This window comes from Methylosinus sp. RM1 (assembly GCF_011378635.1).
In the GTDB taxonomy this organism is placed as follows: Bacteria; Pseudomonadota; Alphaproteobacteria; order Rhizobiales; family Beijerinckiaceae; genus Methylosinus; species Methylosinus sporium.
Genome location: NZ_WOVC01000011.1, coordinates 1 through 110,145, shown reverse-complemented (window position 1 = coordinate 110,145; position 110,145 = coordinate 1). Strand labels below are relative to the sequence as shown.

Here is a 110,145-nt window from a genome sequence, read left to right as displayed (position 1 = left end):
TCCATGGCCCAAGTGATGCGCGGATCGTCGAAGGTCGGCAGCTTTCCGGCGGAAAGGCCATATTCGACCGGAAAATGGCAGCTCCAACCCGGAATTGCGTCGACGGCGTTCTGGAACGACGGCGCGCGCGTCTCATCCCCTGAAAACAGATCTGTGACCGGAGCCTCCTCTGAGCGGGGGCGCGGTCTGAACCAATCTCGTCCTATCAATGCGAAAACCTCGCCTTTCGAATCCTGGCCGCGCCGGAGCCCCTAGCACATATTCGGCGACGGCGCTCGTCCGTGCGCCGCCGCGCTCCGGGGCGCCGTTCTCGCGGCGCTGCGTCTTGCAGCGCGGCTTGCGCCCGCGCCCGGCTCCCCCCATGTTGACGGCGACTTTCCGCCCCCCTCGGAGCCCTCATGCTGCAAGCCGCTCTGGACGCCGCCCGTCAAATCTTCTCGCCGCCGTTCCGCAATGTTCTGTTCAAGAGCCTCGGCCTGACTTTCGTCCTGCTGGCGCTCGCCTGGACCGGGCTGGACAAGGTCGCGCTCTCTTTCCTCACCGTCGACAATTACTGGTTGCGAACGATCGTCACTTTCGCGACCGGCGCGGGGCTCGTCTTCGGGCTCGCCTTTCTCATCGCGCCGATCTCCATTCTCGTGGCGGGATTTTTCCTCGACGATCTCGCCGATGTGGTGGAGGAGGAAATCGATCCGCTCGGGCCGCGCGGGCGTCCGCTGCCGCCCGGCCAGGCGATGATCATGGCGCTGCGCTTCGCGTTGGTCTCGGCGGGCGTAAATCTCGTCGCCCTGCTGCTGCTGCTCGTGCCGGGCGTCAACGCCATCGTCTTCGTGCTGGCCAACGCCTATTTGTTCGGGCGGGAGTATTTCGCCTTCGCCGCGACGCGCTATTGCTCGCTGGAGGAAGCCCGCGAGCTGACGCGCCGCCATGCGACGACTTTGTTTCTGGCGGGATTGTTCATCGCCGGCTTCGTCGCCGTGCCGGGGCTCAACCTGTTCACGCCTCTGTTCGGCGTGGCCTTCATGGTGCGGATGCACAAGACGCTCGCCGCCCGCGCAATGGCGCGGGCGCGCTGAGCGCCTTTGGTCCGGGCGCGTTTTTAAAAAGCCGAGCGGCGTCCGCTTCGGCTCGAAAACGCGCTTTGCCGCTCAAGCCAGCCGCTGCGCCTGATATTGGCCGGTCTTGCGATAGCGATAGAGATAGGACGGAACGATCGCCTCGATCGCCGTCGGGGCGATCCCCAGGCCCTCGAGCGTCAGCCCGGCGGCCTCGGCCTGCGCGGAGACGACATTGTCGTGCCGCAGCAGCTCCACCTGATCGACGGTCGTCGTCAGCAGGCTGGGGAAAAGGCCGAGCGAGAGGCTGTGCAGCGTCTGCGTGACGCGCGCGATCATCGCTCCGGTCGCGAAGGACAGCGGCAGGATTTTGACGTCGCGCTCGGTGATCTTCAGCGCATATTCGACGATGGCGCGGAAGGTCTTCACCTCCGGCCCGCCGAGCTCATAGGTCGCGCCGGCCTGGGCGCGGCCGTCCACGGCCAGCGCCACCGCCTGCGCCACGTCGCCGACATAGACGGGCTGGAAGCGCGTCGCCTCGCCGATGACGGGCTCGACCGGCAGATAGCGCGCCAGAGCGCCGAATCGGTTGAAGAACTGATCTTCCGGGCCGAAGACGACGGAAGGACGCAGAATCACCGCGCCGGGGAAGGCGGCGCGAATCGCCTCCTCGCCCTCCGCCTTGGTACGGGCGTAGACGGAGCTGGAATTCTTGTCCGCGCCTATGGCCGAGACATGGACGAGATGCTTCGCGCCCGCCGCGACGGCGGCCTCGGCGATGGTCTTCGCGCCCTGCGCGTGCAGAGCGGAGAATTTCTGCTTGCCGCCCTCGGCCAGCACGCCGACCAGATTGACGACGGCCTCGGCCCCGCGCACGGCGGCGGCGACGGAGGCGGGATTGCGCAGATTGGCCTGCACCGGGAAAATCTGCCCCACCTTGCCCAGAGGCTGCAGGAAAAAGGCGAGGTCCGGCCGCCGGCAGGCGACGCGCACGCGCCAGCCGTCCCGCGCCAGGGCCGCCACCACATGGCGCCCGATGAATCCCGACCCGCCGAACACCGTCACGATCCGCCCGGCATCCTTCACATCTGCGCTCATTCTTCGCCCCACGCCGATTCGCTCGGAGCGCTCGAAAATATCGCTCCGTTTCGGGCGGATGCTCTAGCGCGATTTGGCCGGAAAGGGAATGCGCCGCGCGAGCGTGACCGAAGCATGTCGAGCGCCATTGACAAGCAGAGCGTCCGCCTCGTAAGAGAGCCGCGTTGCCCAGGTGGCGGAATTGGTAGACGCGCTGGTTTCAGGTACCAGTGGTGAAAGCCGTGGAGGTTCGAGTCCTCTCCTGGGCACCAAATCGAGACATCGGCATTGGCTGATGTCCAAGTTCGGCGCCTCCCCCGTGAAGAGCGCTGTTTCATTCCCATAATCGAGATCGATAATCGGGGCGCTTGCAAGAGAGGCGTCGCGGGCTCAGAACCGGACGGCGCCGCGCGGCCTGCTTCGCGGGCGGGCTTTTCCGGGGACATATCATGCGACGCGCTCTCTCTGCCTTTCTCGCGCTGCTGGCTCTCGCGCTTCTCTACGCCGGCTACGCCTTTCTCTCGCTGCGCCAGCTCGAGGCCGGCGTGAGAGCGGGCGACGCTGCGGCCATTTCGGACCATGTCGATTTCCCCGCCGTGCGCGCCTCGATCAAGGAGCAGCTGGGAACCATCGTGATGTCGCGCGCGCTGGGGGAGACCGACAAGAGCCGCAACGCTGGCGCGCGGCTGGGCGCCGGCCTGCTGGCGGCGCTCGGTCCCGCGCTCATCGACACGGCGGTGGACCGATTCGTCTCGCCGTCCACCATCGGCGCCCTGCTGGCGCGGCGCGCCTCCGCGCCCCAGCCCGGTCCGGAACCCGAAGGCGGCGCCGAAGCCGGCGGGACGAATGAGCTCGATCTGAGGCGCTTCGCCGATCGTTTCGAGCTCGTGTCGCCGACGCGGTTTCGCATCACCCACAAGGATGGCGTCGCCATCGTCTTCGCTCTCGCCGATTGGACGTGGAAGGTCGCCGATATTCGCATTCCGCCGGAGAGTCTGAAAAAGATCATGCGTCCGGATGCGGGCGAGCGCCCGTGATCTCTCCATGAAAGGCTCTCCTCGCCTTTCCATCGCGAGCTTGCGCGCCGGTCTCGTTTCGGCGGGTCGCATTCCCGATTGACGCGGGCGGGCGTCGCGTTAAGAGCTTTCTTCATGACGAAGACGCACAAGGGCGCCGCGCTGCTCGGGCGGAAGACGGCGCTGCCCAATTCGCCGGACGAGGCCGAGCTCGACCTCGTGGCCAATCCGCATCCGGGTGAGACCTATCTCGTCCGCTTCGTCGCGCCGGAATTCACCTCGCTCTGCCCAGTGACCGGTCAGCCGGATTTCGCGCATATCGTCATCGATTACGCGCCGATGGAATGGCTCGTCGAATCGAAATCGCTGAAGCTCTATCTCGGCAGCTATCGCAATCACGGCGCCTTCCACGAGGATTGCACCATCCGCATCGCCAAGGATCTGGCGGCGGCGATGACGCCGCGCTGGCTGCGCATCGGCGGCTATTGGTATCCGCGCGGCGGCATTCCGATCGACGTCTTCTGGCAGACGGGCGAGCCGCCTGCGGGACTCTGGCTGCCGGATCAGGGCGTGCCGCCCTATCGCGGGCGGGGCTGATCGCTCTATCGCAGCGCCTTCGCCAGCCGATCGAAGGCTAAAAGCGCCTCGAGCAGCGCCGGCAGATCGCGCAGCGCGATCATATTCGGCCCGTCGGAGACGGCGCTGTCGGGATCTGGATGCGTCTCGATGAAGAGGCCGGCGACGCCCACCGCCACAGCCGCCCGCGCCAGCACGGGGACGAAGCGCCGCTCGCCGCCGGAGGCCGCGCCGAGCCCGCCCGGCTGCTGCACGGAATGGGTGGCGTCGAAAATGACCGGGACGCCGGTCGTCTCGGCGAGAATGGGCAGCGCGCGCATGTCGGAGACGAGGGCGTTATAGCCGAAGCTGGTTCCGCGCTCGGTCGCCAGCGCGCCGGCGGCGCCCTCGGCGCGCAGCTTGTCTATGGCGTGGCGCATGTCCCAGGGCGCGAGAAACTGGCCCTTCTTCACATTGACGACGCGCCCTGTGCGCGCCGCCGCCGCGAGGAGATCGGTCTGGCGGCAGAGGAAGGCGGGGATTTGCAGAATATCCGCCACTTCGGCGACAGGCGCGCATTGCGCGGCCTCATGGACGTCGGTGAGGACGGGAAGGCCGAAGCGTTCCTTGATCTCGGCGAAGATCGGCAGAGAGGCGGAAAGGCCGAGGCCGCGCCCCGAGGCGCCCGAGCTGCGATTGGCCTTGTCGAAGGAGGCTTTGAAGACGACGCCGATTTGCAGCCGAGCGGCCAGCTCGGCCAGAGCCTGCGCAATTTCGAGGCCCTGCGCGCGGCTCTCCAGCGCGCAGGGGCCGGCGATGAGGGCGAGCGGCAGATGATTGCCGAAGGTCACGCGGCGCAAAGGCGCGCCGACCGTGACTGTGAAGAAATCCGCCGCCGCTTTGCTCATTCGCGGGAGCTTATCACTCGCGCCCGCGGGATCGAAGCGCGTCGCGTCATTCGGCGCTGGAGGGTGCGGCGAGAGTCGCCCATGTCTGCGCGATCGTGACCTCGTAAGGCGTCGTCGGCCGACCGATCAGCGCCCTGAGCTGGAGGCCGTCGTCGAACACCGCGCCCGTCGCCGCGCCGGCGTCGGCATCGGCGAGCAGAGCCGCGAATGCTTCCGGCAGGCCGGCGCCGATGAGAGCGGCGGCGAAATCGGCCTCGGGCAGGTTCTGATAGTCGATCTTCCGCCCCGCGGCCTCGCCGATCGCCGCTGCGAATTGCCCGAGCGTATAGGCGTCGTCTCCGGCCAGCTCATAGACGTGGCCGGCGTGATCTTCGCCCGTCAGCACGGCGGCCGCGGCCTCGGCGTAATCGGCGCGGGCGGCGGAGGCGATCCGGCCCTCGCCGGCGCTGCCGATAAAGACGCCATGCGCCAGCGCCGGAGCGATGGAAGCGGCGTAATTCTCCGTATACCAGCCGTTGCGCAGCAGCACGAAAGGCGTTCCCGAGGCGCGCAGGAGCGATTCCGTCTCGCGATGCTCCTGCGCCAGCGCCAGCGGCGAGACATCGGCGTGCAGCAGGCTCGTATAGGCGATGAGCCCGACGCCGACCCGCGTCGCCGCCTCTATGACATTGCGATGCTGAGCCGTTCGCTGGCCGATCTCGCTCGAGGAGATCAGCAGCAGCCGATCGACGCCCACGAAGGCCGGGGCCAGCGTCTCCGGCCGGGAATAATCGGCGATGCGCAGCTCTATCCCGAGGGCGGAGAGATCGCGGGCGGCGTCGCTGTCGGTCCGGCGCACGCCGGCGACGATGCGCGTCGCCGGAACGCTTCGCAGCAGTGCGCCTATGACGAGCCGGCCGAGCTGGCCGGTCGCGCCGGTGACGAAAATGCGCGGCTGAGCGGGGGAAGTCATAACAGCGTTCCTTTCGGGTTCGTTTCTGATACAAGGTCTCTAACCGAGACCGAAGAGCCCGTGAAGGAGGCAGTTTTTTGGGACCAGGCGACGCCGAGGGAACCATCGCCAATGCGCGGGAGGAGCTCGCGCGCAAATTCGAGGCATGGCGAGAGGTGGCGCTGGATGCGAGCCGCTGTCCGGTGCGCGATGTGCTGGATCGCGTCGGCGACAAATGGACGACGCTGATTTTGATGGCGCTGGCCGGCGGGCCGCAGCGCTTCGGCGCGCTCAGCCGCGCGGCGCCCGATATTTCCAAGCGCATGTTGACGCAGACGTTGCGCACGCTGGAGCGGGACGGGCTGGTCGCGCGCAGCGTCTATCCCACCAAGCCGCCGAGCGTGGATTATCGGCTGACGCCGCTCGGCGTCGCCATGATGGAGCCGCTCGCAGCGCTCATTCGCTGGGCGGAGCAGAGCCATTCGGCGATCGTCGCGGCGCGGCGGCGCTTCGACGAAGGACCGGCCGAAGAGAGCGCGGCGTGAGCCGGGCGCGCGTCAGCCCGGCGCGCGTCAGTCGGGCTCTCGGGCCTCGGTCGGGGTCACTTTCAGCACGGTGATGCGATTGCGCATCTTGCGCAGCACCTCGAAGCGGAAACCATGGAAGTTGAACACTTGGCCCGCCTCGGGAATGGCCGCCGCCTCATGGATGACGAGGCCGGCGATCGTCGTCGCCTCCTCGTCGGGCAGGCTCCACTCCATCACGCGATTGAGATCGCGTAGCGGCACTGCGCCGTCGACGAGCACCGAGCCGTCCGGCTGCTGCCGCACGCCCTGCATTGCGAGATCATGCTCGTCGCGAATGTCGCCGACGATCTCCTCGAGAATGTCCTCGAGCGTGACGAGGCCCATCACCTCGCCATATTCGTCGACGACCAGCGCGAAATGCGTCTTGCGCTTCAAAAACGCTTCGAGCTGATCCTCGAGCGTCGTCGATTCCGGCACGAACCAGGGCTCGAGCGCTATGTCGTCTATGTCGAGCTGGGAGAAGTCCGCCTTCGCCGCATCGAGCGCGCGCAGCAGGTCCTTCGAATGGATGACGCCGATGAAATTATCCGGCCGGTCGCGCCACAAGGGCATACGCGTGAAGGGCGAGGCGAGCACCTCGCGCACGATCTGCTCGGGCGGAAGATCGGCGTCGATGGTGCGCATTTTGGTGCGATGGATCATCACATCGGCGACATGCAGCACCTGAAGATCGAGCACGCCGCCGAACATGTCGCGCCAATTGCGCTCGACGGTTCCCTCCTCGTGCATGATGTCGACGGCGCTCTTGAGCTCGTCATAGGGCGAGAGCAGCGTGCGGCCATGGCCGATCTCGACGCCGACGAGCTTCAGCACGCCGCGCACGAAGGCCTCCACCGCAAAGAGCAGCGGGCCGAAGACGGCGACGAAGACGCCGATGACGCGCGCGACGCGCAGCGACAGCCGATCGGGATGGTTGATCGCCACGGTCTTGGGCAGCACTTCGGCGAAGACCAGCAGCAGCGCCGTCATGATGATGGTGGCGTAGACGGCGCCGCTCTCGCCGGTGAGATAGACGAGCACGCTGGTGGTGAAGGCCGAGCCGCCGATATTGACCAGAGTGGAGCCGAGAAGCAGCGCCGCGATCATGCGGTTGCGCTGGCGCAGCAGACGATTGACCAGCGCCGCGCGATGGTCGCCCTCCTTCTCCAGCGCGTGCATATGCGCATGGGACGCCGCTGTCAGCGCCGTCTCGGAGGCCGAGAAGAAGGCCGAGAGCAGCACGCACAGCAATACGACTAGTGTCGCGACCCAGATGTCGACATTCTCCAGGCCAGCCTCCGCTCCGCCGTGCATGACGCCCCTATTCGCGCGCGATTTCGTCTTTGAGGAAACTGCGCAGCTGGTCCACGTCTATGCCCTTCTCGACGAAGGAGCGTCCGATGCCGCGCGCGAGAATGAAGGTGAGCGCGCCTTTCTCGACCTTCTTGTCCTGGAACATGGCGTCGAGCATGGCGTCGGCGTCGTCGCGCCAGCCGGAAATGTCGCGAATGCGGGTCGGCAGGCCGACGCGGGTCAGATGGCGGCTGACGCGTTCGGCGTCCTGCTGGCTGCAGAGGCCGAGCCGCGCCGAGAAGCGGAAGGCGCAGACGAGGCCGATGGCGACGCCCTCGCCATGGACGAGGCGCTCGCCGTCGTAATGCACGAGCCGCTCCAGCGCATGGCCGAAAGTATGGCCGAGATTGAGCAGAGCGCGGTCGCCCTGCTCGGTCTCGTCGCGGGCGACGATCTTGGCCTTGGAGCGGCAGCTCACCGAGATCGCCTCGACGCGGGCGGCGCGGTCGGCGAAGACGGCGGAAGCGTTGTTCTCCAGCCATTCGAAGAAGAAGGCGTCGTCGATGAGGCCGTATTTGACCACTTCGGCGTAGCCGGCGCGGAACTCGCGCAGCGGCAGCGTCGCCAGGGCGTCGACATCGGCCAGCACCAGCGCGGGCTGATAGAACGCGCCGACGAGATTCTTGCCCTGCGGCGTGTTGATGCCGGTCTTGCCGCCGACGGAAGAGTCGACCTGCGCCAGCAGCGTGGTCGGAACCTGCACGAAGCGGGAGCCGCGGCGCACGCTCGCCGCCGCGAAGCCGGCGAGGTCGCCGACCACGCCGCCGCCCAGCGCCAGCACGACGTCGCGCCGCTCGATGCGCGCCTCCAAAATCTCTTCGCAGACGCGCTGGAAGACCGGGAAGGATTTGGACGCCTCGCCCGGCTCGACGACGATGGAGACGGTGCGAATGCCGCTTTTCTCGAGGCTCTGGCGCAGCACGGGCAATTGCAGCCGGGCGACATTGGCGTCGGTGACGACGGCGCAGGCCGCGCCCGGCGCGACGCGGGCGAGATGCTCGCCCGCCTGCTCCAGCAGCCCGGCGCCGATGATGATGTCATAAGCGCGGCCGCCGAGCCCCACTTCGACAGTCTGCGGCTCGACGGGGGCGGGCGGCGTTCGTGACGTCATGAATCGATCGAATCCTCGTGTGGTCGCGCTCTCCGGCGCGCCATGCGCCCATGCGAGCAGCGCCGCGATCGTCTCTTCGACCATCACCTCATGGGGCACGTCGCGGGAGAGCACGGCGATGTCGGCCTGGCGATAGACGGGATAGCGCTCGTCCATCAGCCGGCGCAATACGGCGGCGGGGTCGCTGGTCTGCAACAGCGGGCGGTCGCCCTTGCGGCGCACGCGGCGCAGCAGAACCTCATGAGCGGCGTCGAACCACAGCGAGACGCCGCGCTCCTTCACGCGGTTGCGCGTGGTCTCGTCCATGAAGGCGCCGCCGCCGGTCGCCAGCACGCAGGGCTCGCCGGCGAGCAGCCGGGCGATGACGCGGCGCTCGCAGTCGCGGAAATGCGCCTCGCCATATTTGGCGAAAATATCGGGGATCGACATTCCCGCCGCGGCGGCGACGATCTCGGCGTCGGCGTCCTTGAACGGCAGGCCGAGGCGCTGCGCCAGACGCTGGCCGATGGAGGTCTTGCCGGAGCCCATCATGCCGACCAGCACGAGCGAGCGGCCGAGCAGTGCGCCGCGAATGGCGCGCGCGCTGTCAGCGGGCGGAGTCTGTCCGCCCGGCCGCGCCGCATGGCCGCCGATCGCCTGCACTTTGCTCATGAGGAGTAATCTACACCGCGCCGCCAGGAAATTCAGCCCCCATTTGCTCATGGGGGCAGCAGCGGCTCGAGAAAACGGCGGATGAAACCGAGCATTCGCGGCTCGGCGAGCTCGGCGCGCCGCGCGACCATGCGCACGCCAGCCAGCTCCGGCTTTTTCTGCGAGGCGATATAGGAGTTTACGCGCATTTCCAGCTCTGCGGCGGACAGCGGCGATTGCGCGATTCTCATGCAGGCGACGCGCGGCCCGGCGTAGACGATGGTCCAATCGGGCGAAAGCCGCGCCTCCTGCGGCGCAATGCCGGTTTCTTCCTCCAGCTCGCGCAGCAGATTGGCCTCGAGATCGACCATGCCGTCGCGCAGATCGCTCGGATCCGGCGTGCCGGCGGGAAAATAGATCGCGCCGGCGGCGGAATGATCCGCCCCCATCTCGCCGAGCAGAAAGGCGCCGTCGGCCGAGCGCAACGCCGGCATGGAGAAGCAATTGTAGACGCCGGCGTCCGGAAAGCCGAAATCCCGCCAGGCGAGGAAACGCGAGAAGCGCGTCTCGAAGAATTTGACGCCGAGCGCCGTCTCGCCGCGCGAGACGCTGTGCGCGAGCAGCACGGGGCCGTCATAGAGCGCCGGCACGGCGGCGCGGCGCTCGGCCCAATGCGCGTCGATCTCCGCGCCGCGCAGCCGGTCGAAGGCCCAGTCATGCGGCTCGAGGACGCAATGCAGGGCCGAGACGCCGACGATCTCGACTTCGCCGCTCATAGATCCAGATCTCCGCGCTGCACTTCCACCGCATGGCCCGCCACTGTGACGGCGACGAGCGCGCCCGCCTCGATTCGCGAGCCGAGGATGATGCGGGAGGGGCGGCCCATGGCGTAGCCCTGCTCGATGACGAATTCATGCTCGCCGTCCTCGGGCGCCTCGAAGGCGTGGGCGACTCCGGCGAAGGCCGCCGCCGCCGCGCCGGTCGCCGGGTCCTCGCCTATGCCGACGCCATTGGCGAACATTCGGGCCGCGACCGCGCTCGCCGGCTCTACTGTCTCACTCGTGTAGAGATAGGCGCCGATGCGCTCGCCCAGCAGCGCGGCGAAGGCGGCTGGGTCCGGCCGCGCGCGATCCAGCGCCGCGCGCGAGCGGATCGGAACGAAGACGAGCTCCACGCCCGCGGAGAAGGTCGACGGTGCGTGACGGCCGAAGCCGATCTCCTCGCTTTCGAGGCCGAGCGCTTTGGCGAGCGGCGCCGGCTCCGGCGACCATGCGCCGCGAACCGGCAGGCGCGGCGCCGTGAAGCGCGCGAGAATGGCGCGCGAGGCGTCCCTCACCACATCGCAGCGGACGAGGCCGATCTCCTCCTCGAGCGCGATGACGATTCCATTGCGCGTCAGCATCTCGGGCGCGCGCTGCGTCGCCAGCAGGATCGCCGCGCCGATCGTCGGATGGCCGGCGAAGGGCAATTCGCGCAGCGGCGTGAAGATGCGCAGCCGCGCGGTATTGATGGAATCGCGTGGCTCCAGAACGAAGACCGTCTCGCTCAGATTGAACTCGCAGGCGATGGTCTGCATCGTCGCGCTGTCGAGCCCGTCCGCGCCGAGCACGACGGCGAGCGGATTGCCGGCAAAGCGCGTGTTCGTGAACACGTCGAGCGTGGAGAAGCGCAATCGCATGGTGCTGACGCAGGCTCGCTCAAGGCCAGGGCGGATCGCCCTGAATGGAGAGGATGGTGATCGAATCGCGGAACTCGATCAATTCGACGATGAGGCCATTCTCGAAGCGTATGAAATCGGCGAGATCGACGCGGCCCTCGAGGCCTGTGCCGCGATGGCGCCAGCGGATGCTGCGCCGCATCGCGACGCCGCCGGAGTCGATGATGACATCGTCGATCTGCTGCTCAGATTGAGCGAAATCGATATTGATCGCGCGCAATATATTCAGCAGCGCGTCGACGCCGAAATGGCGGCCGGCATAGGGGATGCGGGATTTGTCGCCGACGAATTCGCAGACGACGTCCTGCGCGCAGAAGTCCCGGACGACGCCGAAATCGCCGTTTTCGGCGGGCTGCCGCGCAAGCAGCTCGACGCGGCGCCGGATTTCGTCGCGATCGAGCCCGGGCGGAGGGCGAGAGAAAAAATCTTCGCTATTCGTCATGCAACGCCTCGATCCGCGATTATCGGGCCGCGATTATCGGGGCCGAGGATCGTCCCGCTCGATCAGCGCCTCGGCGGCGGAGCGTCCCCAGCTGTGATAGTCGAGATATTCGAACATCTCGACCACCTTCCCGTTCCGCCAGTACAGGAAATGCGCCATGTCCAGCGTCGCCGTGCGGCCGGAGTTGCGATGGCGCCAGGAGTTGCGCCATCGCACCGATGATTTCGGCCCATCGACGAGGATCGCCAGCACCTCGCCGCCGAGCGGCTCGTAATTGACGTCGGTCAGCCGAATATTCTCCTTGAACGCGTCGCGGCCATGGAGAACGCCCGGAAGAAACAGGCCTTCCTTGGTGCCGTGATAGCGCACGACGACATCGCGTGCGAAGTAGCGCATCATCTCGTCGATCCGGCCCGACATGCGCAGGCGCGTGATCTCGAAGACGTTGCGTCTCAATTCGCGACGATGCTCTTCGTCAGGCTCGTCGATTTTCGGCTGCATCGCGCTTCCCCGTCATGAGGGCGGCCGTCTCTCCGCGCCTCTTTCGACGATGCGTTCGATCCGAGCTGGGCGTCGTGATCGTCTCCTTTAGAAAAAAGGATCAGTTGCGGTCCTTGTCGACCAGCCGGTTCTTGCCGATCCAGGGCATCATGCCGCGCAGGCGTCCGCCGACTTCCTCGATCGGATGAGCGGCGTTGCGGGCGCGGGTGGCCTTGAAGGACGTCTGGCTGACCTTGTTCTCGAGCATCCAGTCGCGGGTGAACTTGCCGGACTGAATATCTTCGAGCACGCGCTTCATCTCGGCCTTGGTGTCCTTGGTGATGATGCGCGGACCGGTGACATATTCGCCATATTCGGCCGTGTTGGAGACCGAATAATTCATATTGGCGATGCCGCCCTCATAGATGAGGTCGACGATCAGCTTCACCTCGTGCAGGCACTCGAAATAGGCCATTTCCGGCGCATAGCCGGCCTCGACCAGCGTCTCGAAGCCATTGCGGATCAGCTCGACGAGGCCGCCGCAGAGCACGACCTGCTCGCCGAAGAGATCGGTCTCGCATTCCTCGCGGAAGGTGGTCTCGATGATGCCGGCGCGGCCGCCGCCGATCGCCGAGGCGTAGGAGAGGCCGAGCTCGAGCGCATTGCCGGAGGCGTTCTGATGCACGGCGATGAGGCAGGGGACGCCGCCGCCCTTCAGATATTCGCCGCGAACCGTGTGGCCGGGGCCCTTGGGCGCGACCATGATGATGTCGAGATCGGCGCGCGGCTCGATGAGATTGAAGTGTATGTTGAGGCCATGGGCGAAGAACAGCGCCGCGCCGGATTTGAGATTCGGCGCGAGCTCGGCGGCGTAGATCTCGCCCTGCAGCTCGTCCGGCGTCAGCATCATGACGACATCGGCCCATTTGGCCGCCTCGGCGACTTCCATCACCTTGACGCCGGCGCCCTCGGCCTTCTTGGCGGAGGCGGAGCCCTTGCGCAGCGCGACCGCGACCTCGCCGACGCCCGAATCCTTGAGGTTCAGGACATGGGCGTGGCCCTGGCTGCCATAGCCCACCACAGCGACCTTCTTGCCCTTGATCAGATTGATGTCGGCATCCCGATCGTAATAGACGCGCATATTCTCGCTTTCCCCCACAGGACGACAGAGCCGTCGTTCGGCTTCAAGAGTTCCTCGACCGCCGGGCGGTCCCGGAGGCCTGTCTTTCCAGCTTGATTTTACATTGTTTTTCCGTCGGCTCGGGAAGACGGTCGAGGCGACGGGCAATTCCGCGGGACCTTTCTACGCGCCCATGGCGTGAAGGTCAAAATCTCGAGGATCGCCCGATCAGATCGGGTCCGGCCCGCGCGAGATCGCCGCGACGCCGGTGCGCGAGACCTCGACGAGCCCGATCGGGCGCATCAGATCGACGAATTCATCGATTTTATTCGGCTTTCCGGTCAGCTCGAAGATGAAGCTCTCGGTCGTGGCGTCGACGACGCGGGCGCGGAAGGCCTCGGCCAGCTGCAGCGCGGCGTTGCGCTCCTCGCCCTTGCCCCTCACCTTGACCATGGCCAGCTCGCGCTCGAGCGAGCGGGCGGAGACGGTGAGATCGGTGACCTTGTGAACCGGCACCAGCCGCTCGAGCTGATGCTGAATCTGCTCGATCGTCTCCGGCGTGCCGGAGGTAACGACGGTGATGCGCGAGAGATGCTCGCCATGGGCGACCTCCGCCACCGTCAGGCTCTCGATATTATAGCCGCGGCCCGAGAACAGGCCGACGACGCGCGCCAGCACGCCCGGCTCATTGTCGACCAGCACGGCGAGCGTATGCGTCTCCACATTGGAGCGCGACGTCGGCGAGGAATAGGGCGAGGGCGGGGAGAGGGGAGCGTTCATGTGTCCGTTTCCAGCGAATAGCGAGTAGCGAGTAGCGAATAGTCGACGCAGGAGCAGCTCTATTCGCTACTCGCTATCTCGCTATTCGCGCTCGTCTCACACCAGCATCTTGCCCTTTTCGTCGATGATCGAGCCGAGCTCGATTCCGGCGTCGTCGGAGAGGTCGGCGAGCAGCATGTCGTTATGCGCCTTGCCCGAGGGGATCATCGGGAAGCAATTCTCGCCCTTCTCGACGAGGCAGTCGAAGATCACCGGCCCGTCATAGTCGATCATCTCCTGGATCGCGCGATCGAGATCGGCGGGGTCGGAGCAGCGAATGCCCTTGGCGCCGAAGGCCTCCGCGAGCTTCACGAAATCGGGCAGCGCCTCCGAATAGGAGTGCGAGTAGCGTCCGCCGTGCAGCAGTTCCTGCCACTGGCGCACCATGCCCATATATTCATTGTTGAGGATGAACACCTTGACCGGCAGGCGATATTGGATCGCCGTCGACATTTCCTGAATGTTCATCAGAATGGACGCCTCGCCGGCGATGTCGACGACCAGCGATTTGGGATGCGCGAGCTGCGCGCCGATCGCCGCCGGCAGGCCATAGCCCATGGTGCCGAGCCCGCCGGAAGTCATCCAGCGATTGGGCTCGTCGAAATGATAATGCTGCGCGGCCCACATCTGATGCTGGCCGACCTCGGTGGTGATGTAAGGATCGCGATCCTTGGTCAGCGCATAGAGCCGCTGCACGGCGTATTGCGGCTTGATGACCTTGTCGGAATTGCGGAAGGCCAGCGACTTGCGGTCGCGCCATTCGTCGATCTTCTTCCACCAGGCGTCGAGCGGCTGCTTCTCGGCGTGCATCGCCTCGGCGCGCCAGATGCGCACCATGCTCTCCAGCACATGGCCGCAATCGCCGACGATCGGCAGATCGACCTTCACATTCTTATTGATCGAGGAGCGATCGATATCGATGTGGATTTTCTTCGAGCCGGGTGAGAAGGCGTCGAGCCTTCCGGTGATGCGATCGTCGAAACGCGAGCCGACGGCGATCATCAGATCGCAGTCGTGCATGGCGTTATTGGCCTCGAAAGTGCCGTGCATTCCCAGCATTCCGAGCCAGTTCGGCCCGGAGCCCGGATAGGCGCCGAGGCCCATCAGCGTGGAGGTGATCGGGAAGCCGGTCAGCGAGACCAATTCGCGCAGCAGCGTCGAGGCGGCCGGGCCGGAATTGATGACGCCGCCGCCCGTGTAGAAAATCGGCCGCTTGGCGGCGGCCATCATCTTCACCGCGCGGCGAATGGCGTCCGTGTCGGCGTCGAGCTTGGGCTGATAGGTCTTGTGATGCACATTGCGCGGGCCGGTGTAGGTCCCCGACGCGAATTGCACATCCTTCGGAATGTCGATCACCACCGGCCCCGGCCGCCCGCTGGAGGCGACATAGAAGGCCTCGTGCAGGATGCGCGGCAGATCGGCGATATTCTTCACCAGATAATTATGCTTGGTGCAGTGGCGCGTGATGCCGACCGTGTCGCATTCCTGAAAAGCGTCGGAGCCGATGAGATGCGTCGGCACCTGGCCGGTGATGCAGACCAGCGGAATGGAGTCCATCAGCGCATCGGTGAGGCCGGTGATGGTGTTGGTGGCGCCGGGGCCGGAGGTGACGAGCAGCACGCCCGGCTTGCCGGAGGAGCGGGCGTAGCCCTCCGCCGCATGGGCCGCGCCCTGCTCGTGGCGCACGAGAATATGCCGCACCTTCTCCTGGTGGAAGAGAACGTCGTAGATCGGAAGGACGGCGCCGCCGGGATAGCCGAAAAGCACTTCGACGCCCTGATCCTTCAGGGCCTCGACCACCATTTCCGCTCCGGTCATTTGCTTCGCCATTCTCTCCAGCTCCGCTTTCCTCGACCCTCGAGACGTAGGGCGCGCGGGCGCGCCCCCATAGGCAATAAAAAAGGCCCCCTGGAGGGCCTCGGATAAGCGCCAGCGGCGGAAGCTCGGGATCAGACCCGCTCCGTCTCCAGCGCCCTGCCTACGAGAAGAATGCCCTTCACGGCCCGCTCCAGGTGAAATACCGGATCAGACGTTACGGGAGACGACCGCAGGGGTCAAGGCGATTCCGCGGGCAAAGAGGCGATCGGCGCGCGCGCCGGTCTCCTGAGCTTGGCCGGCGCGGCGAATTCGTGTACGCCTCCGTCGCCCCCCACCAGAACGAGTCGAAGATGAAGCGCTTTTTCGAATCCTTCCTGTTCATGTCGCGCTGGCTGCTCGCGCCCTTCTTCGTCATGCTGGCGGTGGGGCTCTTGGAGCTGCTCTATAAAGCCGGCGTTCATCTCTTCGAGGCGACGGCGCATCTCGTCACCGCCACCGAATCCAATATGACGCTGCTGGTGCTCGATCTCATCGACATGACGCTCACCGGCGCGCTGGTGGTGACGGTCATGCTGTCGGTCTATGAGAATTTCGTCTCCAAGGTCGATACGGACAGCCAGCCCGGCTGGCCGGACTGGATGGGCTCGATCGATTTCTCCGAGCTGAAGCTGAAGCTGCTCTCGACCATTGTCGCCATCTCGGCGATCAAGCTGCTCGAAGCCTTCATGGACGTGCCGCATATGAGCGACCGGGATCTGTATTTCTATCTCGGCATTCATCTGACCTTCGTCGTCTCGACGCTGGCCTTCGCTCTGTCGGAGCGCCTCGCCGGCGGCCATGGGACCAATCACGGCGAGCAAGGGCATTGAGGGCGCCGTAGCGCCCGCTCAGCGTTTCTTCACGAATTCCGTGCGCAGCACCAATCCTTTGATGGTGTCGTGCCGGCAGTCGATCTCTTCCAGATCGTCGGTGAGGCGGATCGAGCGAATCACCGTGCCCTGCTTCAACGTCTGATTGGCGCCCTTCACCTTCAGATCCTTGATGAGGGTCACGGAATCGCCGTCGGCGAGCGCATTGCCGGCCGAATCCTTCACGACTTTCGCCTGCGCCGCCGCCGCGGCGAGTTGCGACGCCGGGACCCATTCGCCGCTCGCTTCGTCATAGACATAGTCTTCGTCGTCGGCCACGCGAACCTCTTTCCTGTGAGAACGCCGCACGCGAGAGAGCCGCGCATCGGGATGCGCTCTCTTAGGCGACCGCGCCGTCCCGGCGCAAGGTGGAGCGGAGCGATGCGTTTCTCGAGGGGCGCGACGCTTCTAGAATCTGCGGCCGGGCGGCGCGAGCGCGCATTTCATCACGGCGATGACGCCGCCATCGTCATATTTCAGCGTGCCGGCGGCTGTGTCGAGCAGGTTGCGAATATGCTGGTCTCGGCATTTGCCGCTCGCGGCGACGCAGATTCGGTCCTGTCCGAAGCTCACTGCATCCTTGTCGACGCTGACCGCATAAGTGACTTTTTGCGTGTCGCTGGAGCCGCTCGCGCCGGAGACATAGCTATCGCCATCTCGATATTCCTCGGCGACGCCATCCTCCCAAATGAGCTGCACGAAGCGCCGGCCGGTGTCGATGTCGATCGCGACCGTTCGACCAGTGCGCCCGCAATCGAGATGAATTTCCGAGGCGAGGGCGTGCGGCGCGAGCAGCAGCGCTAGGGCCGCGAGGGCGTAGAGTCTGGCTTTCATTCCATGTCCCGCAATGCGCGCGCGGCGCGGCCTCGTCAATTTCTCGGCAGAGAGGAGCGCATCTCGTCGCAGGCGCGCAATTGCGCCTCGGTCGCGGACCAATAGGAGATTTCGCAAAGGGCCTGATAGCGGCTGGCGACGAAGATGGACCACAGAAAATAGCCGAAGCCGGCGACGCCCAGCGCGAGCAGCATGTTGCGACTGAAAGCGTTCATGATCGCCCTTCCGCGCCGATCCGGCGTGACGTCCCCGCCGCCTCGATCCTGGCGCTTGCGCAGGACCGGGTCAAGCGCGTTCCCGCCGACGAGCGTTCGCCCGTCCCCTGGGGAAGAATGTGCTCGCTTATTGCGCGGCGTCGAGTTGTGGCCGCAAGGGGATCAGCGCCACCATGAAGCGTGACAGCTCGCGCGAGACTTCCGGGTCGCGCTTCAGATCGACGAGGCCGCGCGGCGTGGGGATCGGCTGGCCGTGCTCGAGCGCGACATCGACCCACAGCGTCAACGCCTCGACGGCGTTGGCCATCGCCTCGTCGAGACTATCGCCCGCGGAGACGCAGCCGGGCAGATCAGGGAACCAGACGCCGACCGCCTTTCCCTCTTCCTCTTCGACAATGGCGATGTAATGGGTCATCGAACTCGTTCAGTCTCTGGGCCAGCCCGCAGCCTTGTAGATCGTCCAGACGAGACCTTGGCCGAGGTCTTTCTTTGGATGCGGCAGGGGGATTATGGCGCCGGTTTTCGGATTTCGAAAGACATGGTGCGATCCCGTGACGCGGACCAACACCCAGCCTTTTCGAGACGGCGTTTGATGTCGCGGCTATTGGTGAACATGAGGCGCCTTCGAAGATCATCGATGGCGACCTATTGATTACATCGGAACGAATAGAGCAAGTAGCCTTCGGTTTTTACTTAGGTCTTTAATTTGATGGGAGCGGGGCGGCCGCAGGGAGGAGACGGCCGCCCCGGCCGGACGCTCAGAAGAAGCCGAGCTTGTCCGGGCTATAGCTGACCAGCAGATTCTTCGTCTGCTGGTAGTGATCGAGCATCATGCGATGATTCTCGCGGCCGATGCCGGACTGCTTGTAGCCGCCGAAGGCCGCATGGGCCGGATAGGCGTGATAGCAATTGGTCCATACGCGTCCCGCCTGCACGGCGCGGCCGACGCGATAGGCGCGGTTGACGTCGCGCGTCCACACGCCGGCGCCGAGGCCGAAGATCGTGTCATTGGCGATCGCCACCGCTTCTTCGTCGGTGTCGAACACCGTCACCGAGACGACGGGTCCGAAGATCTCCTCCTGGAACACGCGCATCTTATTGTTGCCGGCGAGCACTGTGGGCTTCACATAATAGCCGCCGGAAAGATCGCCGCCGAGCTCGGCGCGACCGCCGCCGATCAATATGTCCGCGCCTTCCTTCTGGCCGATGTCGATATAGCCGAGGATTTTCTCCATCTGCTCCTTGGAGGCCTGCGCGCCGATCATCGTCTTGGCGTCGAGCGGATCGCCCTGCACGATGGCGCCGACGCGCTTCACCGCCTTCTCGATGAATTTGTCATAGATGCTTCGCTGCACCAGGGCGCGGCTCGGGCAGGTGCAGACCTCGCCCTGATTGAGCGCGAACATGGCGAAGCCTTCGAGCGCCTTGTCGAGAAAAGCGTCGTCCTCCGCCGCCACATCGGCGAAGAAGATGTTGGGCGATTTGCCGCCGAGCTCCAATGTCGCGGGGATGAGATTGCGCGCGGCATATTCGCCGATCAGCCGTCCCGTGCTGGTCTCGCCGGTGAAGGCGATCTTGGCGATGCGCGGCGAGGAGGCGAGCGGCTTGCCGGCCTCGAGGCCGAAGCCGTTGACGACATTGACGACGCCCGCCGGCAGAAGATCGCCGACGATCTCCGCCCATACGAGTATCGAGGCGGGCGTCTGCTCGGCCGGCTTCAGCACCACGCAATTGCCGGCCGCGAGCGCCGGGGCCAGCTTCCACGCCGCCATCAGCAAGGGAAAATTCCACGGAATGATCTGCCCGACGACGCCGAGCGGCTCGTGGAAATGATAGGCGACCGTGTCGTGGTCGAGCTCCGATATGCCGCCTTCCTGCGCGCGGATCGCGGAGGCGAAATAGCGGAAATGATCGATGGCGAGCGGAACGTCCGCCGCGGTCGTCTCGCGGATCGGCTTGCCATTGTCCCAGCTCTCGGCTTCCGCCAGCGCCGCGAGATTTTGCTCCATGCGATCGGCGACCGCGTTGAGAACGCGCGCGCGTTCACCGACGCTGGTTCTGCCCCAGGCGTCCTTGGCGGCATGGGCGGCGTCGAGCGCGATTTCTATGTCGGTCTCGTCGGAGCGCGCAACCTCGCAGAGAATCTGTCCGTTGACCGGCGTCACATTCTCGAAATAGCGGCCGGCGCGCGGAGCGACCCAGCGGCCGCCGATGAAATTCTCATAGCGCGCCTTGAATTTGGGCGTAGCGGAGCGGAGGAATTCGGGCCTCGTCATGACGTTTCCCCTTGACTGTTTCACGCGCCTTTGCGGCGTCGGGGGAAATCATCCGCCCGCGCGGCCGGCTGCGCCAGTGGGGGAAACGCAGGAATGGCCTCGAGGTGTCGCAGATTTGCGACAGTCGGGACGGAATCTAATGTCCCTGCGACAATCCGAGCCGGCCGAGCTTGCGGTGCAGCGTGGCGCGGCTGACGCCGAGCAGGCGCGCGGCGGCGGTGACATTGCCATTGGCGCGGGCGAGGGCGCGGCGAATGGCGCCGCGCTCGGCGTCTTCCAGCTCGGCGTTTTGCAGCGTGGCCTCCGCCTCGCCGCCGCCGGCGAGAAGATCGGCGGCGGGAAGCTGCGAGGCTATGCGCGCGTCGGTGACGCCGAGCTCGAGCCGCGCCGCGCGCGTCGCGCCGATGACGAGATCGTGCCGATCGACGGCGAGCAAGGCCGCGCCGCGCTCGGAGGGCGCCGTCAATATGCGCGCGCCGGCGAAGGCCTCGCGGAAATGCGCGGCCTCGATCGCCCGCGCGGCCTCCGCGACAGCGACGGCGACGAGCGCGACCACGCCGCCGGGGAGAGATTCGCGACTGCTGGAGACGTCGAGGGCGGCGGCGAGCCGCCCCTCATGATCGTAGATCGGCGCCGCGGCGCAGCTCAGCCCCGTGTTGCGCGTGTGGAAATGCTGATCGCGATGAATGGTCAGCGCGCGGCCTTCGGCGAGGCAGGCGCCGATCGCGTTGGTGCCCTCGCGCGCCTCGCTCCAGACGGCGCCCGGACGTAGGCCACGCGCGTCGAAATCCGGCGCATCCGACTCGGCGCTGCGCCGCTCGAGCGGCACGCCCTCGATATTGCTGAGCAATGTGCAGCAGCCGAGTTCGGCGACAGCCGCGAACAGGCGGTCGAGCGGCTTGCGCGCCGCACGCAGCAGCGGCGCGAGCCGCTCCCGCGCGTCCTGGAGCGCCGCCGCTTCGATCAAATCCGGCGCGCGGCGCGCATCCGGGTCGAGCCCATGCAGCGTGACGCAGCGCCGCCATGAAGCGGCGACCGCCGAGGCCGCGGGCGCCGCATCGTCATCGATGACCGAGCGGACCCGGTCGATATGGCTCACCTCGCGCCGTTCCATTCCAGGCTCTCCCATGGGAGGACGAGTCAGCATAGCGCGGCGCGCGGATGCTTTCACCTCCCTTGCGTCCGCTCGGCGCGCTGCGCGAATGCAGTTTCCAGCCGAAGTGGACACCGGTTCGGCGTTGGAAACGCGTCAAAACAAAGGACTAGAGTCTGGTAGGCGAGGCGCGAACCGTGACCGCCGCGGCGCGGTGCGGTTTGTCGCGCCCATGGGCATTATGCGGAGGGTTTACCGAAATGTTTACTATATTGATGCGTAATTCCCTTCCATAGCCGGTGCAGCTCACGTCAGTCGAACGAAAAGATTCGACGTGTCGAGTGCACAAATACTCTAGCTGTAGTTACGTAGAGCGGACAAAAAACCGCCAAATTGTAACTTCAGTTTCTCGAACGTTCAGGGGTCTGAGAGTTGATCCTCGTTCTGGGCGCGGGTGGCGTAGTCGATCGGCTTCACATGAAGCTCTCCGACAGTGTGCGTAACGGAAGTGTTTCCGAAAGTGGGGGTGGATGCGTAAGAATCCCGGTGAACGATCCTTGCTCAATTCATTGTCGCGCCGTGAAATATCTCGCCGCCTTCTGATCTCGACTCTGTTCGTCGCAGGCGCCCTCACAGTGGGCGGTCTCGCGGGTCTCGCCATGCGCAGCGCGGAAGAGACGGCCGCGCCATCGGCTGCCGCGTTCGAGATCGACTCCCCCGCCGAGACGACGGCCTCGATCGAGGCGCCGTCCTTCTCCATTCCTTTCGGCGTGCTGGTCGGCGATCTGCGCTCGCATGTCGCGCCCAAGACGGTGGTCGCCGCGCTGGAGACGCCCCATTCTTCGCCGTCGCCTTTGGCCGCGACGCCGGCTCCGCCCGCCGCGCAGCGGATCGCGGAGGAGGAGGCGGACAGCGCGCCGCTGCCGCCGCCGCGTCCTTCCGAATTCGGCCTGCGCGTGCACATGCCCATCATCCGCAGCGCGCGAAAGACGGCCTCCGCGCCGGCGCCGGAAGAGGATAGCCGCTCCTTTTTCGAGAAGGTCTTCGGTCCCTTACGGCCGACTGGCGAGGCGCTCGCCTATGCGGCGCCGGAGACGGGGCTGTTCGACGGCCTCCGCAATGTGACGCGCGGCAATCCGACGGCGGCTTATGACAATCAGACGGCCGTCTACGACATCAGCGGACATACGGTCTATCTGCCGGACGGCACGCGTCTCGAGGCGCATTCGGGCCTCGGCGACAAATTCGACGATCCGCGTTTCGCGCATGTGCGGATGCGTGGCGTCACGCCGCCGCATACTTACGATCTCACCTTCCGCGAGCGCCCGTTTCATGGCGTGCGCGCGATCAGGCTGACGCCGATCGGCGGCGAGGGCGCCATCTTCGGCCGCGCCGGCCTGCTCGCGCATACCTACATGCTCGGTCCGCGCGGCGATTCCAACGGCTGCGTGTCGTTCAAGAATTACGCCGCCTTCCTGCGCGCCTTCGAGCGCGGCGAGATCAAGCGCCTCGTCGTCGTCGGCAAGCTGTGAGCGTTCCCGCTCGAAGCAATCGTTCCCGAGGAAGCAATGGTTCTTTCCTCCTGATGCGAAGGACTGCGACCCTTCCCCCTCATGCCGAGGAGGTCGCGCAGCGGCCGTCTCGAAGCACGAGGGGGAGCTCCTATTGGGCCGCATGTGAAATTTCCCACATGCTTTAGAGACGTGGCCCGCTCGCCGCTCCTCGGCATCGATCGTTTTCGGTTTTCACAATCACAATCCCTTCGGCTCGTCGAATGCCGGTAGCTTGCGGCAGCCGAGCGCGCCATATTCCTCGACGCGCTTGCGCGCTCCCGGCGTGCCGCGCCGCGGCGGATCGAGCGCGATCCAGGAAAACAGCGTGAAGGCCGCGTCGCAGGGCTTGCCCACGGCGACATAGGCGTTGGCGAGATCGACGAACACGCGCTCATGCACTTTGGCGCGATCGTGGAACAATTCGATCGTCGTCTTATATTCGCCGATCGCGGCGTCATAGCGTTTGGCGGCGAACAGCGCCCTCGCGCGCAGATAATGAAAATCCGCATAGATCGGCTGTTCGGAGATCAGCGCGTCGGCGATCTTCAACGCGGTGTCGGCGTCGCCGATGCGCAGGAACAATTCGCCGGCGCGGCCTTTCTCCATGGCGCTGTCCGGGCAGGCCGCGGCAAAGCCGCCAAAGCTTCGCGCCGCGACGCGCTCCTCTCCTTCGGCGATCAGCGCCTCGGCGAGAGCCGTGATCGCGCGCTTGTCGCAGGGCTCGCGCAGCAGCTTGGCGAGCTGCGTCGAGATTTTCGGAGAGGCGACCAGCCGCGCGCGCAGCGGCTCCATCTCCAGCCGGGCGTAGACGGGCGCAAATTCGTCGGCCGGGGTCGGCGCGCCGACGGCGTTCGCGGCCGTATAGGCCTCGCGGCGCAAAAAATCGCCGAACTCGGGCGCGACGACGACAGCGAGGCCGAGAGCCCCGGCGACCGCCGCGACCACGCCGATCCAGAGTCGGCTCTTTTCCGGCGAAGGCGGCGGGGCGATGCGGTCCCCGCGATCGATCTCCATGGTCCGATCCCAAAATGTGCGCGTCGACAATAATGACGAAAACTAGACGAAGATCGCGGCGAAAGCGCGTCCGGCGTTTCCCTCGCTTCACACCTCCCCCAAAATCTCCTCCAGCGCGGCGTCCAGCGCCTCGGGCTCCGGCTCCTCTATCGTCGCGCTCTGCGTGAAGATCAGCGCGCAGCGCACATTTTTGTGCGGATAGAGCCGCAGCGCCGCGGCGCGATAGACGGCGAGCTGGCGCAATTGCGCCGGCGTCGCCGGATGGCGCGGCGCGCCGGTCTTGAAATCGGCGACGATGACGTCGGTTTCCGTCTCGGCGAGGCGATCGATGCGGCCGCAAATCGCGATCTCGCCGCGCGGACTGTCGAGCCGGGCGACGATCTCTACCTCCGGCGCCGAGCCCGGCCCGAACAAAGGCGCGAGCGAGGCATGGCCGATGACCGCGAGCACGGCGGAAACGAGCCGCTCGCGCTGCGCGGCGTCGAGCGGGGCGGCGCGCAGCTCCAGAAAGCGGAGCGCCGCCTCGACGCGCCGCTCCGCCGGCGTGTCCGGCAGGCGTTGCAGCAGCGCATGGGTGAGGCGGCCGACCAGCAGCCGCTCGCGGTCGCGCCGCGTCGGCGCGGCGGAAGTCTCCTCGCCGGCGAAAGGATCGGCCGCCGCCAGAGCGGTCGCCGGCCGCAAAGGCGGGGCCGGCGCGCGCTCTTCCGGCGCCGGCGCGCGCGCGTAAAGCGGGACGATGGTCGCCGTGGCTTCTCGCGTCTCGTTCGCCGCCGTCGCGCCATGCGCCGCATCGCCATAGCGCAAAATCTGCTTCGTCTCGTCGAGCGGATCCGGCGCGCTGTCGCAGGCGGGCTCGAGGGCGTTGCGGATCGCGTCGTACCAGCAGCCGGCGCCGCGTCCCGCCGGCCCATGGAAGCCGCCGACATAGAGCCGCTCTTCGGCGCGCGTCAGCGCCACATAGAGCAGCCTGCGATGTTCCTCCCGCGCCGCCTCGCGCAGCCCCTCGCGCGCGTTGGCGACGGCGGGCGGATCGGCGGCCATATTGCTGGACCAGACCAGCACCGCGCCATCCTCCTCGCCGAGCCGGAAGATTTTGGGATCATGCCGGCCGGAGGGGCCGCCGCAAGTGTCCGGCAGAAAGACGATCTTCGCCTCCAGCCCTTTGGAGGCGTGCACGGTCATCACGCGCACGGCGTCGCCGGCCGCCTCCATGTCGCGCTTGACGGAGAGCTGCAGGCTCTCGACTCCCGCGAGAAATCCGGCGAGGCCCTGCGCCTGCTCCCGCTCGAAGGAGAGCGCGAGGCGCAAAAATTCGTCGATCGCGTCATTGGCCTCCTGGCCGAGCCGCCCGACCAGCCTCTCGCGCCCGCCGCCGGCGCTGAGAATATGGCTGTAGAAATCGAATGGCGCGCGCGTGCGCGCCTCGCGCGCCCAAGCATCTACCCGCGCGGCCGCCTCTCTATGCGCCGGCTCCGGCGAGGCGGCGAGCGCATCGATGAGCGCGCCTTCGCGCTTGGGCGCGAGGGCGATGAGATCATCGTCGGTGAAGCCGAAGAGCGGCGATTTCAGCAGCGTCGCGAGGGTGAGATCGTCCTCGCGCAGCAGCGCGACGCGACCGAGCGCGACGAGGTCCATCACCGCAATGTGGCCGGAGAGATCGAGCCGATCGGCGCCGGCGACGGGAATCGCCTCCGCCTTCAGCGCGCGAATGACGCCTTCGAAAAAAGCGTCGCGCTTGCGCACGAGGATCATCACATCGCCGGGCCGCACGGGGCGCATCGCGCCCTTGTCCTCGACGCATTCGCCATTTTGCGGCGCGAGCAGCGCCTTCACCTTGCGTGCGATCTTGCGCGCGAGCCGCGCCGGCGGACCGGCCTCGTTCACATAATCGAGCGGCAGGCGCCAATCCGGCGGCGTCTCCGCGCCCGCGTACGCCTCTGGCTCCCAGATTTCGACGAGACCCGGAACATCGGTCTTCCAGGCCTCGTGCAATGGCGCGGGCTCGTCGCGGTCCGCAGCGAGGCCGCGTCTGTTCTCCTCGACGGAGAAGACGATATCCACCGCGCCCAGCACTTGCGGCGAGGAGCGGAAGGAGCGCGTCAGCCGCACCGTCTCGAAGCCGAGCTCGGCGTCGCGGAAACGGCGCGCGAAATCGCGGCGCATGGCGTCGAATTTCTCCGGCGCGGCGCCTTGAAAGGAGAAGATCGACTGCTTCTCGTCGCCCACGGCGAAGAAGGTGCGGATGCGCTGCGTGGCGCCGGCGCCGGCGCAGAATTCATCGGCGAGCGCGGCCAATATGTCCCATTGCGCCGCGCTCGTGTCCTGCGCCTCGTCGACGAGAATATGATCGATGCGCGAATCGAGCTTGTAGAGCACCCAGGAGGGGCTCGAGCTTTGAAACAGCCGGCGCGTGCGCTCGATGAGATCGTCGAAATCGAAGAGGCCGCGATTGCTCTTCATCCGCTCATAGGCGGCGAGAATGGCGTCGCCGATCCGCGCCAGCGCCATGGAGCGATCGAAGGCTGCGGCGGCCTTGCGCTTTTCCACCAGCGCGACGAGCCGATCGCGCTCATCCTCGAGCCGCGCCAGCAATGCGGGCTGCTGCTTTTGCAGTGCGGCCGAGATCATCTTCTGCTTGCCGAGCCCGCGCGGCTCGCCGTCCTTCTTGAAGAAGACCGACAAGTATTCCTCGACACATGCCGAGCGCTGGTCATTAGCGCCGCCGGCCAGCCCAGCAGCGATCATCAATTGCGCGCCGAGCTTCCCATCATTCGCGCCGCCGCCGCGCAGCGCCTGCGTGATTCCCGGCCAGTCACGAGGCGAAAGCCCGCCTTCGATAATCTCCCGCTCCACCGCCTCGAGCGTTTCGCCCTCGCGCAGCCCTAAGCGCTCGCGCAGCAGCTCCGCATAATCGCCGGACGACAGATTGCGATGCGCGGCCCTATGGCCGAGCAATTCCGCGATCAACTCGTCGAAGCCCCCGCCCGAGCAGAGCCGCGACACCGTCTCAAGCGCCGCGCGCAATTCGCCTTCGTCCAGCACGGCGCGGGCGAGCGTCTGCCGCCGCGCGCGCTCCAAAAGCTCGGCGCGCTCGAGATCGTCGAGCACGCGGAAGGAGGCCGCGACATTGGCCTCGAAGGGAAAGAGATGCAGAATCCTTTCGCAAAAGGCGTGGATGGTCTGAATTTTCAGCCCGCCGGGCGTCTCCACCGTGCGCGCGAACAGGCGCCGCGCGAAGACCAGCTCCGCGCGCGAAGGCTGCGGCGCGCCGGTGGCGAGAATGGCGGCGGTCAGCGCCTCATCGTCGAGCAGCGCCCAGCCGGCGAGAATATCGAAAATGCGCGCCGCCATATTGGCGGCCGCCGCCTTTGTATAGGTGAGGCAGAGAATGCGCGAAGGCGGTGCGCCGGCGAGCAGCAGCCGCACCACGCGCTGTGAGAGAACATGCGTCTTGCCCGAGCCCGCATGGGCCGCGACCCAGGCCGATTGCGCGGGATCGGAAGCGGCACGCTGCCGCTCCCGCGTGTCCTTGGCGATGGGGCGTCTGTCGCTCATCCAATTTCCATTCGGAGCGAAGGAAAGCGCTCTACGGCGATGTCTTCTCTATGTTCTCGGCCACCACCTCGTCGATCATGCTGTCGAGATCGGTCGCCTTCGTCTCCTTGGCGAAGAGGAGCGCGACGATCGTCGAGGCGACGAGCGCGGCGAGATAGAGGCCGACCGATTCCGCTCCGTAATTTTGCGCGATCCATGTCGCCACAAAGGGCGTCAGCGCCGCGCCGAGTATGGAGGCGAGATTATAGGAGACGCCCGAGCCCGTATAGCGCGTGTTGGTGGGGAAGAGTTCCGGCAATATGGCCGACATAGGCCCGAAGGTGAGGCCCATCAGCGACATGCCGATGCTGAGGAAAACCAGAATGAGCCCGCGATTGGCGCTCTCGCCCGTGCCGATGAGATCCTTGGATAGGAAGAAGCGGAAGGAGAGGCCGAACAGCACAATGCCGGTCGTCACGATCAGCAGCAGCTTGCGGCGTCCGATCCTGTCGGCGAGATGCCCAGAGACGGGGATGAAGCCGGCGAAGAACAGCACGGATATGAGCTGCAGCACGAGGAAATCGCGATAGCCTATGCCGAGATTGCCGAGCGCGACCTTGCCTATGCCGTAGGAGAGAATCCACGTCGTCATCAGATAGAAGAGACCATAGGTCGCGACCATGATGAAAGTGCCGAGCAGAAGCTCCTTCGCATTGTTGCGGAACACATGGGCGAGTGGCGATTTCAATTTCTCGCCGCGCTCCAATGCGCGTGCGAAGACCGGGGTCTCATGCAGCTTCAAGCGCACATAGAGGCCGAGCGTCACCAGCAGAATGGAGAGCAGAAAGGGCAGCCGCCAGCCCCAGGCGAGGAAATGCTCGTCCGGCGTCGCGCGCGTCGAGTCGAAGGCGAAGAGAATGGTGAGCGCCAAAAAGAATCCATTGGCGAGAATGAATCCGAATGGCGCGCCGAGCTGCGGCCACATGGCCGCCCAGGCGCGCTTGCCCTTGTCGGCGGTCTCGGTGGCGAGCAGGGCGGCGCCGGACCATTCGCCGCCGAGGCCGACGCCCTGGCTGAAACGGAAAATGGTGAGCAGGACCGGCGCGAACAGGCCGATCTGATGATAGGTCGGCAGAAGGCCGATGGCGAAAGTGGCGAGGCCCATCAGCAGCAGCGAGCCGACGAGCGTCGCCTTGCGCCCGACGCGATCGCCGAAATGGCCGAAGAGGACGGAGCCGATCGGCCGCGCGACAAAGGCGACGCCGAATGTCGCCATGGAGGCGAGCAGCGCCGCGCTGCCCGCGCCGGCGGGGAAGAACAAGAGCGGAAACACCGACACGGCGGCGGTGGCGTAGATGTAGAAATCGAAGAATTCGATCGTCGTGCCGACGAGGCTCGCGAAGATGATGCGATTTCTGTAGCTTTTATCCGACCCTTCGAGAGCCATTTCAAATTCCTCGCCCCTGTCCGAATGCAGCGCGTCGATCCGGCGTTTGCGAGGATCGAAGGCCGTTTCGGGAAACCATACAAGAAATGTAGTTTGACCGCTATCGAAGGCGGTCGCCGCCCCCGGCTCCGATCTTTTGCTTAGCGAGACGTGAATCTTCGGCTGCGTGGCGTCGTCTCGAAGCGGGAAGAATGGCACGAGAGGTGGACAAAGCCCGTCCGAATCGGGGGCGGCGGAAATGGGCGGCCGATTCCTTTCCGAAGCGTCAAAAAGTGTGGTGGAGGCTTCGTGTCTTCGATGGCGCAGGAAGCTGCGCCGATAGGCTTAGCGGAAAGTGAATCCCATGCCCGTTTCCGCCGTCCCGAAGTGAGAGCGGCGGCACGAGACGCGCACAAACCACGTCCGAATCGGGAGCGCTGAAAAACGGCGGCCGATTCCTTTCCGAAGCGTCAATCAGCGAGGTGAGGCTTCGTGAACGCCGCGCCTCGGCGCGCGACCACGCCGCTCGCTCACCGTGGCGGCGCGGCCTGCCGGGCCTCTCAGGGCAGCGTGCGGAAGAAAAGGCCCCTGACCCGGCCGTCGGGGGCGAGGTCGATGCGCCATTCGGTCTCGTTTTTTTCGAATTGCGCGCGATAGACGTCCCAGCCGTCCACGCCGACGCCGACGAAGCGAATCTCCCCGAGCGCGCCTTTCGCCGAGAGCTCCTCCGCGACCGCCTCCGCTCGCTCGCGCGCCAATGTGGCGAGCGGCTCCGTCATGCGCGCGGCGTCGATCTCTCCACGCCGGGCTTCGTCGATCGTTCGGCGGATCGCTTCTTCGCTGTCCGGCTGCGGCCGATTATCATGGATTCTGCGCGTCAGCTCATCCGCTGCGCGCTGGGCCTCCGTTTCATCGATCCGCCGCGCGACCAGCTCGACGCCGTTCTGATGGATCGTCAGCGCATTCACTGATTGGTCGCTGTCTATGGAAAAGACGAGCTGAGCCGGGACGACCTTCAGAAAGAACTCGGTCTCGCTCTCTGGAAAAATTTCATAGGCAGCCTGTCCGGTCACTTGGCTGAAGAGCCGGTCGTCGACGCGCGTGATTTTTATCCCGCCCGTGATCGCGTCGAAGCGATAGGCGCCGATGTAGCGATCGTAGATTTCTGGATTTATGGGCGTCGTCTTGCGTGGGCGCGCCTGCTCGTAGCGGCGCTGCGCGATCAGGTCGAGCGATGTCTGCGTCATGGTCGTCTCCTTTGCGAGCGTTATGAGTTCGTCGAGCGAGAGCGTCCCGCCCGTGGAGAGCTTCGTTCGGGCGGCGCCGACGAGCGCCAGCTTCTCGTCGATGCGCTGGCGTTGTTCGGCGAGCGCCGACTGCTGCATTTCGAGAGTTCGATCGAGATCGACCGCGCGCCCCTCGAGCAGCGCGGCGATGCGTGAGAGGCTGAGGCCGAAGCGCTTCAGAGCGAGCACCTCGTGGAGACGGGCGATCTCCTTTTCGCCGTACAGCCTCCAGCCCTTCGCCGAACGAGCCGGCGTCAGCAGGCCGCGCTGCTCATAGGTTCTGAGGCCGCGAACCGTGACGCCGATGCGCTCCGCGCATTCCGCCGCTGTTAGCAGCACGTCCTTGCGCCTCGACTCTCTCACTGGACGAGCCCTCCTGTTCCTCGGGTCTAATCTATGACCCAAGGGACGGCGCAAGCGTCATTTGCGACATCGGAAGCGGCGCGGAGCGACGCCGCGTGTCTGGCGTCGCCACCGCGCGCGAGGCGCTGGATGTCGCGCCGATAGGCTCAGCGAAAAGTGAATGCTGCGTCGCCTCCGCCGTCTCGAAAATGGAATTGCAGCACGGGAGGTGGACAAACCCTGTCCGAATCGGGGGCGTCGAAAATGGGCCGTCGATTCCTTGCCGAAGCGTCAATCATCATGGTGAACGCTTCATAAGCGCTGTGTCGTTGCGGCTCGGCGCATCACCGCCTTCATAGGCTTAGCGAGTGGTGAATCGTCGGCCTCTTCGCGCCGTCTCGAAAGTGGAATTGCAGCACGAGACGTGGACAAACCCTGTCCGAATCGGGGGCGCCGAAAATGGGGCGTCGATTCCTTGCCGAAGCGTCAATCATCATGGTGAAGGCTTCGTAAATGCGGTGCCTTCGCGGCACGGCGCGTCATCGTCTTCGCAGGCTTAGCGACGGGTGAACGGCCGGCCTCCTCGCGCCGTCCCGAAAGTGGAATTGCGGCACGAGACGCGCACAAACCCTGTCCGAATCGGGAGCGCCGAAAAAGGGTCGTCGATTCCTTGCCGAAGCGTCAATCATCATGGTGAAGGCTTCGTAAACGCTGTGTATTCGCGGCTCGGCGCGTCACCGCCTTCACAGGCTTAGCGAGTGGTGAATCATCGGCCTCTTCGCGCGGTCCCGAAAGTGGAATTGCGGCACGAGACGGGCACAACCCCGTCCGAATCGGGAGCGCCGAAAATCGGCGGCCGATTCCTTGCCGAAGCCTCGAGGAACATGGTGAACGCTTCGTGACTTCGCGGCGAAGCGTCACTCCTCTCCGCCGCCGCCCTCGCGCGACCATTCCTTCACGCGTGCGAGATGGTCGTAATCGCTGTAGCGCGAGGCGAACTCCACCCATGGCCGCGAGGGATAGGGCGTGTCGGCGAGACGAAACTGATTCAGCAGCACGAAGAGATTGGCGCGATGCTCGGCGACGACGTCGCCAAAGCACTTGTCCTTGAATTTCAGCCATTGCGTCTCGCCGCCGGTCTTGCCGCCGAGCCGCACATAGGCGGCGCCGCAGACGCGCGGCGCGCCGATGGATTCGAAAGCGCCGGCCTCGATCATCGCCGCCTCCAATGTGAGCTGCGGCGAGAAGCCGGCGCCGACTTGTGAGGCGGTCGGCGGATTGCCGGTCTTGTAATCGAAGACGAAAGCTTCACCGCTCGCGTCCACCTCTATGCGATCGGCGACGCAGGAGAGGGTGAAGACGCTGCCGTCGGCGAGCGTCAGCCGCCAGGCGGCGCCTTTCTCGATGAAAATCTCGCGCGCCTGCTCGCGGCGTTCACGCTCGAAAGCGAGCGCATGATCGAGGCCGGCCTCTATGCGCGGCCAATCGAAGGCGAGGAAGGAAGGATCGTCCAAGAACTCGCCGAGCTCCGAGCGCGCAATATCGACGAGCAGCGTGCGCGCATCGTCCGGCAGCGGGCCTTTGGGATGCGCCTCTTGGAATTTCGCCAGCGCCGCATGAACGGCGACGCCGATCTCGCGGGCGCCCTTGGGCGCGCCGAGCGGCGGCAAGGGCGGCAGACGCAGAATAGATTCGGCGAAGACGGAATAGGGGTCGCGGCGCAGCTTTTCGATGCGCGTGACGCTGAGCCGCGTCGGCCGCAGCTCCACCGGCGGGCGCGGCAGCGGGCGCGATATGGCGCGAATCTCCTGCGGGCGATCCAGCGCGGCGGCGAGCGCGCATTTTTCATCGCCGCGCGCCTTGCAGGCGGCGAAAGCCTCGCCCGAGAGCGCCGCCAATCGCGCGATGAGGCGAGACGCCACGGTCGGCGCGCCGTCGCGCTTTTTCGCGCGGCTGACGACGACTTCCGCCGCGCCGAAGGCCATGGAGAAGTCATGCGCCGTCTGACCGATGCGGCGCTCCGGCGGCGAGAGGCCCAATTGTCGGCGCATGGCGCGATTGAGAAAGGCGCCGGATTCGGCCTGAGGCGGCCAGATCGTCTCGTCGAGCCCGGCGAGCAGCACGAGATCGGCGTCGAGCAGGCGCGCTTCCAGCAGGCCGAGAATTTTGAGACGCGGATGCGCGCGGCGCGGGCTGGGCGCGCTCGTCTCGAAGGCGAGGCGATCGAAGAAGGAGGCGTAGCCGCCGGCGTCGAAGACGAGCGCGCTGTCCGAGGCCTCGAGCGCGTCGAAGAGCTGCAGCAATTGCTCGACGCCCTCGCCCGCGGGCTCCGCGCCGGCGATTCGTTCCAGCGCCAGCGCATGAGCGCGCGCGCGCTCGCCGGGGCGGGCCTCGGGCGTGAGCGCGGCGAGGGGAAGAAGGGCTTCGTCGAGGCGGGCGAGGAGGTCGTCGATCGCGCGCCAGTCTTCCTCGGAAATACGTTTCAGCGCCGGATGGGCGTGCGTCTCGTCGGCGAGGCGGCGGGCCGGCGCGGCCATTGCGGCGAAGCTGCCGCCGCTCTCGACATTGCGCAGCACGGCGATCTCGACGAGCGGGGCGAGGCGCTCGATCTCTTCGCGCTCGAGGCCGAGGCGCGTCAGCGGATGGGCGAGCAGAGCGGCGGCGTCTATGGCCGAGGCGCCGTCCTCCGCGGTGGCGGCGACGAGCCGGGCCAGCGCGCCGATCGGCGTCGCGCCCAGCGGTCGGCCGGCCGAATCGTCGACCTCCACGCCCCAGCGCGCCAGCTCGGCGCAGACGCGGCGGGCGATGTCGCGATCGGGCGTGATGAGCGCCGCCGTGCGGCCCGGAGTCTCCAGCGCCTCGCGCATGGAAAGGGCGAGGGCCAGCGCCTCCTCGCGCTCGTCCGCCGCCTCGATGAAGGAGACGCCGGCGAGTGCTTCGACGAAGCCCTCGGCCGCGGCGGCGCGGAACTCGCGCCAATAATCGGTGCAATCGGCGGGGCGCAGCGCCTCGGCCAGCAGCCGCGTCCGCGCCTGCAGCACGGGCGGAGCGAAGCCGATGGGGAGGACCTCCTCGCGCGTGACGCCCAGAGTGGAGAGGAGACGCTTCAGCAAAGTCTGCGGATGGGTGAAGCTCGGCTCGTCGCGCTCATTCTCGCCATCGTCGCCGACGCGGCGCCAGGCGGCTTCGTCCAGCTCGAGATCGAGGCCGGGCAGAATCACCGCCCCGCGCTCCAGCCGGGCGATCGCCGCCAAAAGGCGCGCCGTCGCCGGATGCGCGCCGGTAGAGCCGAGCGCGATCACCGGGCCGCGCGCGCCGCCGCGCTCGAGATGCGCGATCTGCGCCTCGATCAGCGCCGTCTGTCGCGCGGCGCGGTCGATGAGTCCGCGGGCGGCGAGCATGTTCGGCCAATCCTCGAGCGCGATTTTCAGAAAATTGGCGGTGATCGCGAAGAAGCGGTCATAGGCCTCCTCCGCGAGGTCGCCGAGCGCGCCGGCGCCGAGCTTCTCGATCGCGAATTCGTCGATGAGTCGCGCCAACTCGCCGGAGAGCGCATAGGCGCTGGCAGGGGAGGGGGCGATCAGCAGCATTTCGCGCGGGTCGTGCTCGACAGCGCCGGTCGAATCGATGGAGACGATGGCGTGGCGCAGCGCGCGCGCCCATTGCAGCACCAGCTCGGCTAGAATCAGCCGGCGGTCGAGCTCTTCGATCGCCGGCGCCAGCGCCAGCTCCAGCGTCGCCTCGCTGGAATCGAGATCGGCGTGGAACAGCGCCGAGGCCTCCTGCTCGTCGAGATCGCCGAGCGGCAATATGCGCGGCAGCAACGCCGCCGGCGCCTCGATCGCGGTGGAGAATTGCGCCGCCAGCGCCCGCGCGGCGCGCTGAGTCGGCACATAGATCTTGGTGGCGGCCAGAGCCAGCGGGCCGCTCTCGCGCGAGAGGCCGGGGATGATCGCGCCATCCAGCAGCGCTCGCGTGAAGGCGCCGAGAAAGGAGGCGCCAGGGCCTATGGAAAATACGTAGCGAGGCGCCATTTTTCTCTCGGCGGGTGGAAAGAAAGCATGAGCGGAGCAATTCACATCTGAATTCTGTGCATTGCGCGTGATTGCGGAATTGAAACCCGCTGGCAGAGGAGAATACTCCGGGGCGGCGACCGTGGCGATGGTTTGGCGGTGCGCCGGCTTTTTCGAGAGCGAATAGGTTTCGAGGGAACTCGCCGATGGACCGATCGTCGAGCGATTCGCACGCCGAGCTCCGAGAGACTTCTGCGACGACGCGGCCTTCCCGCCGCGCCGCGGGGGGCGGGGACGATTTGCGCCACGCCGAGGCGGCGCGGCTGGAGGCCGTCCTCGAATGTCTGTCGGACGCCGTCTTGTCGATCGACGACAAGGGCGTGGTGGTCGGCGTCAATGGCGCCGCAGGCGCGCTGTTTCGCTGCTCGGCCGAGGCGCTGCTCGGCCGCGAGGCTGCGCTTCTGCTGCCCCAGAGCCGTATCGCGGCGGGGGAGCGGCGGTCGGACGGCCTCGCTCGCCGCGACGACGGCTCGACCTTCCCGATCTCGCTCGCCATAAACGAGACGCGCGGCGCCGTTCGCCAGCGCATCGCCGTCATTCGCGATCTCACCGAGGAGCGCGCCGCCGAGGCGCTGCTCTGCGAGCTGCGTTCGGAGCTCGCCTATGCCGGACGGCTCGCCGCAATGGGCGAGCTGGCCGCCGCGCTGGCGCATGAGATCAACCAGCCCTTTTCCGCCATCGCGACCTACGTCCGCACTGCGCGCTGGCTGCTGCAGCGCAAGCCCAAGCAGAGCAGCGAGGTCGAGGATATTCTGGACAAGGCGGGGGCGCAGGCGATGCGCGCCGGCGATATCGTGCGCCGCTTGCGCGAGTTCGTCACGCGCGGCGAATCGGTGAAGACGGTGCAGAGCCTCAGCGCTCTGGTCGAGGAGGCGAAATCGCTGGGCGTCGCCAGCGCGCGCCAGGTCGGCGCGCAGATCAGCGTCGCCGCCAAGGCCGAGAATGACGAGGTTCTCGCCGATCGCGTGCAGATCCAGCAGGTCATCGTCAATCTCATGCGCAACGCCGTCGAGGCGATGGACGGCGCGCCGCGGCGCGAGCTGTCGCTCTCCACCTCGGCCGCCGACGGCTATGCGCGGCTCGATGTGGCCGACACCGGCCATGGTCTGAAGGACGGCGCCGGCGCGCTGTTTCAGCCCTTCCGCAGCAGCAAGGCGAGCGGAATGGGCATAGGGCTTTCGATCTCCCGCTCCATTGTCGAGGCGCATGGCGGACGCATTTGGGCCGAGCCCAATCCGCGCGGCGGCGCGATTTTCAGCTTCACGCTTCCTCTCGCGGAAAGGGCCAGCCTATGAGACCAGCGCCGCTCGTGCACCTCGTGGACGATGATCCGGCGATCCGCGACGCATTGACGCTGATGTTCCGCTCGCGCGGCTTTCGCTCGCGCGCCTATCGCGCGGCGGAGGAATGTCTCGCCGAGGCGGGGCCGAAGACATCGGGCTGCATCGTCGCCGATATGCGGCTGCCGGATATGACCGGCGTCGAGCTGACGCGGCGGCTGCGCGCCTCCGGGGCGACGCCTCCCGTCGTCATCATCACCGCCTGCGCCGGCGCTTCCCTCGCGGTGGAGGCGATGGCGGCCGGCGCCAGCGATCTTCTGGAAAAGCCCTTCGACGATGAGGCGCTGCTCGCCTCCGTGCGGCGCGCGCTGGCGGCGCGGCGCGGCGAAGGCGACATAGACGCCGAGACGCGCGCCGCGCTCGCGCGCTTCGGCGGGCTGAGCGAGGATGAGCGGCGCGTGCTGGCCGGTGTCGCCAAAGGCCGGCCGAGCCGCGACATAGCCGAAGGGCTCGGCCTCGAATTGCGCGCAGTGGAGCTGCACCGCGCCAATATCATGGCCAAGGCCAATATCGGCACGCTGGTCGAGCTGGCGCGGCTCTCGGTGATCGCCGCCAGCGTCAAGGCGAGCGAGGGACGCGAGCCTAATCCGCCGCTGCGGCGCCGCCGTTCAAATCTTCGGGGCGCGGCTGCAGCATGATGTTGTAGCCGGCGTCGACGAGGTGAATCTCGCCGGTCACGCCGCCCGACAGCTCCGACAGGAAATAGAGCGCCGAGCCGCCGATCTCGTCCAGCGTGATCATGCGGCGCAAAGGCGCATGCGCTTTTTGAAACGCGCCCATCGCGCGCGCGCCGGTGATGCCGGCGCCGGCCATGGTGCGAACAGGGCCGGGCGAGATGGCGTTCACGCGAATGCCGCGCGCGCCATAATCGGCCGCGAGATAGCGGACGGAGGAATCGAGCGCCGCCTTGGCGACGCCCATGACGTTGTAATTGGGCATCACATGCGTGCCGCCGCCGAAGGAGACGGTGAGCATGGTCCCGCCATTCTTCATCATCGCCGCGGCGCGTTTCGCCGCCTCGGTGAAGGAGAAGCAGGAGATGACCATGGTGCGGATGAAATTCTCGCGCGATGTGTCCGCGTAGAGGCCTTTCAGCTCGCTCTTGTCGGAATAGGCGAGCGAATGGACCAGAAAATCCAGCTCGCCCCATTCCTCCTGCAGCCGCGCGAAGACGGAATCGAGGGACGCGACATCTTCCACATCGCAGGGGATCACCAGATTGGAGCCGAGCTCCTCGGCGATCGGGCGGACGCGCTTGCCGAGCGCCTCGCCCTGATAGGTGAAGGCGAGCGAGGCGCCGTGCCGCGCCAGCGCTCGTGCTATGCCATAGGCGATGGAATGATCATTCGCGACTCCCATGACAAGGCCGCGTTTGCCCTGCATGAGGCCCGTTGAAACCGTCATCTTTGATTGGTCCTATTCTCGTCAGGCGTCCGGGTGCTTGAACACCAGCGACGCATTGGTGCCGCCGAAGCCGAAGGAGTTGGAGAGCACGGCGCGCAGAGCGACATTGTCGCGCCGCTCGCGCAGGATCGGCATATCGGCGAATTCGGGATCGAGTTCCTCGATATTGGCGCTCTCGCAGATGAAGCCGTTCTGCATCATCAGCAGCGAATAGATCGCCTCCTGCACGCCGGTCGCGCCGAGCGAATGGCCGGTCAGCGATTTCGTCGCCGAGATCGGCGGGCATTTGTCGCCGCGGCCGAAGACCTCGCGAATCGCTTCGATCTCTTTCAGATCGCCGACGGGCGTCGAGGTGGCGTGCGGATTGATGTAGTCGATCGGCGTCTTCACGCCGGCGAGCGCTTGGCGCATGCAACGCATCGCGCCTTCGCCGGAAGGGGCGACCATGTCATGGCCGTCCGAGGTCGCGCCATAGCCGGCGATCTCGGCGTAGATCTTCGCGCCGCGCGCCTTGGCCCGCTCATATTCCTCCAGCACCAGCACGCCGGCGCCGCCGGCGATGACGAAGCCATCGCGGTTCTTGTCATAGGCGCGCGAGGCCGTGGCCGGGCGGTCGTTATAGGAGGAGGACATGGCGCCCATAGCGTCGAACAGCACGGAGAGCTCCCATTCGAGCTCCTCGCAGCCGCCGGCGAACATAATGTCCTGCTTGCCCCATTGGATCATCTCATAGGCGTTGCCGACGCAATGATTCGATGTCGCGCAGGCCGAGGAGATGGAATAGTTCACGCCCTTGATCTTGAACCAGGTGGCGAGCGTCGCCGAGGCGGTGGAGGACATGGCCTTGGGCACGGCGAAGGGGCCGACCTTCTTCGGCCCCTTGGTGCGGGCGATATCGGCGGATTCGACCACCACTTTGGTCGAAGGGCCGCCCGAGCCCATGATGATGCCGGTGCGCTCATTGGAGATCTCGTCCGGCGCGAGGCCGGAGTCGAGAATCGCCTGGTCCATGGCGACATGATTCCAGGCCGTGCCCATGGCGTGGAAGCGCATGGCTCTCCGGTCGAGGAGGGTGGACGGGTCGAGAGTCGGCGCGCCATGCACCTGGCAGCGGAAGCCGAGCTCGGCATATTTGTCCGCCTTGACGATGCCCGACTTCGCCTCATGCAGAGAGGCGACGACTTCCTGCGTATTATTGCCGATGGACGAAACGACGCCCATGCCGGTCACGACCACTCTTCTCATGTCCAAACTCCCTCGCGCCGGCGGGCTCGGTCGTCCCGTCTGGTTATGGCGGCGTCTCGCGCGCCCCGATCGGCGTTCCGTCAGGCCGTCACGCGGCTTCGGGCTTGGCGAGACCGACCTTCAGGTCTTTCGCTTCGTAAATACGTTCGCCGTCCACCTCCACCCAGCCATCGGCGATGCCGAGGACGAGCTTGGATTTGAACACGCGCTTGAAATCGACGCCGTAGCGGACGAGCTTATTGTGCGGCCGCACCTGGCCGCTGAATTTCACCTCGCCGACGCCGAGCGCCATGCCGCGGCCGGGCAGATCCAGCCAGCCCAGAAAAAAGCCGGTGAGCTGCCACAGCGAATCGACGCCCAGGCACCCTGGCATCACCGGATTGCCCTTGAAATGACAGTCGAAGAACCAGAGGCTCGGATTAATGTCCAGCTCGGCGCGCACATAGCCTTTGCCATGCGCGCCGCCCTCTTCGAAAATTTCTGTGATTCGGTCGAACATGAGCATGGGCGGCAGCGGAAGCTGCGCATTGCCGGGACCGAACAGCTCCTCCCGCGCGCAGGCGAGCAGATCCTCATATCCGAAAGACGAGCGCCGTTCGCTCATGATGTTCCTTTTTGCGTCTTCGACGTGACGATTCCCGGTCGCGCCGCCGGCCGGAAGCCGCATTCGTTAACATAGGCGCCGGCCGGGTCAAAGGGGGCGAGCCGCTCGTTATGCGCCGGCGAGGAAAAAGTTGTCTCTATGCCCGAGCTTCCCTATTGTAAGCGAAGAGACACATTGCCGGGCGGGAATGAGAGGCGAATGACGGTCGAGCGAGCCATGGTCGATGCGACGGAGCGGGTCGACGCCTTGCGGCGGCTGCGCAGCCGGCTGATGGCCGCCGGAATGCGGCCGACGCGCCAGCGCGTCGCGCTGGGCGGCCTGCTGTTCGGCAAGGGCGACCGCCATGTGACCGCCGAAAAGCTGTTCGAGGAGGCGCTGGCCGCCGATCTGCCGGTCTCGCTCGCCACCGTCTACAACACATTGCATCAATTCACCGATGTCGGCCTCTTGCGCGAGATCGCGGTCGATGGCGCGCGCATCTATTTCGACACCAATGTGTCGGAGCATCATCATTTTCTGCTCGACGGCGAAGGGCTGGTCGACATTCCCGGCGCCCATGTCGACGTCGCCAGCCTGCCGGCCCCGCCCGCGGGCATGAGGATCGCCCGAGTCGATGTGGTGGTCCGCCTGTGCAAGGACGAGGACTGAGGATCCGAGGGCGCTTCACCTCCCCTCGAGGGTCGGACGGTGAATCCGTCCGGGGTGGAGTGAGCCCGAAGACTTGGGGCGCGGCCCGAAGACTTGGAGCGCGGCGCCCCCCTCCCGAGCGCCTTCGGCGCTCGATCACTCGATCTTCTCCCCCGGATAGACGCCCCACAGGCCCTCCTGCTTCACATAGGCGTCGAAGCCCTCGCCCGAGACTCGGCACCAGGAGCCGTCGCAGCGGCGCAGACTGGCGACGACGCCGGGCGAGAGTTTCGCCATCGGCGTCGTTCTATCGCTGGCGTAGGCGAGGATCGGCTCCTTCTTCCAGGGCGCGACGAGGGCGGTGCGGCGGCCCGAGAGCAGCGAATGCAGCACCCAGCCCTCGGTTCCCTCCGAATCGCGAATTTTCCGCCAAATCTCGAATTCCGCGGTGATTTCAACCGGAAGGCCGGCGCGCTCGAACACCCAGAGCGTCGGGTGCTCCTTGCTCGGGCCCTCGTGCAGATTGACGCGGTCCGATTTGAGGCTGACATAACGCGGCAGCGGCAGACCGGACGCCGAGCCGGTCTGCTGCTGCGCGCCGGCCTTCGCCGCCGCGCCGACGAGCAGTGCGACGATAATGAAACGGACCGCGGCGGCCGCGCATCTTCGGCTCGGAAGGGGCTTTTCGTCCATTTCTACTCTTCTCCCCGAAGACGCCTCTCGCAGCTGCGAACGACGCCTCGTCTTGTCTTTGTCCCGCCATCTGCTAGGAAGTTCGATAGGAAAGGGGCGTGGGCGGCGAAACGCTCTTTTCATCCATCGTCGTTAAGACATGGTTGAAGAGACGCAAAGCCGCCCCGAGGCGCGATCGGCGGAACGGTTCCCTCGGGCGCCGGACAGATCGGTCGAGCCAGGCGGGAGGACGAAGGGGAAGATGGCGAAAAAGAAGCCGCTCGTCGTGGTGACACGTCGGCTCCCCGAGGTGATCGAAACCCGCATGTGCGAGCTGTTCGACACGCGCCTCAATGTGAGCGACCGGCCGGCGACTCACGAGGAGCTCGTCGAGGCCGTCCGCACGGCGGATGTGCTGGTGCCGACGATCACCGACCGCATCGATTCCGGCCTCATCGGCCAGGCCGGCGACCAGTTGAAGCTCATCGCCAATTTCGGCAATGGCGTCGACCACATTGACGTCGCCTCGGCGCTGCGCCGCTCGATCACCGTCACCAATACGCCCGGCGTCCTCACCGAGGACACGGCCGATCTCACAATGGGCCTCATCCTGGCCGTGGCGCGCCGCCTCGTCGAGGGAGCCCGCACCATTCCAGACGGCTCCTGGGGCGGCTGGTCGCCCACTTGGATGCTCGGCCATCGCATCACCGGCAAGCGCCTCGGCATTGTCGGCATGGGCCGCATCGGCCAGGCGCTGGCCCGTCGCGCCAGCGCTTTCGGCCTCTCCATCCATTATCACAACCGCCGCCGCCTGCCGGTCGAGATCGAGGACCAGCTCGAGGCGACCTATTGGGAATCGCTCGACCAGATGCTGGCGCGCATCGACATTCTGTCGATCCACTGCCCGCATACGCCGGCGACCTATCATCTGCTCTCCGCCCGCAGGCTCAAGCAGCTGCGCCCGCACGCCATCATCGTGAACACCGCCCGCGGCGAGATCGTGGACGAGAATGCGCTGATCCGAATGCTGGAGGCGGACGAGATTTCCGGCGCGGGCCTCGACGTCTTCGAGCATGAGCCGGCCGTCTCGCCCAAGCTCGTCAAGCTCGCCAAGGCGGGCAAGGTGACGCTGCTGCCGCATATGGGCTCGGCCACCAATGAGGGCCGCGTCGACATGGGCGAGAAGGTCATCATCAACATCAAGACCTTCATGGACGGGCACCGCCCGCCCGATCGAGTTCTGCCCAGTATGTTGTGAGGGCGCGTTTCCGCATCTCGCTCGCGCGCGTCGGAGATTTCCGGCGCTTTTCCGTTCGGAAAAAAACCACAAGACGCGCGCCATTCTCCTGAAGCGATTCGCGAAGGATCGTTCTCGAAAAGGATCGAAGGATGAGACGAATTCTGACCGCGCTTCTGGTCGGCCTCGCCGCCTGCGGCCCCGCGCTGGCCAAGGGCAAGCCGGCGCAAAAGGAGAAGGAGCAGCAGGAGGCGACGGCGCAGGAGCCGCCGCCGAACTACAAGCCCTTCCCGCATAATTATATTTTCAATCTCAAGGACATAAACGGCAAGGCTCCGCCCGCCGACATTTGGATTCGCATCGACACGACGATGCGCGGCTCGGGATTCTCCGGCTGTAAATCCTGGTCCGGCGTTTTCGTCGTCGGCGGCAATCGGCTCGGACCCAAGGCCATGCCCGCCGTCGCCGACGCCAAATGCGATCCCGCCCTTCAGGCGATCGAGCGCGATTTCTGGCAGGTGATGCTCTCCGGCCCCTATTGGGACACGCAGGGCTCGGACCTCATCCTCAAGGGCGCCAAGGGCGGCGTGCTGCGCTTCACCCGTTCGCTCTGATCCGTTCGGGGCTCGAGCCCGGCGAGGATCGCGCAATGCTCGAGGTTCTCGCGGTCTCCGGCTATCGCTCGCTGCGGGAGCTGATCCTCCCGCTCGCGCAGATCAATGTCGTGACGGGCGCTAACGGCAGCGGAAAATCCAGCCTCTATCGCGCTCTGCGCCTTCTCGCCGACACCGCCCGCGGACGGCTGGTGAACTCGCTCGCGCGGGAAGGCGGCATTCAGTCCACCCTCTGGGCCGGGCCGGAGCAGATCGGCCGGGCCGTGCGCGCTGGCCGCTATCCGGTGCAAGGCGTGGTGCGCAAGGGGCCGGTGCAATTGCGGCTCGGCTTCGGCGCCCGCGATCTCTCCTACGCCGTCGATCTCGGCTTTCCGTCGCCCGGTCTCGGCGTCGCCTTTCTGCTCGATCCGGCGATCAAGCGCGAATGCGTCTGGACCGGGCCTTTGTTCCGCCCTTCCGCTTTGCTCGTCGATCGCCATGGCCCGGGGCTGCGCGCCATGGACGACAGCGGAACCTGGCGCGTGATTCCGACGCCGATCGCGGATTTCGAGAGCATGATGACGGAATTCTCCGATCCGCGCGCCGCGCCGGAGATGATTTCCGTGCGCCGAAAGCTGCAGTCCTGGCGCTTCTATGATTGTCTGCGCACGGATGTGGAGGCGCCCTGCCGAAGACCGCAGGTCGGCACGCATACGCCCATCCTCGCCGACGACGGCGCGGACATCGCCGCCGCGTTGCAGACCATTCTCGAGATCGGCGACGCCGAAGGGCTCGCGCGGGCCGTGGACGACGCTTTTCCCGGCGCCGCCATAGAGATTGAAACGCGCGATGGCTGGTTCGAGCTCGCCATGCGCCAGCACGGGCTGCTGCGGCCGTTGAAAGCGGCGGAACTCTCCGACGGAACCTTGCGCTATCTGATGCTGATCGCTGCGCTGCTGACGCCGCGTCCGCCGGAGCTGCTGGCGTTGGACGAGCCCGAGGCGAGCCTGCATCCCGATCTCATTCCCGCTCTGGCGCGGCTCATCGCCGCCGCGGCGCAGAAGTCGCAGATCGTCGTGGTGACGCATTGCCGCGAGCTGGCCGATCTGCTCGTCAGCGAGCCGGAGTCGCGCGCGATCGAGCTGACCAAGGATTTCGGCGAAACGCGCCTCGCCGGCGAGGCCTTCCGGCCGCGCTGGGAATGGCCGAAGCGTTGACGCGCGTCAGCTCACCTTTTCTTCTTCCTGCGCCTTGGCGGAGAGGCGCTTCACGCGCTGCCAGAAGGCCCAGGCGCCGAAGATGACGAAGGGCATGGCGGCGGCCGCCGCCTCCTCGCCGGTGAAGCCGAAGGGCAGGTAGCCGGCGTCCTTCACGCCCTTGAAGAAATAGAGCGAGAGGCCGGCGACATAATAGCTGAGCGCGGCGATGGAGAGGCCGCCGACCAGCTTTTGCAGGCGCATCTGCAACCGCGCGCGGCGATTCATATCGTCGAGCAGATCGCGGTTCTGCTGCTCCATCTCGAAAGTGATGCCGGTGCGCATCAGATCAGTGGCGCGCTCCACCTGCCGGGCGAGACGGGCCTGCCGCGTCTCGAAGGCGTTGCAGGTCTCGATCGCCGGATCGAGCCGCGCGCTGAAGAAGGCCGAGATGGTGGTGTATTGGCTCTCCTTCGCCTCCTGGATGAGATTGAGGCGATTCTTGACGATGGCGTGATAGGCGCGGCTCGCGCCGAAGCGGAAGGCCGTGCGCGTCGACAGCGCCTCGCTCTGCGCCAGAAGGTCGCTGAGGCGTTTCAGCAGATCGCGGCTGGTGCGCATGTCCTGCGTCCGGCTCAGCGCCTGGGTGATGTCGGAGATTTCGCGCTCCATGGCGCGCAGCTCCGGTCCGGCCTCGCGCGCTTCCGGCAGGCCGAGCAGCGCCATCGTGCGATAGGTCTCGATTTCCAGCACGCGCTGGATCAGCCGTCCGATCTCCAGCGCGCCGACGGCGTTGGCTTTCACCAATAGGCGGGTGAAGCCGAAGGCGTCGGGCGCGAAATCGGTCATCACATGCGCCGCGCCCTTGGCCGCGCGGATCACGCAGAGGCTCTGCGAATTGAACAAATTGACGAAGGGCTCGTGCGAATGGCCGCTCTCGATCGCCGATAGATGCGCGGCGACGATCAGCCGGCCGGGAGGACGAAAGGCGATCTCGCCGGTTCCGATCGGATCGGGATGGGTGAAGGGATCGCCGGCGTCTTTCTCGGTCGACCAGGTGTAGGTGGTGAATTCCGTATGCTGCTCCCAGCGCAGTCGCCAATCGCCGATCGAGAGGCGCTGGAATTTGGCGTCATCCGGGCGCGGAACCAGCATATGGGCGCGGCAGAGATCGGCGAGAGCGGCGCGGTCGGCCCTGGCCTCCTCCTCATTGGTGGCGAAGGCGAAATGATAGACGCGCTGCGGCAGGGTGATCGGCAGGAACGGCCGCGCGTGCAATTCTGCGAGAACCGCGGCGCGGGCTTCGTGCTCGGCGAAGCGTCCGACGATGGGCGCGCCGCTCTCCTGGTCTGACGCCATGCTCTTTGCTCTCTCGTCTCGTTTTGCTCTTCCCGGCGAGCTAGGTCCTCGCCGAATCGCTCTCGAGGATAGCGAGCGAGCCTGCCTCGGGAATGTGACAAAACGAGCGAAAAGGCGAGGCGTCGCCGCCTCGCCGTCAGCTGCGTCTGTCAGCGGTGATGAAAGCCGCCGCCATGGAAGCCGCCGCCACCGAAGCCGCCATGATGAAAGCCGCCTCCGAAGCCGCCATGATGGAATCCGCCGCCGAATCCGCCGACGCGGTGGAATCCGCCCCCGCCGAATCCGCCGATATAATGGGGACGATAGCCCCAGCCGCCGCCATAGCGGGGGCGATAGCCCCAGCCGCCGCCATAGACGACCGGGCCGCCGCCCCATCCATAGCCGGAATAGTAAGGATAGGGGTAGGGATAGCCGTAATCGTAGGGATAGGCGTAACTGGGCGCGTAGGCTCCGGCCGCGATCAGGCCGGCCGCCGCCGAGGTGACGACCGCCGCCGCCGGATCATAGCCATAGCGATAATAACGCAGCGCGTGACGTCGATGCAGAGGCCGACGATGATGTGTGTAGCGCACGTAATGGCGATGCGGATAGCGGCTGTAATGGACCGCTTCGATCGCGCCGGGCGGGGAGACGACCGATTTGCCGGCGACGCTGGTGACGCCGGCGAGCGCGTCTCCCGAGGACACTATGATGGCGAAGGTCACGCCGATCGCGGCGAAAAAGCCGGATTTCCATGAGTTGTGCATTTTCTCCTCCTTACTGCGACGCAAAAGCATTTTGTATCAGGGCTCGAATTTCAGCTCTTTGGCGAAATGCGTCAGGCGGGCGGCGACGCGGGCGCGCACGCGCGTCGCGGTCGCCGGAAACTCTTCCAATATGCGCAGGAACAGCGCGCGGGTGATTTTGAGAATTGTCGCCGGCTCGCGCGCTATGGCGGTCGCCGGGCGCGTCGTCTCGGTGATGAGCGCGGTCTCGCCGATCAGCGCGAAGGGCCGCAGCACGCGCTCGGCCGGACGGCCGTCATCATGCTTCTCGAGGGCGATGGAGCCATTGGTCAGAATGAAGCCGCCGTCGGAGGGCTCGCCGCGGCGAAACAGCGCGTCGCCGGCGCGCAGCAGTTTGGTCTCGGCGCTGAATGTCAGAAGGCGCAGCGCCTCGATCTCGAAATCCTCGAATAGAGGAATGCGTCTCAGATTGGCGATGTCGTCGTCGAGAGCCATGTCTCGGATGCTTTCTTCGGGGCGTCTCGCCGGGCGTGGTCAGCGCGCGCGGGAGAAGACCAATCGATAGCCGTTCTTTTCGGTGAGAAGAAGGCGGGCTTCGGTCGGGTCGGTTTCGATCTTGCGCCGCAGCCGGCTGACGTGAGTCTCCAGCGTGCGCGTCGTCACGGTCGGATGATAGCCCCAAACCTCGCGCAGCAACATGTCTTTCGTCACTACCGCGCCGCCAGCCGCCGCGAGGCGCGTCAGTATCTCCGCCTCCTTCTCGGTGAGCGGCACGCGCCTGTCGGCGACGCCCGAGAGCTCGAAGGCGCCCGGCCGATAGCGATAGGGGCCGATCGTGACGATCGGATGCGCCGGCTGCTCCGCGGGCGCCCGTAGGCGGGCGAGAAGATGGGCGAACCGGAAGGGCCGCGCGATATAGTCGGGAGCGTGCGGCGACGTGGGGTCGCCGGGCGCGCCGATGAGGAGGACGGTTCCGGGGAAGTCTTCGCGGGCCGAGCGCGCGAAGGCCTCGCCGATCGTGGCGTCGACGAGCAGAAGATCGCAACCGCCCGCAGAGAGCAGTCGCGTCGCCTCCTCGGCGGAGGCGGCGGACGCGACCGCGAATTCGGGATAGCGGGCGAGCTGCTCGACGAGAGATGCGCGCAAGCCCGCCGCGGCGAGCAGCAATATGGCGCGCTTTTGCGGCGTCGGCGCTCCGGTCATGGCCCTATGATCGACCAAGGGCGAGCGCCGTTCAAGGCGCAGGGCGAGGTGGAGAGAGGGATGAGCCAGGGTTTTTCCCGCCATCGCGGCGGGGTCACGGCGCTGAAGGTCGCGCGGCGGATCGGCGGACGGGAGCATGAGGGCCGGCTGATCGCGGGCGATCTCATGCTGCCCTGCGCGCTCGGCCGCTCCGGGATCACGCGCCGCAAGCGCGAGGGCGATGGCGCGACGCCGGCGGGAAGCCATGAGCTGCTCTATGTCTATCTACGGCGCGGCCGGGCTGCGACTCCGCGCTCCGTCGCCGCGCGCTTCCTCCGTCCGGACGATCTGTGGTGCGACGACGCCCGGTCCTTTCTCTATAACCGGCCGTTGCGTGGGAAGACGCCGCTCGGTCATGAGCGGCTCTGGCGGTCCGATCGGCTCTATGATGTCGTCGGCGTGCTCGACTACAACATCCGCCCGCGCGTGCTGGGGCGCGGCAGCGCCATTTTCTTCCATATAGCGACGGAGACGCTGGGGCCGACGGCGGGCTGCGTGGCGCTGCGGGCGCGCGATATGGCGCGGCTGCTGCCGCGTCTCGCCGCCGGTGTCCGCATTGTCGTCGATTAAGGCTTCGAATAGTCGCGCTCGCCCATAATGGCCGAGCCGATGCGGACATGCGTGGCGCCGAGCTGAATGGCGAGCTCGTAATCCGAGCTCATGCCCATGGAGAGCTCTTTCAGCCCGTTGCGGGCGGCGATCTCGGCGAGCAGGGCGAAATGCGGCGAGGCCTGCTCGCCGACCGGGGGCACGCACATCAGCCCGGCGATCTCCAGCCCATGCTTCTCGCGGCACTCGGCGATGAAGGCGTCGGCCTCATGCGGCAGGACGCCGGCCTTTTGCGGCTCCGCCCCGGTGTTGACTTGCACCAGCAGGCGCAGGCGTTTGCCCTGGCGGCGCATTTCTTCGGCCAGCGCCTCGGCGATCTTGGGTCGGTCGACGCTCTCTATGACGTCGAAGGTCTCGACCGCCTCGCGTGTCTTATTGGATTGCAGCGGGCCGATGAGGTGCAGCTCGACGCCGGAAAAGCGCCGGCGCAGCTCGCCCCATTTGGCGCGCGCCTCCTGCACCTTGTTCTCCCCATAGACGCGATGGCCGGCCTCCAGCAGCGGAACCGCCGCCTCGGCCGGAAAGGTCTTGGTGACGCAGACGAGGGTGATCTCGGCCGGGTCGCGGCCGCAATCGCGGGCGCGTGAGGAGATGGCGTCCTTGGCGGCGTTCAGCCGATCGACGACGGTCATGGGAGTTTCGGCCTCAGCGGACGAATTTCAAAATAGTGAAAATAGCTCCGATGAGAACCAGATTGAAGCCGAACACCCACCGGAGAATATCCGTCTTGGACTGAGAGACTTCCAGCTTCAGGCGTCCTTCCACCTCGATGAGCTCTCGCTTCAGCCGCCCCTCGACTTCGGCGAGGTCGCGCTTAAGCAATTCCATGTCGTGCCGAACATCGCCGATGTCCGCCTTTGTGGCCACGCTCTCGGAGAACGCCGTCTCCAACGCCTCGGCGGAGGCGCGCGCCTGCTCGGGCGAGAAGCCGCCGCGGGTGAGGCGATCGATATAGGCGAGGGGGTTGAAGAGCACTTGCGCCGACATGGCCCGGATATAGCACGCGCCCTGCTTCCCGGCGAGAGGCGCCTTTGACAAGCCCCGCCCCGCCCGGCATTACAGGCGAAACTCCGCAATTCGATCAGGACCGCTCGCAACCCATGAGACCAGAACGCTACGACTTCGCCGCGGCCGAGCCCAAATGGCGAAAGATTTGGGACGGGCGGCAGGTTTTCACCTCCGGCGACGCGACGAAGCCGAAATATTACGTGCTCGAAATGTTCCCCTATCCATCGGGGCGCATCCATGTCGGCCATGTGCGCAATTATTCCATGGGAGACGTCATCGCCCGCTATAAGCGCGCCAAGGGCTTCGACGTGCTGCATCCCATGGGCTGGGACGCTTTCGGCCTGCCGGCGGAGAACGCCGCCCAGCAGAGCGGCTCGCATCCGGCGACCTGGACCTACGCCAATATCGCCAGCATGCGGACGCAGCTCAAATCCATGGGGCTCTCGCTGGACTGGTCGCGCGAGATCGCCACTTGCGATCCGGCCTATTACAAGCATCAGCAGAAGCTGTTTCTGGATTTCCTCGCCGGCGGCCTCGTCGACCGCAAGCAGTCCAAGGTGAATTGGGACCCGGTGGACATGACCGTGCTCGCCAATGAGCAGGTCGTCGACGGGCGCGGCTGGCGCTCCGGCGCGCTGGTCGAGCAGCGCGAGCTGACGCAATGGTTCCTGCGCATCGGCAAATACGCCGATGATCTTCTCACCTCGCTGGACACGCTCGATCGCTGGCCGGAGAAGGTGCGGCTGATGCAGCGCAATTGGATCGGCCGCTCGGAAGGGCTGCTGGCGCGCTTCGCCATCGCCGGCGATCCGATGGGCGAGATCGAGGTCTTCACCACGCGGCCGGACACTTTGTTCGGCGCGAAATTCGTCGCTCTGGCGCCCGACCATCCGGTCGCGCGCGCGGCCGCGGCGAAGGACCCGGCGCTCGCCGCTTTCGCCGAGGAATGCCGTCATATCGGCACGTCGGTGGCGGCGATCGAGACCGCCGAGAAGAAGGGCTATGACACGGGCCTGCGCGTCGTCCATCCCTTCGATCCCTCTTGGACGCTGCCCGTCTATGTCGCCAATTTCATCCTGATGGATTACGGCACGGGCGCGATCTTCGGCTGCCCGGCGCATGACCAGCGCGACCTCGATTTCGCCAATGCTTACGGCCTCGGCGCGACGCCGGTCGTCTGCCCGGAGGGCGTCGATCCTGCGACTCTCATCGTCAGTGAGACGGCTTTCGACGGCGAGGGACGGCTCGTCAATTCGCGCTTTCTCGACGGGCTCACCGTCGCAGAGGCGAAGGAGGAGGTCGCCAAGCGCCTCGAGACCGCGCAACTGCACGGCCGTCCGCAGGGCGAGCGCAAGATCAGTTACAAGCTGCGCGATTGGGGCATTTCGCGGCAGCGCTATTGGGGCTGTCCGATCCCCATCATTCATTGCCCGGATTGCGGCGTCGTGCCCGTGCCGGACGCCGATCTTCCCGTGAAGCTGCCGGAGGATGTGACTTTCGACAGGCCGGGCAATCCGCTCGACCATCATCCGACATGGAAGACTGTCGCCTGTCCGAAATGCGGAGCCGCCGCGCGGCGCGAAACCGACACGATGGACACTTTCGTCGATTCCTCCTGGTATTACGCACGCTTCACCGATCCGCACAATGAGAAGGCGCCCGCCGCGCCGGAGCAGCTCGCGCGCTGGTTGCCGGTGGATCAGTATATAGGCGGGATCGAGCACGCGATTCTGCATCTGCTCTATTCGCGCTTCTTCTCGCGCGCTATTTGCGACACCGGCCATGGCGGCGTCGCCGAGCCCTTCGCCGGCCTCTTCACCCAGGGCATGGTGGTGCATGAGACCTATCGCGCCGCCTCCGGCAAATGGATCGCGCCCAGCGAGCTGCGCTTCGAGACCGGCGGCAACGGCCGCCGCGCCTTCCTCATCGAGGGGGGCGAGGAGGTCGCGATCGGCGCGATCGAGAAAATGTCCAAGTCGAAGCGCAACACCGTCGACCCAGACGACATTATCGCGAGCTATGGCGCCGACACGGCGCGTCTCTTCGTGCTCTCCGATTCGCCGCCCGACCGCGATGTCGTGTGGACGGAGGAGGGCGTGCAGGGCGCCTGGCGCTTCGTGCAGCGCGTCTATCGTCTGGCCGGCGAGCTGGCCAATGCCGCAGCGCCCGTCGGGGCCTCGGCGCCGGCCGAATTCGGCGCGGCGGCGCTCGATGTTCGCAAGGCGACGCATCGCACCATCGCCGCCGTCGGCGACAATATCGAGCGTCTGCGCTTCAACACGGCGATCGCCCGCATTCGCGAATACGCCAATGAGCTGACCGCGGCGCTCGACAAGGTGGAGACGGTTCCGGTCTCGGCCGATCTCGCCTTCGCCTTCCGCGAGGCGGCGGACGTCTTCGTGCAGCTGATCGCGCCGATGACGCCGCATGTGGCGGAGGAGTGCTGGAGCGATCTCGGCCATTCCGAGATCGTCTCGCTGGCGCCCTGGCCGGAGGCCGATCCTACTCTCGTCGCGCAGGACATGATAAGCTTGCCGGTGCAGGTGAACGGCAAGAAGCGCGCGGAGATTCTCGTGGCCCATGACGCCGATGAGGCGACGATCCGCGAGGAGGCGCTGACGCAGGAGGCCGTGCTGCGCGCCATGGAAGGCAAGCCGTTGAAGAAATTCATTCTCGTTCCCAAGAGGATCGTCAATGTGGTCGTTTGAACGGCGGCGCGCTCTGTCCCCTTCCGAATCGGGCCGAGGGGCGTTTCCACCTCCCCCTGGAGGGGGGAGGTCGATCGCCGCAGGCGAGCGGGAGGGGGTGACGCCCGAGTCTCGGAAGCGACTCCACCCCGGACCACTTTGCGGTCCGACCCTCCCCCTGAAGCGGAGGGTGAGGCGCACCCTTTCCGGCGTTGGCCCGGCTGTCTTCGGCGTTTTCGCCGCTCTGGCGCTCTCGGCCTGCACAGTGCAGCCGCTCTATGGCCCCATCGGGACCGACGCCCCGCTGACGGCGGAGCTTCATGCGGTCGCGGTCGATCCGATCCCGGACCGCATCGGCCATTATGTCCGCAACGAGCTGATCTTCGCCCTGAACGGCACAGGCTCGGACGAGCCGCCGCGCTATCGGCTCATGGTCGCGCTGAAGGAGCGTGTGCAGACGCCGATTCTCGATACGGTCACAGGCCGCGCGACATCGGCGACGGTGATCGTCGACGCCGAATATAAGCTCATCAATATCGCCGATGAGCAGGTCATCACCAAAGGCGTCGCTTTCGGCGTCGCCAGCTATGACCGTTTCAGCAATCGTCTCGCCAATGTGCGCGCCGCGCGCGACGGCGAGATTCGCGACGCCAAGGTCATCTCCGATATGATCCGCACGCGGGTGTCGACGGCTTTGGCGAAATGAAAGCGAATAACGAGTAGAGCTGCTCGCTATTCGCCGTTACCCGAGCGCCCATGACCGCCATCAAGACCCGCGACGCCGAGCGCTTCGTGAAGGCGCCGCCGGCCAATATTTTCATGTTCCTGCTCCATGGCGCCGACGCCGGCCTCGTGCGCGAGCGCGCGCTCGCCATTGTCGCGCAGCGCGTCGACGATCGGCATGATCCATTCCAATGTGTGGAGATGAGCGGCGACGCCGTCGCCGCCGATCCGCTGTCGCTGCTCGACGAGGCCAATACGATTCCGCTGTTCGGCGGCAGGCGTGCGATCATCGTCGAGACGGGCGGCAAATCCATTGTCTCGCCGCTCGAGCAATTGCTCGCCGCGCCGCCGATGGATTGCGCCATCGTGCTCACCGCCGGCGCGCTGAAGCGCGATGCGCCGCTGCGCAAGCTGATCGAGCCGTCCAAGATCGCCGCCGCCGTCGAATGCAATCCAGACGATGAGCAGGATCTGCATGCGCTGATCGACAACAGCCTGCGCGAGGCGGGCTTTTCCGTCACGCCGGAAGCGCGGCTGCTGCTGCAGGCGGCGCTCGGCGAGGATCGCCGCATGAGCCGTTCCGAGCTCGCCAAGCTGATGCTCTATAAGCATGGCGCGAGCGCGATCGAGGCCCGCGATGTCGAGGATATTGTCGCGCACGCCTCCAATATCGCCTCCGATCGCTTGGTGCTGGACGCTTTCTCGGGGCAGGCGGACGCCGCGGGCGAAGCCTTCGACAGAGCAGTCGCCGGCGGCGGCGACGCCGGACAGCTCTTGAATGGCGCGCTGCGCTACGCGATGGCGCTGCATCGCGCGCGGCTCACCGTGGATCGCGAGGGGCGGCCGGATTTCGGCATCACGATTTTGATGCGCAGCGGCTTCGGCTTCTCGCAGCGGCCGCAGCTCGAGCAGCATTTGCGTATCTGGTCCGCGGCGAAAGTGGCGGCGCTGCTGCCGGCCTTGCGCGACGCCAATCATCGCGCCCGCGCCAATGCCGCGCTGGCGGAGATGGAGGCGGGCCGCGCGCTGTTGCGCATCGCGAGTCAGGCCGCGCGGCGCTGAGCGCCCTCTCCCCAGCCCTCCCCCGCTTCGCGGGAGAGGGGGTAGATTCCGCGCTTCATCGAGGTTTCGCGAAATGCTCGTCGCTTCCCTCTCCCGCGTTAGCGGGGGAGGGTGAGGGAGGGGGCGCTTCCGCTGCCTTCGATCAATGCGCCAGCGCTTTGACGATCTGCTCCACGGTCTTTTTCGCGTCGCCGAACAGCATCATCGTATTGGGGCGGAAGAACAGCTCATTCTCGACGCCGGCATAGCCGGAGCCCATGCCGCGCTTCAGGAACAGAACCGTCTTCGCCTTCTCGACATCGAGGATCGGCATGCCATAGATCGGCGATTGCGGATCGGTCTTGGCGGAAGGATTGGTCACGTCGTTCGCGCCGATGACGAAGGCGACATCCGCCTGGGCGAATTCGGAATTTATGTCCTCGAGCTCGAAGACCTCGTCATAGGGAACATTGGCCTCGGCCAGCAGCACATTCATATGGCCGGGCATACGGCCGGCCACCGGATGAATGGCGTATTTCACCTCGACGCCTTCCTTTTTCAGAAGGTCCGCCATCTCGCGCAGGGCGTGCTGCGCCTGCGCCACCGCCATGCCATAGCCCGGCACGATGATGATCTTGCCGGCGTTCTGCATGATGTAGGCGGCATCCTCCGCCGAGCCTTGCTTGACCGGGCGCTTCTCCACCGCGCCCGTCGCCGCCGCGGTCTCGCCGCCGAAGCCGCCGAGAATGACGGAGACGAAGGAGCGGTTCATGCCCTTGCACATGATGTAGGAGAGGATGGCGCCCGAGGAGCCGACCAGCGCGCCGGTGATGATGAGCGCGAGATTGCCGAGCGTGAAGCCGATGCCTGCCGCCGCCCAGCCCGAATAGGAATTGAGCATGGACACGACGACCGGCATATCGGCGCCGCCGATCGGAATGATGAGCGTCACGCCGAGCACGAAAGCGACGAGAATGATGAGAAACAGCCAGAAGCCGCTCTCCGTCGTCGCGAACAGGACGGTGAAGCCGAGCAGCGCCAGCCCCAGCAGAATATTGATCGTGTGACGCTCGGCGAGCAGGATCGGCTTGCCGCTCATCTTTTCGGCGAGCTTCATATAAGCGATGATCGAGCCGGAGAATGTGATCGCGCCGATCGCCGCGCCGAGCGACATTTCGAAGAGGCTTCCGCCTTCGATGTGGCCGGGCGCGCCTATGCCGAAAGCCTGCGGCGCATTGAAAGCAGCGCCCGCTACGAGAACTGCGGCGAGGCCGACGAAGGAATGGAACAAGGCGACGAGCTGCGGCATTTCCGTCATCAGCACGGTGCGCGCCTGCCACGCCCCGATTCCGCCGCCAATGGCGACGCCCGACAACATGAACAAAATTCCGCTGAAGCTCGGCGCGCGCAGCAGCAGCGTCGTCACCACGGCGACGCCCATGCCGATCATGCCGTAGAGATTGCCCTGTCGCGACGTCGCCGGCGAGGACAGGCCGCGCAGCGCCAGAATGAACAAAATTCCGGCGGCGAGATAGAGAAGGACCGCGAGATTGCCGCTCATGGCTCAGCCCTTCTTCTTGTACATCGACAGCATACGTTCGGTGACCATGAAGCCGCCGAAAATATTCACGCTGACGAGGCCGAGCGCGACGAAGCCGAACCATTGCGCCCACCACGCGCCGCCGCTGGCGTCGGCCTTTGGGTCGACGCCGACTGCGAGCAGCGCGCCGACGACGATGACGGAAGAGATGGCGTTGGTGACGGACATCAGCGGCGTGTGCAGCGCCGGCGTCACCGACCAGACGACATAATAGCCGACGAAAACCGCCAGCGCGAAAATCGCGAGGCGGAAGACGACCGGATCGACGCCGCCGGTGAGGCCGTGCGAGGAGGCCGCCGCCGCCACTTGCGCCAGCTGGTCGGAATAGGATTGCGCCTGATCGGCGAGCTGGCGCGTCGCCTCGGCTGCGCGGCGAGCCGTTTCGAGCATTTGCTGAGTCGTGTCGGATGCCATGTGCCAACGCCCTTTCTTCGCTCGGCCCTCACGGGGCCGGCGCGATCAAGCCGCAAATCGCGAATCGATGACGGCGCCGTCGCGGGTGAGGGCCGTCGCCTTCACCAATTCGTCGTTCCAATCGATGGCCAGAGCCTTCGTCTCTTTGGAGACGAGAGTCTCGACGAAGGCGAGCAGGTTTTTTGCGTAGAGGCTGGAGGCCGTCGCCGGCAGGCGGCCGGCGAGATTGACCGCGCCGACGATCTTCACGCCATTGTCGATGATCGTTTCGCCGGGCTTGGTCAGCTCGCAATTGCCGCCACGCTCGGCCGCGAGATCAATGATGACCGAGCCCGCGCGCATCGATCGCGCCGCCGCCGCCGAAATGAGTCTCGGAGCCGGCCGGCCGGGGATCAGCGCCGTCGTGATCACAATGTCTTGCTTGGCGATATGCGCCGCGACCAGCTCCGCCTGCGCGGCTTGGTATTCCGGCGACATTTCCTTGGCGTAGCCGCCGGAGGTCTCGGCCTGGCGGAATTCGTCATTCTCGACCGCGATGAATTTCGCGCCGAGCGACTCGACTTGCTCCTTGGTGGCGGGCCGCACATCGGTGGCGGAGACGATGCCGCCGAGTCGGCGCGCGGTGGCGATCGCCTGCAGGCCGGCGACGCCGACGCCCATGATGAAGATTTTGGCGGCCGGAACCGTGCCCGCCGCAGTCATCATCATCGGAATGGCGCGGCTATATTCCGCCGCGGCGTCGATGACGGCGCGATAGCCGGCGATATTGGCCTGGGAGGAGAGAACGTCCATCACCTGCGCGCGGGTGATGCGCGGCATGAATTCCATGGCGAAGAGCGTCGCGCCGGTCTGGGCGAGGGCGGCGAGCTCTTTCTCATGTCCGAAAGGATCGGCGATGGCGACGATTGCGGCGCCGCGCGCTATGCCGGACAGCTCGCCCGGCGCCGGTCGGCGCACGCGCAGCACCACCTCGGCATTGTCGGAGGCGGCTGCTGCGCTCGGCGCTATGGCGGCGCCGGCGGCGGCGTAATCGGCGTCGGAGAAGCCGGATATGGCTCCGGCGCCCGATTGGACCACGACTTCCGCGCCGAGGTTCTCGAGCTTCTTGACGGTTTCCGGCGTCGCGGCGACGCGCGTCTCGTTTTTGTCAGTCTCGGCTTGAACAGCAATGCGCATTGACGAAACTCCATTTTGCGGAGAATCGGTTTCGCGTGGCCGGATGGCCGCGCGGTTCGCATTCGGTCAGAAACTGTAGAGAGGACCCGTGGAGCGGCGCATCGGCGATCGACGCGCCGGGTCTTCAGCGCGCGAGGAAGAAATACAGCAGAAGCAGCGTGACGACGCTGGCCGCCGTTCCCACCTTCAGCAGCGTCAGAAAGCCGTTATAGGTGGCGAGATGCTCCGCAATGTCTGACGAAGCCTCGTGATGATGGTCGGCCATTTCTCTCCCCTCGCGCTCTTGCGTTTCGGCTCGCCCGTCGAGGGGCGAAGCAGTGTGATGCTAGACGAGCGCGCTCGATCCTGCAATGTCGCAATCGTCGCGGTTTTGTCCCCGCATTCGACAAAAAAGCCCCGGATCGCTCCGGGGCTTCTTTATTTCCTGTCTCGGATGGAGATCAGAAATCCATGCCGCCCATGCCGCCGCCGGGCGGCAGAGCCGGGCCGCTGTCCTTCTTCGGCTGCTCGGTGATCGTCGCCTCGGTGGTGACGATGAGCGCCGCGACGGAAGCCGCGTCCTGCAGAGCCGTGCGGACGACCTTGGTCGGGTCGATGATGCCGAGCTTCACCAGATCGCCATATTCGCCGGACTGAGCGTCATAGCCGAAGCTGTAGTCCGTGGCCTCGAGCAGCTTGCCGACCACGACCGCGCCGTCGCCGCCGGCGTTGTCGACGATCTGACGGGCCGGAGCCTGGATCGCCTTGCGGACGATCTCGACGCCGGTCTTCTGGTCGGAATTGGCGACCTTGACGTCGCCGAGCACGGCGATGGCGCGCAGCAGGGCGACGCCGCCGCCGGGCGAGATGCCTTCCTGCACCGCGGCGCGGGTGGCGTTCAGCGCATCGTCGACGCGGTCCTTCTTCTCCTTCACCTCGACCTCGGTCGCGCCGCCGACGCGGATCACCGCGACGCCGCCCGCGAGCTTGGCGAGACGCTCCTGCAGCTTCTCACGGTCGTAGTCCGAAGTGACTTCCTCGACCTGAGCCTTGATCTGAGCGACGCGGGCCTCGATGTCCTTCTTCTCGCCGGCGCCGTCGATGATCGTCGTGTTCTCCTTGTCGATGCGGATGCGCTTGGCGCGGCCGAGCAAGGGAAGCGTGACGTTCTCGAGCTTGATGCCGAGATCCTCGGAGACGACCTGGCCGCCGGTGAGGATGGCGATGTCCTCGAGCTGCGCCTTGCGACGATCGCCGAAGCCCGGGGCCTTCACGGCCGCGATCTTCAGGCCGCCGCGCAGCTTGTTGACGACGAGCGTGGCCAGAGCCTCGCCCTCGACATCCTCGGCGATGATGAGCAGCGGCTTGCCGGTCTGCACGACGGCCTCGAGGATCGGCAGCAGCGGCTGCAGCGTCGACAGCTTCTTCTCGTGGATGAGGATGTAGGGGTCCTCGAGCTCCGCGACGAGACGCTCGGCGTTGGTGATGAAATAGGGGGAAAGATAGCCGCGGTCGAACTGCAGGCCTTCGACGATGACGGTCTCGGAGTCGAGGCTCTTGGCCTCTTCCACCGTGATCACGCCCTCATTGCCGACCTTCTGCACCGCCTTGGCGATTTCCTGGCCGATGAAGCTGTCGCCATTGGCCGAGATGGTGCCGACCTGGGCGATCTCGTCGTTGGAGGTGACCTTCTTGGAATTCTTCTTGAGGTCGGCGACGACCGCCTCGACGGCGAGGTCGATGCCGCGCTTCAAGTCCTGCGGGTTGAGGCCGGCCGCGACGGCCTTGGCGCCTTCCTTGGCGATGGCCGCGGCGAGCACGGTCGCCGTCGTGGTGCCGTCGCCGGCGAGGTCGTTCTGCTTGGAGGCGACCTCACGAACGAGCTGCGCGCCGAGATTCTCGAACTTGTCGGCGAGCTCGATCTCCTTGGCGACGGTGACGCCGTCCTTGGTGATGCGGGGAGCGCCGAAGCTCTTCTCGATGACGACGTTGCGGCCCTTGGGGCCGAGAGTGACCTTCACCGCATTGGCGAGGATTTCGACGCCGCGCAGGATACGGTCGCGGGCGTCGGAGGAAAAACGAATGTCCTTGGCTGCCATTTTCGTTCGGCTCCGTTGAAGAGAATAAGGTGCGAGGGTCTAGCGGCTCAGGCGATCACGCCCAGAATGTCGCTTTCCTTCATGATGAGGAGATCTTCACCGTCGATCTTGACCTCGGTGCCGGACCATTTGCCGAACAGCACGCGGTCGCCTTCCTTCACGTCGAGGGCGACGAGCTTGCCGCTCTCGTCGCGGGCGCCCGGGCCGACGGCGATGATCTTGCCCTCGGCGGGCTTCTCTTTCGCGGTGTCCGGAATGATGATGCCGCCTTTGGTCTTGTCTTCGCCTTCGAGGCGCTTGACCACGACGCGGTCGTGGAGGGGACGGAACGCCATGTCGTCTTCCTTCGTTGCTGCCCGGCCGGAGCGCGCGGGCGAAAGATTGAATAAAATGCCTATTAGCACTCAAAGAGGGCGAGTGCCAGCAGGCTGGTCGAGACATAGGAAGGGGCCCCCTCGCCTGTCAAGTGCGGGCCGCGCCGAAATCGGGCGCCAAAGTCGCAATTGCATAAATTTGTGTCTTGTCCTGCCTTTTATTCTCTCGTCGCGGCCGAATTCGGGCAATGTCCGGCGCCGGAGCGGGAGTGTTCCGCGAAGTTCTGCGGGCCTCGCCGCGTCGCCGCGCGCCGCGCGATAGGCCCGTGCTTCGGCATATGATTTGCTTGCTCGCGAGGCATGACAATGGACGCCGTGGAATCGACAAAGACCGCATTCGACGTCATCGGAGGACAGGATGCGATCGACCGTCTCGTCGAGACGTTCTACCGCAATATGGACGAGCTGCCGCAGGCGCGTGACATTCGCGCGATTCATGCTGCGGATCTCGGCCCCACCAAGGCGGTTCTGAAGCTCTATCTGGCCGAATGGCTGGGTGGACCGAAGAGCTATTCGGAACAGCGGGGACATCCTCGGTTGCGGATGCGTCACATGGGTTTCGCGATCGGCCCTGCCGAGCGCGATGCATGGATGGCCTGCATGACTGGCGCGCTCGATGAGGTGGTCGATGATGTGAGACTGCGTGACTCCCTGAAGCAGAACTTCGCCAAATTGGCGGATTGGCTACGTAACGATCCGGATAATCAACATGACAAGCATCACTGAAACGGCGTTTGCGACTTTGGAAGAGCAGAAGCGGCTGCTCAGCCCGGTTCACAAGGGACCGACCGAGAAGGCGGGGCGCTTCGGCTTCCGCGGCAAGCTCGCCCTGAAATTCGCCCAACAGTTCGCCGATGAGGCGCGCCCGCCGGAACTCTGCTCCGATCAGGTCATTGCGGTGGCGGAAGCCGGCAAGCCCACCTTCGACTTCTTCGCGCAGTGGGTCCTCTCCTTCGAGCATCTCGGAAACGTCGCCGAAGTGCTGAAGGGACTGCTCAGCCCGGAAGGCAAATATTTCATCTTCGCCAACAATATCGATCTGCTCAGCAAATATCAGGTCGAGATCGACGGCATCAACTTCTATGTGCTGCCGATCGACGAATCGACAGTCTACAACGAACTGCTCGAGCTGTTCTACATAGAGAAGAACGATCTCAAGAAAGCCACGACCGCCGGCAAGATCGACGCCGTCGCCAATGCGGGCATCGCCTTCGACCAGACTTTCGAGAAGATCACCTTCGAGAAGGGCCTGAAAGTGATGGGTCCGGTGCGCAACCGCAACGAGAATCGCCCGGTCTGACGCGACCGGACATCACGGTTTCGATCACGCAATCCAGGGGCTGTTTCGGCTCTGGATTGCTTTTTTTTTACCGCGATGCTTCTGCCGCGGCCATGGGCGGTCCGCTGGCCGACGCAGATGGTCAGTCGCCTTCCAGCCGCGCTTTTGCGCAGGCGCGGACCAGCTCGTCCTCGTCATCGAGGAAAGCGGGCAGCAATTCCGCCGCGCATCGCTCCGCGACGGTGAAGCGAATGCGCAGATCCTCGTCTTTGCTCATCGCCACGAGGCGGTCCTCGGGCAGCCGCTCGGCGACGACGAGGCGGACGAGCGGCTCCGGATCCTTGATCAGGAGATGGAGCTTGTCCAACGGGATACGGCGGGCCACCCAGCGCCGGACTTCCGGATCTTCGTCATGGACGGCGATGGCGAGCAATTCCGGGGCTATGCGTCGAACCACATGAATGCGGACCAGATAATCCGAATCCGAATACATGGCGAGCAGCGCCGCGCCCTCCAGCCGATTGGCGATGACGATGCGCACGCGCGGCTCTGGATCATGCGCGAGATGCGCGATGCGCGCGGCGGGGAGGCGCGACGCCACAGTCGCGCGGACCTCCGGCTCAGGATCGTCGAGTAGAGGCGGCAGCCGCAGGACCGAGGCGTAACGAGCCGCGCGCGCGCGCACCTCGAAATAGGCGTGATCCAGATAGGAATCAGCCAGTTGCGGATGCCCGCGAAAGAAAAGATCGACGCGTTTCGCGCGTCGATCGCGCACGCAGGCCGAGCCCTTGCGGCACAAGCCTTCGAGATTGAGCGCCACATGGGAGCATTCCCTGCAGCGGATGGGACGTCCGCGCCAGTCGAGCGGATCGTCGCTGATTCTTTCTGGTTCTGCGGCCATTGGGAGCCGTCTTCTTTCGTGGAATCAAAACTTCTTTACAGGGATATCATATTTTTGAAGCGCATAGCCGATTTGCCGGGGGGTGAGCCCGAGCAGCCGAGCCGCTTTGGCCTTCACCCAGCCGGCCTGTTCCATGGCCTCGATCAGCTTGTCCCGATCGGAACGATGATCCGTCTCGATGACAGTACAGTTCTCGGCGCCGGGACAGGCGGCGGGTTGCGCCGGGGCGACGGGCGCCTCCGGCTCCTCGACGATGGGCGCCCGCGCGACCGCGGGCCGCGCGGGCGGCGGCGGAGCTTGCGGCTTGGACACGATCGGCAAAGGCGTGAAGCTCGGCGGATGGAGGCCGCCGATCGAGGTTTCGCGCGAGCCGTTCCAAAGCACGGAGGAAAGACACCCGTCGTTGCGACAGGAGAAATCCTTGTCCACGATCGCGTCGTTGCGCGCCAGCGTCGCAGTGCGATAGACGCAATTCTCGAGCTCCCGAATATTGCCGGGGAAGCTGCATTCATTGAGCACTTCCATCGCCGACTCCGAAAGCGTCAGATGGACATTCTGCTCATTATTGAAGCGGCGCAGGAATTCATTGGCGAGCGGCGCGAGATCGCCCCTTCGCTCGCGGAGCGGCGGCAGGAAAATCGGCACCACGCTGATCCGATAGTAGAGATCGGCGCGGAACTCGCCCTTCTGCACCGCTTCCTCGAGATTGCGGTTGGTGGCGCAGACGAAGCGCACATCGACCTTCATCGTCCGCGTGCCGCCGACGCGCTCGAATTCGCCTTCCTGCAGCACGCGCAGCAGCTTCGCCTGGAATGCGGGCGTGATGTCGCCGATCTCGTCCAGGAACAGAGTGCCGCCGTCGGCGAGCTCGAAGCGGCCTTTGCGCAAGGCGGCGGCGCCGGTGAAGGCGCCTCGCTCATGCCCGAAAAGCTCGGATTCCAGAACGCTTTCGGGCAGGGCCGCGCAATTCAGCTTGACGAAGGGCCTGCTCTGCCGTGGCGAGAGATTGTGGATCGCCGCCGCGAACAGCTCTTTGCCAGTGCCGGACTCGCCCCGCAGCAGCACGGTCGATTTGGCTTTCGCGACCACCCGAATCTTCTCGACGACCGCTCTGACCGCCGGGCTGTCGCCGACGATTCCTTTTATGCCTTCCAGCCGCGCCTCCACATGCGCGACCCGGTCGCCCTTCTCGAGCCTGGCCTTCTCCTGCATCAGCCGATCGCGATCACGGGCAATCAGCTTGTGGAGCCGAAGCGTCTGGCCCACCAGATTGGCGATCATTGTCAGGAAGCGGACGTCGTGATCGAAGCGCACGGATGAGCGGTCGCTATAAACGCGATCGACCGTCAATGTGCCGACGACGGAGTCGCCTTCCTTGATCGGCACGCCGATCAGCGAAAAGGGCTGCCCATCCGTCGGACCCCATTCGGAGAGATCCGTGCCCTCGAACAGCGGCGAGGCCATGACATTCTCGACCACCAGCGGCATTTTGGTCGCGACGATCTGGCCGACCGCGCGCTCGGGAAGATGCTCGAAGAATTTCTTGGCGTTTCCTTCGCTCCAGCCCGATCCGACGACCACTTCCGGGTCCCCATGTGAATCGAGCAGGGCGATGAGGCCGTGCCGCATGTCGAGAAAGCTCGACAACAGCGCCAGCACCCCCGCCAGCGTTTTCTCGAGCCGGTTGGGCGAAGCCAACAGTTTCGAAATTTCATAGATTCCGACGAGAGCAGATTCGCTCGGGTCGAACGCGCGAGCCTGAGCCGTGTTCATGCTGCTTCCAGCTTCGTATCCCATCGACGTGCCTGACGTTCCGCGGGAATCGATAGTTCACTGTGGAATGATTAGCAACTAACGTGCCGTTGCCGTGACGTCTTCTGGGCAGACTCGCGGCGGACGACGAGCCTGCGCCGCTCGATTCAGGCAACGCCTTGCGCAAGCTCGTAAATTACTGTCCAGCCGACGTATCCTTTGGGGTCGAGCACTCTCAAAATATCCAGATTTTCCATCGCCTTCGGCTTATTGCCGCGCTTGAGCTGGATGAAGCTCAACGCCTTCAAAGTGTACAATGCGAAGCGCTCCGGCGAGCCCGGCGCCGTTTCTTTCAGCGGCCAGCGATGCGGATCGAGCGGCCAGCCGCATTGGCGCAGCGCTTCCTCGAGGCCCTGATTCGCGACGATCCAGGCGACTTCCAGATTGCCCATATAAGTATGAATTTTATAGAGGCAGTAATAGGCGGGCAGCTCGTGCGGAGACAGCTCGAGCGCCTCTCGAAACAATTCGTCCGCGCGCGCCTTGTCGCTTCGATAGGCGAGGACGCCCTTCTGCAAGAGTTCATTGACGGCCGGCGACAATTCGCCGAAGTCCACGAGGTCGGATTCGCGAGTGAGATCGTTCATGCCGCGCCGGCAGGCAAATGTCGCGCCAATCGCGCGCGCCTCGCCTATCGACGGCGTCGCCTCGCGGCGTGACGCGAAACGGCGGCCGCCGCGGACATCGCGCGGGCGCCGGAAGCAGGGCGGGTGATCCCCCGAGCGGCAAAGTGTCGCGTTAACGACAGCCTGCTGAGGCGCTTTCCGACATGTGTCGGTATTTGGACAGGTTCCAAACAAAGGGTTTTTGTCTCATAATTTCAATCAGCTAATCCGGCGTCGAGGCATGGCACGCTTGTTGCGAACCTCGGGCCCGGACACCGCTTCCGCGACAGCGCCGGCGCAATGGCAGACGGATATGTCGCGACTGCGTTCCGCAAGGGTTTGAAACTCTTCAAATCGTGAGGAACCGAACATGGAATCTCTTTCTACCGAAACCGCCGCGGTCGGCGGGGCTGAATCGATCGACGACGTGATGCAGAAGATCGCCGAGCACAAGGGCTGCGGCACCTCCGGCGGTTCCGGCAAGGCGAGCTGCGGCTCGGGCGCCGGCGAGAACGACCTGCCGCAGGAAATCTGGGACAAGGTCAAGAATCATCCTTGCTACAGCGAGGAAGCCCATCACCACTATGCGCGTATGCATGTCGCGGTCGCGCCGGCGTGCAACATTCAGTGCAACTACTGCAATCGCAAATATGATTGCGCCAACGAGTCGCGCCCTGGCGTCGTCTCCGAGAAGCTGACGCCCGAGCAGGCCTCCAAGAAGGTTCTGGCCGTCGCGTCGACGATCCCGCAGATGACCGTTCTCGGCATCGCCGGCCCGGGCGACCCGCTCGCCAATCCGGAGAAGACCTTCAAGACCTTCGAGCTGATCGCCGCGACTGCGCCCGACATCAAGCTCTGCCTGTCGACGAATGGTCTCGCTCTGCCGGAGCATGTCGACACGATCGCCAAGTTCAATGTCGATCACGTCACCATCACCATCAACATGGTCGATCCGGACGTCGGCGCGCAGATCTATCCCTGGATCTACTACAACCATAAGCGCATCTACGGCCGCGAGGCCGCCGAGATCCTGACGCAGCATCAGATGCGCGGCCTCGAGATGCTGACCGAGCGCGGCATTCTGTGCAAGGTCAACTCGGTCATGATCCCGGGCATCAACGACAAGCATCTCGTCGAGGTGAACCGGGCGGTGAAGTCGCGCGGGGCCTTCCTGCACAACATCATGCCGCTCATCTCGTCCCCCGAGCACGGCACCGTGTTCGGCCTCAACGGCCAGCGCGGCCCGACGGCTCAGGAGCTGAAGGCGCTGCAGGACAGCTGCGAAGGCGAGATGAACATGATGCGCCATTGCCGCCAGTGCCGCGCCGACGCGGTCGGGCTGCTCGGCGAGGATCGCAGCGCCGAGTTCACGACCGACAAGATCATGGCCATGGAAGTGACCTATGATCTCGAGAGCCGCAAGGCTTATCAGACGAAGGTCGAGGAAGAGCGCCTGAAGGTCGCCGCCGCCAAGAACGCCGAGCTCGCGACGCTCGCCGGCGAGGACAATGTCGACATCAAGATCCTGATAGCCGTGGCGACCAAGGGCAGCGGCCGCGTCAACGAGCACTTCGGTCACGCCAAGGAGTTCCAGATCTACGAGCTCAGCACCTCTGGCGCGAAGTTCGTCGGTCATCGCCGTGTCGACCTGTATTGCCAGGGCGGCTATGGCGAGGAGGACAGCCTCGACACGATCATCCGCGCGATCAATGATTGCACGGCGGTGTTCGTCGCCAAGATCGGCGGCTGCCCGAAGAACGATCTGGTCAAGGCCGGCATCGATCCGGTCGATGAATTCGCCTTCGAGTTCATCGAGCAATCGGCGATCACCTACTTCAAGCGCTATCTCGACAAGGTGAAGAGCGGCGAGATCGAGCACAAGGAGCGTGGCGACGCGACCATCCGTCAGGGCGCCTTCATCACGGCCTGACACCGAAGCGATAGACATTCGCCAACATCGAAGCACGAGCCGCGTTGCGGCCCGTGCTTCGATCGAAGCGCCGAATGAGCGGAAAATTCGAGTTATCGAAGGTCTGCGATTCTCGAACTCAATGACGGCTCGATGGAGGAGCAAGCAGATGACCTATAAGATCGTTGCTTCGCAATGCACGTCCTGCTCGGCGTGCGAAGCTGAATGCCCCAATGTGGCGATTTCCGAGAAGAACGGAACCTTCGTCATCAACCCGAAGAAGTGCACCGAGTGCATCGGCTATTTCGACGTGCCGCAATGCGTCGCCGTGTGCCCGGTCGACGACACCTGCGTCATCGACACGTCGCTGCCGCGTTATCAGGCTGCCGGGGGCGCGGCATGAACATTCAATTCACTCCCGCCGCGGAGAAGTTCATCCGTCGCCTCGTCATGTTCGACGGCGGTCCGGGCTATGGTCTGAGCCTCTATGTTTCTCCCGGCGGCTGCTCGGGCATGAGCGCGGAATTCTCCGTCCAGCCGGCTCCGCGTGAGGGCGAGCAGGCGTTCGACTTCCCGAACTTCAAGCTGTTTCTGCCTGCGCAGAGCCGCTTGCTGCTCGATGGCGTGACGATCGACTTCAAGGAGACGGCCACCTCCACCGGCTTTTCCTTCATCGATCCCAAGGCGAAGGCCTGCGGGTGCTCCTCGACGACGCAGACGGTCGTCGAGCTGCCGGAGCTCCCTGTGGCGTGAGTGGATAGGAACGCTTCATGTTGAACGGAGATGGCGCTCTACGCAATGAGGCCTTCGATACGGGAGACGAGATTCTCTCTTCCCCTGTCTTCGGCGCTGGATTGCCGGCGGAAGCCGAGCGTCATCTCCGCGAAGCGGCGCTTTCCTACCATCTCGGCGATGTCGCGGAACAGCACTTGTTCGAGGCGCGTCGCCTGGCTCCGACCCATGTGGCGGTGCTGATCGGGCTCTACCGGTTCTATTTTTACAAGAATCGTCTCGAGGACACGCTCGAGATCGCAAAGACATGCCTCACACGTGCGGCGATCGACAATTCCTTGCCTCTCGACTGGCGCGAAGTGAGAAAGGGCGACGCCGACTTCGCCAATTACGAGGCCGTGCTGCCGCGTTTCTTCATGTTCGTGCTCAAAGGCTATGCCTATCTGCAGATGCGCATGGGCGAGCATGAAGAAGGGCGAGAGGCCGCGCAAAAGCTCCTCGAGCTCGACCCGACCGACAAGGTCGGCGCCACTTTGCTGCTCACCGTTCTCGCGCAACGGGAGGCCGAAGATGTCGACTGACGAGATCGACGAAGCCGTCGACTGGCTCGGCGTCCCTGTCGAATGCGCCGGATGTCCCCATGAGGAGCTCTTGGCCGAGGGGCGCTGCAAGCCGCTTCGCGCCTGCGTATTCGACCGCTATGCGCGTCGGATCGACCGCTTCTTCGACTGGAATCCGGAACTGGCGCGCCACTATATCGCGCATCCCTATTTCGAAGTGCGCGCCTGGGCCGCCAAGGCCGTGGAGATTTTTCTCCTTCCAGCGCTTTTGGACGATCCCGAAGAGACCGTTCGCTGGGCCGCGGCCCGGCGGCTTCCCGATCGCTATCTTCTCAAGCTTCGCAATGATCCGCACCGGGAGGTGCGCATCCGTGTCGCGCATCGGTTGGATCCCATCGATCTTCTGCCGATGATCGAGGATCGCGACTATTATGTTCGCCAAGTCGTCGCTCGTCGCATCTCGCCGGATCTCCTCGTGCTGATGATCGACGACGCCGAGGTCGAGGTCAGGCGCGTCGTGGCGGAGCGCATCGCGCCGCAAGCGCTGAAGCGCATGACGACCGACGCGGATGCGAGCGTTCGCTTCGAGGCGACGCAGCGGCTCGAGGTCGCGCAGCTTCCCGATCTCATCGGCGATTCGGACTGGCGCGTGCGCTATGAGGTGGCGCGCCGCGCCCCTCTCGCAGACATTCGACCGCTTCTCTCCGACGAGGATCCGATCGTGCAGGAAACCGCGGCGGCGCGTCTTGGCGCGACGCCGGATCCGTCCGGCAAGAAGGCTTTCGAGCGCAACCACAGCCACATCGAGGAACGGATATGAGCAATATCAACCGTGACGACGGCGCCGTCGAGCTCAACGACCCGCCTGCCTTCAATTATGGCGAAAAGGTCAAGTCGAAAAAGGTCGTGCGGAACGACGGAACTTTCCCCGGCAAGGATGTCGGCGAGATTCTCGTCAAAAAGGGCGAAATCGGCTACGTCTCGAGCATCGGCACATTTTTGCAGCAATTCTACATCTACGGCGTCGAGTTCGTGGAGACCGGCTATAAGGTCGGAATGCGCAAAAAGGAGCTCGAGCCCGTCGAGGTGGTGACCCAAGAGGCGGCTCAATGATCAAATATGACTGGGGTATGCGGGTGCGCGCCACTGTCGATCTCTTCAACGACGGTTCGCATCCGGGTCATGAGCCCGAGGCGCTTCTCGTCAAAGCCGGCGATCCGGGCGAAATCGTCCAGATCGGCCAGCATGTCGAGAGCGACACGCCGGTCTATATCGTCGAATTCGGCGGCAAGACCGTGATCGGCTGTTTCGAAGAGGAGATCGAGCCGGTCTGATCGGCGATTTTTCACACGACTCGCGGTATGAACATTGCTAAACGACTAGGGTCAATCTAACAGCGAGGCGCAGTGTGAAAGTCATGATCCGCAGAGGTTCCGACGGCATTCTTTCGGCCTATGTGCCGAAGAAGGATCTCGAAGAGCCGATCGTCGAACAGGAGAGCCCTCAATTGTGGGGCGGCACGGTGACGCTCGCCAATGGTTGGGTGCTTCAGCTGCCGGAGATGGCGGCGGAGACGTCGCTTCCGATCACGGTCGAAGCCAAGAAAATAAGTGGAGACTGACAAATGCCGATCGCGACCGAGCAACTCGAGGCGATCGACGCGACGCTCGCGACGGCGGCCGCCGATCATGCGGCCGTTTCCGCTCTGAGGCAAGTCGCTCCGGGCCTTACGGCGATAAGATGCGATAAGGCGGACATGCAGGATGAGACGCCGTTCCGCACCTACGAAAACTGCGACTTGTTTTTGATCGACGCGCGCGAGCATTGCGTCAAGATCACCGCAGACCCCTCTATCGCCACTGGATTGGTGGTTGCCCCGAAAAGGTGAGCGACAATGAAGACGTCCGTTCTGCCGATGAATGATCCGGACCTCGCCCAGAGCGATCTGGACGCGGTCGTCGAGACGATTACTTCGCCGCGGCTGTCGTCGGGCCCGAAGGTCGAGGAGTTCGAGGCGGAATTCGCGGCTTATCTCGGCCGCAAACATGCGATCGCGGTCTCCAGCGGCACGATCGGTCTGTTGCTCACCCTGCGCGCCTATGGAATCGGGCCCGGCGACGAAGTCGTCGCCTCGGCTCATTCTTTCCGTGAGACGACACACGCCATTGCGTTGTGCGGCGCTCGTCCTGTTTTTGCGGACATAGATTATTGGGCCGGCACTCTCGCGCCCGAGAAGGCGGAAGCGGTCATCACGGACAGGACCAAGGCGATCGTCGCCGGCAACACCAACGGCCATCCCGCGCCATGGGAGCCGCTTCGCCAATTGGCCGAGGCGAAGAAGGTCGTGCTCATTGAAGACTCCACCGAGGCGATCGGATCGATCTACAAGGGCAAGCTCGTCGGCTCGTTCGGCGATTGTTCGATATTCGACTTCTCTCAGCCGGGCGTTATCGCCTGCGGCGAAGGCGGGATGATCGTCACCGACGACGACGATCGCGCTTCGGCGATCCGCAATTTGCGCAGCCGTCGCGTCGCAGAGCGGTCTTCCGTCGTCCTGGGCGCCTATCCTCCCATGCAGGCGGCGATGAGCGACATCACCGCAGCGCTCGGGCTCGCCCAATTTCGACGGCTGGAGCTGCTTCTCGCGCGCCGCACGCGCGTCGAGCGCTGGTTCTACCAATATGTGAAATCCTTCGAAGGGATCAAAGATCCTTTTATCGCGCCGGATGTCGACGAGGTTCACTGGTTCCTCTATGTCGTGCACCTCGGCACGCGCTTCTCGCGGTCCAGTCGCGATCAGATCATCGAAGATCTGCAGACCGAAAAGATCGACGCTTCCGCTTATTCGCATCCCCTGCATTTGCAGCGCTATTATTTCGATCTCGGCTACCGCCGCGGCAATTTTTTCGTGACCGAGAAAGTCGCCGACCGTGCGGTGGCTCTCCCGTTCCATGCGCATTTGACGGAAAACCAAGTCGCTTTCATCGTCGGCACGATGAAAGACGCCTCGATCAATGTCGGCGCCGGCACGGCCATTTATTTGTGATCCCGGCGCCGGCCGGCGGCCGGCGCCGATCCTTGCTCGAAATCATTGTCGATAAACGGACGTGTCTGCGTCGCGAGTGGTCCGCAGCATTCCCGGCTCGCGATCGAAACTGTCCAATATCGTGAGTTTGCGCGCGTTTTTCGACGCGAGGCGCAGACATGCGCCGCGCCTAGCACGAAGTTTAGAGTGGTTCGAAACTTGCTGGGCGAATGCTGTGAGGACCTTTGGCAAGGAGGAGTGAACGACATGCCGGTACTGACCATTCTGCCGTCGGGCAAGACCATCGAAGTTGAGCCGGGCAGCAGACTCCTGGACGCAATTTTGAAAGCGGAAGAAAAAATCCAAAGCAAATGCGGTGGCGAGGCCAAATGCGGCACCTGCCACTTGTTCGTCCAGGAAGGAAGGAAGAGCCTGTCGAAGACGACCCGCGCCGAAAACGAGCAGTTGGACACGATCGTCGGCGTGGGCTCGAAATCACGTCTCGCTTGCCAAGCCAATTTCGGAACCGAGAACGTCACGGTCGAGCTGCTCGGCTTCGACTCGGGTCGCTGAGAACCGGAGGGGAATCAAGATGAGCGACAAATCCGTCATCATTCATGTCCGCTTTTACAATGACGGCTCCGTGCAGGAGATCGGCGAGCGTCCCGCGAGCCTTTCCAGCCAGGAGTGGTTCACCAAGCTGACCAACGCCTACGCAATGGACTACATGGCGCTGTCGGGCGGTCGCGGCGCCTTCAAGCTGACGCCCGAAGAGCTCGACGTCGCCAAGAGCGCCACGCTTCAGTGACAGAGCAGGCAATCCGGGTTCGACGAGAGGAGAAACACAAGTGCTGAGCGCAATCAAAACGGGGTTTGAGCGAGGCCTCGTGATACCCTATCTCGGACCCGGCGTGCTGACGCTGGCGACAGGCGGGAACCCGGTTCCCGCTTCGCCCGAGGAACTGGTCGTGCAGCTGACCAAGGCCGCGACCGTTCCGCATAAAATCCGCAACAACCTCACCGCTGCGGCTCAATACATAGAGAACTTCAAGCATCGCAAGACCATCTCCGCCGCGATGAAGAAGGCGTTCGAGATCTCGCCGGAGCCGAGCGTCCTGCACAATTGGATCGCCGAGCAGCCGAGCCTGCCGCTGGTCGTCAACGCCTGGTACGACGATCTGCCGCAGAAGGCGCTGGCGGGGCGCAAGAGCTGGGGCATTGTGCAAGGCGTGTCGCAGGCCGAACATTTCGGCTATTGGGTGAATTATTTCCGACCCGACTCGTCGCTCGTGCCCAATAAGGAATTCCACCGCGACGGCTCGGGCGCGAAAGCTCCCGCCGAGGCGCCCGAAGAAACCTTGTCGTGGGAAACGCTGCTCTATCAGCCGATCGGTTCAGTGACGCCGGCGGCGAATTTCGTGATCTCTGACTCCGATTATGTCGAGGTCCTGACAGAGATCGACATTCAGACGCCGATTCCAGAGGCCGTTCAGTCGATCCGAAAAGGTCGCGGCTTTCTCTTCCTCGGTTGCCGTTTCACGACGCAGCTCGAGCGCAATTTCGCTCGGCAGATCATGAAGCGTTCTTCCGACCAGCATTGGGCGGTGATCGAAGGCCCGCTGACCAAAAACGAGGCGAAGTTCCTCGCCGAGCAGAACATCACGCGAATTGAGACGCCGCTGGCCGAATTCGTCGCGAGCCTCACCGGGCAGGCGATCGTCGCCTCCAGCGCCGACGCGGCGGCTTGAACCGCGCGCGCATCGGCGCGGACCAAGTCAAATTCAGGAACCGAAAATGCTCGAAGACCTTCCAGTCGTATTCAAGTACCATGTGTTCACGTGCTTTCAGCAACGGCCGCCGGGACACCCGCGCGGCAGCTGCACGACGTCCGGCGCGAAGCCGCTATGGGATCGGCTGCAGGCGAAGCTCGGCGCGCAGCCTCTGCCCGACGTCTCCATGACGGCGACAGGATGTCTCGGCTTTTGCCGCGCCGGTCCTCTGATGGTCGTCTATCCGCAAGGCGTCTGGTACGCGCCGCGCACGCCCGAGGACATCGATGAAATCGTCCAATCGCATTTCATCGACGGCAATCCCGTCGAGCGGCTGATCATCGTGCCGCAGGTCTGACGCTGACGTAGTGACAATACGAAAACGCCCGCGATCGCCGCGGGCGTTTTTCATTTGTGAACCGCGCGAAATGGGCGCCGACGACAAAAAGGCCGGAGCCAGCGCTCCGGCCTCGATAGCCTAACGCATGTATTCGTCGAATGTCAGAGAACGGTCAACGGAATGGCGACTCCTTGCCGACGACCGAGAAGAACGTCCACTTTCTGCCGCACGAACTCGACCGTCAGCGGCTTGACGATATAGCCATGGGCGCCGGCCGCCTGGCTCTCCTTGCCGAAGCCGTTCTGCAGCGAGTCCACGATCACCAGAACTTTGACGCCGGGAATCCGCTGCGGAATTTCCTTCAATATCGGAAGCCCCGCTGTCTTCACGATATTTTCCGACAAAATCAAGAGATCGGGCTTTGCCGACGCCGCCTTGTCGAAGGCGAAATCGAGGCTTCCGACCTCATGGGTCTCGTATTCATCGTGCAGCATGAACTGAAGCGCCGCCCGAATGATCTCGTCGTCGTCGACGACGAAAATGCGCTTGTTTTCGACCGCCCTGGACGTTTCGACGCCGATTTGCATCTCGTCTGCTCCGTAGTTGACTGCCTGCTTTCTAAGCAATCGCTATGCCGTGCGACAGTCGACAATCGCGACAGCGCTTGTCCGATTCTTACAATAGTTCCGAACGAGCCTGTCGCCTAAATGCCCTTCGTCCGATTCCGCGCATCACTGTCGGCTTTGACACACCCTCGATCGACGGCGCGTGCGCTGTCGATAACTAATTGATATTAAATAATTATAAGGCGATTTCGAGGGCTGGCACGCTGCTTGCGAGACAGGGCCCGCAAGGCGAGTGGCTGCGGATTGGGCGGCCCCGATCACCAAGGGGGCGATCAAGCAACCGGCGCCGGGCTCGGTCGGACGAAACGACTTCGGCCTGCGCGCCGTGCGCGCCGATCGCAATGAAACGGTATCTTAAGGAGACAGAAATGTCAGAACTTCGACAGATCGCGTTCTACGGCAAGGGCGGTATTGGCAAGTCCACGACCTCCCAGAACACTCTCGCGGCTCTCGCTCAGACGGGCAAGAAGATCCTGATCGTCGGCTGCGACCCCAAGGCCGACTCGACCCGTCTGATCCTGCACGCCAAGGCCCAGGACACCATCCTGTCGCTCGCGGCTGAGGCTGGCTCGGTCGAGGACCTCGAGATCGAAGACGTCATGAAGATCGGCTTCGAGGACATCCGTTGCGTCGAGTCCGGTGGTCCGGAGCCGGGCGTCGGCTGCGCCGGCCGCGGCGTCATCACCTCGATCAACTTCCTCGAGGAGCAGGGCGCTTATGACGGCGTCGACTACGTCTCCTACGACGTGCTCGGCGACGTGGTTTGCGGCGGCTTCGCGATGCCGATCCGTGAGAACAAGGCTCAGGAAATCTACATCGTCATGTCCGGCGAGATGATGGCCATGTATGCGGCCAACAACATCTCCAAGGGCATTCTGAAATACGCCAACTCCGGCGGCGTGCGCCTGGGCGGGCTGGTCTGCAACGAGCGCCAGACCGACAAAGAGTACGAGCTGGCCGAGTCCCTCGCCAAGAAGCTCGGCACCCAGCTGATCTACTTCGTGCCGCGCGACAATATCGTTCAGCACGCCGAGCTGCGCCGCATGACGGTCGTCGAGTACGCTCCCGACTCCACGCAGGCCGGCCATTACCGCAACCTGGCCAACAAGGTCCATGCGAACAAGGGCAACGGCATCATTCCGACCCCGATCACCATGGACGAGCTCGAAGACCTCCTCATGGAGCACGGCATCATGAAGGCGGTCGACGAGTCGCAGGTCGGCAAGACCGCTGCGGACCTCGCCGCGATCGCGTAATCCGTTTGAAAGCTTGCGGCCCGGCCTCGCACGGGGCCGGGCCGATCTTTCAGACACTGACTAATCAGAAAGGGATGGCGTCATGAGCCTGGCTCAACCCGAATCCATCGAAGACCTCAAGGCGCGCAATAAGGCGCTGATCAAAGAGGTTCTCGAAGTTTATCCTGAAAAGACCGCCAAGCGCCGCGCGAAGCACCTCGGCACGTTCGAGGACGGCAAGCCGGATTGCGGCGTGAAGTCCAACATCAAGTCAATCCCCGGCGTGATGACGATCCGTGGCTGCGCTTACGCCGGTTCGAAGGGCGTCGTGTGGGGCCCGATCAAGGACATGATCCACATCAGCCACGGCCCGGTCGGCTGCGGTCAGTATTCCTGGGCGTCTCGCCGCAACTACTACATCGGCGTGACGGGCATCGACACCTTCGGCACGATGCAGTTCACCTCGGACTTCCAGGAGAAGGACATCGTGTTCGGCGGCGACAAGAAGCTCGCCAAGCTGATCGACGAAATCCAGGAGCTGTTCCCCCTCAACAAGGGCATCTCCGTGCAGTCCGAGTGCCCGATCGGCCTGATCGGCGACGACATCGAGGCCGTCTCCAAGGCCAAGACCAAGGAGTACAACGGCCATACGATCGTCCCGGTTCGCTGCGAAGGCTTCCGTGGCGTGTCGCAGTCGCTCGGCCACCATCTGGCCAATGATGCGATCCGCGACTGGGTGTTCGACAAGATGGAGGGCAAGCCCGCTCTCTTCGAAGCGACGCCTTACGACGTTGCGATCATCGGCGACTACAACATCGGCGGCGACGCTTGGTCTTCGCGCATTCTGCTCGAGGAAATGGGCCTCCGCGTCGTTGCGCAGTGGTCGGGTGACGGCACGATCGCGGAGCTCGAGGCGACGCCTCGCGCGAAGCTCAATGTGCTGCACTGCTACCGCTCGATGAACTACATCTCCCGTCACATGGAAGAAAAGTACGGGGTTCCGTGGGTCGAGTACAACTTCTTTGGTCCGTCGAAGATCGAAGAGTCGCTGCGCAAGATCGCCAGCCACTTCGACGACAAGATCAAGGAAGGCGCCGAGCGCGTCATCGCCAAATATCGTCCGCTGATGGACGCGGTGATCGCCAAGTACCGTCCGCGTCTCGAAGGCAAGAAGGTCATGCTGTTTGTCGGCGGTCTCCGCCCGCGTCACGTGATCGGCGCCTATGAGGATCTCGGCATGGAGATCGTCGGCACCGGCTATGAGTTCGGCCACAACGACGACTATCAGCGCACGACTCACTATGTGAAGGACGGCACGCTGATCTATGACGACGTGACCGGCTACGAGTTCGAGAAGTTCGTCGAGAAGATCCAGCCCGACCTGGTCGGCTCCGGCATCAAGGAAAAGTACGTCTTCCAGAAGATGGGCGTTCCTTTCCGTCAGATGCACAGCTGGGACTACTCCGGCCCGTATCACGGCTACGACGGCTTCGCGATCTTCGCTCGCGACATGGACATGGCGATCAACTCGCCGGTCTGGAAATTCGCCAAGGCGCCGTGGGCGGCTTGATCGACTGAGTTGCAAACGCTCTCTTCGCGAACGGGGTTTTCCCCGTTCGCGTTGAAGAGACCGAGGCCGGGTCGCCGCCTCGGTCCGAGAGGGCGGGCGCTCGCGGACAACGAGGGGAATCGACATGCCACAGAATGCAGATAACGTCCTCGACCATTTCAACCTATTCCGCCAGCCGGAATATCTCGAGATGTTCGAGAAGAAGAAGAAAGAGTTCGAGAATCATCACCCCGACGCCGAAGTCGAGCGCGTCCGCGAGTGGGCCAAGACGAAAGAGTATCAGGAAAAGAACTTCGCTCGCGAAGCTCTGACCGTCAATCCGGCGAAGGCCTGCCAGCCGCTCGGCGCGGTGTTCGCCTCGCTCGGCTTCGAGCAGACGATTCCGTTCGTCCATGGCTCGCAGGGCTGCGTGGCCTATTATCGTTCGCACTTCTCGCGTCACTTCAAGGAGCCGACCTCTTGCGTCTCCTCCTCGATGACGGAAGACGCGGCGGTGTTCGGCGGCCTCAACAACATGATCGACGGCCTCGCCAACACCTACAATATGTATAAGCCGAAGATGATCTCCGTCTCCACCACCTGCATGGCGGAAGTCATCGGCGACGACCTCAACGCCTTCATCAAGACGTCGAAGGAAAAGGGTTCGGTTCCGGCCGATTACGACGTTCCCTTCGCTCACACCCCGGCCTTCGTCGGCAGCCACGTCACCGGCTACGACAATGTCATGAAGGGCATGGTCGAGCATTTCTGGAACGGCAAAGCCGGCACGGCGCCGAAGCTCGAGCGCGTCCCGAACGAGAAGATCAACTTCATCGGCGGCTTCGACGGCTATGTCGTCGGCAATATCCGCGAAGTGAAGCGCATGTTCGACTCCATGGGCGTCGAATATACGATCTTCGGCGACCCGAGCGACGTGTGGGATACGCCCACCGACGGCGAGTTCCGCATGTATGACGGCGGCACCACGCTGGAGGACGCCGCCAATGCGATCCACGCCAAGGCGACCTTCTCGATGCAGCATTTCTCCACGGAGAAGACGCTGCCTCTGATCGCCGCGAGCGGGCAGGAGACCTATTCTTTCCATCATCCGATCGGCGTGCGCGCGACCGACGAGTTCCTGATGAAGGTCTCGGAAGTCACCGGCAAGCCGATCTCCAAGGAGCTGACGCGCGAGCGCGGCCGCCTCGTCGACGCGATCGCCGACTCTTCCGCGCATCTGCACGGCAAGCGTTTTGCGATCTACGGCGATCCGGATCTCTGCTACGGCCTCTCCGCCTTCCTGATGGAGCTGGGCGCCGAGCCGATCACCGTGCTCGCCAGCAATGGCGGCAAGCTCTGGGAAGAGAAGATGAACGAGCTGTTCGCCAGCTCGCCGTTCGGCAAGAACTGTACGGCCTATCCGGGCAAGGATCTGTGGCACATGCGTTCGCTGCTGTTCACGGAGCCGGTGGACTTCCTGATCGGCAACACCTACGGCAAGTATCTCGAGCGCGACACCGGCACGCCGCTGATCCGCATCGGATTCCCGGTCTTCGATCGCCACCACTATCACCGCTATCCGGTGTGGGGCTATCAGGGCGGCCTGAACGTCCTGGTGTGGCTGCTCGACAAAGTCTTCGACGAGATCGATCGCAACACCAACGTCGTCGCGAAGTCGGACTATAGCTTCGACATCATTCGCTGACATTCACGAGCTTCCGCCGGGTCGGGGTCGACCCGGCGGAACAACGAGAGCCTGATCCGTCGGGTCGATCGCCGCGCTGGCGCAATGCGTGCGCAGAGTGGGAGGCGATGGCCGTTGCAGGAGGCGCGGATGAGCACGCTGGCCGCAAAAGTTCAAGAAGTTTTCAACGAGCCCGGTTGCGACAAGAACAAGGGCAAATCCGAGAAAGAGCGAAAAAAGGGCTGCACGAAGCAATTGGCGCCGGGCGCCGCAGCCGGTGGATGCGCTTTCGACGGCGCCAAGATCGCTCTACAGCCCATCACCGACGTCGCCCATCTCGTTCATGGACCCATCGCCTGCGAAGGCAACTCTTGGGACAATCGCGGAGCCAAGACTTCGGGCTCCAGCCTCTACCGCACAGGTTTCACGACGGATATCGGCGAGACCGACGTCGTCTTCGGCGGTGAGAAGCGCCTCTACAAATCGATCAAGGAGATCATCGACAAATACGATCCGCCGGCGGTCTTCGTCTATCAGACCTGCGTTCCGGCGATGATCGGCGATGATATCGACGCCGTCTGCAAGGCCGCTGCGAAGAAATTCAACAAGCCCGTTATCCCGGTGAACTCGCCCGGCTTCGTGGGGCCGAAGAATCTCGGCAATAAGCTCGCGGGCGAGGCGATCCTCGAACATGTGATCGGGACGCAGGAGCCGGAATATACGACTCCTTACGATATCAACATCATCGGCGAATATAATCTCGCTGGCGAGTTGTGGCAGGTGAAACCTCTGCTCGATGAGCTCGGCATTCGCATCCTGTCCTGCATTTCCGGCGACGGCAAATACAATGAGGTCGCCTATTCCCATCGCGCCAAAGCGTCGATGATGGTGTGCTCCAAAGCGATGATCAACGTCGCTCGCAAGATGGAGGAACGCTACGACATTCCCTTCTTCGAAGGGTCTTTCTACGGCATCGGCGATATGAGCGATTCGCTTCGCGAGATCGCGCGCCTGCTCGTCGAGCGCGGCGCCCCCGCGGAGCTGAAGGATCGCACCGACGCGCTCATCGAGCGTGAGGAAGCGCGCGCCTGGGCGCGCATCGCTCCCTATAAGGAGCGCCTCACAGGCAAAAAGGTTCTGCTCATCACGGGCGGCGTCAAATCCTGGTCTGTCGTCGCCGCTCTGCAGGAAGCCGGCATGGAGCTCGTCGGCACCAGCGTCAAGAAGTCCACCAAGGAGGACAAGGAGCGCATCAAGGAACTGATGGGTCAGGACGCCCATATGATCGACGATATGACGCCACGCGAAATGTATAAAATGCTGAAAGACGCGCAGGCGGATATCATGTTATCGGGCGGCCGCTCGCAGTTCATAGCGCTCAAAGCCAAGATGCCCTGGCTCGACATCAACCAGGAGCGTCACCACGCCTATGCCGGTTATGAGGGCATGGTCGAGCTCGTTCACGAGATCGACAAGGCGCTCTTCAATCCGGTTTGGGAGCAGGTCCGCCGCCCGCCGCCGTGGCAGGAGAAGACCTGGGAAGAGCGAGCGAGCGAGGCCATCGCCGCCGAGGCGGCCGAGCTCGCCGCCGATCCGGTCAAGGCCGAGCAGGTGCGTCGTGAAAAGCGCGTCTGCAAATGCCACAGCGTGAATGTGGGCGCCCTCGAGGACGCGATCGCCGCCGGTTCTTTGACGACGGTCGATGCGCTGGCGGAGGCGACCCACGCCGGCACGGGTTGCGGCGGATGTCGCGACACTTTGGAGCAGATGATCGAGGCAGCCAACGCCGGTGGCGCGGTTCCTGCATCGAAAGCCGCGTGAGGCGCTCCGATGGCTAGAGTCGAAGTTTCCAAAAAGGCCTGCGCGGTCAATCCATTGAAGATGAGCCAGCCGATCGGCGGCGCGCTCGCCTTCATGGGCGTGCAGGGATGTATGCCGCTGCTGCACGGATCACAAGGTTGCACATCTTTTGGGCTGGTGCTGTTCGTTCGGCATTTTCGCGAAGCCATTCCGCTCCAGACCACTGCAATGAGCGAGGTGGCGACGGTTCTCGGCGGGTTGGAAAATGTCGAAGAGGCGATCGTCAATATCGCCAAACGGGCGAAGCCTGAAATCATCGGCATTTGCTCGACCGGCGTGACAGAGACCAAAGGCGACGACGTCGACGGCTATATTCAGCTCGTGCGCCAGCGTCACCCCGAGCTCGATCACATGGGAATTGTCTATGTATCGACGCCGGACTTCAAAGACGCGTTTCAAGACGGCTGGGGCAAGGCGGTCGCCAAGCTGATCGAGGTTTTCGTTCCTGCGAGCGAGGCTCCGGTTCAAAGAGTGCCTCAGCGAGTCAATGTTTTGCCGGGCTGTCATCTCACCCCGGGCGACATAGACGAATTGCGCGACATCATCGAGAGCTTCGGGCTGGAGCCGACGTTTCTCCCAGATCTCTCCGGGTCGTTGGATGGGCATCTGCCGGAAGATTTCACGCCGACGACGCTCGGCGGCACATCGCGCGACGCTATGGCCGCTATGGGATCTGCCGCGTGGACGATCGCGGTCGGCGAGCAGATGCGTCTGGCGGCGACGACGTTGGAGCGACGAAACGGCGTTCCGTTCGTGTTGTTCGATCGTCTTACCGGTCTCGCGCCCAATGACGAGCTGATCGGCTTCTTGTCGAAAATCAGCGGGCGGCCGGTTCCTCAAAAATACAAACGGCAGCGTGGCCAGCTCGTCGACGCAATGCTCGATGGGCATTTCCATTTCGGCGGAAAAAAAGTGACGATCGGCGCCGAGCCGGATCTTTTGTTCGCGATCGGCTCCTGGCTGACGGAGATGGGCGCGCATCTGCAAGGCGCTGTGACGACCACCCATTCGCCGGTGTTGGAGAAGCTCGCGATCGAAGAGGTTCTCATCGGAGATCTGGAGGATCTCGAGAATAAGTCGAAAGGCGCCGATCTCATGATGACGCATTCGCACGGGCGCCAGGCGTCCGAGCGCTTGGGGGTGCCGCTCTTTCGGCTCGGGCTGCCGACTTTCGATCGATTGGGCGCTGGGCACGAGCTGACAGTTGGTTACAGAGGCACCCGAACGCTCATCTTCAACATCGGCAATATGTTCATCTCGCAGGCGCATGAGCCCGATCCGGACACATGGCGCCAGGACGACGAAAATGTCACGCATTTCGGCGACGAGCATAAACCAGAGCTCGTTCAAATCACCGCGATGGCCTGACCACGAGGAGGCAGTATGAAAGTCGCATTCGCCACGCAAGACCTCGTACGAGTCGACGCCCATTTCGGATGGGCGAAGAATATCGCTCTCTATGAACTCACCGCCGAGGGTTACAGCTTCATCGAAGCGATCGAATTCCAGGGCGATCTGCAGGAAGACGGCAACGAGGACAAGCTCGCGCCGAAACTCGATGCGATCAAGGACTGCGCGATATTGTACGTCGCTGCGATCGGCGGCTCCGGGGCCGCCCGCGTCGTGGCGTCCGGCATACACCCGATGAAGGTTCCGCAGCCCGAGAATATTGTCGATCTGCTGGAAAAGCTCAAGGTGGTCCTGCAGGGCGCGCCGCCGCCGTGGTTGCGCAAGGTCATGACGAAGGGCCAGGAAAGAACCTTCGATTTCGAGGAAGAGGCTGCAAATGGCTGAGACGGAGACGATTACGGCGAATGACGCGGCTGAGAGCGTCTTCATCAAGGAACTCATCAAGCAGTGGCGCGCGCAGGATACGCACGGCACCTGGGAGAACAAGAAAGACCTCGATCTCATCAAGCCCTACATCGTCGATAAGGAAGCCCGTAAGGCGCTGCCGCTGATCGGCGATCCGGATCCCGAGATTCTTTGGCGCGTCGAGCTCTTCTACAACGCGATCGCGCTTTCGATCGAGCGCGCGACGGGCGTCATGGTGCAGCCGATGATCAAGATGAGCCATGAGGGCTTTGGTCGCCAAGTGCTCATCGCAGGGCGCCTCATCGTCGTGAACAAGCAGCTGCGCGACGTTCATCGTTTTGGCTTCGACTCGTTGGAGAAGCTCTCCGACGAAGGCACGAAGCTCGTGGCCGCCGGCGTCGAGATGATCGAGAAGTTCCCGGAAGTCGCGCGTTATTGATATCGAAGGAGAGAAAAAATGAGCTCCGTCGACGAGCTGAAGGCCGAGATCAAGAAGCTCTCGGCCAAGGCCACCAATATGAAAATGAATCTGCACGATCTCTCGGAAGAGCTGCCGGTCAATTGGGGCACGATTCTCACCATCGCGCAGGACACCTATGACGCATATGCGGCTCTCGAAGCCGCGCGACAGAAACTCAAAGATTTGGAGACGGCGTGATGGGGGCGTTCAAAACGAGAGGCGGCGCCGATTGGACGCCGTCCTACCTGACGGATATCAATCCGGCGACATGCATCGGCTGCGGACGATGCTTCAAAGTGTGTCCGCAGGATGTCATGGCGCTCTACGGCGTCGACGCCGAAGGAACGATCCTCGGGATCGTGACCGACGACGATGATGACGATTTCGACGGGGAACTCAACCGCAAGATCATGAAGGTCGAGCGGGAACAGGATTGTATCGGGTGCTCGGCGTGTTCGAAGGTCTGTCCGAAGGACTGCCAGACGCACGTTCCCGTCGACCAGCTGGTCGGGTGATCCGATGGCTTTTCTCTCCGAAGATCGCCGGTCGGAGAGCGGGCTGCTGCAGCCGAAGCCGGATCCGGCGGACATTTACGTGCGGTTACGGTCGCGTCCGAGTGATTTCGGACGCGACGATCCTTTCACGGCGCATGTCTTCTGCTGTGTGCTCGCGCTCGGCGTGAGCGAAGCCGCGGGCCGGCCCGGCGCGCTCGGGCAATCGCTGGCGCTGGGAAGGGCCGAACTCGAACATCTGATCGATCGCTGGGCGCCCGAAGCGCGCGCCATGGTCGATCTCTCTATGGAAGCCGAGATGGTCGGCCTGGATGACGAGGAAGACCAGATCCGCCAGCTTCTGCGGAGATTCAAGGGTGACGCGTCCGAAGAGACGAGCTGGTTGGCCTCCATATTGACCAAACGCGCGATGTCGCCCCGTCATTTATGGCAGGACCTCGGTCTGGCCAAGCGCGACGAGCTCGGCCGTTTGATGCGAGAGCGCTTTCCCGGCCTCGCCGAGCGCAATGTCGATCACATGAAATGGAAGAAATTTTTCTATCGCTCTTTGTGCGAGATGGAAGGTTTCGTGCTCTGCGCGGCGCCGACCTGCCGTGAATGCGGCGATTTTCATGATTGCTTCGGCGATGAGACCGGCGAGAGTGCTCTGGCCCGGCTATCGCGCGCCAAGCCTTCCGACTCCTGACTGTCTCGAGTTTTACTTCCATTCGACGCCGCCCGAGCGATCGTTTCGGGCGGATTTCTGCGTATTTCGAAGCAGAATCGCCATCCATGTCGGAACTCCGACATTGTGGGAATGCGAACAGCCATCGGCCCCCCAAATCGACTGATTCACGATAGCAATCCATTTTGGCATAGCGGTTGCTTTCCTCACCACGGGTGATTTTCCGGGAAGAGGTTAAGCAAATGATCGAACTCACAGACAACGCCCTGAACGCGGTGCGTTCGGCAATTGCGGGCGCCGGGCAGGAGGTCGAGGGGCTGCGGATCATGGTCGAGGCCGGGGGGTGCGCCGGTTTCCAATACACCATGGGTCTCGTCAACGAATCCAATCCCGCGGACCATGTGTTCGAGCGCGATGGCGTCAAAGTGTTCGTGGAGGAGGGCTCGTTGGCCTATCTCGACGGGACGCGCGTCGATTTCGTCACCGGGCTCGAGGGTTCGGGATTCACTTTCGAGAACCCACAGGCCAAGTCGAGCTGTTCCTGCGGCAAATCTTTCGGTTGATCGTCTTCGGGAGAGCCGCGATGTGGGAATATTCCGACAAGGTCATGGAGCATTTCTTCGATCCGAAGAATGCGGGCGTTCTCGACGGCGCCAATGCGATCGGTGAGGTCGGGGCCCTGTCTTGCGGGGACGCGCTCAAGCTGATGCTCCATATAGACCGTGTGACGGAGATCGTTCTCGAAGCCAAGTTCCAAACCTATGGCTGCGGTTCGGCGATCGCCTCGTCCTCGGCTCTGACCGAGCTCGTGATCGGCAAGACGCTCGAGCAGGCGGGCGCGATCAGCAATCGGGACATCGCGGATTTCCTCGGCGGCCTGCCGCCCGAAAAAATGCATTGCGCGGTCATGGGTCATGAGGCGCTTCAGGCTGCGATCGCGAATTTTCGCGGCGAAACGCGGCGGCCGATGCGTGAAGACGCGCCGCTGGTGTGCAAATGCCAAGGGATCGACGCCGTCGTCATCGAGCGCGCGATCAGGGACAATGGGCTGTCGACCGTCGAGCAGGTGAGCGCGCACACGAAAGCGGGAACCGGCTGCACGACCTGTTACGAGCAGATCGAGGACATTCTGCTGCGCGTGACGTCGGAGGTCGCCGCGGCCACCGCGGTCGCCGTGGAGGCCGCAGAAAGCGCTCGCGCCGAAAAAGCGGCGACGTCGGCGCCGAGGGCGGAAGTCGCCGCCTCTCGCGCGGGCTCGGTCAATCTGTTCACCGCGCCGGTGCGATCGGCGCCCGCGCCCGCGGCGACGGTGCGTCCGGGCGCTTCTGTTCGGCCCCCGGCCGGGGCGTCGCCTTTGTCGCCGGCTTCTCCTCTGCCGCCGCCCTCTGCGGGCATGACCAATTTGAAGAAGATTCGGCTGATCGAAGAGACGATCGAAGATCTCCGCGTCTATCTCCGCAAGGACGGCGGCGACTGCGAGCTGATCGACGTCGACGGCTCCAATGTGCTCGTCAGCCTCACAGGGGCTTGCGTCGGCTGTCAAATGGCGAGCGTCACCGTGTCGGGAATCCAAGAGCGGCTCATCGCCAAATTGGGCGTGCCCGTTCGCGTGATTCCCGTCGGGCGCAACGCTCACTGAGGAGTTCGTCATGAAGGCGATTTATCTCGACAATAATGCGACGACCCGAGTCGATCCGCTCGTGGTGGAGGCGATGCTGCCCTTCTTCACGGAGCATTTCGGCAATGCGTCTTCCGCTCATTCTTTCGGCGCCGAGGTGGGGACGGCGGTGAAGGCGGCGCGGCAGCAGCTCCAGCAGCTGCTGGGCGCAGCGCATGATCACGAGATCATCTACACCTCCGGCGGCACGGAGAGCGACAACGCCGCGATCCTCTCCGCGCTGGAGGCGTTGCCGGACCGCAATGAGATCGTGACCTCCAAAGTCGAGCATCCTGCCATTCTCTCGCTGTGCGAGCATCTCGAGAAGATCGGGCGCGCCAAGGTGCATTTCATCGGCGTCGACAAGTCCGGCCAGCTCGATATCGAAGCCTATCGCGCAGCTCTGTCCGACAAGGTGGCGATTGTTTCGCTGATGTGGGCGAACAATGAGACGGGCACGATTTTTCCGGTCGAAGGGCTCGCGGAGATCGCCAAGGAGCATGGCGCGCTGTTTCATACGGATGCGGTTCAGGCCGCTGGCAAGACGCCGATTTCTCTCAAGGACAGTGCGATCGACATGCTGTCGCTCTCCGGCCACAAGCTGCACGGGCCGAAGGGAATCGGCGCGCTCTATGTGAAAAAAGGCGCGCGTTTCAAGCCGCTCATCCGAGGCGGCCATCAGGAGCGCGCCCGTCGCGGCGGAACGGAGAATGTGCCGGCGATCATAGGTCTCGGCAAGGCGGCGGAACTCGCGCTTCAGAACATGGCGGATGAGCAGGGCCGCGTTCGCGAATTGCGGGATCGCCTGGAAAAGGCGGTTCTGCAACGCATTCCCAATTGCATCGTCAACGGCGATCGGCACGATCGTTTGCCGAACACGTCGAATTTGGCGTTCGAATATGTCGAGAGCGAAGCGATCCTGCTGCATCTCAATCGCGGCGGCGTCGCCGCTTCGTCGGGCTCGGCCTGCACATCGGGGTCGATGGAGCCGAGCCATGTGCTGAAAGCGATGGAGATTCCCGAAGCGGCGCTGCATGGCGCGGTGCGCTTCTCCTTCTCGCGGGACAATGCCGGAGAGGATGTCGATCGCGTGATCGAGGCGCTGCCCGGCATCGTCGAGAAGCTGCGCGAAATGTCGCCCTTCTGGGCGGAGGCCGAGAAGAAGACCTACGACTCCAAGCAAGTGTTTGCGTGAAGGCGCTATTCCCGTGAACAGCGATCAACCCCGCATCTTCATCAACGACACGACGCTGCGCGATGGCGAGCAGGCGCCGGGCGTCGCCTTCACAGGGGCGGAAAAGCTCGCGATCGCGCGGGCGCTGGCGAGCCTCGGCGTCGATGAGATCGAAGCGGGGACGCCGGCCATGGGGCGCGATGAGATCGAGGCGATCGCCGCCATAGCGGCGGACGGCTTGCCTTGCCGCGTCATGGCCTGGTGTCGGCTGAGCGAAAGCGACGTCGACGCCGCGGTCGCCGCCAATGTCTCGCATGTGAACGTCTCGTCGCCAATGTCGCGATTGCAGATCGGCGTGAAGCTCTCGACCGATGTCGAAGGCGCCGCGGCGCGCGTCGAGCGCGTCGTCGCCTATGCGCGATCCAAGGGGCTGACTGTCGCTCTCGGCGGCGAGGATTCCTCGCGCGCCGATCCGCGCGACATCGGCAGGATCGCCCGCGCGGCGGCGGCGATGGGGGCGACACGGTTTCGCTTCGCGGACACGCTCGGCACGCTCGATCCTTTCGCGACCTACGAGTCGATTCGTCGCGTGCGCGAGGAGACGGATCTGCCGATCGAATTTCACGGCCATGACGATGTCGGCCTCGCCACCGCCAACACGCTCGCCGCAGTGCGCGGCGGCGCGACCCATGCGTCGGTCACCATGCTCGGTCTCGGCGAGCGCGCCGGCAACGCCGCGCTGGAGGAGGTCGTCGTCGCGCTCGGCCATGTCGCGCACGGGCGCACGAATGTCGATCTCAAGCGCCTGCAGGGCGTCGCTCGGCTGGTCGCCGCGGCGGCGCGCCGCAAGATCGGGCGCGCCAAGGCGATCGTCGGCTCCGACATATTCACGCATGAATCGGGCATTCACGTCGCCGCGCTGATGAAGGATGTGCGCACCTATCAGGGGCTCGATCCCTCGCGGCTCGGACGACGGCATCGCATCGTCATCGCCAAGCATTCGGGCTTGAGCGCCATTCAGAAGAAATGCGCCGAGATCGGCGTCGATCTCGATCGCGATACGGCGGCGCGGCTCCTCGATCATGTGAAGCGTCGCGCTCTGGACCAGAAGAGGCCGGTCAATCGCGGCGAATTCATGCGCCTCGTCGATCGGGCGCAGGCCGAGGCCGCCCTGGCGGCGCGGCACGATGTCGGAGGCGTGTCATGAGCCCCGTTTCGATCGTCGCGACGCCGAGCGTCGCGGCCAGCAAGAGCCTTTTCGCGTTGATCCGCGAAGACGTCGGCTGCGTCGCACAGCGCGATCCAGCGGCCCGCAGCACTTTGGAAGTCGTGCTGCTCTATCCGGGCGTTCACGCTCTGATATGGCATCGCATCGCCAATCGCTTGTGGCGCGGCGGCCATAAATTCGCGGCGCGGGCGCTGTCGTGGTTCGGCCGTCTCGTCACCAATATCGACATTCATCCGGGCGCGACGATCGGCGTGCGTTTCTTCATCGATCATGGCGCGGGCGTGGTGATCGGCGAAACGGCGACCATAGGCGATGATGTGACGATGTATCATGGCGTCACGCTCGGCGGCACTTCCTGGTCGGTCGGCCGTCGGCATCCGACGGTGGGCGACGGCGTGCTGATCGGGGCCGGAGCGAAAATTCTCGGGCCGATCAGCGTCGGTCCGCGCGCGCGCATCGGCGCCAATTCCGTCGTCATCGAGGACGTGCCGCCGGAGATGACGGTGGTCGGCATTCCGGGGCGTGTCGTGCGAGAGCAGCGTCGCCGATCGGGAGCGGACGGGCGCATCGACCTCGAGCATCATCTTATTCCCGATCCGGTCGGAGATGCGATTTCCGTGCTCATCGACCGCATCGATTTTCTCGAAGCGCGGCTCGCGCATCTGCAAGTGCGGGTCAGCGAAGGCTCCCATAGGCAAGTCGGAGACAACAAGCCATGAGCATATTGGACGATCTGCGCAAATTGTCGGCGGCCGAGGAATTCTTCGACCTTCTCGGCGTCGAATACGACCCCAACATCGTGCGGCACTCGAGGCTGCATATCCTGCGACGCATGGGCGAGTATCTTCACAAGGCGGCGCCCGAGGGCGCGTCCGACGACGAGGTGCGCGAAGCCTGCCGCGAGTTTCTCGCGAAGGCCTATCAGGATTTCACGAAATCCTCGCCGATCGAAGAACGGCTTTTCAAAGTGCACAAGGACGCGGTAAAGCCGAAAGAGGAGCCGAAGAAGCCCTTCGTGCCGCTCAGCACGGTCACCACGTCGAACGGATGACAATCGAACGATAGGTCGGGATGGCGAGAGGAAGAATCTCATGAAGATACTGGTCTGCATCAAGCAAGTTCCCGACAGCGCCCAAATCCGCGTGCATCCGGTCACCAACACGATCATGCGCCAGGGCGTGCCGACGATCATCAATCCTTATGATCTCTTCTCGCTGGAAGAGGCGTTGAAGCTGCGCGACAAATTCGGCGGCGAGGTCACGACATTGACCATGGGGCCTCCCATGGCCGCCGATGCGCTGCGCAAGACGCTGGCGATCGGCGCCGATCGCGCCATTCTGCTCACCGATCGCTTCTTCGCCGGCGCCGACACTCTGGCGACCACCTATGCGCTCGCGCAGGCGATCAACAAGATTCAGAAGTCCTGGGGCGATCTCGATCTCGTCTTCACCGGCAAGCAGACGATCGACGGCGACACGGCGCAGGTCGGTCCGGGTGTGGCGAAGCGTCTCAACCTTCTGCAATTGACTTATGTCTCCAAAATCGTGGAAGCCGATGAGGAGAAGCGCGAGGTCGTGATCGAGCGTCGCGCGGAAGGCGGCACGCAAGTCCTCAAGACGAAAATGCCCTGCCTCATCGCCATGCTCGAGGGCACGAACGAAGTGCGTCGCGGCTCCATCTCGGATTCGCTGCGCGCCGCGCGCGCCGAGATCATCACCTGGAGCGCGAAGGACGCCGAGATCGAAGACCTCGGCAAATGCGGACTGAAAGGATCGCCGACGATCGTGAAGAAGGTCTTCGCTCCTCCGGTGCGGACCGATCGCGCCGCCTTCGTGGAGCCGGGCAAGAACGCCGGCGAGTCCGCCGACGCGCTGATCGAGGCGATCTTCAAGCGCCATACGGCGCTCGAGGAAGACATGACGAAATTGGCCAGTGGGTTCTAAAGGAGAAGCGCAAATGTCCGACAAGCCCGCCCCCGCCGCGCCGCAGCAGAGCCGCGCCAGCGCGAAAAAGGAGCTCCCGGAGCATTTCCGCGGCTACAAGCACGTCTGGGTGTTCGTCGAGCTGGAGCGCGGCGAGGTGCATCCCGTGTCCTGGGAGCTGCTCGGCGCCGGCCGCAAGCTCGCGGATCAGCTGAAGGTCGATCTCGCCGCCGTGGTGCTCGGCGCGCCGGGCGAGGCGACGCGCAAGGCCGTCAACGAATCCTTCTTCTATGGGGCCGATCTCGCTTATCTCGTCGAGGATCCGATCCTCGGCGATTATCGCAACGAGCCCTATTCCAAGGCGGTGACGCAGCTCGTCAACACGCATAAGCCGGAGATATTGCTGCTCGGCGCGACGACGCTCGGCCGCGATCTCGCCGGCTCCGTAGCGACTACGCTGCTCACCGGCCTCACCGCCGATTGCACCGAGCTCGCGGTCGACGCCGACGGCTCGCTGGCCGCGACGCGTCCGACCTTCGGCGGTTCGCTGCTGTGCACGATCTATACGTTGAACTATCGGCCGCAGATGGCGACGGTGCGTCCGCGCCAATTGCCGACGCCGTCGCGCGACGAATCGCGCTCCGGCCGCGTGATCGAGTTCAAGGCCGAGCTCGACGAAGAGACGATCATCACCAAGCTGCTGAAGTTCATCCCCGATCGCGAGTCGGCCAAGAGCAATCTCGCCTTCGCCGATGTCGTCGTCGCCGGCGGGCTCGGCCTGCAGAGCGCGGAGAATTATCAGCTCGTGCGCAATCTCGCCTCTGTGCTCGGCGCGGAATTCGGCGGCTCGCGTCCTCTGGTGCAGAAGGGTTGGATCACCTCCGATCGTCAGATCGGCCAGACCGGCAAATCGATCCGTCCCAAGCTCTATATCGCCGCCGGCATTTCCGGCGCGATCCAGCATCGCGTCGGCGTCGAAGGAGCCGATTGCATCGTCGCGATCAACACCGACAAGAATGCGCCGATCTTCGATTTCGCGCATATCGGCATAGTGACCGACGCCATTCGTCTGCTTCCGGCGCTGACGGAAGCTTTCCGCAAACGTCTCTCGCCCGAGAACGCAGACCGGCTCGCCGGCTAACCCGAGGAGATCATCATGATCGAAGAAAAATTCGACGCGATCGTCATCGGGGCCGGCATGGCCGGCAACGCCGCCGCCTATACGATGGCCTCGCGCGGCTTGAACGTTCTGCAGCTGGAGCGCGGCGAATACGCCGGCTCCAAGAATGTGCAGGGCGGCATTCTCTATGCGGACATGCTGGAGAAGATCATTCCCGATTTCCGCGAGGAGGCTCCGCTGGAGCGCCATCTCATCGAGCAGCGCTTCTGGATGATGACCGATCGCTCGCATACGGGGATGCAATATCGTTCGGACGACTTCAACGAGGAGAAGCCGAACCGCTACACCATCATCCGCTCGCAATTCGACCGCTGGTTCAACAAGCAGGTGCAGGCCGCGGGCGCGATCGTCATCAGCGAGACGACGGTCACAGAGCTCGTCAGCGACGCCTATGGCAAGGTGATCGGCGTGCGCACGGATCGCGCCGGCGGCACTGTCTTCGCCGATGTCGTCGTGCTGGCGGAAGGCGTCAACGGCCTGCTCGGCGCGCGCGCGGGGCTGCGTCCGACGCCCAAGCCCGAGCATGTCGCGCTCGCCGTCAAGGAAATGCACTTCCTGCCGCGCGAGACGATCGAGGCGCGTTTCAATCTGCATGGCGACGAAGGCGTCGTGATCGAGGCGGCCGGCACCATCTCCAAGGGGATGACCGGCATGGGCTTCGTCTACACGAACAAAGAGAGCATTTCTGTCGGGATGGGCTGCCTCGTGTCGGATTTCGCCGAAAATGACGAAACTCCGTACGGAATGCTCGAAGTGTTCAAGAAGCATCCGTCGATCGCGCCGCTGCTCGAGGGCTCGGAAGTGAAGGAATATGCCGCGCATCTCATTCCCGAGGGCGGCTACAACACGATTCCCGAGCTGTTCGGCGATGGCTGGGTCGTCGTCGGCGACGCCGCGCAGCTCAACAACGCCATCCATAGAGAAGGCTCGAATCTTGCTATGACGTCCGGCAGGCTCGCGGGCGAGGCGATTTTCCAAGTGAAGTCCCGCCGCGATCCGATGACGAAGCAGAATCTGGCGCTCTACAAGAAACTCCTCGATGACAGCTTCGTCATGAAGGATTTGAAGAAATACAAAGATATGCCGGCGTTGCTGCATACGCAGGCGCAGAATTTCTTCCTCACCTATCCGACGCTCGTGTCGAAGGCGATGGAGAATTTCCTACGCGTCGACGGCACGCCGAAGCTCGAGAAGGAAAAGGCGTCGGTCCGCGCTTTCCGTGAGAAGCGCTCGCTGACGGGATTGTTCGGAGATGCATGGCGTCTGGCGCGCGCCTGGCGCTGAGAGGAGGAATCGCGATGTCGACGCAAGCTGCGCGAGTCGAGGAGAAGCTGTTCCAGAACCGCTATCTCGTCGACCAAGGAAAACCCCATATCGTCGTGCAACCGCACACCACGCCATCCAAGAATCTCTTGGCGATGACGAAGGTCTGTCCGGCGGGCTGCTATGAGCAGAACGCTTCCGGTCAGGTCGAGATCACGCCGGACGGCTGTCTCGAATGCGGCACATGTCGCGTTCTCTGCGAGCCGCAGGGCGACATCGTGTGGAATTATCCGCGCGGCGGCTATGGCGTGCTGTTCAAATTCGGCTGATCGTGAGACCGACGCGCCGCGTGTCGGCGCGTCGGAAAGTAGACGCGAGGATGTTCGATGACGGTCGCGCAATTGATCGAATTGCTGAAGGACATGCCGAGCGAAGCCGTGGTGATCCTCGAGGGAGACGGAGCCTTGGCCCGTCTCGTCGGGGTGAATTTGGAAAAGAGCGTGATGGCGGGACTGCCGGACGAGGTCGTCCTGTCCACCGATTGCGAAGAATGAGGCCGCCCCGAGCGGGGCGCGACCGACCGACGCAGCAGCTCGTCGCCGGCGAGGCTTGACGGGCGCGCGTTTCGATCTCATCTTTTATTCGTCTCGATGATCTTCGCGGGAGAGGCCGGCGCGCGCGCCGGAGCCGAAGGCGCAACCGCCCCGGAAACGCTCAGGCAAAAGGACCGCGAGGAAAGAGACACTCTGGAAAGCGGCGCGGCCCATCCGCGCCCACCGAAGGGCGTAACCTGCGCAGCAGGGAAATCTCTCAGGTCTCCAGACAGAGGGGGCGCGAGCCGGGCGGAGAAATCCGCCCAATGCGGAACGCCGTCTGTCGGGAGCGCCCTTTGAGCGAAAGCTTCGCCCCTCGCATTCCCACGCCGCTGGAGAAGACGCCGCTCGATGCGCTGCATCGTCGTCTCGGCGCGCGCATGGCGCCCTTCGCCGGTTATGAGCTGCCGCTGCATTATCCGTCCGGCGTCGTCGCGGAACATTTGCATACGCGCGATAAGGCCAGCCTGTTCGACGTCTCCCACATGGGGCAGGCGATCCTCTCCGGCCGCGGCGCCGCGGAAAAGATCGAGGCTCTGGTTCCCGCCGATGTGAGGGATCTCGCGCCGGAGCGCACACGCTACAGCCAGCTCCTCGCCGAGGACGGCGGCGTGTTCGACGATCTGATGATCACGCGCCTCCCTGGGCGCGACGAGCGATTGCTGCTCGTCGTCAACGCCGCAGCGAAGCGACAGGATTTCGACTTTTTGCGACAGGAGCTGCCCGAGCTCGGCCTCGCCGTGCTCGCCGGCCGAGCCCTGATCGCATTGCAGGGGCCGCGCGCCGCCGCCGCGATCGCGACGCTTCTCCCGAATGTCGTAGAATTGCCCTTCATGGCGTGGCGCGCCGCGGAGTTTCGCGGCGCCGGGCTTTTCGTCTCGCGCTCGGGCTATACGGGCGAGGACGGTTTTGAAATCTCCGTGCCCGACCATCTCGCCGAGCCCTTTGCGGAGGCTCTGCTGGCGCATCCCGACGTCGCGCCCGCCGGCCTCGCGGCGCGCGATTCGTTGCGGCTCGAGGCGGGCTTCTGCCTCTATGGCCATGATCTCGACGTGACGACCGATCCGGTCGAGGCCGGGCTCGCCTGGTCCATCGGCCAGCGCCGGCGCGAGCAGGGCGGCTTTCCCGGTTATGAGCGCATCCGCGCTGCTTTGATCGAGGGGCCCGCGCGCAAGCGCGTCGGCCTTCTTCCTCGAGGCCGCGCCCCTTTGCGCGAAGGCGCGACCTTGGCGGCCCCGGACGGACGAATCGTCGGGCGCCTCACCTCGGGCGGCTATTCGCCGACGCTCTCGCGTCCGATCGCCATGGGCTATGTCGAGACGCCCTTCGCCACGCCCGGCGTCATGCTGGAGAGCCGGCTTCGCGGCAATCTGGTCGCGGTCGAGGTCACGTCCCTGCCTTTCGTCCCCCATCGCTATTTCCGCGGCCCTGCCGGAAAGGACAGATCATGAGCGGCGAACGCTACACCAAGGATCATGATTTCGTGCGCGTCGAGGATGATGTCGCCTTTGTCGGAATCACCGATTTCGCGCAATCGCAGCTCGGCGACATCGTCTATGTCGAGCTGCCTCTGCCGGGAAGGCGCGTCGCCAAGGGCGAGCAGCTGGCGACGATCGAGAGCGTCAAAGCGGCGAGCGAAGTCTATGCGCCGATTTCCGGCGCGGTGCTGGAGGTCAATGAGCGGCTCGTAACCTCGCCCGATCTCGTGAACAAGGAGCCGCTCGGCGAAGGCTGGCTGCTGACCTTGCGAGTCGCCGACGCAGCCGAGCTCGAGGAGCTGATGGACGAAGACGCTTATCGCTCCTTTGTCGAAGGCGAGGGATGAGCCATGCGCTATCTGCCATTGACGAAAGCCGACCGCGCAGAGATGCGCGCGGCGATCGGCGTCGATCATGTCGACGCGCTCTACGCGGATGTGCCGAAGGAGCTGCGGCTCGAAGGGCTGCTCGATCTCCCGCGCGCAAAATCGGAGATGGAGGTGGAGCGTCTGCTCTCCGCCATGTCGAAGCGCAATCTCTCGGCCGCGAGCGCGCCTTTCTTCATCGGCGCCGGCGCCTATCGCCATCACATTCCCGCGAGCGTCGATCATCTGATCCAGCGCTCGGAGTTTCTGACCAGCTACACGCCCTATCAGCCGGAGATCTCGCAGGGCACGCTGCAATATCTCTTCGAGTTTCAGACCCAGGTCGCCATGCTCACCGGCATGGAGATCGCCAATGCGTCGATGTATGACGGCTCCACCGCCTGCGCCGAGGCGGCGCTTATGGCGCATCGAATCACCAAGCGGCGCAAGGCCGTGCTCTCCGGCGGTCTGCATCCGCATTATGCGCAGACGCTTCAGACGATCTCGCATTTCGCCGGCGACGAGATCGTCGCTCTCGCGCCGGATGTCCTCGCGCGTGAAGATTTCGCCGCGGCGATCGACGATAGCGTCTCCTGCGTCATCGTGCAGACGCCGGATGTCTTCGGCAATCTGCGCGATCTCACGCTCATCGCCGAGGCCTGCCATCGTCACGGCGCGCTGCTCGTCGCCGTCTTCACCGAGGCGGTCTCGCTCGGCCTGCTGACGCCTCCGGGCGAGATGGGCGCGGATATCGTCGTCGGCGAGGGCCAGTCGCTCGGCAATCCGCTCTCCTTCGGCGGCCCTTATCTCGGCTTGTTCGCGACGCGCCAGTCCAATCTGCGGCAGACGCCGGGACGCCTCATCGGCGAGACGGTCGATGCGGATGGGCGCCGCGGCTATGTCGCGACGCTCTCCGCGCGCGAGCAGCATATTCGTCGCGACAAGGCGACGTCCAATATCTGCACCAATTCCAATCTCTGCGCGCTCGCCTTCAGCATTCATCTGAGCCTGCTCGGAGAAGCGGGCCTGCGCCGTCTCGCGCGCGCAAATCATGCGAGCGCCGTGGATCTCGTCGACCGGCTCGCGGAGCTTCGCGGCGTCGAGACGCTCAATGAGAGCTTCTTCAACGAATTCACGCTGCGTGTTCCATGCGACGCCGCGCGGCTCGTCGAGGATATGGCGGAGGCGGGCGTGCTCGCGGGCGTTCCCGTCTCGCGACTGCTGCCGGACGCGGGGCTCGACGATCTCCTCATCGTCGCCAGCACAGAGGTCGATACGGCGGAAGATCGCGAGGCTTTCGCCATTGCATTGAGAGGAGCGCTCTGATGCTCGATCATTCGGATGACGCGGCTTTCGAGACCTTCTCGAAAAATCGCGGGCTCGATCAGGAGGAGCCGCCCATCTTCGAGATCGGCCGCAAGGATACGAGCGGCGTCGACATAGAAGAGCCGGCGCATTTGGAGCCGCGTCTCGGCGCGCTCGAGCGCAAAGGGCCGATCGGCCTGCCCGGCCTCTCCGAGCCGGAGGCGATGCGCCATTATGTGCGTCTGTCGCGCAAGAATTATTCGATCGACGCCGGCCTCTATCCGCTCGGCTCCTGCACGATGAAGCATAATCCGCGTCTCGATGAGAAAATGGCGCGGCTCGAGGGTTTCGCCGATCTGCATCCGCTGCAGCCGCAATCGACCGCGCAAGGCGCGCTGGCGCTGATGGAGGAGTTGTCGCGCTTTCTGCTGACGCTCACCGGAATGAGCGCCATAGCGCTCTCGCCGAAAGCCGGCGCGCATGGCGAGCTCTGCGGACTCATGGCCATCGAGGCGGCGCTGGAAGCGCGCGGCGAAGCGGCGACACGCAAGGCGGTTCTCATTCCGCAGTCGGCGCATGGCACAAATCCGGCGAGCGCCGCTCTGCTCGGCTTTCAGCCGCGCGTGATCGAGGCGGGCGCCGATGGCGTGGTGAGCGAGGAGGCCGTCGCCAGAGCGCTCGGTCCCGATGTCGCGGCGATCATGCTCACCAATCCCAATACTTGCGGCTTGTTCGAGCGCAATATCGTCGCCATTGCGCGGCGCGTGCATGAGGCGGGCGGCTATTTCTATTGCGACGGCGCCAATTTCAACGCCATAGCCGGGATCGCGCGGCCCGGCGACATGGGCGTCGACGCCATGCATCTCAATCTGCACAAGACCTTCTCGACGCCGCATGGCGGCGGCGGGCCGGGCTCTGGTCCTGTCGTCTTTTCCGAACGTCTCGCGCCTTTCGCGCCGGTTCCGTTCCTGCTGCGCGAGGGCGAGACATTGCGGCTCGTCGAACATGCGCGCGGAACGCGGAGCTTCGGCCGGCTCGCGGCCTTTCATGGACAATTCGGGACCTTCGTGCGCGCGCTCGCCTATAGTCTGTCGCATGGCGCCGACGGGCTCGCGCAGGCGTCGCGCGACGCCGTGCTCTCGGCCAATTATCTGCGCGCGGCGTTGCGCGACGTGATGACGCAGCCATTCGGCGATCGCGCCTGTATGCACGAAGTTCTGTTCGACGACGCTTTCCTCGAGGGCACGGGCGTCTCGACTCTCGATTTCGCCAAGGCGATGATCGACGAGGGCTATCATCCGATGACGATCTATTTCCCGCTCGTCGTTCACGGCGCCATGCTGATCGAGCCGACCGAATCGGAGTCGAAACGCTCGCTCGATCTCTTCGTCGCGACATTGCGCAGCCTCGTCGCTGCGGCGAAGCGCGGCGAGACGCGGCGCTTCACGCAGGCGCCGCGCTACGCCCCGCGGCGCCGTCTCGACGAGACCGCCGCCGCGCGCAAGCCGAGGCTGCGCTGGAGCGCCGCTTGATCCTCGGAGCGGGCCGAAGCTTCCCTCCCGGGGCGATCGGGCGAATGAGAATCGGCGCCTGGTAAGGCGTTTCCACCTCCCCCTCGAGGGGCAATCGAATGCACACATCCTCCCCACCCCCCGCGACGTCTCGGCCAGGACGGCTGCGCGACGGCTTCAAAAATAGGATTATCATCCGCCCGCGCCGAAGCGCCCGGCGCCTCGCGGCGGCGGGGGAGGAGGGGCGGTTCGGGACGCTCCGGCCCCTTTGGCCGCAGCGCTATGAAATATGTGTCGGTTCCGGAGCGTCCCGAAACGCGGCTTTGCCTTCTCGTCGACGTCCCGAGGCGCATTCAGACCCGCGAATCCTGGGCTTTCGCATTCAAGATCCGATCGCTTCCGAAGGCTTGGGCTCACGGAACGGCTCTCGCTCTTCCCTGTGGACGGGAGAGAAACACCGGTCCGGCGACGCGCCGCCTGTCCATGGACGGGGGTCGCCGTCCCGGATGGAGCCGGCCCCCGCCCGCGTTCCCTGACCCGAGAAACGCGCCCTTGCGTCGACGGGAGCGAGGGAGAGATAGGAATATTTTCAGTATATGTCAAGGTCGGGTGAAAGACTATCGGATGCTCACATCCTCCTCGCCTCACGGCGTCCTGCCGGGCTCGTCCCGGCCACCCACGTGGCGCACTTTCGGCGCTCGCCATGGCTTCCCTCCGCCCCGCTCTGGACATGGCGCGGCTTCCGAACCAAAGTGAGTCGGCTCCCGCATCGCACAAGCCTTGGACGCCGCCTTGTCTTCCGCGCCTTCTTTCATCGTCGCCCGCGATCCGCTCGCCCCGCCGCCGGGGCTCGAGGGGGCTGTCGTCGCCATCGGCAATTTCGACGGGCTGCATCGCGGCCATCGCGGCGTCATCGCCCATGCGCAGGCTCTGGCGCAAAAGCTCGGCAAGCCCTGCGCGCTGCTCACTTTCGAGCCGCATCCGGCCGATTGCTTCGCCGGAAAATCGGTCATATTCCGCCTCACCCCGCCGGACGCCAAGGCCGCGATGCTCGCCCGCCTCGGCCTGGATGGAATGGTGATCCTCACTTTCGACAAGGACTTCGCCGCGCGCCCGCCGCGAGAGTTCACCGAGGAGATTCTCCACAAGAGGCTCGGCGTCTCGGCGGCGGTGGCGGGCTATGATTTCTGCTTCGGCGCCATGCGCGCCGGCAATCCCGCGTTTCTGCGCGCCGAGGGCGATCGGCTGGGCTTCATCGTCGAGATCGTGCCGCGGATCACGCAGGACGAGGCCGGCAGCCTCGAGGCGGTCTCCTCCACCGCGACGCGCGAGGCGCTCGCCGCCGGCGATGTCGCGCTGGCGGCGAAGCTGCTCGGCCATCCCTATTTCGTCGAGGGCGTCGTGACCCGAGGCCGCCAGCTCGGCCGCACGCTGGGCTTTCCGACCGCCAATATCGCGCTCGATCCTTCGAGCAAGCTGCGCCACGGCATTTACGCGGTGACGCTGGAGGCGGACGGCGTGTTGCGCGAGGGCGTCGCCAATTTCGGCCGCCGGCCGACCGTGGAGGCGGAGGGCGCGCCGCTGCTCGAGGTCTTCGTCTTCGATTTCGACGGCGATCTCTACGGCAAGACGGTGGAGGTCGCCTTCATCGGCTTCATTCGCGGCGAGGCGAAATTCCCCTCGCTCGACGCGCTCACCGCGCAAATGCGCGCGGATGCGGCGAAGGCGCGAGAGATGCTTTCTCTGAGACAAACAGCCCCCTCATCCTGAGGCGCTTTTTGCGTAGCAAAAAGCCTCGAAGGATGCTCCAGAAGGCGGGGCGTCCGACCCTTCGAGACGCCGGCTCCTCAGCATGAGGGGCCGATCCATTTCATCCGAGCAGAGCGGCGAGAATCGTCTCGAATTCTTGCGAGAGCGGACCGATCGCGGCCGGTTTGCCAGCGCGGGCGTACCAATAGCCGGCGTTGCCGAGATCGCCTTCCGCGCGATGCAGAAAGGCGTGCACCCACATGGCGTTCGCCTTGCTGGAGCTGTCGACGCATTTATGCGCGCCGTCCCAGTCGCCCTTGGCGTTTTTCCACAGCGCGAGCAGCGGCGGCGAGAGGGCAGGGGGCGTCGCGGCGGCGAGGGAGGCATGGAATTGGGCGGGGGTCATAGGGCGAAGATAGGAGCGAGGAGGGCTGCGCGCATCCCCCTCGCGGCCCGTGGAATCAAGCGGAGCTCGAAAGCCAAATGAGCGCGGCGAGGTTCGCCAGCGCGGTTCCGGCGGGGCCGAAGGTCTTCATGCGATCCTCGATCGTCACGCCTATAGCGGCGTCGCACGCCTGAACGACGATCATGGCGCAAGCTGTCGCCGCGAGCCAAGGCGCGGAGCCCGTGACGAAGGGAACGAGGCTCACCAGCGCAAGAGCGACGCTTCTCGCGCAGGCATAGAGCGCCGCCACTCGGACATCAGCGGCGGCCGTGAAAGTCGCGGCGATGGAAAATCCGAGGCTTATCATCGCGCTGACGGCCGTGATCGACGCACAGAGAAGAAATGGAAGGGTCATTTGAAAAGCCTTTTGCTCGAAAAAGTGAGCCGGCGCGGCGCGCAGCGCATCGGCTGGCGAGTGGGAATGAAATTCTTGACAGTCGCTTATGATGATTTGGCTACGAACGGGCATCCGAAATGAGACGAGCAGCTCGTCCCGCGCGGGTCGAGCTGTCGCGCTGATTGGAAATCGCAGCGAGTTTCGCGGGCGTCACGGCGCCGACGCGGGTTCGCGATGTCGCTCCTGCGAAAGAGCGGAAGCCTGCTTTGGAAGGGCGACGAACGCCACGATACATGCGGCGACGCCGCAAGCGGCGATAGCGGCGATCATCGGCAGAGCCGCGCCATTGGCCGTCGCGCCGACGATGAAGGAGGCGAATGTTCCGGCGCCGAACTGAAGCGCTCCCAGCAGCGCCGACGCCGTGCCGGAGATCGCGCCATAGGATTCCAGCGCCATGACGCTGCAAATGGGCATGACGACAGCCCTGGCGGCGATGATGACGAAGAGCGACGCGGCGAGCACAGCGAGACTCGCGCCGCCGGCCATTTCCACCGCCGCCAGCGAGACGGCCGTCACGGCATAGACCGCGACGGACGCGCGCACGACCGTCTGCGGCCGAAAGCGGCCCATCAGTCGCGGCGCGGTCTGCGCGGCCGCGATCAGGCCGATGGAATTGACGGCGAAGACGCCGCTATAGGCGGCGGGCGTCAGTCCATGCAGCGAAATGAAGACGAAGGAAGAGCCGGCGAGATAGGCGAAAAATCCGGCCTGCGCGAACGCCGCCACCGCCACATAAGGGAGAAAGCGGCGGCTGGCGAGAAGATGCGCGTAGTTTCGCGCGGCGTCGAGCGGGCGGCTGGCGGCGCGAAGCTCTTCCATGCGGGTCTCCGGCAAGGCGATCCACACCAGGACGAGATCGGCGACGCCGAACAGCGCCAGCGCGCCGAACAGAGCCTGCCATGGCGCGACGGCGATGATCGCCGAGCCCAACAGAGGCGCGAGAATCGGCGCGACGCCGAGGACGAGCATCATCATCGCGATGAGCTTGGCGGCCGTCTGCCCCGTGTACAGGTCGCGCACGATGGCGAGGCCCATCACCATGCCGGCCGAGCCGCCGAGCCCATGGATGAAGCGCCAGGCGGCGAGCTGCTCTGCCGTCGTGGCGGTGATGCTGCCGATGGAGCCGACAACGAACAAGAAGAGCCCGGCGTAGATGACCGGCTTGCGGCCGATGGAGTCGGAGATCGGGCCGTAGAAGAGCTGGCCGATCATGAGACCGGCGAAGAAGGACATGAGGCTGAACTGCACCTGTCCTTCGCCGACATTCAGACTCGCCGCGATCTGCGGCATGGCCGGCAGATACATATCGATCGACAACGGCCCAAGAGCGCCGAGAGCCCCGAGAATGGGCGCTATGCGCCTGGAAGATGTGTCTTGCATGAGTGGAGTTTCACCTCTTCGCTCGGCGCTCGTTGCGTTCGCGCCGAGTTCGAAGGCTCGAGGAATGGATCGAGCCGAAGCTTTGGAATGGCGGATCGTCAGTGTTTAGAGCGATCTAAGATATATCTTGATATCGGCATGGGTCAAGCCTTTCATTCCAGCCCCCTACCGCGGCGCCCCGAACGCCTGCTATCTCTCCGCCATGACCCTCATCTACAAGCTTCTCCCCGCTTCCCTCTGGCGTGAGGCCGAGGCGGCGGGCGCTTTCGCCGGCGCCGGGATCGATCTTGCCGACGGCTACATTCATTTCTCGACCAGCGCGCAGGTCGAGGAGACGGCGGCGCGCTATTTCAACGGCGTCGTCGATCTTCTGCTCGTCGCCGTGGAGGCGGAGCCGCTCGGCGACGCGCTGAAATGGGAGCCCTCGCGCGGCGGCGATCTCTTCCCCCATCTCTATGGAACGCTGCCCGTCGCCGGCGTCGCCAAAGTGACGGCCGTGCCGATGCGCGCGGACGGCGGCCATGATTTCGCGGGGCGTCTCGAATGATCGAGGTTCTTTTCGGCGATCTCGCCACCTCGCTGTTTCGCCGTCTGCCGCCGGAGACGGCGCATCAGGCGACGATCGTCGCTCTGCAGCTGATGCCGGCGCCGAAGCCGCCGCGCGACGATCCGCGCCTAGCGGTGCAAGCCTTCGGCCTCGATTTTCCCAATCCGATCGGCCTCGCCGCCGGCTTCGACAAGAACGCCGAGGTTCCCGACGCCATGCTGGCCATGGGCTTCGGCTTCGCCGAGGTCGGCACGCTGACTCCGCGACCGCAGGCCGGCAACGCCCGCCCGCGCGTGTTTCGGCTGGCGGAGGATCGCGGAATCGTCAATCGCTACGGCTTCAACAATGTCGGCCATACGCTCGCCTATGAGCGGCTGCTCGCCCGACGTTCGCGCGGCGGAATCGTCGGCGTCAACATCGGCGCCAATAAGGACGCCGCCGACCGCATCGCCGATTATGAGCGCGGCATTGCGGCCTTCTCCGAGCTGGCGAGCTATTTCACCGTCAACGTCTCCTCGCCCAACACGCCGGGCCTGCGCGATCTGCAGGAGAAGAACGCACTCTCCGAGCTTTTGGCGCGCGTTCTCTCGGCGCGCGAGCGAGCGCGGCGCCGGCGCCCCGTTCTGTTGAAGATCGCGCCGGATCTCTCGCTCGAGCAACTCGACGATGTGGTGGGCGTCGCCCGGGCGCGGGAGATCGACGGAATGATCGTCTCCAACACGACGTTGGCGCGGCCGCAGACTTTGGCATCGCCTTTCGCGAGAGAGGCGGGCGGCCTCTCGGGCGCGCCGCTCTTCGATCTCTCGACGAAAATGCTCGCCGAGACGTTTCTGCGCGTCGAGGGGCAGTTTCCGCTCATCGGCGTCGGCGGCGTCGATTCGGCCGCGGCGGCGCTCGCCAAGATCGAGGCGGGGGCGAGCCTGGTGCAGCTCTATAGCGCGCTGGTCTATGAGGGGCCGGGGCTGGTGCAGCGCATCAAGAGCGGAATTTTGGAGGCGCTGGAGCGCGAGGGCGAGACGCTGGCGGCGCTCGTCGGACGGCGGGCGCGCGGATAGGGTCGGGGAGGGCCGCTCAATAGACGGAGCGGCCGACCGGCGCGCGCGCGGGCGCGCGCAGGGCGCCGTCGGCGCCGATCTCGACGATCGGGCAGGAATAGGGATGCGAGGGCTCGAAGGCGGGCGCCTCCTCGCCGGCGCGGTGGACGGCGACGCAGGCGAGAAGCGCGCCGCTGGTCAGCAGGCCGGCGGCGTCGAGCTCGGACATGACCGCGCGCGGCGCGACGAGGCGGACCGGGCCGATGGCGTCGAGCGTGGCAAGGAAAGCGGCGCCGTCGAAGGGCGCGAGGAAATGCAGCGCCGCGCCGGAGAGCAGCGCGGCGAGCGGTCCCGCGACGAGCCCGCCGATCGACCCCGGCGAGACCAGCGACAGCAGCGGCGCCGAGCCATTGACATGCGCTTTGGCGATGAGGCCGAGGCTGGCGGAAATGAGCCCCGCCTGCTCGTAGAAATGCGGCGCGCCATAGGAATCCAGCGCGCCGAGCAGCACTTTCTTGGCGGGCGCGGCGCGCGTCGCCGCAAGAGAATCATTCTCGCTGTGCGAGCGCGGGCCGAAATCGACGGCGCCGTCTATGGTTCCGTCGAGTGAGCCGATGAGCCTTATCGAAGGCGCTTGCGAGGCGACGCCGAAGACGAGCTCCTCGAGGCTCTCGCCGCCGATCGAGGCCGGCGCGATCAGCGCGGCGGCGGCGACGGCGCGCGCGCCCGCCGCCAGCGCGCCGATCGAGAGTCCGAGCGGCGCCGCCACGGGCTCGAGGCCGGCGGAAATGATTCCGATGAGCGCGACCAGCGTCGCGATATTCGGCGCGGCGAAGAGCATGATGCGCTCGCCGGGCTGAAAATCGAAGCCGCGCAGATCGGCGCGAAAGGCGGCGACGCGCCGGTCGAATTCGGCGTGGTCGATCTCCGCGCCGCTCGCGGCGTCGGCGGCGGCGAGACGCGCGGGGCGCAGCCGCGCCGCGCCGGCGATCAGCGCGTCGAGACCGAACATGGTCAGCGGATGCGCGCGCGTGAGCGTGCGGCCGGAATTGTCGGCGAGAGTCACGGCTCCGTCCTCCACCATGTCTCGAGCGTGGCGCCAAACAAGGGAGAGTAGCGGGGCAATTTCGACGGCCTCGCGATTTTCGTCGAATGAGCGATCCATTGCGTCGAAGAGTGATAGAGCGGCACGATGTAGAAACCGGATAGCAGCGCGCGGTCGTAGGCGCGCACGGCGGCGACGAAATCCTCGCGCCCGCGGGCGGACAGCAGCGCTCTTATGAGAGCGTCTATCGCCGCAGAGGAGGCTCCGGCGAGATTATAGGAGCCTTCTTGCGCGGCGCTTGCGGAGCCCCAGCGCATCCGCTGCTCGTTTCCAGGCGCGGCCGAGGCGGTCCAGGTCCCGAACATCATGTCGAAATCGAATTTTTGCCGGCGCCGCTGATATTGCACCTCGTCCACGAGGCGCACGCTCGCCGCGACGCCTATGCGCTGCAGCGAGGCGGCGAAAAACAGCGCCAGCCGCTCCTGGTCGCGATTGGCGACCATGATCTCGAAGGAGAGCGGATCGCCGTTCTTCGCCAGCCGATTGTCGACGAGCTTGTAGCCGGCCTTGCCGAGCAGCTCCAGCGCGCGGCGGGCGGGCTCGCGGTCGCGGCCGGTGCCGTCATGCACGGGCGGGCGCCAGCGTCCTTCCAGAATGTCCTCGCGCACGGCGCCGGGGAAGGGCGCCAGCAGAGCGCGCTCCGCCTCGCTGGCCGGGCGGCCCGTGGAGGCGAGCTCCGATTCGTCGAAGAAGCTCTTGGTGCGCGTGTAGAGGCCAGAATAGAGATTGGCGTTGATCCATTCGAAATCGAACATGAGGCCCAGCGCCTCGCGCAGCCGCGCGTCCTGGAACATGGCCCGCCGCGTGTTGAAGACGAAGCCCTCCATGCCCTTGGGGCCCGGGCTCGGCAGCGTCTCCACGGCGACGCGCCCGTCGCGCACGGCGGGGAAGTCATAGCCGCTCGCCCAGCGCGTGGTGCTCGACTCCTCGCGATAATCGACGACGCCGGCCTTGAAGGCCTCGAACAGCGAATTGGCGTCGCGGAAATAATTGACGTCGATCTGATCGAAATTATAGAGCCCGCGCTGCATGGGGATATCCTTGCCCCAGTAGTTCGGGTCGCGCTTCAGCACGAGCCGCGCGCCAGGCTCGACATCCTCGACCATATAGGGGCCGGAGCCGATCGGCGGCTTCAAAGTCGCATCTGTGAAATGCTCGACATCTGTGGCGTGCTTGGGCAGCACGGGCAGAAAGCCGAGGATCAGCGGCAGCTCGCGATCATCGGCGCCGGTGAGATCGAAGACGATCGTCTGCGCGTCCGGCGTCTCGACGCGCTTCACCAGCCCATAGGCGCTGCGCTGCTGCGGACGGCCCTTGGCCTTCAGCAACTCGAAGGAGAAGCGCACATCCGCCGAGGTGAGCGGCGCGCCATCGGAGAAGTGGGCGCGCGGATCGAGATGAAAGGTCACATGCTCGCGCGAATCATCGACCTCGATCGACCGCGCGAGGACGCCATAGACGGTGAAGGGCTCGTCCAGCGAGCGCGCCATCAGCCGCTGAATGACATTGCCCTCGAGCCCTTGCGCGGTGGAGCCCGCCTTGAGGTTGAAGGGATTGAGGCTGTCGAAGGCGCCCTGCAGGCCGATTCGCAGCCGTCCGCCCTGCTTCGCCTGTGGATCGGCATAGGGAAGATGGTCGAAATCGGGCGGCAGAGCCGGCTCGCCATGCATTGCGAGGCCATGGCTCTCGGCTGCAAAGGCCGTCGCGCCTTGCGCCCCTGCGAAGAACAAGGGGAAAAGCGTAGCGAGAACTGCGGCGCGAATCGCTCGAATCGTCATGGGCAGACCATATTTCAGGGCGGGCGGACCGGGACAAGACGTCTCCGACGAACTCGGGATAATCACATATGTTCTTGGAAATACGAGGGCTGCACAGGCTTGGGCGTTCCGTTTTCGCGTTTCCCGAGCTTTCGCTCGAGCTGCGATGCGCCCGCTGGAATTCGGCGCGTCGATTTTGTATGAGGCTAGCCGTCTACCTTTCGCCCCGTCCCAGGGCGAAGACCGAGGACGGGGAGGTAAGAGGCTCTTTCCTCGCGGCGAATGACGCCCCGTGCGCCCACTCGATCGTGCACTACTCGAAAGGACGACTTATGCCAATTCAATTTCCGCGGATCTTCGCTGCGGTTCTGACGGGGGCCCTCCTCGTTACGGCGGGCGTGGCGCAGGCTCAGCAAAAGCCGCCGGCTCACAAGCCTGCCGCTCCGGCCCCTGCGCCCGCTCCGGCGCAGCAGCCGGCTCCGGCTCCGGCTCCGGCTCAGCAACAGCAGCAGCCTCAGGGGCCGATCAAGGCCGATCTCGTCCCCGTGCAGCCGGAATGGACCAAGGTCTGCGGCGCGGACCAGCAGTCGAAGAAGGAAATCTGCTACACGACGCGCGATTTCGGCGCTCAGGCCGACCAGCCGTTGCTGGCGCTCGCGGTCTATGACCCCAAGGGCGACGATTCCAAGATCATCCGTCTGCTGCTGCCGCCGGGCCTGCTGCTGAAGCCGGGCTTCCGCTTCGCCGTCGGCGCCGGCGCGCTCGAGGCCGGCGAGTTCGAAATCTGCTTCCCCAATGGCTGCTTCGCGCAGGCCAAGGTCAAGACGGCGCTCATCGACCAGATGAAGAAGGCCGACAAAATGACCATAGTGGTCAAGAACCAGGTCAATAATGAAGTGACCTTCCTTCTGCCGCTGTCGGGCTTCGGCAAGTCCTATGACGGCCCGCCCGTCGATCCGAAGGTGCTCGAGGAGCAGCAGAAGAAGCTGCAGGAAGAGCTGCAGAAGAAAGCCGACGAAGAGCGCAAGAAGCTCGAGAGCCAGCAGAAGCCGGCCGCGCCCGCCGGGAAGTGACATATGCGGACACCGGCGTTTCGATCTCCCGATGGGGCGAGCGCCGGGGTTCGTCCTCCTCGGACAATTTGCGAGGAGCGAGCGACGAGACGATGCAGGGGCCGCCTCGCGGCTCTGGATCGCTCTGCTCGCAATGACGGAGCTGGATCGAATTCGTCGTCATTCCCGCGGGCGGAGCCGATCGGGAGTCGTCTCTCTCAGTGCCGCTTGACCGATTTCACGCGATAATAGCCGTCGGGCGCCCGCTCGAATGTCTCCTCGACCTGCGGATGCCGCACCGGATCGCCGGAGTTGTCGGGAATGAGATTCTGCTCCGAGACATAGGCGACATATTCCGTCTCCGAATTCTCGGCGAACAAATGATAGAAGGGCTGGTCCTTGCGCGGCCGGACTTCCTCCGGAATGGACAGCCACCATTCTTCGGTATTGGCGAATTCCGGGTCGACGTCGTAGATCACGCCGCGAAACGGATAGCGGCGATGCTTGACGACCTGCCCGATCGCGAATTTGGCGCTACATTCTCTCGTCATAGGATCGACGCCGTTGTTACGCTTCACACCGTTCGAAACGGTAGCGCAGCGCCGCGGCTCGCGTCAACGGCGGAACGCGCGGGCGGCGAACCGCCCGCGCGCGGAGATCAGAAGCCGTAGATCGCCGCGAATTCCGGATCATTGGCGGCGACCTGGCGAGCGAGGTCGACGACGACCTTGCATTGCTTCCAGGTGGCGTCGTCCTGCATTCGGCCGTCGATCATCACCGCGCCGGCGCCATCCGGCATCGATTCGAGAACGCGCAGGGCGAAGGCCACTTCCGCGGGATCGGGCGAGAAGACGCGCTTGGCGATGGCGATCTGCGTCGGATGCAGCGACCAGGCGCCCGCGCAGCCGAGCAGGAAGGCGTTGCGGAACTGCGACTCGCAGGCCGGCGAATCCGAGAAATCGCCGAAGGGGCCGTAAAAGGCCTTGATGCCCGCCGAGGCGCAGGCGTCGACCATTTTCGCGATGGTGTAATGCCACAAATCCTGCTGATAGGCGGCGCGCAGGCCCTGGCCCGGATCGGCGTCGGCGAGCACGCGATAGTCCGGATGGCCGCCGCCGACGCGCGTCGTCTTCATCGCGCGCGAGGCCGCGAGATCGGCCGGGCCGAGGCTTATGCCATGCATACGCGGGCTCGCCGCGGCGATGGCGTCGACATTCTTCACGCCCTCGGCGGTCTCCAGAATGGCGTGAATGAGAATGGGTTTGGTCACGCCATTGCGCGCTTCGAGCTGGGCGAGCAGCTGATCGAGATAATGAATGTCCCAGGGGCCCTCCACCTTGGGCAGCATCACCACGTCGAGCTTATTGCCGACGGCCGCCACGATCTCGATGAGATCGTCGAGAATCCAGGGCGAGTTCAGCGAATTGACGCGGGTCCAAAGGCCCGTGGAGCCGAAATCCGTGGACTTGGCCATTTCGATGAAGCCTTTGCGCGCGGCTTCCTTGGCGTCGGCGGGAATGGCGTCCTCGAGATTGCCGAGCACCACATCCACTTGGCGGGCGAGTTCCGGCACTTTGGCGCGCAGCTTCTCCAAATGCGGCGGAACGAAATGGATCATCCGCTCGACCTTGACCGGAAGCTCGCGCAGCGGCGCCGGCGCGCCGATTGCGAGCGGACGGTAGAATTGATTGGGAAGTTTCATCGTGCGGCTCTTTCTCATATGGGAGTGGCCGCAGCGATAGCCGGTCTTTTCGGTCGAGGGAATAGGGGGCGCGTCGCGCATGGTCCGATCTCGCGAGGGGAGGCGCATGGCGAGGCTTTCGCCTTAATTTCATTGACTGCTAATTTTCTTCTACATGACACAATCTGCGCTTGACGCGGCGATGGAGCGCCATTAGGTTCCGCCCACTTTCGACAGGCCGTAAGTTCATGTCGTCGCAAGCGCCGCGCTCGCGATCCTTCGAACTTATACGCTGTCGGCCTCACCTGAGACTGCCACGCAGTTGGTAATCATGAGGCGCGCGAGCGTCTCCCAGGAAGGCACGACCCCGGAAACGGGGTCCTCTGCATGAGGAGCGCCTTGGGCCGAAGGGCCGAGGGCGCTCGGCTCGCTTGCGTTCTCGCGAACGCCTGCGGGCGAACGATTATTCGCCAATTCGCCGGGCGCACGAACACATGCGCCTGATCTGGAGCGAAGGAACTGGAATGCCGACGATCAGCCAGTTGATCCGCAAGCCGCGGCAACCGAAGACCTACCGCGAGAAGTCCCGCCATCTCGGGGCCTGCCCCCAGAAGCGCGGCGTCTGCACGCGCGTCTATACGACGACGCCGAAGAAGCCGAACTCGGCTCTCCGCAAGGTCGCCAAGGTGCGCCTGACCAATGGCTTCGAGGTCATCGGCTACATCCCCGGCGAAGGCCATAACCTCCAAGAGCACTCGGTGGTCATGATCCGCGGCGGCCGCGTGAAGGACCTTCCCGGCGTGCGCTATCACATTCTGCGCGGCGTGCTCGACACGCAGGGCGTCAAGGACCGCAAGCAGCGCCGTTCGAAATACGGCGCGAAGCGTCCGAAGTAAGGAGCGAGACAGATGTCGCGTCGCCATCGCGCCGAGAAGCGGGAAATCATCGAGGACGCCAAGTTCGGCGATTCCGTCGTCACCAAGTTCATGAACTCGATCATGTACGACGGCAAGAAGTCGGTCGCCGAGGCGATCGTCTACGGAGCCTTCGACATCATCGAGGCCAAGGCCAAGAGCGATCCTCTGCAGGTGTTCAAATCGGCGCTCGAGAATGTCGCGCCGGCGATCGAGGTTCGCTCGCGGCGCGTCGGCGGCGCCACCTATCAGGTGCCGGTCGAGGTTCGCAACGAGCGCCGTCAGGCTCTGGCGATTCGCTGGATCATCACGGCGGCGCGCGCCCGCAACGACAAGACGATGGTCGATCGTCTTTCGGCGGAGCTGCTCGACGCCTCCAACAACCGCGGCAATGCGGTGAAGAAGCGCGAGGACACGCACCGCATGGCGGAAGCGAACCGCGCCTTCTCGCACTATCGCTGGTAACCCTTTTCGTCGCCCTCTGATCGAGGACATCTCAAATGCCCCGTAGCCATCCCATCGAAGACTATCGCAACTTCGGCATCATGGCCCACATCGACGCGGGCAAGACGACGACGACCGAGCGTATTCTGTACTACTCCGGCAAGAGCCATAAGATCGGCGAGGTGCATGAAGGCGCCGCGACGATGGATTGGATGGAGCAGGAGCAGGAGCGCGGCATCACGATCACCTCGGCCGCGACGACGACCTTCTGGAACGGCAAGCGCCTGAACATCATCGACACGCCCGGCCACGTCGACTTCACCATCGAGGTGGAGCGCTCGCTGCGCGTGCTCGACGGCGCCGTCTGCGTTCTCGACGGCAATCAGGGCGTCGAGCCGCAGACCGAGACGGTGTGGCGTCAGGCCGACAAATATGCGGTTCCGCGCGTCGTCTTCGTCAATAAGATGGACAAGATCGGCGCCGATTTCTATCGCTGCGTCGACGATATCGTCACCAAGGTCGGCGGCAAGCCGGTCTGCCTGCAGCTGCCGATCGGCGCCGAGAATAATTTCAAGGGCGTCGTCGATCTCGTCCGCATGAAGGCGGTGGTCTGGGACGACGAGGGTCTCGGCGCGAAATATCATGACGAGGATATCCCGGCCGATCTCGTCGAGAAGGCGAAAGAGTATCGCACCACGCTGATCGAGGCGGCGGTCGAACTCGACGACGACGCCATGGCCGCCTATCTCGACGGCCAGGAGCCGAGCGAGGAGACGCTGAAGAAGCTCGTCCGCAAGGCTGTTCGTTATACCGCCTTCCATCCGGTGTTCTGCGGCTCGGCCTTCAAGAACAAGGGCGTGCAGCCTCTGCTCGACGCGGTCGTCGACTATCTGCCGTCGCCCGTCGATCGCGAGGCGATCAAGGGCGTCGACATGAACACCGGCGACGAGCTCGTGCGCAATCCGTCCGACAGCGAGCCTTTCTCCATGCTCGCCTTCAAGATCATGGACGATCCTTTCGTCGGCACGATCACCTTCTGCCGCGTCTATTCCGGCAAGATCGAGTCGGGCACGACCGTGCTCAACTCGACCAAGGACAAGAAAGAGCGCGTCGGCCGCATGTTGCTGATGCACGCCAATAATCGCGAGGATATCAAGGAAGCCTATGCGGGCGACATCGTCGCTCTCGCCGGCCTCAAGGAGACCCGCACCGGCGACACGCTCTGCGACACTCTGAAGCCTGCGATTCTGGAGCGCATGGAGTTCCCGGAGCCGGTCATCGAGATCGCCATCGAGCCGAAGTCCAAGGCCGATCAGGAGAAGCTCGGCATCGCGCTCCAGAAGCTCGCCGCCGAGGATCCGTCCTTCCGCGTCTCGACCGATCAGGAGAGCGGCCAGACCATTCTGAAGGGAATGGGCGAGCTGCATCTCGACATCAAGGTCGATATTCTGAAGCGCACCTATAAGGTCGACGCCAATATCGGCGCCCCGCAGGTCGCCTATCGCGAGCGGCTGACAAAGCGCGTCGAGATCGACTACACGCATAAGAAGCAGACCGGCGGCACCGGCCAGTTCGCCCGTGTCATCATCATTTTCGAGCCGAACGAGCCCGGCGCCGGCAATGCCTTCGAGTCGAAGATCGTCGGCGGCTCGGTGCCGAAGGAATATATCCCCGGCGTCGAGAAGGGCATCAACAGCGTGATGGGATCCGGCATTCTCGCGGGCTTCCCCGTCGTCGATGTCAAGGCGACTCTGATCGACGGCGGCTTCCACGACGTCGACTCGTCGGTGCTGGCCTTCGAAATCGCCTCGCGCGCGGCGTTCCGCGACGCGCTGCAGAAGGGCGGCTCGGTGCTGCTCGAGCCGATCATGAAGGTCGAAGTGGTGACGCCCGAGGAATATACGGGCTCGGTCATCGGCGACATCAACTCGCGGCGCGGGCAGATCCAGGGTCAGGACATGCGCGGCAATGCGGTCGTCGTCGATGCGATGGTGCCACTCGCCAATATGTTCGGCTACGTCAATCAGCTGCGTTCCTTCACCCAGGGACGCGCGAACTACACGATGCAATTCGATCACTACGACCAGGTCCCCGAGGCGGAGTCGAAGAAGGTTCAGGCCAAATACGCCTGATCGTCTCAACGTCGCGGAATCAGTCTTCTCTAAGGAGTGTGGCCATGGCCAAGGAAAAATTCTCACGCACGAAGCCGCATTGCAACATCGGCACGATCGGTCACGTGGACCATGGCAAGACGTCGCTGACGGCGGCGATCACCAAGGTCCTGGCCGAGACGGGCGGCGCGACCTTCACGGCCTATGACCAGATCGACAAGGCCCCGGAAGAGCGCGCCCGCGGCATCACCATCTCGACGGCCCACGTCGAGTATGAGACCGCCAATCGCCACTACGCCCACGTCGACTGCCCCGGCCACGCCGATTATGTGAAGAACATGATCACCGGCGCCGCGCAGATGGACGGCGCCATCCTCGTCGTCTCCGCCGCCGACGGCCCGATGCCGCAG

General features: G+C 64.6%; 117 protein-coding genes, 1 tRNA gene and 1 riboswitch (1 of these 119 only partly in view). Of the genes, 66 read left to right on the top strand and 52 right to left on the bottom strand.

Annotated elements, in window-relative coordinates; translation table 11 throughout:
• Positions 1-209, bottom strand: the start of a protein-coding gene (locus FMZ75_RS10270) for a bifunctional 2-polyprenyl-6-hydroxyphenol methylase/3-demethylubiquinol 3-O-methyltransferase UbiG (protein ID WP_166142618.1). The gene continues 598 nt to the left of window position 1, outside the view; only the first 209 of its 807 coding nucleotides appear in the window; its start codon is at positions 207-209; its stop codon lies beyond the left edge, outside the window.
• A 189-nt stretch (positions 210-398) separates the two neighbouring features.
• Between FMZ75_RS10270 and FMZ75_RS10265 the strand changes: the two genes are divergently transcribed.
• The gene (locus tag FMZ75_RS10265; protein ID WP_166142616.1) at positions 399-1,076 is read left to right on the top strand and encodes a sulfate transporter family protein; all 678 of its coding nucleotides are present in this window, start codon (positions 399-401) and stop codon (positions 1,074-1,076) included.
• A 72-nt stretch (positions 1,077-1,148) separates the two neighbouring features.
• On the opposite strand, the gene FMZ75_RS10260 is transcribed toward FMZ75_RS10265, so the two are convergent.
• Complete coding sequence (locus tag FMZ75_RS10260; protein ID WP_142864133.1) at positions 1,149-2,153, bottom strand: complex I NDUFA9 subunit family protein; 1,005 nt, start codon at positions 2,151-2,153, stop codon at positions 1,149-1,151.
• Between the two features lie 166 nt (positions 2,154-2,319).
• On the opposite strand from FMZ75_RS10260, the gene FMZ75_RS10255 reads away from it, so the two are divergent.
• From FMZ75_RS10255 to queF, 3 genes are all read left to right on the top strand, one after another.
• A tRNA-Leu gene (locus tag FMZ75_RS10255) sits at positions 2,320-2,404 on the top strand.
• 177 nt (positions 2,405-2,581) lie between these two features.
• Positions 2,582-3,169 (top strand): DUF2939 domain-containing protein, encoded by a 588-nt coding sequence (locus tag FMZ75_RS10250; protein ID WP_166142614.1) that lies wholly within the window; start codon positions 2,582-2,584, stop codon positions 3,167-3,169.
• Positions 3,170-3,283: 114 nt separating this feature from the next.
• On the top strand, positions 3,284-3,745 hold the full coding sequence (queF, locus tag FMZ75_RS10245) for a preQ(1) synthase (RefSeq protein WP_166142612.1): 462 nt from the start codon (positions 3,284-3,286) through the stop codon (positions 3,743-3,745).
• Between the two features lie 5 nt (positions 3,746-3,750).
• Here queF and kdsA read toward each other — a convergent pair whose 3' ends face one another.
• Both kdsA and FMZ75_RS10235 read right to left on the bottom strand, forming a co-directional pair.
• Positions 3,751-4,611 (bottom strand): 3-deoxy-8-phosphooctulonate synthase, encoded by an 861-nt coding sequence (gene kdsA / locus FMZ75_RS10240; RefSeq protein ID WP_166142610.1) that lies wholly within the window; start codon positions 4,609-4,611, stop codon positions 3,751-3,753.
• A gap of 46 nt (positions 4,612-4,657) precedes the next feature.
• On the bottom strand, positions 4,658-5,563 hold the full coding sequence (locus FMZ75_RS10235) for an SDR family oxidoreductase (RefSeq protein WP_166142608.1): 906 nt from the start codon (positions 5,561-5,563) through the stop codon (positions 4,658-4,660).
• A 77-nt stretch (positions 5,564-5,640) separates the two neighbouring features.
• Between FMZ75_RS10235 and FMZ75_RS10230 the strand changes: the two genes are divergently transcribed.
• A complete protein-coding gene (locus tag FMZ75_RS10230; protein ID WP_166142606.1) occupies positions 5,641-6,087 on the top strand; it encodes a helix-turn-helix domain-containing protein in 447 nt (148 codons plus the stop codon).
• Between the two features lie 27 nt (positions 6,088-6,114).
• Here the strand turns inward: FMZ75_RS10230 and FMZ75_RS10225 are convergent, their stop codons facing one another.
• From FMZ75_RS10225 to FMZ75_RS10185, 9 genes are all read right to left on the bottom strand, one after another.
• A complete protein-coding gene (locus FMZ75_RS10225; protein WP_207783374.1) occupies positions 6,115-7,422 on the bottom strand; it encodes an HlyC/CorC family transporter in 1,308 nt (435 codons plus the stop codon).
• Between the two features lie 7 nt (positions 7,423-7,429).
• Positions 7,430-9,223, bottom strand: coding sequence for a 3-dehydroquinate synthase (aroB, locus tag FMZ75_RS10220; RefSeq protein ID WP_166142604.1), 1,794 nt, complete (start codon positions 9,221-9,223; stop codon positions 7,430-7,432).
• Between the two features lie 47 nt (positions 9,224-9,270).
• The gene (locus FMZ75_RS10215; RefSeq protein ID WP_142864127.1) at positions 9,271-9,978 is read right to left on the bottom strand and encodes an NUDIX hydrolase; all 708 of its coding nucleotides are present in this window, start codon (positions 9,976-9,978) and stop codon (positions 9,271-9,273) included.
• Positions 9,975-10,880, bottom strand: coding sequence for a PhzF family phenazine biosynthesis protein (locus FMZ75_RS10210; RefSeq protein WP_108917322.1), 906 nt, complete (start codon positions 10,878-10,880; stop codon positions 9,975-9,977). The genes FMZ75_RS10215 and FMZ75_RS10210 overlap by 4 nt, the downstream gene beginning before the upstream one ends.
• A 19-nt stretch (positions 10,881-10,899) precedes the next feature.
• Positions 10,900-11,361, bottom strand: a complete 462-nt coding sequence (locus FMZ75_RS10205) for a nuclear transport factor 2 family protein (RefSeq protein ID WP_142864126.1) — start codon at positions 11,359-11,361, stop codon at positions 10,900-10,902.
• 33 nt (positions 11,362-11,394) lie between these two features.
• On the bottom strand, positions 11,395-11,862 hold the full coding sequence (locus FMZ75_RS10200; RefSeq protein WP_108917324.1) for a nuclear transport factor 2 family protein: 468 nt from the start codon (positions 11,860-11,862) through the stop codon (positions 11,395-11,397).
• 100 nt (positions 11,863-11,962) lie between these two features.
• On the bottom strand, positions 11,963-12,982 hold the full coding sequence (ilvC, locus tag FMZ75_RS10195) for a ketol-acid reductoisomerase (RefSeq protein ID WP_108917325.1): 1,020 nt from the start codon (positions 12,980-12,982) through the stop codon (positions 11,963-11,965).
• Between the two features lie 207 nt (positions 12,983-13,189).
• On the bottom strand, positions 13,190-13,741 hold the full coding sequence (gene ilvN / locus FMZ75_RS10190) for an acetolactate synthase small subunit (RefSeq protein ID WP_024881200.1): 552 nt from the start codon (positions 13,739-13,741) through the stop codon (positions 13,190-13,192).
• Positions 13,742-13,837: 96 nt separating this feature from the next.
• Positions 13,838-15,610, bottom strand: a complete 1,773-nt coding sequence (locus FMZ75_RS10185; RefSeq protein ID WP_142864124.1) for an acetolactate synthase 3 large subunit — start codon at positions 15,608-15,610, stop codon at positions 13,838-13,840.
• A 338-nt stretch (positions 15,611-15,948) separates the two neighbouring features.
• On the opposite strand from FMZ75_RS10185, the gene FMZ75_RS10180 reads away from it, so the two are divergent.
• The gene (locus FMZ75_RS10180; protein ID WP_166142602.1) at positions 15,949-16,467 is read left to right on the top strand and encodes a YqhA family protein; all 519 of its coding nucleotides are present in this window, start codon (positions 15,949-15,951) and stop codon (positions 16,465-16,467) included.
• A gap of 18 nt (positions 16,468-16,485) precedes the next feature.
• Here the strand turns inward: FMZ75_RS10180 and FMZ75_RS10175 are convergent, their stop codons facing one another.
• The 7 genes from FMZ75_RS10175 to FMZ75_RS10145 form a co-directional block, all read right to left on the bottom strand.
• Positions 16,486-16,785 carry an alkylphosphonate utilization protein gene (locus FMZ75_RS10175; RefSeq protein ID WP_166142600.1) on the bottom strand — a complete coding sequence of 100 codons (300 nt, stop codon included), beginning with the start codon at positions 16,783-16,785 and terminating at the stop codon, positions 16,486-16,488.
• Positions 16,786-16,914: 129 nt separating this feature from the next.
• Positions 16,915-17,340 carry a hypothetical protein gene (locus FMZ75_RS10170; protein WP_108917329.1) on the bottom strand — a complete coding sequence of 142 codons (426 nt, stop codon included), beginning with the start codon at positions 17,338-17,340 and terminating at the stop codon, positions 16,915-16,917.
• A 35-nt stretch (positions 17,341-17,375) separates the two neighbouring features.
• Positions 17,376-17,555, bottom strand: coding sequence for a hypothetical protein (locus tag FMZ75_RS10165; RefSeq protein ID WP_108917330.1), 180 nt, complete (start codon positions 17,553-17,555; stop codon positions 17,376-17,378).
• A 127-nt stretch (positions 17,556-17,682) separates the two neighbouring features.
• Entirely contained in the window at positions 17,683-17,970 is a 288-nt protein-coding gene (locus FMZ75_RS10160; protein ID WP_166142598.1) for a type II toxin-antitoxin system HicB family antitoxin, read from the bottom strand.
• 9 nt (positions 17,971-17,979) lie between these two features.
• On the bottom strand, positions 17,980-18,123 hold the full coding sequence (locus tag FMZ75_RS10155; protein WP_166142596.1) for a type II toxin-antitoxin system HicA family toxin: 144 nt from the start codon (positions 18,121-18,123) through the stop codon (positions 17,980-17,982).
• 190 nt (positions 18,124-18,313) lie between these two features.
• Positions 18,314-19,831 carry an aldehyde dehydrogenase gene (adh, locus tag FMZ75_RS10150; protein ID WP_166142594.1) on the bottom strand — a complete coding sequence of 506 codons (1,518 nt, stop codon included), beginning with the start codon at positions 19,829-19,831 and terminating at the stop codon, positions 18,314-18,316.
• Positions 19,832-19,967: 136 nt separating this feature from the next.
• Positions 19,968-20,945 carry a helix-turn-helix domain-containing protein gene (locus FMZ75_RS10145; protein WP_166142592.1) on the bottom strand — a complete coding sequence of 326 codons (978 nt, stop codon included), beginning with the start codon at positions 20,943-20,945 and terminating at the stop codon, positions 19,968-19,970.
• Between the two features lie 536 nt (positions 20,946-21,481).
• Here FMZ75_RS10145 and FMZ75_RS10140 point away from each other — a divergent pair.
• Entirely contained in the window at positions 21,482-22,456 is a 975-nt protein-coding gene (locus FMZ75_RS10140; RefSeq protein WP_246728885.1) for a DUF2778 domain-containing protein, read from the top strand.
• Positions 22,457-22,675: 219 nt separating this feature from the next.
• Here FMZ75_RS10140 and FMZ75_RS10135 read toward each other — a convergent pair whose 3' ends face one another.
• From FMZ75_RS10135 to addB, 5 genes are all read right to left on the bottom strand, one after another.
• Positions 22,676-23,491, bottom strand: coding sequence for a lipopolysaccharide assembly protein LapB (locus FMZ75_RS10135; protein ID WP_146188376.1), 816 nt, complete (start codon positions 23,489-23,491; stop codon positions 22,676-22,678).
• Between the two features lie 87 nt (positions 23,492-23,578).
• Positions 23,579-27,046, bottom strand: a complete 3,468-nt coding sequence (gene addA, locus FMZ75_RS10130) for a double-strand break repair helicase AddA (protein ID WP_166142590.1) — start codon at positions 27,044-27,046, stop codon at positions 23,579-23,581.
• Between the two features lie 31 nt (positions 27,047-27,077).
• Positions 27,078-28,472, bottom strand: coding sequence for an MFS transporter (locus FMZ75_RS10125; RefSeq protein ID WP_166142588.1), 1,395 nt, complete (start codon positions 28,470-28,472; stop codon positions 27,078-27,080).
• A gap of 539 nt (positions 28,473-29,011) precedes the next feature.
• Positions 29,012-30,100, bottom strand: a complete 1,089-nt coding sequence (locus FMZ75_RS10120) for a MerR family transcriptional regulator (protein WP_166142586.1) — start codon at positions 30,098-30,100, stop codon at positions 29,012-29,014.
• 896 nt (positions 30,101-30,996) lie between these two features.
• A complete protein-coding gene (gene addB / locus FMZ75_RS10115; RefSeq protein WP_166142584.1) occupies positions 30,997-34,113 on the bottom strand; it encodes a double-strand break repair protein AddB in 3,117 nt (1,038 codons plus the stop codon).
• Positions 34,114-34,298: 185 nt separating this feature from the next.
• Between addB and FMZ75_RS10110 the strand changes: the two genes are divergently transcribed.
• Positions 34,299-35,447 (top strand): sensor histidine kinase, encoded by a 1,149-nt coding sequence (locus FMZ75_RS10110; protein ID WP_166142582.1) that lies wholly within the window; start codon positions 34,299-34,301, stop codon positions 35,445-35,447.
• Positions 35,444-36,130 carry a response regulator transcription factor gene (locus FMZ75_RS10105; RefSeq protein WP_166142580.1) on the top strand — a complete coding sequence of 229 codons (687 nt, stop codon included), beginning with the start codon at positions 35,444-35,446 and terminating at the stop codon, positions 36,128-36,130. Before FMZ75_RS10110 ends, FMZ75_RS10105 begins: the two co-directional genes overlap by 4 nt.
• On the opposite strand, the gene fabI is transcribed toward FMZ75_RS10105, so the two are convergent.
• From fabI to fabA, 3 genes are all read right to left on the bottom strand, one after another.
• Positions 36,075-36,896, bottom strand: coding sequence for an enoyl-ACP reductase FabI (gene fabI, locus FMZ75_RS10100; RefSeq protein ID WP_142862689.1), 822 nt, complete (start codon positions 36,894-36,896; stop codon positions 36,075-36,077). The genes FMZ75_RS10105 and fabI overlap by 56 nt on opposite strands.
• A 21-nt stretch (positions 36,897-36,917) precedes the next feature.
• The gene (gene fabB / locus FMZ75_RS10095; RefSeq protein WP_166142578.1) at positions 36,918-38,141 is read right to left on the bottom strand and encodes a beta-ketoacyl-ACP synthase I; all 1,224 of its coding nucleotides are present in this window, start codon (positions 38,139-38,141) and stop codon (positions 36,918-36,920) included.
• 88 nt (positions 38,142-38,229) lie between these two features.
• Positions 38,230-38,745 carry a 3-hydroxyacyl-[acyl-carrier-protein] dehydratase FabA gene (gene fabA, locus FMZ75_RS10090; RefSeq protein ID WP_018267877.1) on the bottom strand — a complete coding sequence of 172 codons (516 nt, stop codon included), beginning with the start codon at positions 38,743-38,745 and terminating at the stop codon, positions 38,230-38,232.
• A 216-nt stretch (positions 38,746-38,961) separates the two neighbouring features.
• Here fabA and irrA point away from each other — a divergent pair, with 216 nt between their 5' ends.
• Entirely contained in the window at positions 38,962-39,393 is a 432-nt protein-coding gene (irrA, locus tag FMZ75_RS10085) for an iron response transcriptional regulator IrrA (protein WP_246659815.1), read from the top strand.
• Between the two features lie 135 nt (positions 39,394-39,528).
• Here the strand turns inward: irrA and FMZ75_RS10080 are convergent, their stop codons facing one another.
• Entirely contained in the window at positions 39,529-40,065 is a 537-nt protein-coding gene (locus FMZ75_RS10080; protein WP_166142576.1) for an SH3 domain-containing protein, read from the bottom strand.
• Between the two features lie 241 nt (positions 40,066-40,306).
• Here FMZ75_RS10080 and FMZ75_RS10075 point away from each other — a divergent pair, with 241 nt between their 5' ends.
• The 3 genes from FMZ75_RS10075 (at position 40,307) to FMZ75_RS10065 (ending at position 43,091) form a co-directional block, all read left to right on the top strand.
• Positions 40,307-41,302 carry a D-glycerate dehydrogenase gene (locus FMZ75_RS10075; protein WP_024881173.1) on the top strand — a complete coding sequence of 332 codons (996 nt, stop codon included), beginning with the start codon at positions 40,307-40,309 and terminating at the stop codon, positions 41,300-41,302.
• A gap of 131 nt (positions 41,303-41,433) precedes the next feature.
• A complete protein-coding gene (locus tag FMZ75_RS10070; protein ID WP_166142574.1) occupies positions 41,434-41,895 on the top strand; it encodes an META domain-containing protein in 462 nt (153 codons plus the stop codon).
• A 35-nt stretch (positions 41,896-41,930) separates the two neighbouring features.
• Positions 41,931-43,091, top strand: coding sequence for an AAA family ATPase (locus FMZ75_RS10065; protein WP_166142572.1), 1,161 nt, complete (start codon positions 41,931-41,933; stop codon positions 43,089-43,091).
• Between the two features lie 6 nt (positions 43,092-43,097).
• Here FMZ75_RS10065 and FMZ75_RS10060 read toward each other — a convergent pair whose 3' ends face one another.
• The 4 genes from FMZ75_RS10060 to FMZ75_RS10045 all read right to left on the bottom strand — a co-directional run bounded on the left by FMZ75_RS10060 (position 43,098) and on the right by FMZ75_RS10045 (position 46,357).
• Positions 43,098-44,429, bottom strand: a complete 1,332-nt coding sequence (locus FMZ75_RS10060; RefSeq protein WP_166142570.1) for a DUF3422 family protein — start codon at positions 44,427-44,429, stop codon at positions 43,098-43,100.
• Between the two features lie 149 nt (positions 44,430-44,578).
• Positions 44,579-45,175, bottom strand: coding sequence for a hypothetical protein (locus FMZ75_RS10055; RefSeq protein WP_166142496.1), 597 nt, complete (start codon positions 45,173-45,175; stop codon positions 44,579-44,581).
• Positions 45,176-45,211: 36 nt separating this feature from the next.
• Complete coding sequence (locus FMZ75_RS10050; protein WP_108917351.1) at positions 45,212-45,649, bottom strand: cyclic nucleotide-binding domain-containing protein; 438 nt, start codon at positions 45,647-45,649, stop codon at positions 45,212-45,214.
• Positions 45,650-45,688: 39 nt separating this feature from the next.
• Positions 45,689-46,357 carry a response regulator transcription factor gene (locus tag FMZ75_RS10045; protein WP_166142568.1) on the bottom strand — a complete coding sequence of 223 codons (669 nt, stop codon included), beginning with the start codon at positions 46,355-46,357 and terminating at the stop codon, positions 45,689-45,691.
• Positions 46,358-46,417: 60 nt separating this feature from the next.
• Here FMZ75_RS10045 and FMZ75_RS10040 point away from each other — a divergent pair, with 60 nt between their 5' ends.
• Positions 46,418-46,966, top strand: a complete 549-nt coding sequence (locus FMZ75_RS10040; protein WP_108917371.1) for a L,D-transpeptidase — start codon at positions 46,418-46,420, stop codon at positions 46,964-46,966.
• Here the strand turns inward: FMZ75_RS10040 and FMZ75_RS10035 are convergent.
• Together FMZ75_RS10035 and FMZ75_RS10030 are read right to left on the bottom strand one after the other, a co-directional pair.
• A complete protein-coding gene (locus tag FMZ75_RS10035) occupies positions 46,963-47,637 on the bottom strand; it encodes a YggS family pyridoxal phosphate-dependent enzyme (RefSeq protein ID WP_166142566.1) in 675 nt (224 codons plus the stop codon). The genes FMZ75_RS10040 and FMZ75_RS10035 overlap by 4 nt on opposite strands.
• Before the next feature lie 13 nt (positions 47,638-47,650).
• Complete coding sequence (locus FMZ75_RS10030; RefSeq protein WP_166142564.1) at positions 47,651-48,043, bottom strand: hypothetical protein; 393 nt, start codon at positions 48,041-48,043, stop codon at positions 47,651-47,653.
• Between the two features lie 62 nt (positions 48,044-48,105).
• On the opposite strand from FMZ75_RS10030, the gene leuS reads away from it, so the two are divergent.
• The 3 genes from leuS to holA all read left to right on the top strand — a co-directional run bounded on the left by leuS (position 48,106) and on the right by holA (position 52,485).
• Complete coding sequence (leuS, locus tag FMZ75_RS10025) at positions 48,106-50,721, top strand: leucine--tRNA ligase (protein ID WP_166142562.1); 2,616 nt, start codon at positions 48,106-48,108, stop codon at positions 50,719-50,721.
• A 169-nt stretch (positions 50,722-50,890) separates the two neighbouring features.
• Positions 50,891-51,406, top strand: coding sequence for an LPS assembly lipoprotein LptE (locus tag FMZ75_RS10020; RefSeq protein ID WP_166142560.1), 516 nt, complete (start codon positions 50,891-50,893; stop codon positions 51,404-51,406).
• Positions 51,407-51,456: 50 nt separating this feature from the next.
• Positions 51,457-52,485 carry a DNA polymerase III subunit delta gene (gene holA, locus FMZ75_RS10015; protein WP_166142558.1) on the top strand — a complete coding sequence of 343 codons (1,029 nt, stop codon included), beginning with the start codon at positions 51,457-51,459 and terminating at the stop codon, positions 52,483-52,485.
• A 142-nt stretch (positions 52,486-52,627) separates the two neighbouring features.
• Here the strand turns inward: holA and FMZ75_RS10010 are convergent, their stop codons facing one another.
• The 6 genes from FMZ75_RS10010 to groES all read right to left on the bottom strand — a co-directional run bounded on the left by FMZ75_RS10010 (position 52,628) and on the right by groES (position 58,067).
• Positions 52,628-54,025: an NAD(P)(+) transhydrogenase (Re/Si-specific) subunit beta gene (locus tag FMZ75_RS10010; protein WP_142862678.1), complete on the bottom strand. Its 1,398-nt coding sequence runs from the start codon at positions 54,023-54,025 to the stop codon at positions 52,628-52,630.
• Positions 54,026-54,028: 3 nt separating this feature from the next.
• On the bottom strand, positions 54,029-54,478 hold the full coding sequence (locus FMZ75_RS10005) for an NAD(P) transhydrogenase subunit alpha (RefSeq protein ID WP_166142556.1): 450 nt from the start codon (positions 54,476-54,478) through the stop codon (positions 54,029-54,031).
• 45 nt (positions 54,479-54,523) lie between these two features.
• Positions 54,524-55,654: a Re/Si-specific NAD(P)(+) transhydrogenase subunit alpha gene (locus FMZ75_RS10000; protein WP_166142554.1), complete on the bottom strand. Its 1,131-nt coding sequence runs from the start codon at positions 55,652-55,654 to the stop codon at positions 54,524-54,526.
• Between the two features lie 124 nt (positions 55,655-55,778).
• Entirely contained in the window at positions 55,779-55,919 is a 141-nt protein-coding gene (locus tag FMZ75_RS09995) for an aa3-type cytochrome c oxidase subunit IV (RefSeq protein WP_108917361.1), read from the bottom strand.
• Between the two features lie 175 nt (positions 55,920-56,094).
• Entirely contained in the window at positions 56,095-57,732 is a 1,638-nt protein-coding gene (groL, locus tag FMZ75_RS09990) for a chaperonin GroEL (protein WP_142862675.1), read from the bottom strand.
• A gap of 47 nt (positions 57,733-57,779) precedes the next feature.
• Entirely contained in the window at positions 57,780-58,067 is a 288-nt protein-coding gene (gene groES, locus FMZ75_RS09985) for a co-chaperone GroES (protein ID WP_018267899.1), read from the bottom strand.
• A 345-nt stretch (positions 58,068-58,412) separates the two neighbouring features.
• Here groES and FMZ75_RS09980 point away from each other — a divergent pair, with 345 nt between their 5' ends.
• Both FMZ75_RS09980 and FMZ75_RS09975 read left to right on the top strand, forming a co-directional pair.
• Complete coding sequence (locus FMZ75_RS09980) at positions 58,413-58,832, top strand: group II truncated hemoglobin (RefSeq protein WP_142862674.1); 420 nt, start codon at positions 58,413-58,415, stop codon at positions 58,830-58,832.
• Positions 58,816-59,406 (top strand): hypothetical protein, encoded by a 591-nt coding sequence (locus tag FMZ75_RS09975; protein ID WP_166142552.1) that lies wholly within the window; start codon positions 58,816-58,818, stop codon positions 59,404-59,406. Before FMZ75_RS09980 ends, FMZ75_RS09975 begins: the two co-directional genes overlap by 17 nt.
• Positions 59,407-59,527: 121 nt before the next feature.
• On the opposite strand, the gene FMZ75_RS09970 is transcribed toward FMZ75_RS09975, so the two are convergent.
• The 3 genes from FMZ75_RS09970 to FMZ75_RS09960 all read right to left on the bottom strand — a co-directional run bounded on the left by FMZ75_RS09970 (position 59,528) and on the right by FMZ75_RS09960 (position 62,685).
• Positions 59,528-60,286 (bottom strand): 4Fe4S-binding leucine-rich repeat protein, encoded by a 759-nt coding sequence (locus FMZ75_RS09970; protein ID WP_207783373.1) that lies wholly within the window; start codon positions 60,284-60,286, stop codon positions 59,528-59,530.
• A 24-nt stretch (positions 60,287-60,310) separates the two neighbouring features.
• Positions 60,311-62,083 carry a nif-specific transcriptional activator NifA gene (gene nifA / locus FMZ75_RS09965; RefSeq protein ID WP_166142550.1) on the bottom strand — a complete coding sequence of 591 codons (1,773 nt, stop codon included), beginning with the start codon at positions 62,081-62,083 and terminating at the stop codon, positions 60,311-60,313.
• 122 nt (positions 62,084-62,205) lie between these two features.
• A complete protein-coding gene (locus FMZ75_RS09960; protein WP_166142548.1) occupies positions 62,206-62,685 on the bottom strand; it encodes a M48 family metallopeptidase in 480 nt (159 codons plus the stop codon).
• Between the two features lie 388 nt (positions 62,686-63,073).
• Here FMZ75_RS09960 and nifB point away from each other — a divergent pair, with 388 nt between their 5' ends.
• The 14 genes from nifB (at position 63,074) to FMZ75_RS09890 (ending at position 71,056) form a co-directional block, all read left to right on the top strand.
• Entirely contained in the window at positions 63,074-64,633 is a 1,560-nt protein-coding gene (nifB, locus tag FMZ75_RS09955; protein ID WP_108917367.1) for a nitrogenase cofactor biosynthesis protein NifB, read from the top strand.
• 148 nt (positions 64,634-64,781) lie between these two features.
• Entirely contained in the window at positions 64,782-65,015 is a 234-nt protein-coding gene (locus tag FMZ75_RS09950) for a 4Fe-4S binding protein (protein ID WP_004448253.1), read from the top strand.
• Positions 65,012-65,365, top strand: coding sequence for an iron-sulfur cluster assembly accessory protein (locus tag FMZ75_RS09945; RefSeq protein ID WP_142862403.1), 354 nt, complete (start codon positions 65,012-65,014; stop codon positions 65,363-65,365). The genes FMZ75_RS09950 and FMZ75_RS09945 overlap by 4 nt, the downstream gene beginning before the upstream one ends.
• 17 nt (positions 65,366-65,382) lie before the next feature.
• Complete coding sequence (locus tag FMZ75_RS09940) at positions 65,383-65,925, top strand: hypothetical protein (RefSeq protein ID WP_109027615.1); 543 nt, start codon at positions 65,383-65,385, stop codon at positions 65,923-65,925.
• The gene (locus FMZ75_RS09935) at positions 65,915-66,724 is read left to right on the top strand and encodes a 4Fe4S-binding leucine-rich repeat protein (protein ID WP_142862404.1); all 810 of its coding nucleotides are present in this window, start codon (positions 65,915-65,917) and stop codon (positions 66,722-66,724) included. Before FMZ75_RS09940 ends, FMZ75_RS09935 begins: the two co-directional genes overlap by 11 nt.
• Entirely contained in the window at positions 66,721-67,017 is a 297-nt protein-coding gene (locus FMZ75_RS09930) for a nitrogen fixation protein NifZ (protein WP_018267910.1), read from the top strand. Before FMZ75_RS09935 ends, FMZ75_RS09930 begins: the two co-directional genes overlap by 4 nt.
• Entirely contained in the window at positions 67,014-67,238 is a 225-nt protein-coding gene (locus FMZ75_RS09925) for a nitrogen fixation protein NifZ (RefSeq protein ID WP_109027617.1), read from the top strand. Before FMZ75_RS09930 ends, FMZ75_RS09925 begins: the two co-directional genes overlap by 4 nt.
• A 74-nt stretch (positions 67,239-67,312) precedes the next feature.
• The gene (gene nifT / locus FMZ75_RS09920; protein ID WP_109027618.1) at positions 67,313-67,525 is read left to right on the top strand and encodes a putative nitrogen fixation protein NifT; all 213 of its coding nucleotides are present in this window, start codon (positions 67,313-67,315) and stop codon (positions 67,523-67,525) included.
• Between the two features lie 3 nt (positions 67,526-67,528).
• Positions 67,529-67,792, top strand: a complete 264-nt coding sequence (locus FMZ75_RS09915; protein ID WP_142862405.1) for a hypothetical protein — start codon at positions 67,529-67,531, stop codon at positions 67,790-67,792.
• Positions 67,793-67,798: 6 nt separating this feature from the next.
• A complete protein-coding gene (locus FMZ75_RS09910) occupies positions 67,799-68,950 on the top strand; it encodes a DegT/DnrJ/EryC1/StrS aminotransferase family protein (protein WP_166142546.1) in 1,152 nt (383 codons plus the stop codon).
• A gap of 246 nt (positions 68,951-69,196) precedes the next feature.
• Positions 69,197-69,502, top strand: coding sequence for a 2Fe-2S iron-sulfur cluster-binding protein (locus tag FMZ75_RS09905; protein WP_142862407.1), 306 nt, complete (start codon positions 69,197-69,199; stop codon positions 69,500-69,502).
• 19 nt (positions 69,503-69,521) lie between these two features.
• Positions 69,522-69,737: a hypothetical protein gene (locus FMZ75_RS09900; protein ID WP_018267916.1), complete on the top strand. Its 216-nt coding sequence runs from the start codon at positions 69,522-69,524 to the stop codon at positions 69,735-69,737.
• A gap of 79 nt (positions 69,738-69,816) precedes the next feature.
• Positions 69,817-70,677, top strand: coding sequence for an SIR2 family protein (locus FMZ75_RS09895; protein ID WP_244620539.1), 861 nt, complete (start codon positions 69,817-69,819; stop codon positions 70,675-70,677).
• Between the two features lie 46 nt (positions 70,678-70,723).
• Entirely contained in the window at positions 70,724-71,056 is a 333-nt protein-coding gene (locus FMZ75_RS09890) for a ferredoxin (RefSeq protein WP_109027622.1), read from the top strand.
• A gap of 143 nt (positions 71,057-71,199) precedes the next feature.
• Here the strand turns inward: FMZ75_RS09890 and FMZ75_RS09885 are convergent, their stop codons facing one another.
• Positions 71,200-71,625: a response regulator gene (locus tag FMZ75_RS09885; protein ID WP_166142544.1), complete on the bottom strand. Its 426-nt coding sequence runs from the start codon at positions 71,623-71,625 to the stop codon at positions 71,200-71,202.
• 407 nt (positions 71,626-72,032) lie between these two features.
• Here FMZ75_RS09885 and nifH point away from each other — a divergent pair, with 407 nt between their 5' ends.
• From nifH to FMZ75_RS09755, 26 genes are all read left to right on the top strand, one after another.
• Entirely contained in the window at positions 72,033-72,920 is an 888-nt protein-coding gene (gene nifH / locus FMZ75_RS09880; RefSeq protein WP_109027624.1) for a nitrogenase iron protein, read from the top strand.
• A gap of 82 nt (positions 72,921-73,002) precedes the next feature.
• Positions 73,003-74,469 (top strand): nitrogenase molybdenum-iron protein alpha chain, encoded by a 1,467-nt coding sequence (gene nifD / locus FMZ75_RS09875; protein WP_018267921.1) that lies wholly within the window; start codon positions 73,003-73,005, stop codon positions 74,467-74,469.
• A 124-nt stretch (positions 74,470-74,593) separates the two neighbouring features.
• The gene (gene nifK / locus FMZ75_RS09870) at positions 74,594-76,153 is read left to right on the top strand and encodes a nitrogenase molybdenum-iron protein subunit beta (protein ID WP_166142542.1); all 1,560 of its coding nucleotides are present in this window, start codon (positions 74,594-74,596) and stop codon (positions 76,151-76,153) included.
• 129 nt (positions 76,154-76,282) lie between these two features.
• The gene (gene nifE, locus FMZ75_RS09865; protein WP_109027627.1) at positions 76,283-77,953 is read left to right on the top strand and encodes a nitrogenase iron-molybdenum cofactor biosynthesis protein NifE; all 1,671 of its coding nucleotides are present in this window, start codon (positions 76,283-76,285) and stop codon (positions 77,951-77,953) included.
• 9 nt (positions 77,954-77,962) lie between these two features.
• Positions 77,963-79,360, top strand: coding sequence for a nitrogenase iron-molybdenum cofactor biosynthesis protein NifN (nifN, locus tag FMZ75_RS09860; RefSeq protein ID WP_166142540.1), 1,398 nt, complete (start codon positions 77,963-77,965; stop codon positions 79,358-79,360).
• Positions 79,361-79,375: 15 nt separating this feature from the next.
• Positions 79,376-79,786 carry a nitrogen fixation protein NifX gene (nifX, locus tag FMZ75_RS09855; protein ID WP_142862411.1) on the top strand — a complete coding sequence of 137 codons (411 nt, stop codon included), beginning with the start codon at positions 79,376-79,378 and terminating at the stop codon, positions 79,784-79,786.
• A complete protein-coding gene (locus FMZ75_RS09850) occupies positions 79,779-80,246 on the top strand; it encodes a NifX-associated nitrogen fixation protein (RefSeq protein ID WP_166142538.1) in 468 nt (155 codons plus the stop codon). Before nifX ends, FMZ75_RS09850 begins: the two co-directional genes overlap by 8 nt.
• 18 nt (positions 80,247-80,264) lie before the next feature.
• Positions 80,265-80,465 (top strand): CCE_0567 family metalloprotein, encoded by a 201-nt coding sequence (locus tag FMZ75_RS09845; RefSeq protein WP_109027631.1) that lies wholly within the window; start codon positions 80,265-80,267, stop codon positions 80,463-80,465.
• A complete protein-coding gene (gene fdxB, locus FMZ75_RS09840) occupies positions 80,465-80,782 on the top strand; it encodes a ferredoxin III, nif-specific (RefSeq protein WP_018267928.1) in 318 nt (105 codons plus the stop codon). The genes FMZ75_RS09845 and fdxB overlap by 1 nt, the downstream gene beginning before the upstream one ends.
• Before the next feature lie 4 nt (positions 80,783-80,786).
• Positions 80,787-81,464: a nitrogen fixation protein NifQ gene (locus FMZ75_RS09835; RefSeq protein ID WP_166142536.1), complete on the top strand. Its 678-nt coding sequence runs from the start codon at positions 80,787-80,789 to the stop codon at positions 81,462-81,464.
• A gap of 221 nt (positions 81,465-81,685) precedes the next feature.
• On the top strand, positions 81,686-82,006 hold the full coding sequence (locus FMZ75_RS09830; protein WP_109027644.1) for an iron-sulfur cluster assembly accessory protein: 321 nt from the start codon (positions 81,686-81,688) through the stop codon (positions 82,004-82,006).
• 20 nt (positions 82,007-82,026) lie between these two features.
• The gene (gene nifU / locus FMZ75_RS09825; protein WP_166142534.1) at positions 82,027-83,082 is read left to right on the top strand and encodes a Fe-S cluster assembly protein NifU; all 1,056 of its coding nucleotides are present in this window, start codon (positions 82,027-82,029) and stop codon (positions 83,080-83,082) included.
• 10 nt (positions 83,083-83,092) lie between these two features.
• Positions 83,093-84,295, top strand: coding sequence for a cysteine desulfurase NifS (nifS, locus tag FMZ75_RS09820; protein ID WP_166142532.1), 1,203 nt, complete (start codon positions 83,093-83,095; stop codon positions 84,293-84,295).
• Between the two features lie 13 nt (positions 84,296-84,308).
• On the top strand, positions 84,309-85,481 hold the full coding sequence (nifV, locus tag FMZ75_RS09815) for a homocitrate synthase (RefSeq protein WP_166142530.1): 1,173 nt from the start codon (positions 84,309-84,311) through the stop codon (positions 85,479-85,481).
• Positions 85,478-86,221 carry a serine O-acetyltransferase gene (gene cysE, locus FMZ75_RS09810; protein ID WP_109027635.1) on the top strand — a complete coding sequence of 248 codons (744 nt, stop codon included), beginning with the start codon at positions 85,478-85,480 and terminating at the stop codon, positions 86,219-86,221. Before nifV ends, cysE begins: the two co-directional genes overlap by 4 nt.
• Positions 86,218-86,553 (top strand): nitrogenase stabilizing/protective protein NifW, encoded by a 336-nt coding sequence (gene nifW / locus FMZ75_RS09805; protein WP_109027636.1) that lies wholly within the window; start codon positions 86,218-86,220, stop codon positions 86,551-86,553. Before cysE ends, nifW begins: the two co-directional genes overlap by 4 nt.
• Positions 86,554-86,593: 40 nt before the next feature.
• A complete protein-coding gene (locus FMZ75_RS09800; RefSeq protein WP_142862418.1) occupies positions 86,594-87,445 on the top strand; it encodes an electron transfer flavoprotein subunit beta/FixA family protein in 852 nt (283 codons plus the stop codon).
• Between the two features lie 13 nt (positions 87,446-87,458).
• Complete coding sequence (locus FMZ75_RS09795) at positions 87,459-88,565, top strand: electron transfer flavoprotein subunit alpha/FixB family protein (protein ID WP_142862419.1); 1,107 nt, start codon at positions 87,459-87,461, stop codon at positions 88,563-88,565.
• Positions 88,566-88,580: 15 nt separating this feature from the next.
• On the top strand, positions 88,581-89,888 hold the full coding sequence (locus FMZ75_RS09790) for an FAD-dependent oxidoreductase (RefSeq protein ID WP_109027639.1): 1,308 nt from the start codon (positions 88,581-88,583) through the stop codon (positions 89,886-89,888).
• Positions 89,889-89,902: 14 nt separating this feature from the next.
• Positions 89,903-90,196 carry a ferredoxin family protein gene (locus tag FMZ75_RS09785; RefSeq protein ID WP_109027647.1) on the top strand — a complete coding sequence of 98 codons (294 nt, stop codon included), beginning with the start codon at positions 89,903-89,905 and terminating at the stop codon, positions 90,194-90,196.
• Between the two features lie 57 nt (positions 90,197-90,253).
• Positions 90,254-90,421: a hypothetical protein gene (locus tag FMZ75_RS09780; RefSeq protein ID WP_166142518.1), complete on the top strand. Its 168-nt coding sequence runs from the start codon at positions 90,254-90,256 to the stop codon at positions 90,419-90,421.
• Between the two features lie 96 nt (positions 90,422-90,517).
• A riboswitch (glycine riboswitch) is annotated at positions 90,518-90,607 on the top strand.
• A gap of 149 nt (positions 90,608-90,756) precedes the next feature.
• Positions 90,757-91,911, top strand: a complete 1,155-nt coding sequence (gene gcvT, locus FMZ75_RS09775; protein ID WP_246728882.1) for a glycine cleavage system aminomethyltransferase GcvT — start codon at positions 90,757-90,759, stop codon at positions 91,909-91,911.
• Positions 91,908-92,285, top strand: coding sequence for a glycine cleavage system protein GcvH (gene gcvH / locus FMZ75_RS09770; RefSeq protein ID WP_166142514.1), 378 nt, complete (start codon positions 91,908-91,910; stop codon positions 92,283-92,285). Before gcvT ends, gcvH begins: the two co-directional genes overlap by 4 nt.
• 3 nt (positions 92,286-92,288) lie before the next feature.
• On the top strand, positions 92,289-93,629 hold the full coding sequence (gene gcvPA / locus FMZ75_RS09765; protein WP_166142512.1) for an aminomethyl-transferring glycine dehydrogenase subunit GcvPA: 1,341 nt from the start codon (positions 92,289-92,291) through the stop codon (positions 93,627-93,629).
• Positions 93,629-95,140 carry an aminomethyl-transferring glycine dehydrogenase subunit GcvPB gene (gene gcvPB / locus FMZ75_RS09760; protein WP_166142510.1) on the top strand — a complete coding sequence of 504 codons (1,512 nt, stop codon included), beginning with the start codon at positions 93,629-93,631 and terminating at the stop codon, positions 95,138-95,140. The genes gcvPA and gcvPB overlap by 1 nt, the downstream gene beginning before the upstream one ends.
• A gap of 771 nt (positions 95,141-95,911) precedes the next feature.
• Positions 95,912-96,889 (top strand): bifunctional riboflavin kinase/FAD synthetase, encoded by a 978-nt coding sequence (locus tag FMZ75_RS09755; RefSeq protein WP_370464696.1) that lies wholly within the window; start codon positions 95,912-95,914, stop codon positions 96,887-96,889.
• 100 nt (positions 96,890-96,989) lie between these two features.
• Here FMZ75_RS09755 and FMZ75_RS09750 read toward each other — a convergent pair whose 3' ends face one another.
• The 3 genes from FMZ75_RS09750 to FMZ75_RS09740 form a co-directional block, all read right to left on the bottom strand.
• A complete protein-coding gene (locus FMZ75_RS09750) occupies positions 96,990-97,274 on the bottom strand; it encodes a hypothetical protein (protein ID WP_108918361.1) in 285 nt (94 codons plus the stop codon).
• Positions 97,275-97,329: 55 nt separating this feature from the next.
• A complete protein-coding gene (locus FMZ75_RS09745) occupies positions 97,330-97,668 on the bottom strand; it encodes a hypothetical protein (RefSeq protein WP_206605373.1) in 339 nt (112 codons plus the stop codon).
• 192 nt (positions 97,669-97,860) lie between these two features.
• On the bottom strand, positions 97,861-99,090 hold the full coding sequence (locus FMZ75_RS09740; RefSeq protein WP_255461796.1) for a multidrug effflux MFS transporter: 1,230 nt from the start codon (positions 99,088-99,090) through the stop codon (positions 97,861-97,863).
• Between the two features lie 202 nt (positions 99,091-99,292).
• On the opposite strand from FMZ75_RS09740, the gene FMZ75_RS09735 reads away from it, so the two are divergent.
• Both FMZ75_RS09735 and FMZ75_RS09730 read left to right on the top strand, forming a co-directional pair.
• Complete coding sequence (locus FMZ75_RS09735) at positions 99,293-99,637, top strand: DUF952 domain-containing protein (RefSeq protein WP_166142631.1); 345 nt, start codon at positions 99,293-99,295, stop codon at positions 99,635-99,637.
• A complete protein-coding gene (locus tag FMZ75_RS09730; RefSeq protein WP_166142506.1) occupies positions 99,634-100,692 on the top strand; it encodes a quinone-dependent dihydroorotate dehydrogenase in 1,059 nt (352 codons plus the stop codon). Before FMZ75_RS09735 ends, FMZ75_RS09730 begins: the two co-directional genes overlap by 4 nt.
• A gap of 16 nt (positions 100,693-100,708) precedes the next feature.
• Here FMZ75_RS09730 and FMZ75_RS09725 read toward each other — a convergent pair whose 3' ends face one another.
• Together FMZ75_RS09725 and FMZ75_RS09720 are read right to left on the bottom strand one after the other, a co-directional pair.
• The gene (locus tag FMZ75_RS09725; protein WP_370464695.1) at positions 100,709-101,737 is read right to left on the bottom strand and encodes an AMP-dependent synthetase; all 1,029 of its coding nucleotides are present in this window, start codon (positions 101,735-101,737) and stop codon (positions 100,709-100,711) included.
• The gene (locus tag FMZ75_RS09720; RefSeq protein ID WP_166142502.1) at positions 101,734-103,554 is read right to left on the bottom strand and encodes an extracellular solute-binding protein; all 1,821 of its coding nucleotides are present in this window, start codon (positions 103,552-103,554) and stop codon (positions 101,734-101,736) included. Before FMZ75_RS09720 ends, FMZ75_RS09725 begins: the two co-directional genes overlap by 4 nt.
• Before the next feature lie 311 nt (positions 103,555-103,865).
• On the opposite strand from FMZ75_RS09720, the gene FMZ75_RS09715 reads away from it, so the two are divergent.
• Positions 103,866-104,606, top strand: a complete 741-nt coding sequence (locus tag FMZ75_RS09715) for an invasion associated locus B family protein (protein WP_166142500.1) — start codon at positions 103,866-103,868, stop codon at positions 104,604-104,606.
• A gap of 197 nt (positions 104,607-104,803) precedes the next feature.
• Here the strand turns inward: FMZ75_RS09715 and hspQ are convergent, their stop codons facing one another.
• Positions 104,804-105,136 carry a heat shock protein HspQ gene (hspQ, locus tag FMZ75_RS09710; protein WP_108918355.1) on the bottom strand — a complete coding sequence of 111 codons (333 nt, stop codon included), beginning with the start codon at positions 105,134-105,136 and terminating at the stop codon, positions 104,804-104,806.
• Between the two features lie 107 nt (positions 105,137-105,243).
• A complete protein-coding gene (locus FMZ75_RS09705) occupies positions 105,244-106,287 on the bottom strand; it encodes a CoA ester lyase (protein WP_166142498.1) in 1,044 nt (347 codons plus the stop codon).
• Positions 106,288-106,790: 503 nt separating this feature from the next.
• On the opposite strand from FMZ75_RS09705, the gene rpsL reads away from it, so the two are divergent.
• The 4 genes from rpsL to FMZ75_RS09685 all read left to right on the top strand — a co-directional run.
• Positions 106,791-107,162, top strand: coding sequence for a 30S ribosomal protein S12 (gene rpsL / locus FMZ75_RS09700; RefSeq protein ID WP_003610013.1), 372 nt, complete (start codon positions 106,791-106,793; stop codon positions 107,160-107,162).
• Between the two features lie 12 nt (positions 107,163-107,174).
• Entirely contained in the window at positions 107,175-107,645 is a 471-nt protein-coding gene (gene rpsG / locus FMZ75_RS09695) for a 30S ribosomal protein S7 (protein WP_018266642.1), read from the top strand.
• 35 nt (positions 107,646-107,680) lie between these two features.
• Entirely contained in the window at positions 107,681-109,756 is a 2,076-nt protein-coding gene (gene fusA, locus FMZ75_RS09690; RefSeq protein ID WP_142862431.1) for an elongation factor G, read from the top strand.
• 44 nt (positions 109,757-109,800) lie between these two features.
• On the top strand, positions 109,801-110,145 hold a 345-nt coding region (locus FMZ75_RS09685; protein ID WP_207783371.1), incomplete at its 3' end, for a GTP-binding protein.

Bases quoted from the DNA above. Each gene is read 5' to 3' on its own strand.
- FMZ75_RS10135 (WP_146188376.1), bottom strand. From the start codon at position 23,491: ATGGAGATCGATCGCGGGGACCGCATCGCCCCGCCGCCTTCGCCGGAA.
- FMZ75_RS10180 (WP_166142602.1), top strand. From the start codon at position 15,949: ATGAAGCGCTTTTTCGAATCCTTCCTGTTCATGTCGCGCTGGCTGCTC.
- kdsA (WP_166142610.1), bottom strand. From the start codon at position 4,611: ATGAGCAAAGCGGCGGCGGATTTCTTCACAGTCACGGTCGGCGCGCCT.
- groL (WP_142862675.1), bottom strand. From the start codon at position 57,732: ATGGCAGCCAAGGACATTCGTTTTTCCTCCGACGCCCGCGACCGTATC.
- FMZ75_RS09780 (WP_166142518.1), top strand. From the start codon at position 90,254: ATGACGGTCGCGCAATTGATCGAATTGCTGAAGGACATGCCGAGCGAA.
- FMZ75_RS10010 (WP_142862678.1), bottom strand. From the start codon at position 54,025: ATGAGCGGCAATCTCGCGGTCCTTCTCTATCTCGCCGCCGGAATTTTG.
- FMZ75_RS09800 (WP_142862418.1), top strand. From the start codon at position 86,594: ATGAAGATACTGGTCTGCATCAAGCAAGTTCCCGACAGCGCCCAAATC.
- FMZ75_RS09705 (WP_166142498.1), bottom strand. From the start codon at position 106,287: ATGAAACTTCCCAATCAATTCTACCGTCCGCTCGCAATCGGCGCGCCG.
- FMZ75_RS09935 (WP_142862404.1), top strand. From the start codon at position 65,915: ATGTCGACTGACGAGATCGACGAAGCCGTCGACTGGCTCGGCGTCCCT.
- FMZ75_RS09930 (WP_018267910.1), top strand. From the start codon at position 66,721: ATGAGCAATATCAACCGTGACGACGGCGCCGTCGAGCTCAACGACCCG.
- holA (WP_166142558.1), top strand. From the start codon at position 51,457: ATGACCGCCATCAAGACCCGCGACGCCGAGCGCTTCGTGAAGGCGCCG.
- FMZ75_RS10170 (WP_108917329.1), bottom strand. From the start codon at position 17,340: ATGAAAGCCAGACTCTACGCCCTCGCGGCCCTAGCGCTGCTGCTCGCG.
- FMZ75_RS09830 (WP_109027644.1), top strand. From the start codon at position 81,686: ATGATCGAACTCACAGACAACGCCCTGAACGCGGTGCGTTCGGCAATT.
- FMZ75_RS10035 (WP_166142566.1), bottom strand. From the start codon at position 47,637: ATGACCGTCGTCGATCGGCTGAACGCCGCCAAGGACGCCATCTCCTCA.
- FMZ75_RS10235 (WP_166142608.1), bottom strand. From the start codon at position 5,563: ATGACTTCCCCCGCTCAGCCGCGCATTTTCGTCACCGGCGCGACCGGC.
- FMZ75_RS09980 (WP_142862674.1), top strand. From the start codon at position 58,413: ATGGACGCCGTGGAATCGACAAAGACCGCATTCGACGTCATCGGAGGA.
- FMZ75_RS09900 (WP_018267916.1), top strand. From the start codon at position 69,522: ATGAGCGACAAATCCGTCATCATTCATGTCCGCTTTTACAATGACGGC.
- FMZ75_RS09795 (WP_142862419.1), top strand. From the start codon at position 87,459: ATGTCCGACAAGCCCGCCCCCGCCGCGCCGCAGCAGAGCCGCGCCAGC.
- FMZ75_RS10040 (WP_108917371.1), top strand. From the start codon at position 46,418: ATGAGCCAGGGTTTTTCCCGCCATCGCGGCGGGGTCACGGCGCTGAAG.
- FMZ75_RS10260 (WP_142864133.1), bottom strand. From the start codon at position 2,153: ATGAGCGCAGATGTGAAGGATGCCGGGCGGATCGTGACGGTGTTCGGC.
- FMZ75_RS09995 (WP_108917361.1), bottom strand. From the start codon at position 55,919: ATGGCCGACCATCATCACGAGGCTTCGTCAGACATTGCGGAGCATCTC.
- FMZ75_RS10265 (WP_166142616.1), top strand. From the start codon at position 399: ATGCTGCAAGCCGCTCTGGACGCCGCCCGTCAAATCTTCTCGCCGCCG.
- FMZ75_RS09975 (WP_166142552.1), top strand. From the start codon at position 58,816: ATGACAAGCATCACTGAAACGGCGTTTGCGACTTTGGAAGAGCAGAAG.
- nifA (WP_166142550.1), bottom strand. From the start codon at position 62,083: ATGGGATACGAAGCTGGAAGCAGCATGAACACGGCTCAGGCTCGCGCG.
- FMZ75_RS10160 (WP_166142598.1), bottom strand. From the start codon at position 17,970: ATGACCCATTACATCGCCATTGTCGAAGAGGAAGAGGGAAAGGCGGTC.
- nifN (WP_166142540.1), top strand. From the start codon at position 77,963: ATGGCTAGAGTCGAAGTTTCCAAAAAGGCCTGCGCGGTCAATCCATTG.
- FMZ75_RS09750 (WP_108918361.1), bottom strand. From the start codon at position 97,274: ATGACCCCCGCCCAATTCCATGCCTCCCTCGCCGCCGCGACGCCCCCT.
- FMZ75_RS09790 (WP_109027639.1), top strand. From the start codon at position 88,581: ATGATCGAAGAAAAATTCGACGCGATCGTCATCGGGGCCGGCATGGCC.
- irrA (WP_246659815.1), top strand. From the start codon at position 38,962: ATGGTCGATGCGACGGAGCGGGTCGACGCCTTGCGGCGGCTGCGCAGC.
- FMZ75_RS09715 (WP_166142500.1), top strand. From the start codon at position 103,866: ATGCCAATTCAATTTCCGCGGATCTTCGCTGCGGTTCTGACGGGGGCC.
- FMZ75_RS10050 (WP_108917351.1), bottom strand. From the start codon at position 45,649: ATGGCTCTCGACGACGACATCGCCAATCTGAGACGCATTCCTCTATTC.
- gcvPB (WP_166142510.1), top strand. From the start codon at position 93,629: ATGCTCGATCATTCGGATGACGCGGCTTTCGAGACCTTCTCGAAAAAT.
- nifB (WP_108917367.1), top strand. From the start codon at position 63,074: ATGGAATCTCTTTCTACCGAAACCGCCGCGGTCGGCGGGGCTGAATCG.
- nifE (WP_109027627.1), top strand. From the start codon at position 76,283: ATGAGCACGCTGGCCGCAAAAGTTCAAGAAGTTTTCAACGAGCCCGGT.
- FMZ75_RS10000 (WP_166142554.1), bottom strand. From the start codon at position 55,654: ATGCGCATTGCTGTTCAAGCCGAGACTGACAAAAACGAGACGCGCGTC.
- FMZ75_RS10005 (WP_166142556.1), bottom strand. From the start codon at position 54,478: ATGGCATCCGACACGACTCAGCAAATGCTCGAAACGGCTCGCCGCGCA.
- FMZ75_RS09890 (WP_109027622.1), top strand. From the start codon at position 70,724: ATGCTCGAAGACCTTCCAGTCGTATTCAAGTACCATGTGTTCACGTGC.
- gcvPA (WP_166142512.1), top strand. From the start codon at position 92,289: ATGCGCTATCTGCCATTGACGAAAGCCGACCGCGCAGAGATGCGCGCG.
- FMZ75_RS09915 (WP_142862405.1), top strand. From the start codon at position 67,529: ATGCCGATCGCGACCGAGCAACTCGAGGCGATCGACGCGACGCTCGCG.
- queF (WP_166142612.1), top strand. From the start codon at position 3,284: ATGACGAAGACGCACAAGGGCGCCGCGCTGCTCGGGCGGAAGACGGCG.
- ilvN (WP_024881200.1), bottom strand. From the start codon at position 13,741: ATGAACGCTCCCCTCTCCCCGCCCTCGCCCTATTCCTCGCCGACGTCG.
- nifW (WP_109027636.1), top strand. From the start codon at position 86,218: ATGAGCATATTGGACGATCTGCGCAAATTGTCGGCGGCCGAGGAATTC.
- FMZ75_RS09850 (WP_166142538.1), top strand. From the start codon at position 79,779: ATGGCTGAGACGGAGACGATTACGGCGAATGACGCGGCTGAGAGCGTC.
- FMZ75_RS10045 (WP_166142568.1), bottom strand. From the start codon at position 46,357: ATGACCGGAGCGCCGACGCCGCAAAAGCGCGCCATATTGCTGCTCGCC.
- nifU (WP_166142534.1), top strand. From the start codon at position 82,027: ATGTGGGAATATTCCGACAAGGTCATGGAGCATTTCTTCGATCCGAAG.
- rpsG (WP_018266642.1), top strand. From the start codon at position 107,175: ATGTCGCGTCGCCATCGCGCCGAGAAGCGGGAAATCATCGAGGACGCC.
- FMZ75_RS10185 (WP_142864124.1), bottom strand. From the start codon at position 15,610: ATGGCGAAGCAAATGACCGGAGCGGAAATGGTGGTCGAGGCCCTGAAG.
- fdxB (WP_018267928.1), top strand. From the start codon at position 80,465: ATGGGGGCGTTCAAAACGAGAGGCGGCGCCGATTGGACGCCGTCCTAC.
- FMZ75_RS09785 (WP_109027647.1), top strand. From the start codon at position 89,903: ATGTCGACGCAAGCTGCGCGAGTCGAGGAGAAGCTGTTCCAGAACCGC.
- FMZ75_RS09970 (WP_207783373.1), bottom strand. From the start codon at position 60,286: ATGGCCGCAGAACCAGAAAGAATCAGCGACGATCCGCTCGACTGGCGC.
- FMZ75_RS09730 (WP_166142506.1), top strand. From the start codon at position 99,634: ATGATCGAGGTTCTTTTCGGCGATCTCGCCACCTCGCTGTTTCGCCGT.
- FMZ75_RS10210 (WP_108917322.1), bottom strand. From the start codon at position 10,880: ATGCGATTGCGCTTCTCCACGCTCGACGTGTTCACGAACACGCGCTTT.
- FMZ75_RS10250 (WP_166142614.1), top strand. From the start codon at position 2,582: ATGCGACGCGCTCTCTCTGCCTTTCTCGCGCTGCTGGCTCTCGCGCTT.
- fabB (WP_166142578.1), bottom strand. From the start codon at position 38,141: ATGAGAAGAGTGGTCGTGACCGGCATGGGCGTCGTTTCGTCCATCGGC.
- fusA (WP_142862431.1), top strand. From the start codon at position 107,681: ATGCCCCGTAGCCATCCCATCGAAGACTATCGCAACTTCGGCATCATG.
- FMZ75_RS10200 (WP_108917324.1), bottom strand. From the start codon at position 11,862: ATGCAGCCGAAAATCGACGAGCCTGACGAAGAGCATCGTCGCGAATTG.
- nifS (WP_166142532.1), top strand. From the start codon at position 83,093: ATGAAGGCGATTTATCTCGACAATAATGCGACGACCCGAGTCGATCCG.
- nifH (WP_109027624.1), top strand. From the start codon at position 72,033: ATGTCAGAACTTCGACAGATCGCGTTCTACGGCAAGGGCGGTATTGGC.
- rpsL (WP_003610013.1), top strand. From the start codon at position 106,791: ATGCCGACGATCAGCCAGTTGATCCGCAAGCCGCGGCAACCGAAGACC.
- aroB (WP_166142604.1), bottom strand. From the start codon at position 9,223: ATGAGCAAAGTGCAGGCGATCGGCGGCCATGCGGCGCGGCCGGGCGGA.
- FMZ75_RS10060 (WP_166142570.1), bottom strand. From the start codon at position 44,429: ATGGCGTCAGACCAGGAGAGCGGCGCGCCCATCGTCGGACGCTTCGCC.
- FMZ75_RS09925 (WP_109027617.1), top strand. From the start codon at position 67,014: ATGATCAAATATGACTGGGGTATGCGGGTGCGCGCCACTGTCGATCTC.
- FMZ75_RS10080 (WP_166142576.1), bottom strand. From the start codon at position 40,065: ATGGACGAAAAGCCCCTTCCGAGCCGAAGATGCGCGGCCGCCGCGGTC.
- FMZ75_RS10215 (WP_142864127.1), bottom strand. From the start codon at position 9,978: ATGAGCGGCGAAGTCGAGATCGTCGGCGTCTCGGCCCTGCATTGCGTC.
- fabI (WP_142862689.1), bottom strand. From the start codon at position 36,896: ATGACGGTTTCAACGGGCCTCATGCAGGGCAAACGCGGCCTTGTCATG.
- hspQ (WP_108918355.1), bottom strand. From the start codon at position 105,136: ATGACGAGAGAATGTAGCGCCAAATTCGCGATCGGGCAGGTCGTCAAG.
- FMZ75_RS09945 (WP_142862403.1), top strand. From the start codon at position 65,012: ATGAACATTCAATTCACTCCCGCCGCGGAGAAGTTCATCCGTCGCCTC.
- FMZ75_RS10105 (WP_166142580.1), top strand. From the start codon at position 35,444: ATGAGACCAGCGCCGCTCGTGCACCTCGTGGACGATGATCCGGCGATC.
- cysE (WP_109027635.1), top strand. From the start codon at position 85,478: ATGAGCCCCGTTTCGATCGTCGCGACGCCGAGCGTCGCGGCCAGCAAG.
- FMZ75_RS09950 (WP_004448253.1), top strand. From the start codon at position 64,782: ATGACCTATAAGATCGTTGCTTCGCAATGCACGTCCTGCTCGGCGTGC.
- FMZ75_RS10075 (WP_024881173.1), top strand. From the start codon at position 40,307: ATGGCGAAAAAGAAGCCGCTCGTCGTGGTGACACGTCGGCTCCCCGAG.
- FMZ75_RS09845 (WP_109027631.1), top strand. From the start codon at position 80,265: ATGAGCTCCGTCGACGAGCTGAAGGCCGAGATCAAGAAGCTCTCGGCC.
- gcvH (WP_166142514.1), top strand. From the start codon at position 91,908: ATGAGCGGCGAACGCTACACCAAGGATCATGATTTCGTGCGCGTCGAG.
- FMZ75_RS10205 (WP_142864126.1), bottom strand. From the start codon at position 11,361: ATGACGAATAGCGAAGATTTTTTCTCTCGCCCTCCGCCCGGGCTCGAT.
- FMZ75_RS10055 (WP_166142496.1), bottom strand. From the start codon at position 45,175: ATGCACAACTCATGGAAATCCGGCTTTTTCGCCGCGATCGGCGTGACC.
- addB (WP_166142584.1), bottom strand. From the start codon at position 34,113: ATGGCGCCTCGCTACGTATTTTCCATAGGCCCTGGCGCCTCCTTTCTC.
- FMZ75_RS09940 (WP_109027615.1), top strand. From the start codon at position 65,383: ATGTTGAACGGAGATGGCGCTCTACGCAATGAGGCCTTCGATACGGGA.
- FMZ75_RS09960 (WP_166142548.1), bottom strand. From the start codon at position 62,685: ATGAACGATCTCACTCGCGAATCCGACCTCGTGGACTTCGGCGAATTG.
- FMZ75_RS10145 (WP_166142592.1), bottom strand. From the start codon at position 20,945: ATGGAACGGCGCGAGGTGAGCCATATCGACCGGGTCCGCTCGGTCATC.
- leuS (WP_166142562.1), top strand. From the start codon at position 48,106: ATGAGACCAGAACGCTACGACTTCGCCGCGGCCGAGCCCAAATGGCGA.
- FMZ75_RS09745 (WP_206605373.1), bottom strand. From the start codon at position 97,668: ATGACCCTTCCATTTCTTCTCTGTGCGTCGATCACGGCCGTCAGCGCG.
- FMZ75_RS09735 (WP_166142631.1), top strand. From the start codon at position 99,293: ATGACCCTCATCTACAAGCTTCTCCCCGCTTCCCTCTGGCGTGAGGCC.
- FMZ75_RS09720 (WP_166142502.1), bottom strand. From the start codon at position 103,554: ATGACGATTCGAGCGATTCGCGCCGCAGTTCTCGCTACGCTTTTCCCC.
- groES (WP_018267899.1), bottom strand. From the start codon at position 58,067: ATGGCGTTCCGTCCCCTCCACGACCGCGTCGTGGTCAAGCGCCTCGAA.
- ilvC (WP_108917325.1), bottom strand. From the start codon at position 12,982: ATGCGCGTCTATTACGATCGGGATGCCGACATCAATCTGATCAAGGGC.
- FMZ75_RS09905 (WP_142862407.1), top strand. From the start codon at position 69,197: ATGCCGGTACTGACCATTCTGCCGTCGGGCAAGACCATCGAAGTTGAG.
- adh (WP_166142594.1), bottom strand. From the start codon at position 19,831: ATGACGAGGCCCGAATTCCTCCGCTCCGCTACGCCCAAATTCAAGGCG.
- FMZ75_RS10110 (WP_166142582.1), top strand. From the start codon at position 34,299: ATGGACCGATCGTCGAGCGATTCGCACGCCGAGCTCCGAGAGACTTCT.
- addA (WP_166142590.1), bottom strand. From the start codon at position 27,046: ATGAGCGACAGACGCCCCATCGCCAAGGACACGCGGGAGCGGCAGCGT.
- FMZ75_RS10070 (WP_166142574.1), top strand. From the start codon at position 41,434: ATGAGACGAATTCTGACCGCGCTTCTGGTCGGCCTCGCCGCCTGCGGC.
- FMZ75_RS09835 (WP_166142536.1), top strand. From the start codon at position 80,787: ATGGCTTTTCTCTCCGAAGATCGCCGGTCGGAGAGCGGGCTGCTGCAG.
- FMZ75_RS10125 (WP_166142588.1), bottom strand. From the start codon at position 28,472: ATGGCTCTCGAAGGGTCGGATAAAAGCTACAGAAATCGCATCATCTTC.
- FMZ75_RS09885 (WP_166142544.1), bottom strand. From the start codon at position 71,625: ATGCAAATCGGCGTCGAAACGTCCAGGGCGGTCGAAAACAAGCGCATT.
- fabA (WP_018267877.1), bottom strand. From the start codon at position 38,745: ATGAGCGAACGGCGCTCGTCTTTCGGATATGAGGATCTGCTCGCCTGC.
- FMZ75_RS10225 (WP_207783374.1), bottom strand. From the start codon at position 7,422: ATGCACGGCGGAGCGGAGGCTGGCCTGGAGAATGTCGACATCTGGGTC.
- FMZ75_RS09910 (WP_166142546.1), top strand. From the start codon at position 67,799: ATGAAGACGTCCGTTCTGCCGATGAATGATCCGGACCTCGCCCAGAGC.
- nifX (WP_142862411.1), top strand. From the start codon at position 79,376: ATGAAAGTCGCATTCGCCACGCAAGACCTCGTACGAGTCGACGCCCAT.
- nifK (WP_166142542.1), top strand. From the start codon at position 74,594: ATGCCACAGAATGCAGATAACGTCCTCGACCATTTCAACCTATTCCGC.
- FMZ75_RS09740 (WP_255461796.1), bottom strand. From the start codon at position 99,090: ATGCAAGACACATCTTCCAGGCGCATAGCGCCCATTCTCGGGGCTCTC.
- FMZ75_RS10065 (WP_166142572.1), top strand. From the start codon at position 41,931: ATGCTCGAGGTTCTCGCGGTCTCCGGCTATCGCTCGCTGCGGGAGCTG.
- FMZ75_RS10165 (WP_108917330.1), bottom strand. From the start codon at position 17,555: ATGAACGCTTTCAGTCGCAACATGCTGCTCGCGCTGGGCGTCGCCGGC.
- nifD (WP_018267921.1), top strand. From the start codon at position 73,003: ATGAGCCTGGCTCAACCCGAATCCATCGAAGACCTCAAGGCGCGCAAT.